The following is a 113490-nucleotide window of genomic DNA, read 5'->3' as shown; positions in this document are numbered from 1 at the left end:
CCTCCGGGCGCAGCATGATCCGGTGCCGCAGGGTGGGGCGGGCCATGGCCTTTACATCGTCGGGAGTTACGTAGTTGCGCCCGGACAGCCACGCCCAGGACCGGGCGGTTGCCAGCAGCGCGGTCGCCCCGCGCGGCGAAACACCCAGCTGCAATGCCGGGGAGCCGCGAGTGGCCCCAACGATATCGACGATGTAGCCCAGCACCTCGTCGCCGATGAGTACCTGACGCACCGCCTCACGACCGGCGGCCAGGTCGGCCGGTCCGGCCACCGGCTTGATCGCCGACAGATCGCGGGGATCGAAGCCATGGGCATGCCGGCCGAGAATTGCGATCTCGGAGTCGCGTGTGGGCAGCGTCACGTTCAGTTTGAGCAGAAAACGGTCGAGCTGGGCCTCGGGCAGCTGATAGGTGCCCTCGTATTCGATGGGGTTCTGCGTCGCCGCGACGATGAACGGATTCGGCAGCGGCTTTGCCTCGCCTTCCACGCTGACCTGCCGCTCCTCCATCGCTTCGAGCAGCGCGGCCTGCGTTTTCGGTGGGGTTCGGTTGATCTCGTCGGCGAGCAATAGATTGGTGAACACCGGGCCCGGTCGGAATACGAATTCAGCGGTGTGGGAGTCGTAGACGAGCGAACCGGTGACATCGCCGGGCATCAGGTCGGGGGTGAACTGCACCCGCTTGAACTCCAGCTGCAGCGCGGCGGACATGGCTCGGATCATCAGCGTCTTGGCCACTCCGGGAACACCTTCCAAAAGGACGTGGCCCCGACATAGCAGCGCGATGACCAACCCGCTGATCACTCCGTCCTGGCCGACAACGGCTTTAGCGATCTCGGCGCGTAATCCCAGCAACGCCTCACGTGCCGAATCCGCGATCGGGGACTGGGTGGGAGCCGGATGTGTCACGAGTGTGTGACCTGCCTTTCGATGTCGTCGAGTGCACGGGCAAGTTGTACCAGCTCATGGTCGGTGGTTGGGGGTGGACCGAACAGGTGATACCAAACGAATCCCGGATTGGCGCCGCTACGCTGCGCCACCGTCAGCGCTACCGCTTGCGGATCCGCGCTGGAGCCGATACCGAGCCGGGGCAGCAGGCGCTGCAATGTGGCGGTGCGCAGTGCGTTCGCGGCGCGGTCCCGGGCTCGGCGCGATCGGTACAGCCGCCCGCGGCCCTCGACGGTTTCCGATGCGCGGACGACGACGGGTATGTCCTCGGCCACCAGCGGGCCCGTCCGTCGGCCCTTCCACAGTGCCACCAGGATCACGACCAGCCACAGCTGCCAGACGATCCACGTCACGTTGGCCGGGATCAGATCGAAAATCGATCCAGGAGAAGTTGTTTCACCCTCGACGCGGTCAGGCGCGAACCAGACGACGCGGGGTCGGTCACCAGCGAGGTTCATCGCCAGCGCGGCATTGCCCTCCTCTAACAATCCGTCGTTGGTCATGAAATGGCTACTGCCCACCACCGTGATGGTTCGACCGGCGTCGCGATAGCGAACCAATGCCCCGCCATAGCAACTCATCGGCGTGAGATCCCCCTTGGGTAGATACGCATCGCTGGGTCCGAAGTGGACTCGGCCGGCGCGATTAGCCGCTCGCAGTGGACAATCCGGCTGGTTGGCGAAATCGTGGGCGCTCCCGATGCGCAGCTTGGGGGTTAGCACCCTGCGGGTCCTGGCGGTGGGTTCGACCAGTAGGAGATCGCTGGGAGTGTCTGCCAGCCGATGCAGCAGCGCGTAGTCGGACAGATACTGCGTCTGTGCCACCAGCAGCAGCGAATCGGCACGTGCGACCCGTTCAACATCGGCAGTGGTGTGGGCGACCACGACCTCCACTCCGCCATTGCGCAGCAACGTGACTAGGGCGTGAGCGCCCGATGGGTTGGTGCCGTCGGGGTCCATCGTGCCCCCGGGTCGCGGGGCTGTCAGATAGGTACCGATCGAGGCGACCAGGGCAACGGCCACCAGGGTGAGCAATATCCCACGCCACGGCCGCCGCCGTCGGGTGGGTCCGGGCGCCGATTCGGCGCTTTGCGTCGTCACCGGACCTGCGCCCACGACTCAAGCGCGGCGGGCTGTTGGTGCACCGTCGATGCGGAGGTGGAACGTGATCGCAGGTGGTCGTCAAGGTCTGCGACCAGCTGGTAGGCGGTCTGAGTTCCGGGCCGCTCGCCGTAGGTGACGTCGTTGAACGCCGTTGCCGCCTGCGTCAATTCCCCGGATAGATGAGGTAGCGCAGCACCCGCGTCGGTCGCCAACTCGTTGGCGGTACGCCCGGGCGCGGGATTGAGCACGCCGGTCTCCTCCAGTTGCCGCGCGACCGCGCGCAGCCGATGCCGGATCGCAGCGGCCCAATTGGCTTCGGCGGCAAAGCGTTCGGCCGTGCTGCGATGTTGCGCCGCGGTGAGCTGGCCGGCCTCGAAAAGTTGGTAATCGCCACCACGTTTGGTGCGGATGGTGCGGCGGGCGATGTGGACGGCGACCAGCACCGCTATTGCCAGCAGGATAAGCAGCACGGTGATGGTGAACCACCCTCCCGATACCGTGGAGGCCTTCGTCAACAGCCGGTACAGCAGCTCGTTGACCCAATCGTTGAGCTGTTTCGACAGGGAATCCCTGGGGTAGATGGCCTTGTCGAGTTCGCGCTGTGCGAGTTCGTGCGCAGCGTCACGATCAATGTCGATAGAGGGCACCGTCAGTCAGTCCTCACTTGTCCTCAGAACGCCCGGGTGAGCCACAGGTTATCCGTGGACTCGACGGCGGTGGGCCCACCGGCCGCCCCTGTCTGCAGGACTAGGTCAAAGGCCTCGGCCCGCATGCGCCGGTCGGTATACAGCAGCACCACAACACCGGCGGTAAAGGGCGCGGTGATGATCTGGCTGATCGCCGAACCGATTGCGGACAGCGTCGCGCCGACGAGCAACATGGTGATGGAGTCGCTGCTGGCCGTGGCGCCCAGCAATATCTGGCCGACGATGCTGAACGGTGCCGAGATGGCGCCGCCGACTAGGCCCACCACCAGCATCGCGAGCAAGCGGATGCCCAGCACCCGCCAGAACCCGCCGGTGACCAGCGCAAAAGATCGGGTGATCGCATCGACTAGGGGCAGCCTCTCTAGCACGATCAGCACGGGTGCGAACATCAACACGGTGTACAGGTAGCCCAGCAGCAACGCGACCAGCAGCAGCAGCGGGAAACCCAGCAAGACCGCCGCCGCTCCGTTGGCGGCGGCCGCGACCCCGACCAGGATGACGACCACCAAGCCGAGCAGCGCCGTGACACCGGCGGCTTCCAGCAGCGCCAGGCCGATCAACGTCAGTAGGCGCCCGCGGACCCTGGTCCATGCTTCGCCGATGGTGATCGAGGCGCCGAACACCGCCCGCCCGACGACGACGGTCAGTATTCCGCTGAGCAACATGCCACCGAGCCAGCTGATCAGCGCGCTGGCCGCGATCGAACCGGTCCACGCGCCCAGTACACCCAGACCCAGGTGGGCCGAGGGGTGGGTATTGAGCCGATTGATGGCCTCCAACGGTCCGATGGTGGCGATCAAGGTGATGACTTGGATGACCACCACCACGATGGCGGTCATTCCCAGCGTTGTCTTCGGATTGGCCCGGATGTAGCCGACCGCGCCGTTGAAGATGTCGCTCAAGGTCAGCGGGCGCAGCGGGATGATCCCGGGCTTGACGGCCGCGGGAGGCAGCGGGGGGCCGTATCCGGGCGGCGGGCCGTACCCGGGTGGTGGGCCGTACCCGGGTGGTGGGCCGTACCCGGGTGGTGGGCCGTACCCGGGTGGTGGGCCGTAGCTCGGGGCGCCATAGCCAGGCGGGGCACCATAGCCCGGTGGGGCGCCACAGCCCGGTGGGGGGCCGTATCCGGGTGGCAAACCGCCGTAGCCCGGTGGCGGATTCCCGTATGCCGGCGGCGGACCGTACGCCGGCTGTGTTTCGTAACCTGGTGGCGGATCGTCGGCCCCTGACGGCGGATAATCCGGCGGCAGCGTGCTCATCGAGGGCAGCGACTGTCGTCGTTCGTCATGGGCTCCATCCTGTCGGCGGTCGGTGTATTTCTCAATGTAGGCAGCATCTTGGTCTGGTGTTGGGTTCCAAAGCGTTCCGGCGCGTAGCGTCTCTGTCATGGCGGAACTCAAATCCCGGCTTCGGTCGGACCTGACTGAGGCGATGAAGACGCAGGATAAATTGCGCACCGCGACCCTGCGCATGCTGCTCGCCGCGATCCAGACCGAGGAAGTGTCCGGCAAGCAGTCCCGGGAACTCTCCGATGACGAGGTGCTCAAGGTGCTGGCCAGGGAGGCTCGCAAGCGTGGCGAGTCCGCCGAGATCTACACCCAGAACGGGCGTGGCGATCTGGCCGCTAACGAGCACGCAGAGGCTCGAGTCATCGATGAGTATTTGCCGACTCCGCTCACCGACGCAGAGTTGGCCGATGTGGCCGACACCGCGATTGCTCAGGTGGCTGAGCAAATAGGACAACGGCCCAGCATGAAGCAGATGGGGCTGGTGATGAAGGCCGCCACCGTAATCGCCGAGGGTAAGGCGGACGGTGCCCGGTTGTCCACGGCGGTCAAAGAGCGGCTGTAGCCAACCCGGTCGTTTGTGTCCGACCCAGCCGGGTACCCCGATGGGTGTGACGCATTTTGGCTACACGCTGATGACCGAGCAAAGCGGGCCCAAAGACCTTGTTCGACATGCTGTTTCGGCCGAAGATCGGGGTTTTGACTTTCTGGTCTGCAGCGACCACTTTTCCCCGTGGCTGACGGCGCAAGGGCATGCGCCCAATGCCTGGGCGGTGCTGGGGGCGGTGGCATACGCGACTCGGCGGGTCGACCTCTACTCCTATGTGACGTGTCCGACGATGCGTTATCACCCGGCGATCGTGGCGCAGCAGGCCGCTACCGTGCAGATCCTTTCCGATGGTCGCTTCACGCTTGGGTTGGGCAGTGGCGAGAATCTCAACGAGCACGTCGTAGGTAGGGGCTGGCCCGCGGTTGAGCGGCGACAAGACATGCTGCGGGAGGCGATCAAGGTGATCCGCGAACTCTTCGGCGGCCGATTGGTGAGTTGGCGCGGCGACTACTTCCAAGTGGACTCGGCGCGACTATGGGACTTACCCGACGTCCCGGTTGGCATCGGAGTCGCCGTCGGGGGCTCGAAGGCCATCGAAAAATTCGCCAAACTGGGCGACCATCTAATCGCGGTGGAGCCCAACGCCGAACTCGTCGACGCCTGGCACGCAACGCGCCAAGCCTCGACTGGGGCCGGGGCGGGGCGGGTGGTCGGACAGATACCGGTGTGCTGGGACCCCGACCGTGACGCTGCCATCGAGCGTGCCCACGACCAGTTCCGGTGGTTCGCCGGCGGATGGGGGGTCAATGCCGATTTGCCGACGCCGGCCGGTTTCGCCGCCGCGACGCAGTTCGTGCGTCCCGAAGATGTCGCCGCGAGCATTCCGTGCGGGCCGGATCTGGACACCATCGTGGAGACGGTCAGGCCATATTGGCAGGCCGGGTTCACCCATATAGCCCTCGTCCAGATCGGTGGTCAGCACCAGGACGCTTTCTTCGAACAGGCCGCTGAACCGCTGCTGCAGGCGCTTCGGACGGCCTGCGAGTAGTGCTGGCGGCCATGACGTTTGGAGTTTTGCCACCTGGGTATCCGCACCGGCGGGCCTATCCGGATCGCGTGACAACTGGAATTGCCAAAGGAGCATAGTGATGTCAAACAACTTGGAAGGCAGGAGGATCGCCATCCTGGCTGCTGACGGAGTGGAGAAGATCGAGCTGGAGCAACCCCGGGCGGTGCTGCTTCAGGCCGGGGCCCGGGTCGAGGTGATATCGCTGTCCCCCGGTGAAATCCAAGCGCGCGAACACGATCTCGAACCGGCCGGGAGATTTTCGGTGGATCGCGCGGTTGCGGATGCATCGGTGGCTGAGTTCGATGGACTGGTACTGCCCGGTGGCACCGTGAACCCGGACAAGCTGCGTTTGGACAGCACCGCGGTCGCGTTCGTTCGCGACTTTGTCCAGTCCGGAAAGCCGGTCGCCGCCATCTGCCACGGGCCCTGGACGCTGGTGGAGGCCGATGTGGCCCAAGGGCGGACGTTGACCTCTTACCCGAGTATTCGCACCGACTTGCGCAACGCCGGTGCCGACGTGGTCGACGAGGAGGTGGTGGTGGACCGCAATCTGATCACCAGTCGGTCACCGGCCGACCTTCCCGCGTTCTGTGCGGCGCTCGTCAAGCAACTCGGACAGGTGTCCGTCGTTAGCGATGTGGCGAATTAGGCGCTTTCGGTTTCGAAGCGGTCCATCGCGGGCATTAGTTATGTCAAGCCGTGACCGCCGCGGCGGCGCCACGAAAGGCTTGCGTTGACGATCACCGCCCCGGATTCCACCTTGCCCGGAGCTGCTGTTTACCAGCCGCAACATGATTCACATCTGCTTGTCGAAGCCATGCGACGGACGGGTCTGATTCCCCGGCGAAGGGTGCTCGACCTGTGCACGGGCAGCGGTTTCGTGGCAATCTCCGCCGCTGTCATGGGTTGTGCCAGCGTCACTGCCTTTGACATTTGTCCGCATGCGGTGCGCTGCACTCGCGATAATGCCGTGGATGCCGGGGTGCATGTCGACATTCGACATGGTTCGTGGACAAGGGCATTCGCTTGTGCACCATTCGAGGTGGTGGTGTCCAATCCGCCGTATGTGCCGACTCCGCCGGCATGCGAAATGATCCCGAGGTCGGCCGGTCCGTCGTGGGCATGGGACGCCGGGGTCGGTGGACGGCTAGTGCTGGATCCGCTGTGCGAATCGGTGTCAAAGCTGTTGTGTCGCGGCGGATCCCTACTGCTGGTGCAATCAGCACTGGCCGACGTACAGCGGTCGCTTGTCACTCTGCGGGAAACCGGAATGGAGGCTTCAGTTATTGCCTCGCAGCGGATTCCGCTGGGTCCGGTGCTGTCCGCGCGAGCGTCGTGGCTACGGGCGGAGGGTCTGCTGCCGGATGGCTGCCAAGAGGAGGAAATCGTGGTGATCCGGGCCGACAAATCATGACCACCACCCGCGTGCAGGTGGTACCAAAGGGACCGGTATTGGTGTCCGGACCCGTACGAATCGAGACGCCCGGCGGCAGAGTCGTGGAATCCGACCGATTCATGGTCGCGATCTGCACTTGTCTGCGCAGCAAGCAATATCCGCTGTGTGATACCAGCCACCGGCGGTGCCGGCCGAAGCCTGACCCGAAGTGAGCGACCATCCACCCGGGTTTTGACCGTGGTTTTGACGCCCGGACGACGTTATGTCACCGATCGTCGCAGTGACGTTTGACGGGCCAGCCACGGCTCCATGATGGAGTTGGCCAAGCGGTTTTCGAAGAGCGCATGTGCACGGATCCCGAATACAACATCACGTTCCAGTTGGGGTTCGCGAGCGATGAGATCACCCACGACGTTGATGCGGACCACTTGCTCGTGCACCGCGTCGGCCTCCACGTGTTCGCGATAGAAGGTGCGGCATTCCTGGGGCGCCTCCATCCGGCACAATGCCTCTAGCATTCGCCGAGATCCCGGCGGGGAGGTGATCTCCGTGGCCGCGAAGTGTCCGATCGCCGCCCCGCGCAGCCGTCGGTGCAGCCCGAACAACGACATAACGTTGACTGCCGCCAGGGATTCGGCGGGCACCGCATCGAGGTAGCCGAGATACGTCGAATCCAGCTCGGCCGCCTCCATCAGATCGGCGAATAGCTGCTGATGCAGGCGGGGCCCGTGGCCAGCGCCGTACTCGTCGAACTCAATCGCGACAAATGCCGCCTTGGCGCCGCCCGTCAGGCGGGGGATGGCCCAGGCGTGCGGATCCCCCTCTTTGAGGTGGTAAAGGGACCGATGCACGAAGTATTCGCGCATTTGCTGCCACGTCCCTGTGTCGCGCAGGTGGTACGACGGCCCGGTTCCGTCGACGGGTTCAATTGATATCTTTTCCATTTCGACCAACGCCGTGTCGCCCGGTTCGACGCGGCCAACGTCGCGGCGAATGCCTGCCAAAAAAGCCCGCTCCAATTCCGCGCGCAAATGGAGCAGCGCGGGGTTCCACTCCCAGGTCGGATCGACCCCGGCAAAGCCCCGGTAGTGCAGCTCGTAGCACATGTACAAGGCCAGTTGCAGATCAAGGCTGCCCGGATCGACATCGCGCACCGAGGCGCTGACGTGGGCGAACGGGTCGCGTGGGGCAGGGCCGGTCAGGGCACGACGCACGGCGATCGATAGCGGGCCGCAACCCGCCGGCAAGGAAGGTTCAATGTCGGCTAGATCTGCGTTTATCCGAGGATCTCCGATTATCCGATGTGGGAGCGATGTACGAGTCACATCGATGGATACCCCGTACTCAATCGCTCAAACTGCACCGCTTGACTGCTCGTCTGAGTCTGCCGCAGACGGCAGTCGAAACGTCATGTCGAGCGCGGTTCCGCCGGGGGTGTTGTCGATTTCGACCGAATCGCAGATGGCCCTGATGAGCAGCAGGCCACGACCACCCCCGCCCACAGCGGTCGTCGGTTCCTTCCACGAACCGGAGTCGACCACACGGGCGTGTATCGTCCCGTCAACGGCTTCTATGTCCACCAGCATCGTTCCGACGCCGTTTCCGCGATACGCATGCTCGATGCAGTTGGTGCAGGCCTCGCTGATTACCAGCACGATGTCACCGGCTTCGTCGTCTTCGACGTTGGCGGCCCGTAGCCACGACGCCAGCTGACGCCGGATACCGGCCAATTGATCTGGGGTAGCCCTGGTTTCAATTCGAAGGGGGCCATGCTGGTGGCGGTACATCACCATCGCGACGTCATCGTCGTACCCGGTCTCCGGAGCTAACTGGCGCAGCACCGCATCAGCGACGGCGTCGACCGGCAACATCATCGAGTCCGCCAGGACGTCGGCGACGCGTCCCAAACCGTCATCGATCGACTCATGTTTGCGCTCGACCAGGCCGTCGGTGAAAAGCATCAGCGTCGACCCGGGCGGCAATATCTGGGACGCCTCCGGGCGAGGCTCCACTCGGCGGACCGCGAGCGGCACCGACCGGGCATCGGTCAACATCGTTGTTCCCGACTTCGGGTCCGCAAGCGCGGCGGGCATGTGTCCGGCATTGCTGTAGTCGAGGATCCCGGATTCGGTGTCCAGGATCGCCAGGAAGACCGTTGTGCAGTAGGCGTCCGGGATGAGCGCCGCCGCCGCGTCCAGTTGTTCGAGCAACAGCGCCGGCTGCGCCCCGGTCAACAGCAGTGCGCGCGCCGAACTGCGCAGCTGACCCATGATGGCGGCGGCCGGTAGGCCACGGCCCACGCAGTCACCGACCACAATGCCGATGCGGTGTTCGCCGATCGGCAGCACGTCATACCAGTCACCGCCGATCTCAAGTGGTGGCACCGCGGGTTCGTAGCGCACGGCAAACCCCGGCGGTGGCTCCACCGACGGCAGCATGGCCCGCTGCAAAGTCAGCGATGTGTCCCGGGCAGTTTCGAACTGCCGGACATGCTGGATGGCCAGACTCAGGTGACCGACGAGCACGGTAACCAGCAACCGGTCCTCGGCGGTGACCCAGCGGGGCGCTGCCAACTCCAACCACAGCGCGACGTCCGCGGCACCGGAGAGCACCGCGACCAGACCCCGCGCTTTACCCGGTGAGTCCGGCCACTCGATTGTCCTCGCCGTCAGCGGCAACTGTTGGCGGGCATCCTGAAATGTCTGTCGTAACATAGGATCCATTGCACGCCAAGATAATTCGGACGGCTCTCCGGCCATCCGGACGGTGGGCTCGCCGTCGCCGGGTGGCCACATGACCGCGACCACGCGTTGGACGTCAACCGCCGTCCGGCACTCGTCGAGGGTGAACGAGAGCACGTCGTCCAGGCTCTTGGCCACACCCACCGAAGTGGCCAGCCGAAGCACCGCGCTTTCCCGGGCGGCAAACGCACGTTCCGCAGTGATGTCGCGGACAGTGCCAACATAAACATCGCGATCGGTCCCGGACCCGAGAACCGCATTGATGCTCACCGTCACCCACGCCAGATGGCCGTCTTGGTGCCGGATTGGCGTCTCGTACTCCGCGCAGCCCTCGCTTCGAACCCGCTCTTGTTGCTGTGCGGCTGCATTCCGGTCAACCAGCCACGGGTGCGGCCAGCGGTACGGCAAACCCTCTGGGGGATAGCCGAGGATCTCGGCAAACGCGTTGTTCATATCGATCACCGCACCGTCGTGGTCGGCGACGAAGAACCCTTCCTGCAAAGAGTTCACCAATGCGGTACGGAATTTGTCACGATGTTCGAGATCTTCGGCACGCGCTCGCTGCTGTGCGTAAAGCCTTGTCCGGTCTAGAAATCCGCGTGTCGCTACATCCAGCGGTGCCAGTGTCTGTAGCAGAAACTGCAGCGCGTCCGGGCGGTCCCCGTCTGATCTGCGCGCAAGCTCGTCGAGCAGCCCGAAATGATTCTCAAGAATGTCGAGCATGCTGATCTGTTCCTGTAGCGCCCGGCGCCCGAGCTCATGCCCGACGGCGAGGCTCTCCTCGTCGCGTGTTTCCAGGTAGGCAACCAGTGCGGCGGCATAGTCGTCGTGGAAGTCGTGGGGGGGTGTCATGTCGAGATGCCCCGGTGACGTGCGGCAAGCACCATGGCATCGTCGGTGTTCTTGGCGTGCTTGACCAATATTTGCTCGGCGATGGTGGCAGCGGAGGCGGAGAAATCGATGTGATCCAGGTGGTCGTCGGCAATCCCGTCGCTGGCGATCACCAGCAGATCACCGGCACGGGTGGTGACAAGCTTGGCCGGCGTGATCTCCGGAATCCGATAGCCGACGATGCCGGCTGTCAGGCGCAAACTGGACCGGATCTGGGCACCGCCGATCGCCTTGGCGACCAGGTTGGCGGTGACGTTACCCACCCCGGTCCAGGTCAGCTTGCTGGCCGGGAAATCAATCCTGGCCAGGGTCATCGCGACCCCTCTGGTACCGGCCAACACGCGATGACACAGCTGGATCAAGACCTCAAGACGCTCGTCGCGGGCGTCGCTGAGCACGTGCAGGGCGGTGAGTGCCGCCGTTTCGGCGGCCGGTCCGTGTCCGAGGCCGTCCATCACGCCGAATAGGGCGCCGTCGTGTTCGATCTGCACCGCGATCGTCTGATCACCGCAAGCCTGCTCGCCCGGCCGTGGACGACCCGTCGTCGCCCACTCGATTGGCCCGAACCGGCCCCCCGATCTGCTGTGGTCACGCACGCGGCGGGACCCATTTCCACATCTCGACGATTGTTCCGCGGCCAGGGGTCGATTTCACGATCAACCGATCCATCAGGCGGCGCGCACCCGGTAGGCCCATGCCGAGGCCGCGCCCGGTGGAATAGCCGTCCTCCATCGCGCGCTCGATGTCGGCGATGCCGGGACCGTCGTCTTCGGCGCGCACCAGCAGGGCCTTGCGGCCCTCCCGGTCCTGTACCGTCACCCGCACCACGCCGCGGCCGGCGTAGCTGGTGATATTGCGGGCAATTTCGGAAATCGCGGTGGCGATCATGGTCACGTCGGTGAGTGAGAATCCGAGGTCGAGAGCGAGTTGGTGGCCCGCCTTGCGGGCGGCGACGATGTCGTCGGAGTCGTTGATGTTCACCACGGTCTCACCCAGCACCGTCGCGCCGCCCGATCGTCGACTGTCGCAATCCCAGCTGCTTGTTCAGCAGCGCTATCCCTTCTTCGAGGTCCAGCGCAGTGGCCATATCGTCAAAGGTCAGACCCAGTTGCACCATCGAAAACGCGACTTCAGGCTGCAGCCCCACGATTACCGTGGTCGCACCCCGCAACCGGGTCATGTGAGCGATCGTCCGAAATGACCGGGCCGCAAACGAATCCATTACGTCGATAGCGGTGACGTCGACGACGATTCCCTGCGCCCGGAACCGGCTGACCTGCTCCATGAGGTCGTACCTAAGCCGCTCGGTGTCGGAGTCGGTCAGCGCCGCCTGAACTGTCGCGATCAGGATCGGGCCCTGTTTCAAGATCGGTACTGGCATCGGCAGCCCTCGATGGTTGTCCGTACCCGACTAATCGCCGGTGCGGGTGACGGCATAGCCCAGCAAACGCTCGGCTTCCTCGATTCCGCCCTGCAAATCGCCGACGGCATTCATCTTCGACAGGTCCAGGCCGATGGTCACCAGTGTCAAGGCAATGTCGGAGGACAGGCCGGTGATGATCACACTGGCACCCATCAACCGTGATGCGTCCACCGTCTGGACCAGATGGTTTGCCACCGTGGAATCGATAGTGGGTACCCCGGTGACGTCGATAACCACTAGCTTTGCCCGGTTGGCCCGAATTGCTCGTAACAGCTGCTCGGTGACCTGCCGGGCGCGTTGACTGTCTAACACCCCGATGATCGGCAGAATCAGCAACTGCTCGCGCACCTGCAGCACCGGCGTGGAAAGTTCGCGGATTGCCTCCTGCTGCTGGCGGATGACGCGCTCACGCTCCTGGACGAAGCTGACAGCCACGGTATTGGCGATGCGGTTGGCCGCCGGCTCGTAGGCATCGAGGACCTGGTTGAGCATCTTGAAGTCGGTCTGGTACTTCTCGAACAGCGAGCGCGCCAGCACGTCGCGCAGCAACAAGACGATGCCGACGACCTCGTCCGTTTCCACACCCCGGGGAATGATGCGTTCCGACAGGTCTTGCGCGTAGGCCTGCAGCGCTTCGACGCTTCCGGTCTCGAGCACACCGACGTAGTTGTCATATACCGCGGTCGCTTCGGAGAAGATCTCCTCGGGCGTCATGGAGGTGAGCAGCCGCGCCTCGGTGATGCTGCGCGCCCACTTCTCGCGTAAACCGGTTCGATTCTGTCGGAGATGTTGGACCAGCTGCGGCAGCAAACCGTCGCTCGATGCCCCCACCGGTGCTGCGATGACGCTGGAGCTGCTCAGGTCGGACGGCGAATCTGACATCTGGCCTCCCAAGTGCCGCGTCGCGCTCCGCGGGGCGCTGATCATATGGCGAGACTAGCGTGGGGGACGTCGTGTGACGCTTTGAGGTCTTCTCCTTCTCGCGGTTAGCGAGGCAGGCTAGGCTTGCAGCACACCGAAGGCTCAGACAAAGGACCACCAGTGTCAGCTCCTGATTCGATCACCGCTGTGGTCACCGACCACGACGGGGTTGCCGTGCTCAGTGTCGGCGGCGAAATTGATTTGGTCACAGCTCCGGCCCTCGAAGAAGCCATCGGCGAGGTGCTCGCCGAGAATCCGGCGGCGTTAGTCATCGATTTGTCGGGGGTGGAGTTTCTCGGTTCGGTGGGGCTCAAGATCCTCGCTTCGACCTACGAGACGCTCGGCGGCAACGCGGGGTTTGGGGTGGTCGCGCGTGGCCCGGCGACTAGGCGCCCGATTCACCTGACCGGTCTGGACAAAACGTTTCCGCTGTATCCCACCCTCGATGACGCGTTGACCGGCGTGCGGGACGGCGAACTCAACCGCTAGCTCCTAGCGGATCTACGGTGCGTAGGGTACGCGCCGTTTGGCCCGCGATGCGGATGTTCGTTATGCGCGAACGTTGTGGGCAGGTTGCTTTTGAATGGCTACGTTGGGTTTCAGGGATTCGGGGACCCAAATTGTTCGCTCGTTTGAAGGAACACATCACTATGAAAATCAGCAGTATTGGCATGCGCCGAGGAGTCGGCGGCGCTAGCGTCGGGCTTCTGCTCGGGGGGATCGTTCTCGGCGTCGTCGTAGCACCCTCGGCGGCGGCGACGCCCGACTGTAGTCCAGCGGGTATCGACGCCACCGTTTCGGCGGTGACCGGCGCGGCACAACAGTACCTTGCCGCACACCCGGGCGCCGGCCAGGTGGTTTCGGCCGCCTACGGCCAGCCGCGCGGAGAGGCCGCGGCGAACATTCGCGGTTACTTCACCGCGCATCCCCAGGAGTACTACGACCTGCGCGGGATCCTGGCGCCGATCGGTGACACCGAACGGCAGTGCCAGGTGACCGCGCTGCCGCCGAATCTGGAAGCGGCCTACCACGAGTTCATGTCCGGCTAATCCGGCCTGTATCCGCAACGGCCCGCCACGATGCTGTGGCGGGCCGTTCGGCATGCAGGGGAAACCCCGTCGGGGTCGTGCACAAGTGCGATGATCACAGCATGGATGTCGATCATCCCGAACGCGACCAGCGGTGGAACCACGAAAGTCGTGGGGAAACCGAACTGGAACGGCTCGACCGCAATTGGAGCAGCCTGTTGCAGGAGCTGCGGGTGGTGCAGACCGGGGTACAGCTGCTCACTGGGTTCTTGTTGACCCTCCCGTTTCAGCAGCGCTTCGACGTCTTGACGCTGCACTGGGTGTACTTGGCGACGGTGGCCTGTTCGGTGGGTGCGACGGTGCTGCTGATCGCGCCGGTGGGCATGCACCGGCTGCTGTTCCGGCGGCATCGCCTGGTGGTGCTGGTATCGGCGGCGCACCGGTGCGCCTACGCCGGTTTGGTGCTGCTTGGCCTCGCGTTGACCGGGGTAACCGTCATCATCTTCGACGCGGTGTCCGGGTATGTTGCGGGCATCATCGCGGGGGCCTGCGCGCTGGCGATCTTTGCGGTTTTCTGGGTGGCGGTTCCGCTGTTGCTGCGCACCCGCGACGTGGCGCTGCCACACTACTAATCGATGGAGCCGGTGTGAGCGGCTCACCGCGTGGGTAATTGTCGGTTGAACCGGCGGGGGACGAGGAGGGGGGATCGTGCCGCGGCGCGCGGCGCCGCCAAACCGTGGGAGCAGTGCAGGCCGTGTTGAGCGGCTTAGTTGAAGGGGGAGAGACTATCTGGGTCATAGGCCCTGGCAAAGTCGGCGCCAGAACCTTAGCAACGCGAGGGCCCGTGCTGTGCACTCGAACAGGCCGCGCTAGTGCCTGAGGGTTCGTCGCTACGACGAAATCGGTGGCCGCGGGTGGGACGCTTCCGCTACATCTCGCGCGATGATCGCTGGGAATGGTCGGACGAGCTGGCCCGCATTTATGGCTATCAGCCGGGTCGCGTCCGGCCGACCGCCGATCTACTGATCGCGCACAAGCATCCCGACGACAAGGCCGTGGTAGCCGAGATGGTGGAGCGCGTCTGCCGCTACGGGATGGCGTGCAGCAATCAGCTTCGAATCATCGATACCCATGGCGACACGCACGTTGTGGTTGTCGTTGCAAACCCGCTCTACGATGGCAAAGGTGCGCTGGCCGGCACTGCCGGGTTCTACGTCGACATCACCGAGCAATTCGAATCAGACGTACAAAAGCGACTGACTGAATCCGTGGCGGCGGTCAATTCCCGACGTGCCTTGATCAATCAGGCCATCGGCGTGCTGATGCACGAGTACCGGCTAGACGCCGACTCCGCATTCCAACTGCTGGCGAAATGGTCTCAGGAATCCAATACTAAGTTGCGGCTGCTCGCGGAGCGCGTTACCGGTGATCCGGGCGCACGTGATGCGCTGCTCAACGACGCGGCGGACACCGTGGCCAAACTGCTGCGTACCGCGCGGGAGGGGAGCAAATAGCCGCGCCTAGCGGTCGGAGTCGTGTTTGAGTGTGGTGTGCGGACTTTCGCCGTATGTTTGCCGATAGAGCACGGCGAAGCGGCCGGTATGAGCGAAACCCCAACGCTGTGCGATTTCGGTAACGGTGGTTTCGGATCCGTCACCCGCAAGCAGGTCTTGGTGGGCTCGGTGCAGCCGGAGGCGACGCAGATACTCGGTGGGTGTGGTGTTGAGTTGTTGGCGGAACAGGTATTGCACCGCTCTGGGAGTCAGATGTACTTCTGCTGCAACATCGTTAATGGTGATATGGCTTCCGGCGTGTTGATGGATGAATGACACGGCCGTTTGCAATGTCTTGGGGACCGCCGGGTCGTTGAGCAGGTGCTGCCCAGTGGTCACCGTGGAGGCAAAGCAATCAAGTATCGCGGCGGCCAACAATTGGGTCGCCCCGGCGATGACCAACGGGCGTTGCACGGTGTCTGCGGCAGCGAAACTCGTGGTTACGTAAGTCAACGCGTCGCGCCAGGTGCCGGCAGCCGCAGGAGAATTCGGCCGCGAGTCAAGAAACTGGATTTGCTGTGGCAGCGCGGCATGCCGGTTTGAGGCGACCTGATGCAGCAGTTTCGCTTCGACGCTCACAACGTGAAATCGCGCCGTGTTCAACTGCAGCACGCGAGGCACCCCGTCCGCGGTCAGCAGCGGAGCCTCCGTTTGCGCGCAGGGGTCACCGGCTACTTTCAACGCGCCCGAGCGCGGTTGGATGACAACGACTTCGTCTCCGGTACGGATCTCGCAGTCGGCTTGGCCATCGATCAAGACATCGTCAATGGTGACCAAATCCGTTGTGCAACGCCGGTGCGTCACGGTAGATCCTTTGCTGAGTCCGCTTATTCGCCAGCTCGGTAGATAGGCATTGGCAAAAAATCGTGCGGCGGCTTCCGGATCGGCGGTGTGGAACTGGGCGGTTTGAATTACTGCCTGGTTCCGCGTCTCGACCTGGCAATTTGTGACGTCGACGTCTGTCCGGACCGCCTGGGGCAACTTCGGGTTGAGGTGGCGGCGCGTGCCGTCGGTCACACTTGCCATGGTTGCCAATGATCGTAGTCGACTTGTCGCGCCACTAGCTAGCACTCGCCGTCTGTGTTCGGCTCAACGCGCCTATTTGGCCGTGGATTTGGGCGTAGATACTGTTCGTGTCGAGTGCGATGCGGTCCCAGGAAAAGCGCGGTTGCGCGTGCATCCGCCCCGCCGCTCCCATGCCGGCGCACTGAAAGCTCTGTTTTTGGAGGCATTTCAGGGCGAGAGCCAGATCGTGGGACTTCTTGGGGGGTACCAGCAGTCCGGTAACCGCGTGTACCACCGTGTCTTTGAGAGCTCCGGTGGATACCGCAACCACGGCCACCCCGCTGGCCGTGGCCTGCAGTGCCGGGGTCGCACGCGGCGCCTGCCGGGGTGTGCACGCGACGACGTCGGCGGATCGCAGCAGTGCGGGTAGATCGTGGAGCACAACAGCGCCGACGTCGCAAACGACGTCGGCGCAGTCACCTGCGGCGATGTCATCGCCGCTAACAATGGCGATCCTCACGGGTTTCCCCCGATGAGGCCGACCCCCTTCATTCGCTTCGTGCGTTTCGGCCATTCCGCGAAAACCTTGGTGTCCGGGTCCTTCCTCGGATACCCATTTTGAGATCAGCGCAACCGGCTGTGTTGGGGTAGTTGTGAGGACATCCGCACCGGCACCTGATGAGGACCCGAGATTTCGTTCATGGGGTTTGGCGAAGGTCGCGCCCGGCAATCCGAAACTCGCCATTGCATCAACCCAAGGAGGTGGCCTTCGTGCCCAACACCTCGATCAAGAACGAGAAGCTTTACCAGGATTTGCGCGAGCAAGGTGATTCCAAGGAGAAGGCCGCGCGAATCTCCAATGCGGCGGCGGGTCAGGGCAAGTCCAAGATTGGCCGCAAGGGCGGCAGGTCCGGTTCCTACGCCGACTGGACTGTGCCACAGCTCAAACAGCGTGCCAAAGAGCTGGGTATGTCGGGATATTCGAGCCTGACCAAAGACAAACTGATCAACAAGCTGCGCAACCACTGATTGGTCACGTCGCCTGTAGGGACAAACTAGGCGGGCAGGCGTAGCCGCTTGGCCAGCGTCAGAAACGCGGCCGCAAAATCGTTACCGGAGGTCTGTGCCTCGATGTGGTCCCAATCCAACTGCTCGCGGATGGCGCGGGCGGCGGGCAGCAGCGTCGCGAAATTGCAGTTGCGTTCGTCAAGGGCGCGTAGTTTCTGGATGAATACGTTGGTAGGCCGCAGGACTGGCATCGTAATGGCCAACACGACAAGATCTTTCGCGGTGTCCATAATATCCGGCGCTACGGGCACCCCGTTGAGCCGGTGCAGCACATCGACCACGGCAGCGCCATTGTGTGCCTTAAACAGCCAATCCTCTGGTGGATGTTCGATACCGAATCCGGCCTTGGCGAGCGTTGTCGCGGCGGCCGGCGCGTCCGCTTCGGCAACCACGATGTCGACGTCATGGGTAGGTTCTGGGGCGCCGTACGCCCACAACGCGTAGCTACCGGCAAGGGCGAAACGCGGACCGTGCTCCTTGAGAGCCGAGGCGGCACAACGCAGCGCTTCGCGCAGTTGTCGGCGGTGGGCGTCGTCCCTATTGCCGGTGCCCGTGGCCACGCTGAAACTCGGGTTTGGCGGCACAGTCATAGCGGATCAGCACAGTCATAGTGGATTAAGGCATACCCCGCGACAGGTGATGGCAACCTGCTGCCTCGACACAAGCGAGGGACGCCGTTTCAAGTGCGACGAAAACGGGCAATTAGCAAGCCATGTCAGCAGCAGCGCCGCGTAGTTATCATCGGGCTGCCGTGGTGATTCCCGCCCACAACGAGCAGGCGCACTTGCCGTCCTGCCTGCGCTGCGTCGTCACCGCCGCGCTGTGTGTCCAGATTCCGGTGCACATCGTGGTGGTGCTCGACGCGAGTGCGGACGGCAGTGCGCAGTTGGCCGGGAGGTACGGCTCCGATGTGCACTTTGTTTGCGTCGAGGCGCGCAATGTCGGCGCGGCGCGTGCGGCCGGATTCAACTACGCCAGCTCGTTGTGTGGGGGCGTGGACAAGATCTGGTATGCCACCACCGATGCTGACAGCCGGGTGGACCCCGACTGGCTGGCCCGGCAACTGGCCGCCGGCGCCGACATGACGCTGGGCGTGGTTCGGGTGGTCGATTGGCGGCGGCGCCCGCCGCACGTGGTACTCCGCTACCTGCGGGCATACGACACGCGTGGCGACGGTGAGCACGACCATATTCACGGTGCCAACATGGGTTTCAGCGCCCATGCATACTGGCGGGTCGGAGGCTTTCGCGCGCTACCCACCGGCGAGGACGTCGACTTGGTTGCGCGATTCGAACGTGCCGGCTACCGCATTCATCGCGACCCGAGGCTGTCGGTCGTCACGTCGGCTCGCGCTCGCGGCCGGGCGCCGCGCGGGTTCGCCGATCACCTGCGCCGACTTGCCAGCAGATCGGGAGACGTCGCGTGACGGCCGGGTTGGTTCAGCACTGGCTGGAATCGGGGCGGCTGGAGTTGCCGCTGCCGGCATCGGGGCGCACGGGGGATCGCTGGCACCAGCTAGTGCACCTGGCCGAGGAGGACATCGCGGCGGCCCGCATCGCCGAAGCCCACGCCGATGCATGCGCAATACTCAACGAGCTGGGCGGAAAGCCGCCGCAGCCCGGTCAATTGTGGGGGGTATGGGCCGCCGAAGCGGCGGACACGACTCTGACAGCGGGTCATATCGCCGGGGACGAGTTCCTTCTCACGGGCACCAAGGTGTGGTGCTCGGGCGCCGGCTTCTGCACCAATGCGCTGGTTACCGCGCATGTCGAGGAGGGCAAACGGGGCTTGTTCGCGGTAACGGTCACCGATCCCGCCGTCAAACCCTTGCCCAGCACGTGGTGGAACCCGGGGATGGCCGGTAGCGACACACGGTCGGTGCAGTTCACCAATGTGCACGCGGTCGCAGTGGGCGAGCCCGACGCTTATCTGGACCGACCCGGGTTCTGGCATGGCGCCATCGGGGTGGCCGCATGCTGGCTGGGCGGTGCGCGTCGCGTTGCCGACCCGCTCTATCGGTGTGCCGGCAGTCAGTCCGCCGACGCGTATGCGTTGGCCCACCTGGGCGCCGTGGATGCCGCGCTTGCCGCCGGTGACGCGATGCTGGCCAGAGCCGCAGAGCAAATCGACTGCGATCCATTCGATCGTGCCGGCACCGCCCAGTTGTTGGCCCGGCGGACCCGCGCCATCGTCGAACATGCCGTCGACGAGGCCATCACCCGGACTGGCCGGGCCCTGGGGCCGGGCCCACTGTGCCAAGATGGCCGCCACGCCCAGCGGGTGGCCGATCTCACCATCTATATCCGGCAAAGCCACGCCGAGCGGGACCTAGCTGAACTCGGACGTCTAGCCGGGCGGCCGGGACGAGGACACGTTGAGACCCCCACCGCCTACTAATGCTGCTCGGCTCGCGGCCATGCCGTTGGTCGACGGCGGAACATCGATGCGGGAGTGGCTGTCGGCCGAGACGCTGCCGACGCTGGATCTGGGGGAGTGCACGAGGCTCGTCGTGGTGGCACCCCACCCGGACGACGAGACGCTGGGCCTGGGCGCCACCATCGCGCAACTGTCCGCATCGGGTATCGATGTTCAGCTGGTCTCGGCGAGTGACGGCGGTGCCGCCCGCCCCGGCGCGCCCGCGCCGGCGCGAATCCGTCTGGAAGCGGTGCGTCGACGGGAACTGCGCAGGGCCGCCGCTATCCTGGGAGTCTCGTCGATCATTTCGTTGAGTCTGCCCGACGGGCAACTGGCCGAGCACGAGCATCGGCTTACCGATCGGCTTACGCGGTTGCTCGAGAATGTCGGACCCGGGACATGGTGCGCGGCGACCTGGCGTGGTGACGGGCATCCCGACCATGAAGCGGTGGGACGCGCCGCCGACCGGGCCTGCCGACGCACGGGTGTCGTGCTGCTGGAGTATCCGGTATGGATGTGGCACTGGGCGATTCCCGCGGAGCCGGTGGTTCCGTGGAGCGATGGCTTCTCGATAGCTTTGTCCCGCTGGGCGATTGCGCGCAAGCGGGAGGCCGCACGCTGCTTCGGCAGCCAGTTCGAACCGGCGGAGGGTGCCGGGCCGGTGCTGCCGGCGTTCGTGCTGGATCGGCTGATCGCGGTGGGGGAGATGGTCTTTCGATGACCACGCGGCTGCCTGATGCGTATTTTGATCGAATGTATGCCCATGCTGAGGATCCGTGGTTGCTCTCGTCACGGTGGTATGACCAACGCAAGTACGCGATCACCCTGGCCCTGCTGCCCGATCGGCGGTATCGCCATGCGTTCGAACCCGGATGCTCCATCGGCGCATTGACCGAGCTGCTGGCGCTGCGCTGCGATCACGTCACCGCGATAGACGTGGCTGACGCCGCCCTCCGAACGGCCGACGCGCGGCTTCGGCACGCCAGCTGCCGGGAGCGGGTGACACTGCTGTGCGCGTCGCTGGACGATGCCTGGCCGGCCGGTCCGTTCGATCTGCTCGTGCTCAGTGAGATCGCCTACTACTTGACGGCCGACGCGCTGGCCATGGTGCTGCGGCGGGAATGCGCTCGACTGCCCGCCGGTGCCGCCGTCCTCGCCGCGCACTGGCGCCACCGGGTGGCCGACTATCCGCTGACCGGGGATGTGGCCCACGCGATCATCGCCGCCACACCCGGCCTGAAATCGCTCGGTCGCTACCGCGACAGTGACGTGATCGTGGAAGTGTTCGACACGGGTGCCGCTCGGTCCGTGGCGGCCCGCGAGCGGGTGCCCGGGGCGCAGGACTAGCCGTGCGGGTGGCGACGTTCAACATTCTGCACGGCCGCACCGTCGACGACGGGGTGGATCTGCGGCGGCTGCGCGACAGTGTGCGACGGCTCGACCCCGACGTGCTGGCGCTGCAGGAAGTCGACGTCGACCAACCTCGTTCCGGCAATGCCGATCTCACCGCTGCCGCTGCCGAGGCGATGAGCGCGGTGGACCACCGGTTCGTCGCCGCGATTTCGGGGACACCGGGAGCGACCTGGATGGCCGTTACCGGCCGGGAACAACCCGGGACGGCGGCCTATGGCATTGCGCTGCTGTCCCGCTACTGGGCTGCCAGCTGGCAGGTGGTGCGGTTGCCTCGAATCCGGGCTCGGTTTCCGATGTATTTGCCTGGGCCCAACAAGGTGAAGATGATCGACGAGGAGCCACGGGCGGCGGTCATTGCGCGGTTGGACACCCCGTTGGGTTGGATGACGGTGGCTAATACCCACCTATCGTTTGTGCCCGGATGGAACCGGTGGCAGTTGCGGCGGCTGATTCACGATCTGCGCGCCCTGCCCGGACCGCGGTTGCTCACCGGGGACCTCAACCTCACCCCGGGTGCCGTACATCGCTACACACGGATGCGGCCGTTGGCGACGGCGGCAACATTTCCGGCCTCGATCCCCGACCGGCAACTCGACCACATCGTGACCGACGACGACGGTCTTTGTGCCCAGGCTGCGGTCGCCGAGCGGCAGCCGATCTCCGATCACAGGGCGCTCGTCGTCGACCTAGATCGCGTCTAGCGCGGCAGCGGCACCGGTCCTCTCACAGCAGACAGCGATTCGCGGCCAACAGCTCGGCGCGCATGTTGCGCTGCATCATCTTTAGTGCCGCGGCACCCAATTCGTTGTCGATGTGGGCAACCGCATCGGGGGGAACTATCACGTCATAGTGGCGGATGTAGCCGTCGAGTGCGCTGTACAGAATGCATTGCTCGGTGACTTGGCCGGTCAGTATGACGCGCCGCGTGTTCAAGCGATGCAGCAGGTACTCCAGTGCGGTGGAATAGAAAACGCTGTGGCGGACCTTGGTGATTGTCGGGCAGCCGGATTTAGGGATCAGCGGCCGGACCAAGTCGGGACGTTCGCCGTCCAGCGCCGCTGAAATGATCGCATGATGATCGGCGGTGAAGTCGCCGCGGTTGTCGTTGACGTAGATGAGATCCACGCCTCCGTGGTGTTCGGCGTTGCCGATCAGGGAGACCAGCGGATCGATGATGGCGGCGACGTTGGTCGCAAGCTGTTCAGCATCGGGGTGTCGATAGTCATTGAACATGTCGATGACCAGCAGCGCGGTATCGCTCATTGACGAGTAATACCCCACCCGGTGGCCGACAACCGCGGATCCGCAAGCGATGTTGGGAGCAGTGACAGCAGGACGCAGGTCAGTAGCGATTTCACAGCAACTTGGTAGGCGCCACGCCGGTTGCGAATGTATACAGGTTTGAGGTAAGGACGTGCGGGTATGCGCGCGTGTGAGGTCGGCTGGCCAGTGCCAGATCGTGGCGGTCCGCAATCGATATCGGGAGTGCGCATGGTTTACCGCGTCCGGGCAACGGCCGGCCCCGCAGGCCCCGGCAAACTGGCCGAAGACAGTTTCAGTGTTCCCGGCATGATAGTGGCGGCTACCTGGGCACTCGGGCTGCTGATAGGGCTTGTTGGACTGGCCACCGGCCATGCGTCGGTGGCCGTCGCGGCCCTGGTACTTGCCGTTATTTCGCCGTGGATCGGCTTGGTCTGGAAGTCGCGTGGCCCAGTGCGGAAGTCCGGCCGCAGCGGTTCCGCGGCCGCAATGGGTGTGGCCGGTCTCTGATCGGGGTACTGCCTGACCCACGGGTGATCGCGGTTGAGTCGTGGGGCCCGGGGACCACAGTCAGGAGAAAGTGCTCATGTCCACCGCCAGCGACTACGACGCGCGCCGTGTTTCCGACGACTCTTCTGGGACGCCCCTGCGCGAGTTGGCCCCATCGATGTCCAAATCTGCCACGGTCGTCGACGACGATCCCAACGATGCCTCCTACTTCGAGCTGCCCGGCGCAGATCTATCCGGAGAAGAACTGTCGGCGAGCGTGATTCCGCAGCGCGCCGATGAGTTCACCTGCTCTTGTTGCTTTTTGGTGCAGCATCGCAGCCGTTTGCGCCACGCCAATGGCAAGCGGTTGGTCTGCGCAGACTGCGCGTAAGCACGCTACTGGTTCGGATCTCTGTGACCCGCCGGCGGCGCGGTGGCGGCCTTGACCTAACCGGGAGGGCCGTGTTGTGTCGTCGGTGTGGCTGTATCCGAGCCTTCGGCACGCGCACGGCACAGCGGGGGCCGACCTCCCGGCCTACCCGCCCCCCGCCGGCTCCGCACGGCCTTTGCCGCGGCGTACGCGCTTGGCTATCTGGTGGGTGGCGAGCGGCGAATGCTGCGGTTGATCCGACGTTATGGGCCGATCATGACCATGCCGATCCTCAGTTTGGGTGATGTCGCAATCGTTTCCGACCCCGCACTGGCAAAGGAGGTTTTCACCGCACCGGTTGACGTACTGCTCGGTGGGGAGGGGGTGGGACCCGCGGCGGCGATCTACGGATCCGGATCGATGTTCGTCCAAGAGGAGCCGGAGCATCTTCGGCGACGCAAATTACTCACACCGCCCTTGCACGGCCCAGCACTCAGCGGTTATGTGCCGGTGATCGAGGAGTCCACCCGCGCGGCCATGCGCGGTTGGCCCGTGGACCGTCCGTTCGAATTACTGCAGGCGGCGCGGGCACTGATGTTGGACGTGATCGTCAAGGTCATCTTTGGTGTCGAAGATCCCGACGAGGTGCGGCAACTGGGTCGACCTTTCGAACGTCTACTGAACCTCGGCGTTTCCGAGCAATTGACCGTCCGGTATGCGTTGCGCCGGGCGGGCGCGTTGCGGGTATGGCCACAACGGGCGCGGGCCAACAAGGCGATCAACGACGTGGTGATGCCGCTGATTGCGCTCCGGCGCAACGACCCGTGCCTGGGCGAGCAACGCGACATTCTCGCGTTGCTCCTGCAAGGGCGGGGCGACAACGGTGAACGGTTGTCGGATAACGAGATTCGCGATGATCTGATCACGTTGATACTGGCGGGGCATGAAACCACCGCAACCACGCTGGCCTGGGCCTTCGACTTGTTGCTGCATCACCCCGATGCGCTGCGGCGGGTGCAGCAGGAGGCCGCGGTGGGGGCGGAAGCCTTCACCACGGCGGTGATCAACGAGACGTTGCGGGTCCGGCCCCCCGCGCCATTTACCGCCCGTGTCGCCGCGCAACCGTTCCCAATTGGCGGCTACCTGGTCGACGCGGGAACCCGAATCGTCGTCCACATCATCGCCATTAACCGCAACCCGGCGATCTACCAGCATCCCAATGCGTTCCGTCCCGAGCGGTTCCTGGGCGCTCGCCCCCAAACCTATGCCTGGGTTCCGTTCGGAGGGGGCGTCAAACGTTGCCTGGGCGCGGCCTTTTCGATGCGGGAGCTGGTCACCGTATTGCACGTGCTGTTACGCGAGGGTGAGTTCAGCGCCGTCGAGGAAAGTCCGGAACGCATCGTGCGGCGTTCCATCATGCTGGCCCCCCGCCACGGCACCCGAGTGCGGTTTCGGCCCCGACTTCAAGAATCCTTTTAGAACCTTCAAAGGGCCTACTCCGATCCTCATCGCAGTGACCGGACCGTCCACCATGAAGGGAACTGCCGATATGGCCGCCACCTCGTACCAGCCCGGGGCCGCTGCGCAGGCAGCGCCGGCCCGTTGCACGAACGTCTATGCCGCGGCCGCGCTGGCCTTCGGCATGGTCGGCGCGGTGGTCCTGAGTGTCATCTGCGCCATCGCCGCGCTGGCTCAATCCAGGACATCCGATGACGGCCGCGGCGAGGCGATCGCCGGCCTGGTCATCTCCGCCGGTTGGGTTTCGGTGCTATTCGTGCTGACCCACTGGCATGTCATCTAGCTGCGACATCCACTGGTCGGGGTGGCGGGATTTGAACCCACGGCCTCTTCGTCCCGAACGAAGCGCGCTACCAAGCTGCGCCACACCCCGCTTGAAGCCACGACAGCCTATCGCACCGGTCGGTCCGCTCGCCAAACCGCAGGTTGGGGATCGTCCCAAGTGCAGGAGCGTTCGAACTCAACCAGCGCCTGGGCGGGACCGGTCGGATCGATCCCCTGGGCGCTCACCCAGTCGTCGTTGAAGTAGGTGTCGGCGTAGCGGTCGCCACTGTCGGCGAGCAGGGTGACCACCGAGCCGCTGCGGCCTTCTGCGACCATCTCGGCCAGCAGACCGAAAGCTCCCCACAGGTTGGTGCCCGTGGACGGCCCCACGCGCCGTCCGAGAACGGTACTGACATGACGGGCGGCGGCGATCGAGGCGGCGTCGGGGACCGAGACCATGCGGTCCACCACGCCGGGCAGAAAAGACGGCTCGACCCGTGGCCGACCGATGCCTTCGATCCGCGACGATTTGGGCATGACGATGTCGTATTTGGCGTCGGCGTAGGCGGGATAGAACGCGGAATTCTCCGGGTCGACAACGCACAGCCGGGTTGCGTGTCGTCGGTAGCGGATGTAGCGCCCGATCGTGGCGCTGGTGCCGCCAGTTCCCGCCCCCACCACGATCCAGTCTGGAATGGGGTGCTTCTCCTCGCGCATTTGGACGTAGATCGACTCGGCGATGTTGTTGTTGCCGCGCCAGTCGGTGGCCCGTTCTGCATTGGTGAACTGATCCAGGTAGTGGCCGCCGGTCTCGTTCGCGACCCGTTCGGCTTCGGCGTAGACCTGACTCGAGCTCTCCACGAAATGGCAACGCCCGCCTTGCGCCTCGATCAGCGCGATCTTGGAGGTGCTGGTGGCGGCCGGCATCACCGCGACGAACGGCAGCCCCAGCAGGGCCGCAAAGTACGCCTCGGACACGGCGGTGGAACCCGATGACGCCTCCACCACGGTCGTGCCCTCGCCGATCCAGCCGTTACACAGCGCATACAGGAACAGCGAGCGCGCCAGCCGGTGTTTGAGGCTGCCGGTGATGTGCGTCGTCTCGTCCTTGAGGTACAGGTCGACCTTGGCATCGTTACACCACGCCGATGGCAGGGGGTAACGCAGCAAGTGGGTGTCGGCGCTGCGGCGCGCATCCGCCTCGATCAGGCGGACCGCATTGTCTGTCCAGGTTCGGGACAGGCTGCGGCCCGCGACACGGGTCCGCGCGCTCAACGCACGGAGGCGGTCGGCTGGGAACGGCCCAGGTTGCTACTCGAGTCTCGGCCGCCCATTGGGGTGGCGATCAACGTGAGCAGAGTGGCCTCGGGTCGGCAGCAGAATCGCGCCGGGGCAAACGGTGAAGTGCCTATCCCGGCAGAGACATGCAGTTGCGTGTTTGCGCCCCACCGGGATGCGCCCTTGGCCCGGGAGCGATCCAGCCCGCAATTGGTGACCAGGGCACCATAAATCGGCAGGCACAGTTGTCCACCATGGGTGTGGCCGGCCATCACCAGCTGATAGCCGTCGGCGGCGAAGCGATCCAGCACCCGCGGCTCCGGCGAATGCGTCAACCCCAGCCGCAGGTTGGCGGCCGGGCTTGCCGGGCCGGCAATCGTCTCGTAGCGGTCCCGGTCGATGTGCGGGTCATCCACCCCTGCGGCGGCGATGTGCAGCCCGGCCACCTCGAACTCACGGCGAGTATGAGTGAGGTCGAGCCAGCCACGTTCGGTGAATGCCGCCCGCAGATCCTGCCAGGGCAAGGGTTCACCGCGGACCCGGTGGTCGGGATTGACGAGGTAATGCGCCGGGTTTTTCAGCCGCGGGCCGAAGTAGTCGTTGCTGCCGAAGACGAACACCCCCGGCCGGGACAGCAGATCACCCAGGGTCTGCACGACCGCCGGCACCGCTTTGGGGTGGGCCAGGTTGTCGCCTGTGTTGACCACCAGGTCGGGCTCCCAGCTGGCTAGCTCGCGCAACCAGGCCTGTTTACGGTGCTGTTTAGGCAGCATATGGAGATCGCTGATATGCAGCACCCGCAGTGGTGTGGAGCCCGGACTCAGGACCGGCATGGTGACCTCGCGCAGGACGAACGCATTGCGCTCGATGAGCGAGGCATATCCGATGCCGGCGACGGTTGAGCCGAGCGCCACCGCACCGGCGCGTAACAAAGCGGGCAGAACATCAGCCATGCACGCAGCCTACTGCCGCGCGGCACCTACTCGCTCGTGTCTAGGGCGATGGACCTACGGAGGGGGCGGCGGAGCCAGCAACGGGATCGTGATCGGTGGCAGGCCCGGGATCTCTACGACCTGCGATCCCACCGGCGGTGGCGGCTCGCCTTCCGGCGGCGGCGGCGGTGCCGGAGGTATGCCGTTACTGATTTGGATCGTGACGATTGAGCCCGGAATGGTCTGACCACTCGGTGAGGTTCCGACCACCTCGCCGTACTTGGCGCTGCTGTTGACGGCGTTGGTTTGGTCGGCGACTTGGAAACCCGCGTCCCGCAGGCGCTGCCGAGCCTGGTCCACGTCCAGGCCGGCCACGCTCGGTACCCGCGAGCCCGGGGCTCCGTCGACGTAGCGCGGATCGGTCGGGGGTAACCGCACCTCACCAAAGTTGTTGGCAATGGGCTTCATCGCGGCGAACCAGGTTCGGGCCGGCTCGTTTCCGCCATACAAGTCACCGTTGCCGCAATGGCGCAGCGGACCGGAACACAGATCGGTCGGCGTGGTGGAGTCGTCGTAGATATAGTTCGCCGCCGCGTACCGATTGGTGAAGCCGACGAATCCCGCGGAGCGGTGGGCTTCGGTGGTGCCTGTCTTCCCGGACACCGGCAGGTCCCAGCCGACCGCACCGGCCGAACCCGACGCCGTGCCACCGCCCACCGCGTCCTTGCTCATCGCGTTGGCAAGGGTATTGGCCAGACCTTCAGGCACCACCTGGTCGCAAGTCTCGGTGGTGACGGCAACTTCGTTGCCGTTGCGGTCGATCAGCTTGTCGATTGGGTTGGGCGGGCACCACACGCCACCGGATGCCAGGGTAGCCGCGACGTTGGACAGTTCCAGCGCGTTGACCTCGATGGGGCCGAGAGTAAACGAACCGATGTTCTGCCGTTTGACGAAATCGGCCAGGCTCTCGTTGCTGTCGGGGTTGTAGTCGCGCGCCGTACCGGGATTGGCGTAGGACCGAAGTCCGAGTTTGATGGCCATATCCACCGTCCGGGCGACCCCGACCTGCGAGATCAGCTTGGCGAACGCGGTGTTGGGGGAGGTGGCCAACGCGTCTGTCACGCTCATCGAGCCGCGGTAGTTACCGGCGTTGATCACGCACCAGGTGTCCTTGGGGCAGCCCTTCGCGCCGCCGCTGCCCAGCCCTTTGCCCTGGAACCGGCCCGGCACATCGAGTTGGGCGTTGATGCCCATACCCATGTCCAGCGCGGCTGCGGTGGTGAAGATCTTGAAGATCGACCCGGCGCCGTCGCCGACCAGAGAGAACGGCTGTGGCCGCATGGTCTCGCCGGCGTCGATGTCCAAGCCGTATTTGCGGTTGCTGGCCATTGCCAGCACCCGGTGCGAATCCTTGCCCGGTTTGATGACGCTCATCACGCTGGAGATGCCGGCGAGGTTGGGGCTGGCGAACTTGTCGATGGCCGCCTTGACCGGTGTTTGCACATCGGGGTCCAGGGTGGTGCGGATCAGATAGCCGCCCCGGGCAAGCTGCTCCTTGCTGATCCCGGCCCGCGACAGGTACTCCTGGACGTAGTCGCAGAAGAAGGCGCGGTCGCCCGCCGCGATGCAGCCTCGGGGCAGCTCGTTGGGCTGCGGCAGTATCCCCAGCGGTTGGGCTTTGGCGGCGCGTAACGCGTTCGCCTCCCCGGGAATGTTCTCGATCATGGTGTCCAAGACGACGTTGCGCCGAGCCAGCGCCCCATCGGGGTTGGTGTAGGGATTGAGCGTGCTGGTCGACTGCACCATGCCCGCCAACAGCGCGGCCTGTTGCCAGTTCAGCTCGGAGGCGTTGATGCCGAAGTACGTCTGCGCCGCGTCCTGCACGCCGAACGAGTTGTTGCCGAACGACACCAGGTTCAGATAGCGGGTCAGGATCTCGGGCTTGGTGAAGGTTTTGTCGAGGGTCAACGCCATCCGGATTTCGCGCAGCTTGCGCGCCGGGGTGGTTTCGACAGCAGCGCGCTTTTCGGCATCGGTTTGGGCGGTGACCAGCAGTTGGTAGTTCTTTACGTATTGCTGCTCGATGGTCGATCCGCCCCGAGTGTCGAGGTCGCCGGACGCATAGCCGGCCAGACCAGTCAGGGTCCCCTTCCAGTCGACGCCGTTGTGTTCGGCGAAGCGCTTGTCCTCGATCGAGACGATCGCCAACTTCATCGTGTTGGCGATCTTGTCGGAGGGCACCTCGAACCGGCGCTGCGAATACAGCCAGGCGATTGTGTTCCCCTTGGCGTCGACCATCGTTGACACGGCCGGTACGTCCCCCTGCAGCAGCTGAGCCGAACCGTTGGCGACGACCTCGGACGCGCGATTGGACATCAGGCCGAGCCCGCCCGCGAACGGAAACATCAGGGCCGCGGCGACGATGCTGGCTAGCAGACAGCACCCTGCGAGCTTGAGCAGAGTGAGGGCGACCGGGGGGCGCTCGGACATGCGTACTACAGTACTGGGCCCCTGTCACGCCTCCACGCCGCGCGATGGAAAAAAATTTCTTAGCACGGGGTGCTTGGTTGCACCAGGGGCAAGCGGGGAGTTATTTTGCACCTGCGTCACAGGTCAGGGCCCTCGAGGGGGGACCGACAGGGTGTGTTTTCCCCGGCCGATTGGCACAAGACGGGACGCTCGTCCCAAAAAATCCGTTATCGGACTGTTGCGCAATTGGCAGCTGACCACCTAACTTATATACGCAGTGAGATTCAGGTAACAGCGGTGTGGACAGTGTGTCGTAGCTCTCAACATCAGCTGGTGCCCGAGGAGGGGGTCGCGATTCGCGGCCGGGAGGAAGGGATCAGCTCGTGTCAGGAACACGACCGGCCGCGCGAAGGACAAATCTTACATCCGCGCAGAACGTCCTACGTAGCGTCGACGCGGAAGAACGGATCAACTGGGTATCAAAGGCGCTGTGCCGGGCAACCGACCCTGACGAGCTCTTCGTCCGTGGTGCCGCCCAACGTAAGGCCGCAGTGATCTGTCGTCACTGTCCGGTCATGCAGGAGTGCGCGGCCGATGCGCTCGACAACAAAGTCGAGTTCGGCGTGTGGGGTGGCATGACCGAGCGCCAGCGCCGGGCACTGCTCAAGCAACACCCGGAGGTGGTCTCGTGGTCGGACTACCTCGACAAGCGCAAGCGGCGCAGCGTCGGCTGATCGACGCGCGATCGGGGGCGTCAACCGGTCCGTCGGTGCCCTGCCCCTCATTACTTTTTTGTTACAGCTGTCGCGGTTCATTACTAATTGCCTTGTGCCCAATAGGAACTGGCGTATGCCCAATACGCCACTTTTGAGTCGAGTGTGAAGCGACGGCGTTAGACGCGATGGGCCGGTTCCTCAGCGGGCCGCGTTGCGGCCCGCATCGTCACCGACCGGGTTTGGATGGGCCGGTTCCTCAGCGGGCCGCGTTGCGGCCCGCATCGTCACCGACCGGGTTTGGATGGGCCGGTTCCTCAGCGGGCCGCGTTGCGGCCCGCATCGTCACCGACCGGGTTTAGATGGGCCGGTTCCTCAGCGGGCCGCGTTGCGGCCCGCATCGTCACCGACCGAAGTGATCTGGTCGGCGAGCGCGCGCAGCGCATCGAGGTCAGAGACATCGAACGGCAGCGATGGAACCCCGATGACGGGAACATGGGGATTGGCGCCGGTGAACCGGGACAGCAGTCGCACCTCGCGCTTCGCGGTTTGACCTCGATCGGCGTGAATGCGCAGCACCGAAGCGGCTAGCGTAGCCTCCTCCGAGTCGCTGTTCTCCTTCTCCAGTGTCTCGGTAGCATCGATGGCTCGTTCTACCGGCAGTGCGCACAGCGTCGGGTGGGTGCGGTTCAGGACCAACCCGGCCAGCGGCATGCTTTCCTCGGACAACCGGTCAACGAAGAAGGAGGCCTCGCGCAGCGCATCCGGTTCGGCGGCCGACACCACCACGAACTGGGTGCCGCGCCGTTTCAACAACGCGTACGTGCGGTCGGCCTTCTCGCGGAAGCCGCCGAAGGTGGCATCCAGCGATTGCACGAATGCGGCAGCGTCGCCCAGCATCTTGGAGCCGAGCACCGTGGACATAGCCTTCATCGCCAAGCCCATCACGCCGGTTACGATCCGTCCGATACCGCGGCCAGGAGCCAGCAGCAGTCGCCACAACCGGCTGTCCATGAAGCTGCCAAGGCGTTTTGGCGCATCGAGAAAGTCCAGCGCATTGCGCGACGGGGGGGTGTCCACCACCACCAGGTCCCAGCGGTCCTGGGCCAATAGCTGGCCCAGCTTCTCCATGGCCATGTATTCCTGGGTCCCGGCAAGAGATGTGGCGACGGTCTGATAGAACTGGTTGTCCAGAATCGATTGCGCCCGTTCGGGTCCGGAGTATTGGATCACCATTTCGTCAAACGTGCGGCGCATGTCGAGCATCATCGCGTGCAGCTCGCCGGTTACCTCTGGCGCCAATGGGACGCGTTGCGGCACGTTGCCAAGGTCATTGACGCCCAAGGCTTGCGCCAACCGCTTGGCTGGGTCAATCGTCAAAACGACTACGGTTCGACCATATTCAGCAGCGCGCAATGCAATTGCTGCCGCAGTGGTGGTCTTACCAACGCCGCCCGCGCCGCAACATACCACCACTCGGTTGGCTGTATCGGCCAGAATTGCGGCCATGTCAAGAGTTTTCGGTGCGTGACTCATCGAACCCCCTGCTGTGCAAGTGATTCCGATAGTTCGTACAGGCTACCCAAGTCGACACCATCGGAGATCGTCGGTAGTTCCAGCCGCGGCACTTGTAGCGCGTCGAGTTGCTGCGCGGTCTCTGCGCGTGCGGTGATTCGGGTGGCGTGTTGGATGGTCTCGGTTAGCAGGCCGGCGAAATCGGCATCCGCGAGTTCGATTCCGGCCATCGCTAGCCCGGACCGGACCGAGTCCGCATCGACATCGCCCTCCGCGGCCTTTGCGAGGTCCGCGGGATTTAGGTAGGCGGGGATGTTGCGGTTGACTATGACACTGCCGATCGGCAAGTCCATTTCGGCGAGTTCTTCGATTGCTTCCAGGGTCTCCTGCACCGGCAGCGCTTCTAACAGCGTCACCAGATGGATCGCGGTCTGGTCGGAGTGCAGCAACTTGACCACACCCTCGCTTTGCGAATGCACCGGGCCGCCCTTGGCCAGATCGGACACCGCCTTGGTGACATCCAGGAAGCGTGCGATCCGGCCGGTCGGGGGCGAATCGACGACGATCGCGTCATAGACCGGCAGCTTGTTCTTGTCGACACGCACCACCGTCTCTTTGATCTTTCCGGTCAGCAGCACGTCGCGTAGGCCAGGCGCGATCGTTGTCGCAAACTCGATGGCACCGATGCGGCGCATGGCCCGGCCCGCGATGCCCAGGTTGTAGAACATCTCCAGGTATTCCAGGAAGGCGGCTTCGATGTCGATTGCCAGCGCGTTGACCTGCCCGCCGCGTTCGGCGGTCGCGATCTTGATCTCTCGATACGGCAGCGGTGGCACATCGAAGAGTTGCGCAATCCCTTGGCGCCCTTCAACTTCGACAAGAAGGACCTTGCGGCCTCCCGCGGCTAGCGTCAGCGCCAGCGCGGCTGCGATCGTAGACTTTCCGGTACCGCCTTTGCCGGTCACGAAGTGCAAGCGGGCCTTCGACAAGCGCGATGGCCAGCCGACGGAATGACCGCGGCTCGATGTGTTTGCCACCATCGCATGCTAGCTCTCCGGCACCGCTGGGCCACCGGGCTGGCCGGAGCTCGTCAAGTTCGACGGATAAGCTCGCGTCATGACCCAACCCTCCGCATGGGAATACGCAACGGTTCCGCTGCTCACACACGCCACCAAACAGATCCTCGATCAATGGGGCGCCGATGGCTGGGAGCTGGTGGCGGTGCTGCCAGGGCCAACCGGTGAGCAGCACGTCGCCTACCTGAAGCGTCCGAAGTAGGGCGGGGCGGATGAACGCCAAGAGTCGGCTCACCCAGCTGGGTATCGCGCTTCCCCAGACCGCCGCGCCGTTAGCGGCCTACGTTCCGGCGGTGCGTACCGGCAACCTCGTCTATACCTCGGGTCAACTGCCGTTCCAGGAAGGAAAGCTGGCGGGCACCGGCAAGGTGGGCGCGGAGGTCACGCCGGATGAGGCCAAAGCCCTCGCCCGGATTTGCGCGCTCAACGCGCTGGCGGCCATCGATGCATTGGTGGGCCTGGACTCTGTCAGTCAAGTGGTCAAGGTCGTCGGATTCGTCGCCTCCGCCCCCGGCTTTCATGGACAGCCGAACGTGATCAACGGGGCTTCGGACTTGCTTGCCGAGGTTTTCGGCGACGCCGGCGTACATGCGCGGTCGGCCGTCGGTGTGGCCGAGCTGCCGCTGGACGCTCCGGTGGAAGTTGAGCTGATCGTGGAGGTCGGCTAGCGGCTCATGTCCGAGGCAGCCGAAACAGCCGAGCCGCTGATGCATCCCGCATACGGCCGGTTGCGGCCGGTCACTGACACCGCTTCGGTGCTGCTCGCTGACAACCCGGGCCTGCTGACGTTGGACGGCACCAACACCTGGGTGCTCTGCGGTCCGGGTAGTGCCGAGTTGGTCATCGTCGACCCGGGGCCGAAAGATGACGAGCATATCGCCCGTATAGCCGCACTGGGCCGGATTGCGCTAGTGCTGATCAGCCATCGGCATGGTGATCACACCGAGGGCATCGACAAGCTGGTCGAGCTGACCGGGGCGCCGGTGCGTGCCGCGGATCCGCGGTTCCTGCGCGGCGACAAGGTGGCGTTGAGCGACGGTGAAGTGATCGACGCCGCTGGCCTGAGCATCACGGCGCTCGCCACCCCCGGGCACACCGCCGATTCGTTTTCGTTCGTCCTCGAGGACGCCGTGTTGACCGCCGACACCGTGTTGGGCCGGGGCACCACCGTCCTGGACAAGGACGATGGCAGTTTGTCCGATTACCTGGAGTCGCTGCGGCGGCTGCGGGGTTTGCGCCGGCGGACGGTGCTGCCCGGCCATGGGCCGGATTTGGCCGACATTGACGCCGTTGCACAGGGATACCTGGCACACCGGTATGAGCGGCTGGAGCAGGTGCGCTCGGCACTGCGCGATCTCGGTGAGGATGCGACCAGTCGTCAGATCGTCGAACGCGTCTACGTTGACGTCGATGAGAAGCTTTGGGAGGCGGCCGAATGGTCGGTGCAGGTGCAGCTGGACTACCTGCGCCGAGATTGACATTTTGCAGGAGAAGTGCGAGTAGTTATCTGCAAAACGTCAATTTCGGTGTGAGCCGGCCGGCATCAGCCGCCAGCCATCCCTAACGGGCGCGACGGGCCAGCCGTTCGGAGTCGGAAATCAGCACGCTCTTGCCCTCAAGGCGGATCCATCCCCGGTGTGCGAAATCAGCGAGAGCCTTGTTGACCGTCTCGCGGGACGCGCCGACCAGCTGGGCAATCTCCTCCTGGGTCAGGTCGTGGGTGACTCGCATCGCGCCACCTTCCTGAGTGCCGAAACGCTGGGCTAGCTGCAGCAGTTGCTTGGCCACCCGGCCGGGCACATCGGTGAAGATGAGGTCGGCCAGGTTGTTGTTGGTCCGGCGCAGCCGGCGGGCCAACACCCGGAGCAGCTGTTCGGCGATTTCGGGGCGATCGGCGATCCAGGCCCGCAGCGCGTCCCGGTCCATCGACACCGCCCGGACCTCGGTGATTGTCGTTGCGCTGGACGTCCGCGGCCCCGGGTCGAAGATGGACAGCTCGCCGAACATGTCAGACGGACCCATGATGGTCAACAGGTTCTCGCGACCGTCCGGTGAGCGGCGTCCAATCTTCACTTTTCCCGCGACGATGATGTACAGCCGGTCGCCGGGCTCACCTTCAGCGAAAACTGTGTGTCCGCGGGGGAAGTCGACGGGTTGCAGTTGCTTGGTCAGTGCCGCAACCGCGCCGGGTTCAACCCCTTGGAAGATTCCTGCCCTTGCCAGGATCTCGTCCACGTTGCCTCTTCAGCTTTCCAACGAAGTAATACGGACAGCCCGCACTGTTTGACGGGTGCCGAGTCTAAAGGTTAGGCCAATCAGTACAAGGTGCCAACGCTACACACGATTGACGTGTCGGGTCGCCGTAAACTGCGGATTGCTCCGGGAGTAGCTGTGCATGCGGGTCGGTAGTCCCGGCTCGGCTGGCAGGCCGACACGGGTGGCGAACTGCGGATCGGCATGGTGCTTTCCGGTCAGCGCTCTCGGTGCCGGTGCTTCGGCGAGCCCCAGCGCCTGGCGTCGATGCAGATAGTCCAATGCCTCAGGCATCCCCTCACGGGCCAGGGTGTGGACGTCCACAGCGTCGGCCTGGTCAAGGAACTCGCCCACATCAGTCGCGGTCAACGAATCGTCGGTAAGCGTCATCTCCAGGCGCCCGAGACCGAGCGCCACCAGCATGAGCAATGCCGGAATGCACGCCACCAGCAACCATGACACAAGGAGAGTAAACATGGCTTTGCATCAACACGAGGTCTCGGACAGATCACGAAATAAGTACTCTGTCGTAGGTGACAGCGGCAAAGTCGTCCGGGCGCCTCAAATCCACCACCACTCCGCCCGACCCTGAACTTGCCAAGCGTTGGTCCGCGGAAACCAGAACCGGCTTGGTGCGGCGCGCCCGGCGGATGAATCGCAAACTCGCGCAAGCGTTTCCGCATGTATATTGCGAGCTGGACTTCACCTCACCCCTGGAGCTGGCGGTGGCCACCATCTTGTCGGCGCAGAGCACCGACAAAAGGGTGAACCTGACGACGCCGACGTTGTTCGCGAAATACCGGACAGCGCTGGATTACGCGAAGGCCGACCGCGAGGAACTGGAAAACCTCATCCGTCCCACTGGTTTCTACCGGAACAAGGCGAACTCGCTCATCGGCCTCGGGCAAGCTCTTGTGGAACGGTTCGACGGTGAAGTGCCGGGCACCATGGACGAGCTGGTTACACTGCCGGGAGTGGGGCGCAAGACCGCCAACGTCATCTTGGGCAACGCCTTCGATATTCCCGGGATCACCGTCGACACCCATTTCGGGCGACTGGTGCGACGGTGGCGTTGGACCGCCGAAGAAGACCCGGTCAAGGTGGAACATGCGGTCGGCGAACTCATCGAGCGTAAAGAGTGGACCCTGCTCAGCCACCGGGTGATCTTCCACGGTCGTCGGGTGTGCCATGCCCGCAAGCCCGCGTGTGGCGTGTGTGTGCTGGCCAAAGACTGCCCGTCCTACGGGGTCGGTCCCACCGATCCGCTGCTGGCCGCACCACTTGTGCAGGGCCCGGAGACCGAGCACTTGCTGGCCCTGGCCGGGATGTGACTCCGAAGGCCCGGATGCCGACGTGACGGCGAGATCGCGCTGGACCATCGCGGTTCTGGCGGTTGTCGCCGCACTCATCATCGCGCTGATTGCTCAGCTGCGCGACACCCCCACACCGGCGGCGCTCCCCCGAACGGCCGTCGCGCGTGACCATCGTGATGCCGATACGCCGGCCGCGTTGGCCGGCCCGCGGCAGCGAGCCAACCTGCCGGCATGCCCCACCCCGGGCACCGGGCCAGGCCCGGTCAGGCTGCGTGGGGTGGTGGTCGAATGTGCAGCGGATGGTTCGGCGGTCGATGTCGCCCGTGCGCTGGCCGGGCGTCGGGTGGTGCTTAATTTATGGGCATATTGGTGCGCGCCGTGCACAGCCGAACTTCCCGCGATGGCCGAGTACCAACGGCGGGTCGGGGCCGACGTGATGGTGGTGACGGTTCACCAGGACGAGAATGAGGCCGCCGCGATATTGCGGCTTGCCGATCTCGGCGTTCGGTTGCCGACGCTGCAAGACGGCCGCCGTAAGGTGGCTGCGGCATTGGGGGTCGCAAACGTGATGCCCGCGACGGTGGTTCTGCGGCCGGACGGTAGCGTGGCCCAGACCCTGCCGCGAGCTTTCGGCAGCGCCGACGAGATCGCGGCCGCGGTCGGAAATGCGGCGTGATGCGCGCCCGCTTAGCGGTTCGAGATGAAACGGGGCTGGTTGACCCGACATGCCCGACGAGGAGGCGCCGATGAGTGCGACGGTCGCTCTGACGCCTGATGTCGGCCCGTCTTGGCTGCGCCCGCTGATCGACAACATTGATCGGGTACCCGACGCGGTTCGGCGCCGGCTTCCGGGCGAGGTAGTGGCGATGGTGACGGCGGCCCGGGCGACCGCGTCGCTGCGTCGTGATGGGCGTGATGCCGCTGTTCTGGTGCTGTTTTCGGGTCCCGAGGCCGGGCCGCTCGACGGCGGTGTCCCCGACGACGCCGACCTGCTGCTGACGGTGCGGGCCGCCAGCCTGCGCCACCACGCCGGTCAGGCGGCATTTCCCGGGGGCGCCTCCGATCCTGGCGATGACGGGCCGGTCGCTACCGCGCTGCGGGAAGCCCATGAAGAAACGGGGCTCGACGTCGGCAGGCTTCATCCCCTGGTCACCATGGAACGCACTTTCATCGCGCCATCCCGATTCCACGTGGTGCCGGTGCTGGCCTATTCGCCGGATCCCGGACCGGTGAACGTCGTCAACGAGGCCGAAACGGCCATCGTCGCGCGCGTCCCGGTGCGTGCCTTCATCAATCCGGCCAACCGACTGATGGTGTACCGACGCACCCTGAGTCGGCGTTGGGCCGGACCGGCATTTCTGCTGAACCAAATGTTGGTGTGGGGATTCACTGGCCAGGTGATTTCTGCGGTGCTCGATGTCGCGGGTTGGGCCCAGCCCTGGGACAGCAGCGATGTGCGTGAGCTCGACGATGCCATGGCGCTCGTCGGCGAGCAGGGGGGACGGCGATGAATTCGATGACCCCGTCTCAATGGCTGGATATCGCCGTATTGGCGGTCGCTTTCATCGCCGCGGTCTCTGGTTGGCGGTCTGGTGCGCTGGGTTCGGTGCTGTCTTTTGCCGGTGTGCTGCTGGGCGCGATAGCGGGCGTGTTGCTGGCCCCGCACATCGTTAGCCATATCAACGCTCCGCGGGCCAAGCTGTTTACCGCGCTGTTCCTGATCTTGGGGCTGGTCGTGGTCGGTGAAGTCGCCGGGGTGGTGCTGGGGCGGGCGGTGCGCGGCGCGATCCGCTACCGGCCCATCCGAATGGTCGACTCCGTCATCGGGGTAGGAGTGCAGCTGATTGTCGTGCTGACTGCGGCCTGGCTACTGGCGACCCCCCTCACCCAGTCGAAGGATCAGCCGGAGTTGGCCGCGGCAGTTCGCGGTTCGCGGGTGCTCGCGGAGGTCAACGAGATGGCGCCCGTCTGGCTCAAAACGGTGCCCAAGCGGCTGTCTGCATTGCTGAACACCTCCGGTCTGCCGGCGGTTTTAGAGCCATTCAGCCGCACTCCGGTGATTCCGGTTGCCTCACCGGATCCGGCGTTGGCCGAAAACCCGGTGGTTACCGCCGTCGCGCCGAGCGTGCTGAAGATCCGCAGCTTGGCGCCCAGCTGTCAGAAGGTGCTGGAGGGCAGCGGTTTTGTGATTGCCCCCGACCGGGTGATGACCAACGCCCATGTGGTAGCCGGTTCCAACAGCGTGCAGGTATACGCGAGCGGCAAACCCCTGGACGCCACCGTGGTGTCCTATGACCCCACGGTGGACATTGCGATCTTGGCCGTCCCCAACCTGCCGCCGCCGCCGCTGATCTTCGCCGAGCAGGAAGCGAAAACGGGAACCAGCGTGGTGGTGCTGGGGTATCCGGGCGGTGGTAATTTCACCGCGACTCCGGCCCGGATTCGTGAGGCCATCCGGCTCAGTGGTCCCGACATCTATCGAAGCCCCCAACCGGTGACTCGCGACGTGTACACCATCAGGGCCACCGTGGAACAAGGTGATTCCGGCGGACCATTGATCGACCTCAACGGTCAGGTGCTGGGTGTGGTCTTCGGCGCCGCCGTCGACGACCCGGACACCGGGTTTGTGCTGACGGCCGGAGAGGTGGCCGGTCAACTCGCCAGGATCGGCGCCACCCAGCGCGTCGCCACCGGGGCGTGTGTCAGCTGAGCCGGCCGTCGTGCACTTGCTCGAAGAACCGCATCAGCTGCCGATTGGTTTCCTCGGGTGCCTCTTCATGCCCGTAATGTCCCGCACCGGCGATGGCTAGGTACCGTCCATGCGGTGCATAGCGCTGGGTGCCTTCGACCGGGGCGGCCAGCACGTACGGATCGGCGTCACCGCGTAGGTGCAGCAACGGCACGCTGAGCTGCTGGCTCATCGACCTCATGAATCGCAACCCTTCGCCACGCAGTTGGCTGCGCGCCGCCCACCGCTGGTACTCAAGGGCGCAGTGCGCCGCCGCCGGGATCTGGATGGCCCGCCGCAGATAGCCGATGCTGTGCGAAAAGTCTTCGGAAGCCAGCCATTTGGCGCTACCTCGGCTGCGGATGAGGCGTTCGATCTCTGCACCGTCACCCCTGGTCAAAAGGCGCTCCGGCCAGAGCGGCAGCTGATAGCGCAACAGCATCGGTAACAGTGCACGCCCCTGATCGCGCCGCAGCAAGGCGGACCGTCGCAATGCGGCGGGGTGCGGTGAGCTGATCAGCGCGATGGCGCGCACCAGCCGTGCATGCAGCAGCGCGGTGGTCCAGCAGGCCAGCCCTCCGTCGGCGTGGCCGACCAACGTCGCCGACGAATGTCCCAACGCACGGATGAGACCGGCGGTGTCGCCGGCGAGTGTCCAGCCGTCGTAGCCGCGTGGCGGTTTGTCGCTACCGCCGTAGCCGCGCAGGTCGACCGCAACCACCCGCGCGCCCCTCAGGCCACGCAGCTGATGCCGCCACGACCACCAAAATGAACCGAAACCATGCAGCAGAATCACCAGTGGCCGTGCGGTGGTCGGCGCGGCTCCGCCGTGGCTGTCGACCGGGCCGGGTGGGGTGGCCTCGACGACGTGAAATCGGATGCCGTTGGCGTGCACGTCGAGATGGCGCCATGGCCCGTCGATGCGGGTCACCGATGGATCTGGTGCTGGCATCTACCAACCTGAGGGATCGGTGGGCTTCTTGCCCTCCGGCGCGGGCGCCTGGCGTTCGACGGCCGGAACCTTGTCGTGACCCGGAATGAGTGCGGTGCGTGTCTCCTTGACCGACTCGATGGTCTGACGTGGCCCCCGAATCCGACGGACCTTCAGGAAGCCCAACAGGGCAAGCACGGCCGTGGTCACCACCATGAGCGCGAACACGATCAAGAACGCCACCCACCTCCACAGCCAGGTGTCGAGCAGTTCGGCGAGGAAAAAGAACAAGAAAAACGTCGAGTAGAACAGCACCACCAGCGCTGCGATGAAGAAGACGCTGCCGGTCAGACCCTTCTTGACATCCTGGGTGATCTCGGCGCGGGCCAGTTCGACCTCAGCACGCACCAGCGTTGACATTTGAGCTGTCGCGTCTTTGATCAGGTCACCGATCGACGGTTCGGCCGGCCCCGCGTGCGGGTCGGCCAACGGAATCGTGGTCAGCGTGCTGGGCACACCGTTCGTGCGATCAGGTTTGCTCACAGACGGTCCTCTCGATTTGACGGGCCGCGGTTTGGCAGTCGTCGCGGTTTATGTTGCCATGTGCTCCGGTGTCGGACGAGGCCAGCCAACACCGTGTGGGACCGGGCCCCATTGGGCCCACAAATTGACGCTCGGCGGCCATTCCAACTGCGCCGGCCTTAGTGCAACGATCATCTAGACTGGCGCATCTGTCTTGCAACGTCCGACCGACGGGAGTATCACTTTGCAGGCGACCTACCGCTGCTTTTCCGCGGCGATCGTGGTCGCGCTGGTGACCCTTGTCGGTGCGCCCGCGACCACCGCGGCCGCCGACGACAAGGTTCCGTTGGGGGGCGGTGCCGGCATCGTGGTAAACGGGGGCACACTGTGCACCCTGACCACCATCGGCCACGACAAGAACGGCGATCTGATCGGGTTCAGCTCAGCGCACTGCGGGGGACCGGGTGCGCCCGTGGCCGCCGAGGGTGCCGAAGGCAAGGGCGCGGTCGGCACCATGGTTGCCGGAAACGACGGTCTTGACTACGCGGTGATCAAATTCGATCCGGCCAAGGTGACACCGGTGGCCAACTTCAACAACTTTGCTATCAACGGCATCGGCCCGGACCCGACCGTCGGCCAGATCGCCTGCAAACAGGGTCGCACCACCGGCAATTCGTGCGGGGTCACCTGGGGGCCGGGGCAGGATCCGGGCACCATCCTGATGCAGGTTTGCGGCGGTCCCGGCGATTCGGGTGCGCCAGTGACGGTCGACAATTTGCTGGTCGGGATGATTCACGGGGCCTTCAGCGACAACCTGCCCACCTGCGTCACCAAATACATTCCGCTGCACACCCCGGCGGTGGTGATGTCGATCAATGCCGACCTGGCCGACATCGAAGCCAAGAATCGGCCAGGCTCGGGTTTCGTTCCGATACAGGGCTGAGCCGCGTGCGCGAGCTACTTGGCCGTGTCTCGGATCGAGTCGAACACGCTGGGATCCAGCAACGTCGAGGTGTCGCCAAGCTCGCGGTTTTCGGCGACGTCGCGCAGCAGCCGGCGCATGATCTTGCCACTGCGGGTCTTGGGTAGTTCGGGCACCACGTGAACCTCACGTGGGCGCGCGATCGGCGAGATCATCCGGGCCACCTCGCCGCGCAATTCCTCGCTGGTTCCGTCATGCGGTTCGTAATTGGCGCGCAGGACCACAAACGCGCAGATGGCCTGGGTGGTGGTCTCGTCGCTCACCCCGACCACCGCTGCCTCGGCCACGCCGGGGTGACCGACCAGCGCGGATTCCACCTCGGCGGTGGAAATCCGGTGCCCGGACACGTTCATTACGTCATCGATCCGGCCCAGAACCCAGATGGCGCCGTCGGAGTCGATGCGAGCCCCGTCCCCGGCGAAGTAATAGCCTTTGTCGGCGAACTTCGACCAGTAGGCATGGTGATAGCGCGCGGGGTCACCCCAGATGCCGCGCAGCATTGACGGCCAAGGTTGGTCCAAGACGAGATAGCCGGTGACATGTGTGTCGCCTTCGGTTTCCGGTTGCAGCGGATCGCCATGGTCGTCAACGATCTTGGCCGAGATTCCGGGCAACGGTGTCATCGCCGAACCGGGCTTGGCGTCGGCGACCCCGGGCAACGGTGAGATCATCGCCGAGCCGGTCTCGGTCTGCCACCAGGTGTCCACCACCGGGGTGTGTCCGGCGCCGATGACGTCGCGGTACCAGCGCCATGCTTCAGGGTTAATCGGTTCACCGACGGATCCCAACAGCCGCAGACTGGACAGGTCGTGCGCGTCGGGAATGGCGCGTCCCCACTTCATGAACGTACGGATCAGCGTGGGCGCGGTGTAATAGATTGTGACGCCGTACTTTTCGATGATCTGGAAATGACGGTGCTCGTCGGGTGTGTTGGGCGTGCCCTCGTAAAGAACTTCGGTGATGCCGTTGGACAGCGGACCGTAGACACCGTAGGTGTGGCCGGTGACCCAGCCGATGTCAGCGGTGCACCAGAACACGTCGCTTGGCGGCTTGACGTCGAAAATGGTGTGCACCGTGTAGCTGCACTGCGTGAGGTAGCCGCCGCTGGTGTGCATGATGCCCTTGGGCTTGCCGGTGGTACCCGAGGTGTACAGCAGAAAGAGTGGTTGCTCGGCGTCGAACGGCTCCGGGGTGTGCTGCGGTGACGACGAGTCGACGACGTCGTGCCACCACAGATCACGCTCATCATTCCAGGACACGTCGATTCCCGTACGCCGTACCACCACAACGTGTTCGACGGGACTGTCCGGTTGACCGACGGCTTCATCAGCGGCGTCCTTCAGCGGCGCCGGATGGCCACGGCGGAACTGTCCGTCGCTGGTGATCAGCAGCTTGGCCGCCGCGTCGACGATCCGTGCGTGTAGTGCGGTCGCGGTGAATCCGCCGAACACCACGCTGTGCATGAGCCCAAGCCGGGCGCAGGCCAGCATCGCAATCACGGCCTCGGGGATCAGCGGCAGGTAGATGGCGACCCGGTCGCCGGCCACCAACCCCAAGTTGGTGAATGCGTTGGCCGCTTTGGATACCTCGGTCAGCAGATCGGAGTAGGTCAGCGTGCGACTGTCACCGACCGGCTCGCCCTCCCAGTGGATCGCGACGCGGTCGCCGTGGCCGGCCTCCACGTGGCGATCCACGCAGTTGTAAGCGACGTTGAGTTTGCCGTCGGCGAACCATCGGGCGAACGGTGCGTCGGACCAGTCCAGCACCTCGGTGAATGGCGTCGCCCAGGACAGCCGGTTGGCCTGCTTGGCCCAAAAGCCAAGCCGGTCTTCCTCGGCCTCGCGGTACAGCTCGGCGCGGGCGTTGGCCTGCTCGGTGAAATGGGTCGGGGGCGGATACGACGACGGGTCTTCGGTGTTGGTGGCGGTCACGGGTTGCTCTCCTGTGTCGTGCCTCATCAAGCTCAGTAGCTTGGCGTGAGCCTAACCTCGCGGCGATGCGGATGGTAAGGACGGCCCGGCAAGAGCGCCGTGGCCGGCCGACGGGCGCCCGGATACGCGGAGGGGCCCGGCTTCGCCCTGTCAGGCAAAGCTGAACCAGCGCGGTAGACGCCCTTAAGCGTGACCGCCGCCGTGCGTGGGTCGCACGGACCCGTCCGGGTCGGTATCGGGGGGGCAGTATGGTCGCTGTCATGCGCCGGATGTGGGCCACGCTGGCAGTCGTCGCTGCCGCATTGGCGGCCGCCGCGCCGGTGGCCGGGTGCGGGGGCGGGATCTTGAGCCCCGAAGTTGTGACGGTCAACGGTGGAGAACCGCCGAACCCGCTGATCCCGACCGGTACCAACGACAGCAATGGTGGCCGCATCGTTGATCGGCTGTTCGCCGGTCTGATGTCGTATGACGCGGCTGGTCGGGCTTCGTTAGAGGTCGCGAAGTCGATTGACACCAGCGACAACGTCAACTACCGAATCATCCTCAAACCCGGGTGGAAGTTCAGCGACGGCACACCGGTAACGGCGCACTCCTTTGTCGACGCGTGGAACTACGGAGCCCTGAGCGCCAATGCGCAACTGCAGCAGCACTTTTTCAGCCCGATCGAGGGGTTCGACGAGCTGGCCGCCGCACCAGCTACCCGAACCAGCATGTCCGGACTGCGGGTGGTCAACGATCTCGAGTTCACCGTGCGGCTCAAGGCGCCGACCATAGATTTCCTGCTGAGCCTGGGCCATAGTGCGTTCTATCCGTTGCCCAAAGTCGCGTTTCGAGACATGGTCGAGTTCGGACACAACCCGATCGGCAACGGTCCCTACCGGTTGGACAACGGCCCGGACGGGCCGGCTTGGGAACACAACGTCAAGATCGATTTGGTGCCCAATCCCGAGTACCACGGCAACCGCAAACCTCACAACAAAGGCCTGCGGTTCGAGTTCTATGCCAATCTCGACACCGCTTACGCCGATCTGCTGTCCGGCAATCTCGATGTCTTGGACACGATTCCGTCCAGCGCGTTAACGATTTACCGGCGCGACTTGGGTGACAACGCCACCAGCGGGCCGGCGGCGGTAAATCAGGCCCTCGATACGCCCTTGCGGCTGAGGCATTTCGGCGGCGAGGAGGGTCGGCTGCGCCGATTAGCTCTTTCGGCTGCCATCAACCGCCCCCAGATCTGTCGGCAGATTTTCAACGGGACTCGAAGTCCGGCACGTGATTTCACCGCTCGCTCGTTGCCGGGATTCGACGCCAACCTTCCGGGTAACAGCGCATTGGATTTTAACCCTGATCGCGCCAAGCGACTGTGGGCACAGGCCGATGCCATGTCGTCATGGAGCGGCAGATACGCAATCGCCTACAACGCCGACAGCGGCCATCAGGAATGGGTCGACGCGGTGGCCAACAGCATCAAGAACGTTCTCGGAATCGACGCGGTGGGGGCACCGCAGCCCACCTTCGCTGGACTTCGTACCCAGATCACCAACCGCACCATCGACACCGCATTCCGGGCCGGATGGCAGGGCGATTACCCCTCGATGATCGAGTTCCTCGCGCCGCTATATGCCACCGGCGCAGGATCTAACGACGTCGGATATTCCAGCCGGGAGTTCGACGCGGCGCTGGCTCATGCCGAAGCCGCGCCGAATCTACGGGAAGCTGACGTGTTGGCCAACGCCGCGCAGCGAATCCTGTTCCACGACATGCCGACAATTCCGCTGTGGGACTACATCGCGGTGGCGGGGTGGTCGACCGAAGTCAGCAATGTACACGTCACTTGGAACGGTCTGCCCGACTACGAGAACATCGTCAAGGCCTGAAATGGGTTGGTACATAGCGCGACGGATCATGGCGATGGTGCCGGTCTTCCTGGGTGCGACCTTGCTGATCTACGGCATGGTGTTCCTGCTGCCCGGCGACCCGGTCGCCGCCATTGCGGGCGACCGTCCGCTGACTCCCGCGGTGGCCGCACAGCTGCGCGCCCGATACCACCTGGACGATCCGTTCTTGGTGCAGTACCTGCGGTATCTGGGCGGTCTCATCCACGGTGACCTCGGGCGCGCCTACTCCGGCTTGCCGGTTAGTGCCGTACTGGCACATGCGTTTCCGGTTACCATCAGGCTGGCATTGATTGCCTTGACGATGGAGGCAGTGCTGGGTATCGGCTTCGGTGTGATCGCCGGTCTGCGCCAAGGTGGCATCTTTGACGCCACGGTGCTGGTGAGCGGGCTCATCATTATCGCGGTGCCGATATTTGTGCTCGGCTTTCTGGCGCAATTTGTATTCGGCGTATGGCTCGGGGTGGCGCCGGTTACGGTGGGAGCCCGGACAACCCTGGATCGTCTGCTGCTACCAGGAATTGTGTTGGGGGCGGTGTCCTTCGCGTATGTGGTGCGGCTGACGCGTTCCGCAGTGGCCGCTAACGCCCATGCTGACTATGTGTGTACCGCCACCGCCAAGGGACTGTCGCGGCCCCGGGTGGTGACTGTGCACATTCTGCGGAACTCGCTGATCCCGGTGGTGACATTCCTGGGCGCGGATTTGGGTGGGCTGATGGGCGGAGCCGTGGTCACCGAAGGCATTTTCAACATTCACGGCGTTGGCGGTGTCCTGTACCAAGCGGTCACCCGGCAGGAGGCACCCACGGTGGTGTCGATCGTGACGGTGCTGGTGGTGATCTATCTGGTCACCAATCTTTTGGTGGATTTGCTCTATGCCGCCCTGGACCCGCGGATCAGATATGGCTGAGCTCAGCGGGTTTTGGCACGATACCTGGCGTGGGCTACGGCGGCGGCCGAAATTCGTTGTTGCCGCTGCCCTGATCCTGCTCATTCTCCTCGTCGCCGCGCTTCCGGCCCTATTCACTGGGGTCGACCCAACCTATGCCGATCCCAGCGAGAGCATGCTTGGCCCGTCGGCGGCGCACTGGTTCGGCACCGACCTACAAGGCCACGACATCTATGCACGCACCATCTATGGCGCTCGTGCCTCGGTGACCGTCGGCCTGGGCGCGACATTTGCCTCGTTTGTCGTGGGTGGAATCTTGGGCGCGCTGGCCGGCTTCTACGGTGGTTGGCTCGATGCGGCGGTCTCGCGGATCACCGATGTGTTTTTCGGACTACCCTTGCTGCTGGCCGCGATCGTGCTGATGCAGGTCATGCATCACCGCACGGTGTGGACGGTGATCGCCATCCTGGCGTTGTTTGGCTGGCCACAAATAGCCAGAATCGCCCGCGGTTCGGTGCTGGAGGTGCGCTCCAGCGATTATGTGCTCGCGGCTAAAGCGCTGGGGATGAGTAGGTTTCAAACACTGCTGCGGCATGCGCTACCCAACGCGATGGGTCCGGTAATCGCGGTTGCTACCGTCGCGCTGGGTATCTTCATCGTCACTGAGGCGACGTTGTCCTACCTTGGGGTTGGGCTGCCCACCTCGGTGGTGTCGTGGGGTGGTGACATCAACGTGGCACAAGTGCGGCTGCGGGCGGGCTCGCCCATCCTGTTTTATCCCGCGGGTGCATTGGGGATTACGGTGTTGGCCTTCATGATGATGGGCGACGCGTTGCGCGACGCCCTGGATCCGGCGTCGCGGGCGTGGCGGGCATGAGTACCGCGGGGTCACCACTGTTATCCGTTGCGGGCCTGGAAGTCAGGTTCGGCTCGGACGAACCCGTGGTACGCGGGCTGGATCTGACGGTCTGTAGCGGTCAAACCGTCGCTGTGGTCGGTGGCTCGGGATCGGGTAAAACGACTGCGGCCGCGGCGATTCTTGGGCTGCTGGCACCTGGCGGACGGATTACCGCTGGCCGCATCGTCTTTGACGGGCGCGACATCACGGCGTTCGACCGCATGGCCGATCGGCGGCTGATGCGCACGATCCGAGGCCGGGAGATCGGCTATGTCCCGCAGGATCCGATGACCAATCTGAACCCGGTCTGGAAGGTCGGATTCCAGATTCGGGAAGCACTGCGGGCCAACACCGATGGTGGTGACTCCCGGCGGCGCGCGGTGGACTTGCTGGCGCAGGCCGGCATGCCGGATCCGGTGGTGCAAGCGGGACGCTATCCACATCAGCTGTCCGGTGGCATGTGTCAGCGCGCGTTGATCGCCATCGGGTTGGCCGGCAGGCCTCGGTTGTTGATCGCTGATGAGCCGACGTCCGCACTTGATGTCACCGTGCAGCGTCAGGTACTCGACCATCTTCAGCAACTCACCGACGAGCTAGGCACCGCGCTGCTGCTGATCACTCACGATCTGGCGTTGGCGGCCGAACGGGCCGAGTCTGTGGTGGTTGTCAACCGGGGCGCGGTGGTGGAGTCGGGTGCTGCGCGCCAGATTCTCACCAACCCACAACACGACTACACCCGGCGACTGGTTTCGGCTGCGCCATCGTTAGCCGTGCGAGACAAGCGCTCGAGCCAAGTCCGATCGCGAATCGCCGCCGAAGCCACCCAACGCAGTGGTGGTTCCGACGACATCCTCGTTGCCGCCGAGGTGACCAAGACCTATTTGCAAGCACGCGGCGTGCCCTGGCGCAGGGGGGAGTTTCGGGCCGTCGATTCGGTGTCGTTTCGGTTGCGGCGGGCAAGCACGCTTGCCATCGTGGGCGAGTCGGGATCGGGCAAGTCCACCCTGGCACGCATGGTGTTAGGCCTGCTCAAACCGACCTCGGGCACGCTGTCATTCGACGGTCAGCCGATCGAGACGCTGGATCGGGGTCAGGCGTTCGCGTTTCGGCGGCGCATCCAACCGGTGTTCCAGAACCCCTACAGCAGCTTGGATCCGATGTACTCGGTGTTTCGCGCCATCGAGGAACCGTTGCGCATCCATCGGGTCGGTGACCGCACACAGCGTCGACAGCTGGTACGCGAGCTGGTCGACCAGGTTGCGCTGCCCTCGTCGGTGCTGGACCGGCTGCCCAGGGAGCTCTCGGGTGGCCAACGACAACGCGTCGCGATTGCACGCGCGTTGGCGCTGCGGCCCGAGGTGCTGGTGTGCGACGAGGCCGTCTCGGCGCTGGACGTGCTGGTGCAGGCCCAGATTCTGGATCTGCTCTCCGGGTTGCAGGCCGGCCTTGGGTTGACCTACGTGTTCATCAGCCACGATCTAGCCGTCATCCGGGAGATCTCCGATGACGTGTTGGTAATGCGGGCCGGCCGAGTGGTGGAACATGCCCCGACTGAACAGGTATTTGTCGCGCCCCGCGAGGAGTACACCCGGCAACTCCTGGAGGCCATTCCCGGCGTCCGGGCGACTCCCCGCTAGGTTGGCAACCTGTGACGGCTGATCCGCTGACTCCGTTGATGGAACTGCGCGGCGTGGCCGAAGCCAGCGACCTGGCGCGTGCCGCGCTGGGCCGAGCGCACCGGCACCGAGCCAATCTGCGTGGCTGGCCGGCGAGCGCCGCTGAGGCTGCGCTGCGCGCGGCGCGGGCCTCGTCGGTGCTCGACGGCGGTCCGGGGCGATGGGAGGATGTGGTGCCCGCCTCGGGCGCGCCAGCGGTTAGTGATCCGGTGTTCGGGGGAGCCCTGCGGGTGGCGCAGGCACTCGAGGGCGGCGGTGGTCCGTTGGTTCGGGTGTGGCAGCAGGCGCCGCTACAAGCGCTGGCTCGGTTGCACATGCTGGCGGCCGCGGATCGGGTCGATGACGACCGGCTGGGGCGACCACGCGCCGACTCCGGAGTTGGCCCTCGTTTGGAGTTGCTGGCCGACCTGGTGACCGGACCGACGCAGGCCTCGGCACCGGTGGTTGCTGCGGTTGCACATGGCGAACTGTTGACGCTGAAGCCCTTTGGCAGCGCCGACGGCGTTGTGGCCCGGGCCGTATCGCGGCTGATAGCGATCGCCAGCGGGCTGGATCCGCATGGGCTCGGCGTGCCCGAGCTGAGTTGGATGCGTCAGCCCGCGGACTATCGCGACGCCGCGGACAGGTTCGCCGGGGGCACGGCTGATGGTGTCGCGGCCTGGTTGCTGCTGTGTTGCCGGTCGATGGAGGCCGGGGCGCAAGAGGCGCTCGCGATTGCCGAATCCCTGCCACGAAAATAGCTGGCGCACCCGAAAAACAAATTGTTTCGGAAATGCAAAGCGGGCGGCGATCGAAAGGATTCGAATCGCCGCCCGCCAGCACGGCCCTCGGTTACCATGCGTGCATTTCTGGGGCTGCGTGGGTTGGCCTCGGCGCTTTTACGACACTTTCGGCTGCAGCCCCACCCAAAGGGCCGTCGATGCCATCTGCACTTCGCAATTACGCAGGCCCGCAACACTTCTGCCATTATCGCGGCTATGACTCCGCGTGGGTGCCGGGGAACCGTGCTGGGTGCCCGGGTCGGGAGAACGAACCTTCTCTTCCGGATCGACCTTGGCCTCACCGGGCTGCCGTGACTCCATTTGTACTACTAGACCCTGGGCACAGCAAGGGCTATTTCGCGAAAATTCGGTAACAGGCTTGGGATTGCGCGTGTGCGTCGTTTGCTACCGGGACAATTGGTGACATTGGGGCGGCAGTGCTAGAAAGCGAAGCGGCGCAGGAGTGCGTAGCTGACCGCTCCCGCCGCGAGCGCGCTGACTCCGACCGCGGCGGTGGTAGCGATCGCGGCACCCGAGGGTGCCGGGATACGGTCTCGCAGGGAGACCGGTCGCGAGAATGACAACACCGGCCATCCCCGTTCGACCGCTTCCCTTCGCAGCCCGCGGTCGGGGTTGACCACCGAAGGGTGCCCCACCGCTTCGAGCATCGGCAGATCGGTGATCGAATCGGAGTAGGCGTAGCAGTGTTCCAGCGGGTAGCCCTCACGGGCGGCCAGTTCCCGGATCGCTTGCACCTTGCCTTCGCCGAAGCAATAGAACGCGACATCGCCGGTGTACTTTCCGTCCTCGACGACCATTCGGGTTGCCATGGCGTGGGTGGCGCCCAGGGCGCGGGCGATAGGACCCACAATCTCCTCGCCGGAGGCGGAGACCACCACCACGTCCCGGCCGCACAGCTTGTGGCCCGCGATGAGGTCCGCCGCTTCGGCGAACACCAGTGGCGTCACGATGTCGTGCAGTGTCTCATTGACGATCGACTTCACCTGGGCAACGTCCCAGCCGGTGCACATGTTGGTCATATGGGTGCGCATCCGGTCCATTTGGTCATGATCGGCGCCGGAAAGCAGGAAAATGAACTGTGCATAGCTAGACTTCAGGACCGCGCGGCGGTTGAGGAGTCCCTGCGCGAAGAAGGGTTTGCTGAACGCCAGCGTGCTGGACTTGGCGATGATGGTCTTATCCAAGTCAAAGAAGGCAGCGGTACGGGCGTGTGGGTAGGGTGCCAGCGGTGACGTTTGCTGTTGCCCGGCCGAGTCGGGGACGGTCACCAATCCAGCATAGGTCTGCGGTCGGACGGGTCGCGATCTCACTCCGAAAATGGCCGATGACAACAAATGTTGTCGGCTTCATTAGGCTATTTTCACGGCTCAGGCTGTATTTTCGATTTCAAGCAGTACTTGCGTGAATCCAGTCGGGCATGTGTATAGTAAGCATTACTCGGCCATGAGCCGAGGGTGCATCAGCCCGACCCCCCGGGGCTGAAGCACGACGACCTCCGCCTCCTCCCCCCCTGGCGGGGGTCGTCCCTTTTGTGGGGTGAAAATTCTTCCCAGCAGGGTTTCGTTAGGAACTTCTAGGGGCGCTTAGCCGGGGTAACCTCCCGTTGCGGAACTCATCAAAAATTCTCGTATCCAGGCCGGCCGCGGCCGGTGCCCAGGGTGGTTGTGCACAGATGCGTCTCTATCCACAAATCTCCTTTTGGTACTAGCGTCCAATAATAACCGCCCTGCAGAGTTGATGCGTGCCCAATGTTTTTCCCCCCGCCGCGGCGAACATCGGCGTATTGGCGATACTGAGCGATCCGAACCTGAGCGACGAGCTGGACCGCATCGCCGCTGCGGTTGGTGTTCGCGTTGTTCATCGCGGCGGGCACCATCCGGTGAGCCGAAAGACCTGGTCAGCCGCCGCGGCGGTGGTGCTCGACCAGGCGGAGGCGGAGCGTTACGCGCAGAGCGCCCTGCCGCGCCGCAATCACGTGAGCGTGCTAGCCGCTAGCGAGGTCGTGACGGCGACCTGGGCGGCCGCCATCGCGGTCGGTGCCGAGCATGTCCTCCGGATGCCTGATCAGGAACACCGGTTGATCCGCGAGCTCGCCGAAGCTGCGGAATCGGCCCGCGACGCACGGCTACGCGGTGAGGTCGTCGCGGTCATCGGGGGCTGTGGTGGCGCCGGGGCATCATTGTTCGCGACGGCGCTTGCCCACACGGCCGCTGAGGCGTTGCTGGTAGATCTCGACCCCTGGGGCGGCGGTATCGATCTCTTGGTGGGCGGCGAAGCGGAGCCCGGTTTGCGCTGGCCCGACTTGGCTTTGCAGGGCGGCCGGCTGAATTGGTCAGCCGTCTGCGCGGCGCTACCCCGACGTCGGGGGGTCACCCTGCTCTCGGGCACCCGGCTCGGCTACGAGCTGGAATCCGGCCCGGTCAACGCGGTCATCGATGCGGGCCGACGCGGCGGTGCCACCGTGGTCTGCGACCTTCCGCGTCGGCTCACCGAAGCGGCCCTGGCCGCGCTGGACACCGCCGATCTCGTCGTCGTGATCTGCCCCTGCGACGTCCGCGCGGCCGCGGCCACCGCGACGATCGCCCCGGTCTTGGTCAAGATCAATCCGAACCTCGGTCTTGTCGTCCGCGGACCTTCGCCCGGCGGACTGCGGCCTCCCGAGGTCGCCAAGATCACCGGGGTTCCGCTGCTGGCGTCGATGCGAGCCCAGCCACGCCTTGCCGGGCAGCTGGAGCACGGTGGCCTACGGCTGCAACGGCGGTCGGCGCTGGCCGGGGCGGCCCGCCGGGTGCTTGGGGTGCTACCGCGTGCCGGCGCCGGGCAGAACGGTAGGGCGGCGTGAAGGGGTCGCTGATCGACCGCGTTCGCGAGCGGCTGGCGAACGAATCGGGCCCGTTGCGACCCAGTGTGGTCGCCGCGGCGATACGTACCGAGTCTGGTGGGATGCTCGGTGACACCGAGGTGCTGGCCAATCTTCGGGTATTGCAGACCGAGCTGACAGGCGCCGGCATTCTCGAGCCGCTGCTGTGCGCCAACAACACCAGCGACGTCCTGGTCACCGCGCCCGACGCGGTGTGGGTCGACGATGGGAACGGGTTGCGACGTACCGACGTTCGCTTTCCCGACGAAGTGGCGGTGCGCAGGTTGGCGCAACGTCTGGCGTTGGCCGCGGGTCGGCGGCTCGACGACGCGCAACCCTGGGTGGACGGACTGCTGAGCGGGATCGGTGTTGGCGGTTTCGCGGTGCGCCTGCATGCGGTGTTGCCGCCCGTGGCGGTGCAGGGCACGTGCCTGTCGTTGCGGGTATTGCGGCCCACCACTCAGGACCTGCCGGCGCTGATCGCCACGGGCGCCATCGAGCCCCCGGCCGCAGACTTGATCGACGACATCGTCGCCGCTCGCCTGGCATTTCTAGTGTGTGGGGGCACCGGAGCCGGGAAGACGACCCTGCTGGCGGCGATGTTGGGCGCCGTGTCGGCCACCGAGCGGATCGTGTGTGTCGAGGACGCCGCTGAGCTGGCGCCTCAGCACCCCCACGTTGTGAACCTCGTGGCACGGTGCGCGAACGTCGAAGGTGCCGGTGAGATCACGGTGCGCCAACTCGTCCGGCAGGCATTGCGGATGCGGCCAGACCGGATCGTCGTCGGGGAGGTCAGGGGCGCGGAGGTGGTGGATCTGTTGGCGGCATTGAACACCGGCCATGGGGGCGGCGCAGGCACCGTGCACGCCAACAGGCCCGATGAGGTTCCCGCCCGGCTGGAAGCGCTGGGAGCGCTCGGCGGCTTGGACCGCGCGGCGCTGCACAGCCAGCTTGCCGCTGCGGTGCAGGTGCTGTTGCACGTTGCGCGTGATCGGGCCGGGCGGCGCCGGCTTACGGAGATTGCCATGCTGCGCCGCACCGACAGTGGCCTTGTCAATGCGGTGACCGCGTGGCATACGGACCGCGGAATGACCGACCAGGCAGTCAATTTGTGCCACCTGATGCACGATCGGACCGCAACATGAACGGGTCCGCGGCCGTTGGCCTGATGTTGGCCGGAGCGCTCGTCGTCCTGCCGGCATCGCCGTGGCGGCGATTGAGCCCGACCGCTCGCCCCGGTCACCAGAGGAGGGGGTACAACGCAGCGTGGATCCCCTGGGTGGCTGTCGGAATCCTCGGTTGCGCCGCGGTCGCGTTGCCGTTGACGACGATCCTCGCGATTGGGGTGGCCGGAGCCACCGCCAGCCTGCGGTACCGGCGTCGCCGCCGTAGCGGGCGCAGCACCCAGGAATGCCGGTCGTTGGAGGCCGCGCTCGATGTGTTGGTGGGTGAGCTGCGGGTGGGCACCCATCCGGTGCGAGCGTTCGATATTGCTGCCGACGAATCCAAGGGCTTTGTCGCCGCGGCCCTGCGCGCGGTATCGGCGCGGGCACGGTTGGGTGCAGATGTCACGGGCGGTCTGCGAGCCGCGGCCGCGAACTCGGCCCTCCCCGAACACTGGGAGCGGCTTGCCGTGTACTGGCAGCTCGCCAGCGAGCACGGTTTGGCGATCGCCACGCTGATGCGCGCCGCGCAACGAGATATCGCCGAGCGGCAGCGCTTTTCGGCGCAGGTGGCAGCGGGCCTGGCCGGTGCCCGCGCCACCGCGGGCATCCTGGCGGCCCTGCCGGTGCTTGGGGTGTTGCTCGGGCAACTGCTCGGAGCCCGTCCCTTGAGCCTGTTGCTGAACGGCCGTGCGGGGGGCTGGTTACTGGTAGTTGGGCTAGGTCTGGCCTGCGGCGGCCTGCTGTGGTCGGACCGGATTACCGATCGAGTGGCGGCATGAGCGCCGCGGCAGCATTGCTGGCCACGGCGTTGCTGGTTGGCAGCGGCCCGATGGTGGTCCGGGCTCGCGCGGGCTTGCCGTCGCACGGATGGCGGCGGGTGTCGCGGCCCACACGCGGCCGCGATCCGCTGGGCTCCGCGTCGAGCATGGATGTGCTGGCCGTGTGCTTGTCCGCCGGTATGGCGGTATCCACCGCCGCGTCGGCGACCGCGCGGTCGGCGCCACCGCCGCTGGCCGCGGTGTTGTCACGAGCCGCCGACTTACTGGCGTTGGGCGCCGACCCGTCCGTGGCCTGGTCGTTGCCGGATCCGCACCTCGGCGCGGTAGACAACCACGTCGCTGCGCTGCTGAGGTTGGCGCGACGATCTGCGTCTTCGGGCGCCGCGCTGGCCGACGGTGTGGCGGAGCTTGCCACGCAGTCTCGCCACGACGCCGCGCATGCAACCGCGGCGGCCGCCGAACGTGCCGGAGTGCTCATAGCCGCTCCGCTGGGGCTGTGCTTTCTGCCCGCATTTGTCTGCGTGGGCATTGTTCCGGTGGTGGCCGGGCTAGCCAGAAAAGTCTTTGATTCGGGCCTGCTGTGAAGTCGCAAGGAAAGGAATGTAGTGATGTCCAAGGCGTTTCGAATCCTGCTGGCGCGGATGACGTTGTTGGTGACCGACGAGTCGGGAATGTCCACCGTCGAGTACGCAATAGGGACTATCGCGGCGGCGGCGTTCGGCGCGATCCTCTATACCGTCGTCACCGGCGATTCGGTCGTGTCGGCGTTAAACCACATCATTGGGCGGGCGCTGAGCACCAAGGCCTAGCATCGGTTGCCGGGTCGAGCACCGTCGAGGCCGCTTTGGCGATTGCCACGCTAGTTGTGGTGCTGGGGCTGTGCATTGCGGCAATCACCGCGCTGTCAATGCAACTCCGTTGCATCGACGCCGCGAGAGAGGCCGCGCGGCTCGCCGGGCGTGGTGACGAACGGTTGGCAGTCGAGATCGCTCGCCGAATTGCGCCGCCTGGAGCCCAAATCCAGCTACGCCGGGATGGTGAATTTCTTGTCGCCTCAGTCACTACACATTCGAAGATCTTGCCTCATTTGGAGATTGCTGCCGACGCTGTCGCGGCCGCAGAGCCGCAATGACCACGGCTCAGCCACCGTTCTTGCGGTAGCCATGGTCGGTGTGCTGCTGTGTGTCTTGGCGGCCGGTGCCTATTTGGGCTCGGTCGTGGTGGCTCGTCACCGGGCGCAGGCGGTGGCCGATCTGGCCGCGCTGGGCGCGGCCGCGCGACTGCCGCGTGGGGTGGCCGCGGCCTGCGCCCGGGCGACGGAAGTGGCGCACGAGATGCGAGTCGGCCAGATCCAATGCGTGGTGCAGAACCTCGACGCGGTGGTCACGGTGGAGGTGCCGGTCGCCTTCGCGGGTGCCGCGCGGGCCGTGGCGCGTGCGGGGCCCGTCGGCTCTGGGCAGGTCAACGGCAGCTGACGAAGCTCGTGCTCGGACTACGTGGACCCGTTCATCCCGTTTGCGCCGATCAGCAGCCCGCCGAGGCCGCCCACGCCCGTCTGGCCGGTGTGGGGGGGCGGGCCGGCGTTGCCGCCGTTGCCGCCATTGCCGATCAGCCAGGCGTCCCCGCCGTTACCACCATCACCACCGGTACTGCCGATCGCTGCGGTGATCCCGCCGGCACCGCCGTTGCCACCGTTGCCGATCAGCCCTGCCTTGCCGCCGGTGCCGCCGTGCCCGCCGTTGCCGGCGATGCTGAAGCCGCCCCACCCGCCCGAGCCGCCCGCCCCGCCGGCGCCGACGAGTATGCCGGCGGCGCCACCGGAACCGCCGATTCCGCCGTCGAGGCCCGCGACGCCGCCGTCGCCGCCGGAACCGCCATCACCCCAGAGCAGGCCGGCCCCACCGGAGCCGCCCACACCTCCCTTGTTGTGACCGATCCCGCCACCTCCGCCGGCTCCACCGGTGCCCAACAACCCGGCCGCGCCTCCCGACCCACCGTCCCCGCCGGTCGCGGGTTGGCCGTTGCCGCCGTCGCCGCCCGCTCCGCCGGAGCCGACCAGCATCCCTCCGTGGCCGCCGGCGGCGCCGGTTCCACCATCGTTACCGCCGGTCCCGCCGTTACCGCCGTTGCCGCCGGTACCGAGCAGTCCGGCCGCCCCGCCGGCTCCGCCGTCGCCGCCCCTGGCCGCGAGGCCGGTGCCACCCTCACCGCCCGCGCCACCCGAGCCGATTAGCCCCGCTGTCCCGCCGACTCCGCCCATGCCGCCATCGCCGCCGCCATTTCCGCCGTCGCCTCCGGAACCGCCGGCGCCGTAAAGCAATCCGCCGCGGCCGCCTGGGCCGCCCGCGCCTCCGATGGCTTCGTCGGCTTGCCCGCCGTTTCCTCCGGCGCCGCCGGAGCCGAACACCCCGCCGCTGCCGCCGGCGCCTCCGGTGCCGGCGAGGTGGTGGGCGCTGACCCCGCCGACGCCACCGTTGCCCCCGCCGCCGAGGAACCCGCCCGCGCCGCCGGCGCCACCGCTCCCACCGTCGCCGTCCAACGAACCACCGCCTGCACCCCCATTCCCGCCTGCGCCGAAAAGCCAGCCGTTGCCACCGGCCCCGCCGGCCGCGCCCGGCTGGCCCGGAAGACCGAATCCGCCCACGCCCCCGGCCCCGCCGGTGCCGAATAGTCCAGCGGGACCTCCGTTGCCGCCGTTTTGACCGGGCGCTCCGGAGCCACCAGACCCGCCGTTGCCGATCAACAGCCCCCCAGGCCCACCGTCTTGCCCGCTTCCTGCGACGCCATTCGCTCCGTTACCAATCAGCGGCCGCCCCAACAATTCCTGGGCGGGGGAGTTGATGGCGTCGAGCAGACTCTGAACCGCGCCGGACTCGGCGCTCGCATACGATGCGGCGCCCGCGATCAAGGTCTGCACAAATTGACTATGGAACGTCGCGGCGTAAGTGCTCGCCGCGCGATAAGTCGCGGCATACGACTCGAACAACGCCGCAACGGCGGCCGACACCTCGTCTTGCGCCGCGGCCAGCAGTGTGGTGGTCGGTGCGGCGGCAGCTGCGTTGGCCGCGTTGAGAACCGACCCGAGACGGGTTAGGTCCGTCGCGGTCGACGCGAGCAATTCTGGCGCTACGGTGACAATCGACACTCGGCACCCCCGTCCTACTGCGGCGGACCTACCGTGATGGCAAGACAATCACCGTAGCGTGGCTACGACCGCGAGGGCACGGTTTCGCAAGTGTCACGGGGTTCGTCAACTCCGACAACCCGTTTTGCGGACCGGTGATCTAGCGCGTGCCCGGTGCGGCTTTCGGCAGACCGGCGGCAGCAAGTTCGTCATCGGTGGGTAGCCGCACCGAGATCAGACCGGCGTAGGCCTCCGGTTCGAGTTCCACCCGGTTGACGGTGACGTGCACCGGCACCCACGCGGTGTCGTTGCCCGGCAGGCGCAGCACCCGGCTGGTTGCCCCGTCGGCGAATTCTTTTGTCATGGTCGCCATCACCTGCGCATCGTCGGGATGCACCCGCGGTTTGTTCTCTTCGGTGCTTCGCCAGTCGTAGAAGGCGCAAGGCTCATCGAGCCACTTCAGCAACGTCCAGGTGTTCAGATCGACCAGTGCCCGATGAACGCCGGCTTGGGCCAATCCCTTGAGTATTCGCTGCGCCAGATCGTCCATCGGCACGGACGTGCCCTTGGACTCGCTACGCCAATTGATCGCCCGCGCGACAAGATGGTCGCGGCCATCCGTTCCCGGTTCGATGGCACTGCGCGCCGCAAATCCTATCCGGATTGGTGCTCCCTGCCAGTCAGTGAGTTCCCATGTGCTGCATAAAGTCTGACCTGGATCCGGCTTGACGACCATAGCCAGAACCTTGGTTTCGTTCGGACTTAGTTGCCGCGATGGTAGATCCTCGGCGAACGCTCTGCCGTAGGTCACCTCGATATCGGGGTTCTTGCCGCTGTTGGCCAACGACTCTCGCGTGTCGGTAGCGACGCCAAGCGTCAGATCCCATTTCAGTGGCCCCGGGGTTGGCCGCTCGGGCGGTTCCTCGTCGGCGGGCCCACTCCACACGTGCACACCGTGGATGCGGCCATCCGACATCACTACCGGTTCGGTGCGGATGACGCGGTCACTTTTGGGGGTGATGCTGGTCAGGCTTTGGCCGGTTTGCAGCGTTTGAGCGATCGCGGTACGCACCGCCGAAAGGTAGGGACTGCGGCGCAGGAACGAGGTAATTGGGACGAGATTCTTGAGTTGACGCCCTTGCGCAACCACGGCCGGTTCGTCCCCCAGCGTCTCCACGAGCAGCCAGTCGTGGGTCATACGCGCAGTGTACTGAGTACGAGTCATCGCGTTGACCGGGTGGGTACCTCATTACCGAGGAATCTCGTTGCAGCACAGCGCATGCGTGCGAGCAACCCGTAGGCTCGGGACCTATGCGGTCCCGGGCCGCCCGTCCTGGCCCAGCAATTGGCCTGCGGCCCCACCATTGCCGCCATTGCCGTTCTGGCCGCCCTGCACACCGGCGCCGCCGTTGCCGCCGTTGCCGCCGTCGCCGATCAGCTTGGCGCTGCCGCCGCGGCCGCCAGCACCACCGATATTCGTGCCCTCCCCGCCGTCTCCGCCGTTACCGCCGCTGCCGGTCCACCCGCCGTTGCCGCCGTCGCCGCCTGCGCCGCCGTTGCCGTTAGCGCCGGTGCCGCCGGCGCCACCGTTGCCGCCGCTGCCGTAGACCGCGCCGCCGTCCCCGCCGTCGCCGCCCGCGCCGCCGTTGCCGCCGTCGGCCGCGCCGCCTTGGCCGCCCTGCCCGCCATTGCCGGCGATGATGCCCGCGTGGCCGCCCGCGCCGCCGTTCCCGCCGCCGCCGTTGGCCCCGCCGCTCCCGCCGCTGCCACCGGCGCCGCCATTACCGAAGTAGCCGCCGCTGCCACCGGCGCCCCCGGCGCCCGCGTTTTGGCCGCCACCGCCGGCACCGCCGGTACCGCCGGTGCCGAACAGTCCGGCGGTACCTCCGGTTCCACCGTTGCCGCCTGTGTCGCCGAAGCCGCCGCCGCCGCCGGCACCGCCGTTGCCGAACAGCAATCCGCCCTGCCCTCCGGCGCCGCCGGCGCCCGCGCCAAATCCGCCGCTGCCGCCGGCACCACCGGTGCCGAACAGCAGCCCACCGGGTCCACCGGCACCGCCGTTGCCGCCGCCACCTCCGGTACCGGTCGGTGAAAACCCGCCCGCGCCGCCTGCCCCGCCGACGCCCAACAGCAACCCGCCGGCCCCGCCGTTGCCGCCGGGCAGACCCGTAGCGGCCACGTCACCCGATCCGCCGGCCCCGCCGTTGCCGATCAGCCAACCGCCGTCACCGCCGTTTTGGCCCGTGCCCGGGGCGCCGTTTGCGCCGTTGCCGATCAGCGGGCGACCGGTCAGCGACTCAAATGGCGCATTAATCGCATTGAGTAGCTGCTGAAGAGGTGAGGCGTTGGCCGCCTCGCCGCTCGCATAGGAAGCCGCGCCCACGTTGAGGGACCGGATGAACCGCTGGTGAAAAGCCTCAGCCTGGGCGCTGAGGGTCTGGTAGCCGCGGGCGTGCGCACCAAACACGGCCGCGATCGCGGCCGACACCTCATCCTCGGCAGCGGCGAGCACGCTGATAGTCGGGAAAGCCGCGGTGGCATTGGCCGTCTGGATGGTCGAACCGATGGTGGCCAAATCCGATGCCGCGGTAGCCACCATGTCGGGCGAGGCAATCAGAAACGACATTGGACATCCTCCCGCGGCCGATACGGCCCTAGTCGTCATTGACTTCAGCGAATGAATCGTATGGCTTGCTGGGGCCAGCCATACCGATGTTGCAGAAGTTCAGCCGGCGGTGCCGGATCGTGCCGGCGACCCAGCGGGTGGAATGGGTGTCTCGGGCCTAGGTTGCCAGTCCATCCTGGCCGTTCTCGCCGTCCCGGGTTCCGCCGGTGCCGCCGACCCCAGGTGTCCCGGAAAGGCTCTTGCCCACGTGATAGCCGGCGTTGCCGCCGTTGCCGCCGGTGCCGTACATGCCGGCGTTGCCGCCGTCGCCGCCATTGCCGGAGTGCAGCGGGGTGGGCGTTGAGCCGCCGAAGGTGGCCGGACCGCCGTTGCCTCCGTTGCCGCCGTTTCCATACGTGCCGCCGTTGCCGCCGTGGCCGCCGTTCCCGCCGGAGGCGCCCCATCCGCCGGCGCCGCCGTTGCCGCCGAACCCGAACTGCGAGCCTGCGTCGCCGCCATTGCCGCCGACGCCACCGGCGGAACCCACGCCGCCGATGCCGCCGGCCCCGCCGTTGCCGATCACGGAATCGCCGGCACCGCCCGCGCCGCCCGAGCCGCCGGCGCCGGTACTGCTGTAGCCGCCGCCGCCGCCGTTGCCGCCCGAGGCGTACCTGCCACCGGTGCCGCCGTCGCCACCGGCGCCACCGTGATTGCCTTGCGCGCCGTCGCCGCCGGCCCCCCCGTTGCCCAGGAGTCCGCCGGCGCCACCGTTGCCCCCGGCGCCGCCGGTGAAGTTGCTGGTACCGCCGTTGCCGCCGGCCCCTCCGGCGCCGAGCAGTCCACCGGCGCCGCCATCTCCACCGGTTCCGCCGTTGCCATTGAGGCCCATTCCGCCGGCCCCGCCGGCGCCGCCGGCACCGAACAGGCCTCCTGCTCCACCGGCACCGCCGGCCTGCCCGGCGATGGTGCTGGAGCCGCCGGTGATGTATCCGCTGCCGGAACCGCCCGCCCCGCCGGAGCCCAACAGCAGGCCGCCGGCTGAGCCGTCGGCGCCGGTGCCCGGTGCACCGTTGATGCCGTTGCCGATCAGCGGACGGCCGAACAACGCCTCGGCCGGCTGATTGAGCAGGCTGAATGTGCCCGCCATGGGCCCGCCGTAGCCGTTGGCGCCAGCGGCCCCGATGACTCGACCGAATCCGCCGTTGCCGCCGTTGCCGCCGGTGCCAAGGAGCCCGGACATGCCACCTTGACCGCCGGTCCCGCCGGTGCCGTATGCCGAGCCACCGGCACCACCGGCGCCACCCAGGCCGAATCTTGTGCCCGCGTCGCCGCCTGCGCCGCCGTGACCCCCAATGGTGTTGCCATGCCCGCCGATGCCGCCATCGCCACCATTGCCGAAGCTGGTGCCCGCATGGCCGCCCGCGCCGCCGGCGCCAGGAGTACCGGTGCTGCCCCCACCCAGTCCGCCATGCCCGCCCGAGCCGAAGAAGCCGGTGGCGCTCCCGCCGGCCCCGCCCGTCCCGCCGGTCGCACTGCTGCCACCGATGCCGGACCCGGCAAAGCCGCCGCTACCGCCGTCGCCGCCGGTACCGAATAGGCCGGCCCCGCCACCGTTGCCGCCGTTTCCGCCGGCGTGGTTGCTGATTCCGCCGGTCCCGCCGGCGCCGCCGGTGCCGAACATTCCGCCCATTCCGCCGCTACCGCCTGCGCCGGCCAATCCCGTGGTGGCGGTCCCGCCGACCCCGCCAGCGCCGCCGTTGCCGAAAAGCCCGGCATTGCCGCCGTTGCCGCCGGCGGTGCCGAGCGCGCTGCCGCCCACTCCCGCGCCGCCGGTGCCACCGTTGCCGAACAGCAACCCGCCGTTGCCCCCGTTGCCGCCGGGGGTTGCGGGCGAGCCGAATGATCCGGCCATGCCCGACCCCCCGTTGCCGCCATTGCCGATCAACCAGCCACCGTCGCCCCCGGTCTGTCCGGTCCCGGGCGCGCCGTTAGCGCCGTTGCCGATCATCGGGCGTCCAAGCATCGCCTCGGAGGGTGCGTTGACCAGATTGAGGAACTGTTGAAAGGGTGCGGCGTTGACGGCCTCTGCGCCGGCATAGGAGCCGCCCCCCCAGGTCAGCGCAAACACGAACCGTTGGTGAAAAGCCGACAATTGGGCGCTCACCGCTTGATAGCCCTGGCCGTGTGCACCGAACAGCGCCGCGATGGCCCGCGACACCTCATCCTCGGCGGCGGTCAACAGATTGGTGGTGGGCGCCGCCGCGGCGGCATTGGCCGCGTTGAGCGTGGCACCAATACCGGCGAGATCGGAGGCGGCCGACAACATTGCCTCGGGCACCGCAGTAATAAGCGACATCGAAAACATCCTCTCGATCGATTCGGCCGCGCTCCGCTACGTCGGGACCGCGCTGGTCCGGTTTCGGTGCGCGCACCGTATCGGCGGGTTGTTGAATTTCGATCGAGAAATTCTTGGATTTTTAGGCAGGGCGCCGGCGGGCGGCGTGTTCGAGACGCGACACGTCGACGATTTCCCCGTCACGTCTGTGAGTCGCCTGTGATTTCTGTGCCCGTTGAGGTCGCCGGATGTGGCTTCTACCTGGCCATCGACGTGCGTTTGGGCGGATTCGGGTGAGTTGCGTAGCCGAGTGACATCCAGGTAGTTTTGCCTGCGCCCGCATTGACGGGAATGTGAACGGATTGTGTTTGTCCGACCGTTCACTGCGCTGTGTTATGGCACGCGGAAGGTTGTCCTTCAGTGGCGCTCATGATGCAGGTCGGTGGAGGTCGACCGTCGAGGGGTCGGTCGCCATCCGCCGGATATTTTGAGATGCGCGAGCCCAGTGACCTGTTATCGGCTGCTGTCGCGCTCCGGATTACCCGGCGTCATCCGCAGCCAACTCCCTGATCACCAGTCGCAGCACCCGCACCGCGCCGGCCTTGTCCAGTGGATCATTGGCATTGCCGCATTTGGGGGATTGCACGCACGACGGACACCCATTCGGGCACTCGCACGACTCGATGGCGGTGGCAGTGGCACCCAACCAGATGGCCGCCTTGCGGAACCCGCGTTCGGCGAAGCCCGCCCCACCCGGGTAGCCGTCGTAGACGAAGACGCTGGGCAACCCCTCCGGACCGATCGCGGTCGACATGCCGCCGATATCGCCCCGGTCGCAGCTGGCAACCAAGGGGAGCAAGCCGATCGCGGCATGTTCGGCGGCATGCAGCGAACCGGGAATTCGAGGCACATCAATGCCGCTGTCGACCAAAGCGTCCTGATCGACCGTGTACATCACCGCCGTGGTGGGCAACACGTGTTGGGGCATCTCCAATTCCACAAAGTCGATGACCTCACCGGAAAGTCGACGGCGCAGGTAGCCGACAACCTGGTTGGTGACGGTCACCGGTACCGCACCCAGCGTGACGGGCCCGAAGCGTAAACGCTCGCCGGTCCCGGCCAGCGCGATGTCGGTTATCTCACGGGCGAACGTCGCATAGCCGGGATCCTCAGCGTGTACAAAGGCGATCCCCTCCTGAACATCCAGCGAGTCGACCACGTAGCTCTCCCCCTGATGCAGATACACCGCGCCCGGATGGACCGACGCGGGCGCCTGGCCAGCGCCAGCACTGCCCAACAACCGACCGGTGTCGGCCTCCACGATGACGATCTGACCACCAATGGAACCCCGAATATCCACTGCCGCATGCGGTTCCACTCCTGGCGCCGGGAAATACTTGCCAGACCGCCGGCGCAACAAACCGTCGTCGACCAGGCTGTCCGCCACGTCGACAGCGCCCCACTCGCGTATTTCGGCGTCCTCAAGCGGTAGTTCGGTTGCGGCACAGAGTAGCTGCGGGCCAAGCAGATATGGGTTGCCAGGATCTATCACCACGCGCTCAACCGGCTTGTCTAACAAGGCAGCCGGATGGTGGACCAAGTACGTGTCCAGCGGATCGTCCCGGGCAATCAGCACCACCAGCGCACCCTGCCCCCGACGGCCCGACCGGCCGGCTTGCTGCCAAAACGAGGCGACCGTCCCCGGAAAGCCGGCTAGCAGTACTGCGTCGAGCCCGGCAATGTCAACGCCCAACTCCAGCGCGTTGGTAGTCGCCAGGCCGCGCAGTCTCCCTTCGGCCAGCGCGTGCTCGAGCGCGCTGCGGTCCTCGGGGAGATAGCCGGCCCGATAGGAGGCCACCGTGTTCGACAACTGGGGGGCGACATCGCCCAGTCGTGCCTGCGCGCCCATCGCGGTGAGCTCTGCGGCACGCCGCGACCGAACGAACGTCAGGGTCTGCGCACCCTCGACGATCAAGTCGGCCATCACCCGCGCCGCCTCGACATTGGCCGACCGACGTATCGGGGCGCCGTTCTCGCCGGTGAGGTCCGTTCGCAATGCGGGCTCCCACAGTGCCACGGTGCGAGCCCCTTGGGGTGACCCATCCTCGGTGATCTCCACAACCGGCTGGCCGATGAGTTCGGTGGCCGTCGCGCCCGGCGATTCGGTGGTGGCACTGGCGAAGATCACCGTCGGACCGGTGGCCCGGTCGGCCGAATAGCGGGCGGACAGCCGTACTAGGCGCCGCAGCACCATCGCCACATTGGAGCCGAAAACGCCTCGGTAATAATGACATTCGTCGACCACCACGAAACGGAGGTTTCGCAGTAGCACGGCCCAGCGCGCGTGGTTACCCAAGATGGACAGGTGGACCATGTCGGGGTTGGAGAACACCCATCGAGAACGCTCGCGAGCGAAACGGCGCACCTCGTCAGGGCTGTCACCGTCGTAGGCGGTCGGCGCGACGTCCCCCAGTCGCGCCACGGCAGTGGTCAGTGCGTACGCAGTACGCAACTGGTCGTGGCCGAGCGCTTTGGTCGGTGACAGATACAACGCTCGGCTGCGGGGATCGGTGGCCAGTGCGTTGAGGATGGGCAGTTGATACGCCAACGATTTCCCCGACGCGGTGCCCGTGCTCACGACCACGTGCCGACCATGGTGTGCCAGCTCCGCGGCGGTGACCTGGTGTGACCAGGGTGCGGCCACGCCGCGGTCGATAAACGCACGCACGACATCGGGCTCGGCCCAACCCGGCCAACTACTTGGTCGGCCGGGTCGGGCCGGCAGCTCGGCGACGTGGCGTAGCGGGCGCTCACCCGCCGGCGCACCGGCGAGCGCGGCGGCAAGCAATTCGCCGCCGAAACTTGCCATTTGCAAACCCTTCACAATTCATCGACGGCAACAGGCTGTCGCGGACGCGATGAACATGATTGACTAATTGCGGTCGTAGCTTCTGTGTTCGTGTAAAACTTTCGCAGGATCGACGTTGCGGCCGCGGTTCCTGCGAGGTTATCGGTCGGGTGAAGTTCCGGCGACTCCGCGAGGTATGGCGGTCTCAGCTTGGCCCGGGGCACCGAGAGGCGGTGCACCGCACCCAGAAGAAAAGGAAAGATCGAGAAATGCCACAGGGAACTGTGAAGTGGTTCAACGCGGAGAAGGGGTTCGGTTTCATCGCCCCTGAGGATGGTTCCGCAGATGTGTTTGTCCACTACACGGAGATCCAGGGAACGGGCTTCCGCACCCTAGAAGAGAACCAGAAGGTCGAATTCGAAATCGGCCACAGCCCGAAGGGCCCCCAGGCCACCGGAGTCCGCTCCGTCTGATCCGAGCAGATTCTGACGAAACCCCCGGCACCATCCCGTTCAGCGGGTCCGGCCGGGGGTTTTCGTTTCCGGGCGACCGCGGAGCCAACCCAAACCGTGTGGATCCGCCCCAAATCGTCGCTGCTGGCTGCGCCGTTGCCGGACACTGCGGCGTAGCCGGGTCCGCCGCGCCGGATGCGGAGAAGCCACGAACCGACTTGCTGGCCTACTGTCGGTGGCGTGAGCCAGCTTTCCTTCTTTGCCGCGGATTCGGTGCCGCCCGCGGTCGAGGATCTATGCGGGCTGCTGGCCGCCTCCGGCCAAATCGTCGTGGTTGGTACCGGTGCCCGACTGTCGGTGGTGGTCAGTGAGCTTTGGCGGGCCGCTGCGCTGGCCGACATGATGCACGAGGCCGGTTTGGTACCTGAGATCGCTCGCACCGATGAAGACACCCCGCTGGTGCGGACCGGCGTGGACCCCCGCTTACTCGCTATCGCCGACGAGTGGACGCGGGGTGCCGTCAAGACCGTGCCCATGCGCTGGCTGCCCGGGCCGCGAGAGCTGCGGGCATGGACCCTGGCGGCCGGCAGTCCCGAGGCCGACCGTTACCTGTTGGGCCTTGACCCGCACGCACCCGACACCCATTCACCGCTGGCATCGGCGTTGATGCGGATCGGTATTGCGCCCACCCTGATCGGCACCCGAGGTGCCCGTCCGGCGCTTCGGATCAGCGGCCGGCGCAGGCTATCGCGCCTGGTAGAGAACGTGGGGGACCCCCCCGACGGGGCTGAAGCGTTGGCACAGTGGCCCCGCGTCTAAGGGCCCGCGAACGCCAGTTCGACGGCCAGTGGGATTGCAGTCGGTTTGCGCGGGCCCGCCTAATGGTGCGAAATTGTCAGTTGCCCAACACGCGGGGAACGCCGGCCTGCTGGAATTTCGCCTGAAATTCCGTCGCCGGCCTGGCACCCTTCTGCAAGGGTGCGGTCCCGCCAGGGGGGCCGGCATGAGAGATGGAGCGTAAGCGCAGTTGGCTGACCCGAAAACGAAGGGCCCTGGAAGCCGTAGCGGCGGCGGAAATGGGAGCGGCCGGCGACTTGTCATCGTCGAGTCGCCCACAAAAGCACGCAAACTTGCCAGCTATCTGGGGCCGAGATACATCGTCGAGTCGTCCCGGGGCCATATTCGCGATCTACCGCGGGCCGCCGCCGATGTTCCCGCCAAGTTCAAGTCCGAGCCGTGGGCTCGCCTCGGGGTCAATGTCGACGCGGATTTCGAACCGCTCTACATCATCAGCCCGGAGAAAAAGAGCACCGTCAGCGAGTTGAAGGGCCTGCTCAAGGACGTCGACGAGCTCTACCTGGCCACGGATGGTGACCGTGAGGGCGAAGCGATCGCCTGGCATCTGTTGGAAACCTTGAAACCGCGCGTACCGGTCAAGCGAATGGTCTTTCACGAGATCACCGAGCCGGCCATCCTCGAAGCCGCCGAAAACCCCCGCGACCTGGACATTGACCTAGTCGATGCGCAGGAAACCCGCCGAATCTTGGACCGGCTCTACGGCTACGAGGTCAGCCCGGTGCTCTGGAAGAAGGTGGCGCCCAAGCTGTCGGCCGGCCGGGTGCAGTCGGTGGCCACGCGCATCATCGTGCAGCGCGAGCGTGACCGGATGGCGTTCCGCAGCGCGTCGTATTGGGACATCCTTGCCACGCTGGACGCCAGCGTGTCGGATCCGCAGGCCCAGCCGCCGACCTTTTCCGCGCGGCTGTCCAGTGTGGACGGTCTGCGGGTAGCCACCGGCCGGGACTTCGACTCGCTGGGCGTCCTGCGCAAAGCGGACGAAGTGGTGGTACTCGATGAGGCGAACGCGACCGCCATGGCCACCAGCCTGCGCGGGTCGCAGCTGAGCGTGGCGTCGGCGGAAGAAAAGCCCTACACCCGCCGCCCGTATGCCCCCTTCATGACGTCGACGTTGCAGCAAGAAGCGAGCCGCAAGTTGCGCTTCTCCGCCGAGCGGACGATGAGCATTGCGCAGCGACTCTACGAGAACGGCTACATCACCTACATGCGTACCGACTCGACGACCCTGTCGGCGTCGGCGATCAATGCGGCCCGGAACCAGGCACGCCAGCTCTACGGTGAGGAGTACGTCGCCGCGTCGGCCCGCCAATACACCCGCAAGGTGAAAAACGCCCAGGAGGCGCACGAGGCCATCAGGCCCGCCGGAGAGACGTTCGCCACCCCGGACGCCGTGCGCCGCGAACTCGACGGCGACGAGTTTCGGCTCTATGAGCTGATCTGGCAGCGCACGGTGGCCTCGCAGATGGCCGACGCCCGCGGGACCACGCTGAGCCTGCGGATCGGAGGTCGAGCGGGAGAGCGGCAGGTGGTGTTCTCCGCCACTGGTCGCACGCTGACCTTCGCCGGGTTCTTGAAGGCGTATGTGGAGACCGTGGACGAATTGGCCGGCGGTGAGGCGGACGACGCCGAGCGGCGGCTGCCTCATCTGACGCCCGGTCAGCGGCTGGACGCGGTCGAGCTGACCCCCGACGGACATGCCACCAACCCGCCCGCGCGCTACACCGAGGCCTCGCTGGTCAAGGCGCTCGAGGAGCTGGGCATCGGCCGCCCGTCGACCTACTCGTCGATCATCAAGACCATCCAGGACCGCGGCTATGTGTACAAGAAGGGCAGCGCGTTGGTGCCGTCCTGGGTGGCTTTCGCGGTAACCGGTTTGCTCGAGCAGCATTTCGGTCGACTGGTCGACTATGACTTCACCGCCGCGATGGAAGACGAACTCGACGCGATCGCTTCGGGCCAGGAGCGGCGCACCGACTGGCTGAACAATTTCTACTTCGGTGGTGACCACGGCGTGGCCGATTCGGTGGCGCGCTCCGGCGGACTGAAGAAACTCGTCGGTGTCAACCTCGAGGGTATTGATGCGCGAGAAGTCAACTCCATCAAATTGTTTGACGACGTGCAGGGCCGCACCATCTACGTTCGGGTGGGTAAGAACGGGGCCTATCTGGAACGCACGGTGACCGGCGACGACGGTGAGCCGAAACCGCAGCGCGCCAATCTCAACGACTCGCTGACCCCCGATGAACTGACCCTTGATGTGGCCGAAGAGCTGTTCGCCACACCGCAAGAGGGACGTGTGCTGGGGGTTGATCCGGCAACCGGCCACGAGATCGTTGCCAAGGACGGCCGCTACGGGCCGTACGTGACCGAGATCCTGCCGGAGCCACCCGCTGACGCCAGTTCCGAACAGCCGGCGAAAAAAGGAAAGAAGCCCGTGGGTCCGAAACCGCGCACCGGGTCGTTGTTGCGCAGCATGGATCTACAGACGGTCACCCTCGAGGACGCGCTCAAGCTGCTGTCGCTGCCGCGGGTGGTGGGCGTGGACCCTGCCTCCGGTGAGGAGATCACCGCACAGAATGGCCGGTACGGCCCGTATCTCAAGCGCGGCAGCGATTCTCGCTCGTTGGCCACCGAAGATCAGATCTTCAGCATCACCCTGGAGGAGGCGCTCAAGATTTACGCCGAACCCAAACGTGGTGGTCGACAGAGCGCTTCGGCTCCGCCGCTGCGCGAGCTGGGCGTTGATCCGGCATCGGGCAAGCCAATGGTGGTCAAGGACGGGCGATTTGGACCCTACGTCACTGATGGCGAGACCAACGCCAGCCTGCGTAAAGGCGACGACGTGGCGTCGATCACCGATGAGCGGGCCTCGGAATTGCTGGCCGACCGGCGGGCCCGCGGACCGGTCAAGCGGACCGCCCGGAAGACCGCTCGCAAATCACCGGCAAAAAAGGCCGCCAAACGCACCTAGTTTTCCGGGTGCTAGGGCTTTTGGCCATCGGCCGCCGATCCGCTGGAGACCTCACTGGCGGCGGCTAGGTTGAGCGGCCGAGCCAATTGGGTCGGTGCGGCCCGACCGCGCAGCTCCACGACCTCGGCGACATCCCAACACAGCGCCTCGGCATCGAGCGCGCCGCTGACCGCTATCGCCGACGCCAGCACATGGCCCTGCTCGAGTTTGGCCAATTCGGTAAGACGAGCGGCTTCGTTTACCGGATCGCCGATCACGGTGTATTCGAAGCGGGCTTGGGCACCGATGTGGCCCGCGATGGCCCGGCCGGCCGACACCCCGATGCCGAACTCCGCGGAACCCAGCACCGGGATGAGTTCGTCGTGCAGTTGGCGTGCGGCGCACAGGGCGGCACCGGCACCGTCCGGATGTTCGATCGGCGCGCCAAAGATCGCCAGCGCGGCGTCACCCTGGAATTTGTTGACGAATCCGCCGTGTCGGCCGACGGTGTCCACCACCACCCGGAAGAACTCGTTGAGCAGATGCACCACCTCGGCGGGCGGTCGTGTCGCCGCCAGCTGGGTTGACCCCACCAGATCGACGAACAGCACCGCCACGTCGCGTTCCTGCCCGCCTAACTCGGTGCCGCGCTCGATGGCCCGGCGAGCCACGTCTTCGCCCACGTAGCGACCGAAGAGGTCCCGCAGCCGCTGCCGTTCGGACAGGTCGCGCACCATGTCGTTGAAGCCCGCCTGCAGTAGGCCCAGCTCACTGGCGTCGTAGATCTGCATGTGGGCGTTGTAGTTGCCGCGCTGCACCTCCGACAGCGCCCAGCGCAGCTGCCGCAGTGGATCGGCGATGGACATGGCCACCAACAGCGTGCTGGCCGAGCCGATCGCCAAGGCGGCCAATGCGAGCAGCAGGATGGGATTGAACAGCTTGTCCGGGGAGGCATGCAGGATGGCCATCTTGTCCGACACCACGGCCAGCACGATCGCCAGCAACGGCACCGCGGTCGATAGCACCCAAGCCAGCATTAGCCGCAAGATGACGCCGGGTGCCCGCAGGTTCTCCGGTACCCCGCTACGCAGTGCGGCGACCGCCACGGGGCGCAGCACTCGCTCTGACTGTAGGTAGCCGATGATCGCGGTCGCGGTCGCACCCAATGCGGTGGCGACCACGACGACGGGGGCGGCGTAGCGGGCGACCGACCAGCTGGCGAGGATGAACACCACGCTGCCGACGGCCCAGGAGCCGACGCTGATCAGCGTGCGGTAGAACGGCATCCGCAGGGCGCGGCTGCGGGCCAGTTCGGTGGCGGACGGGTCGGCCTCGACGACCAGGTTGTCGCGGCGCTGCCAGCGAAACACCGGCACCAGTAGCTTGAGGTTCAAGGCGAACCCGGCGGTGAACACGACGAACACCGAGCAGATGAAGATCACCAAATTTCGTGGCGGTAGATCCTGCAGCTCGACGCGATCGTGTGGGGGGAGACCGTATCGCAAAAAGCCGAGCACAAACAGGCCCCCGATGATGTCGGCCTGCAGCATGCTCAGCGAAAACACTGGCCACGGGGTGCGCACGACCCACCGGACGAACGCATTGATTCGCCCGGGCAGTGCTGCCACGGTAGCCATGTGCCCACCGTATCGGGCGGTGGGGACTCGTCGGAACTTACGAACGCCCCGGCAAGTCGCTGGAACCGACCGAAAGAAGGCAAAAGATAACGGATTTGTCGCAAAACGGCAGCCAATCGGTATCCGTCGGCGCGGGCGAATAGTGTCGACGGTCATGTCTGGGGTGTTTACGCGGCTGGTGGGCCAGGAGGCGGTGGAAACCGAGCTGCTTGGGGCCGCCAACGCGGCCCGCGGTGATTCCAGTCACAGCCTGGCGGGCCACGGGAATATGACACACGCCTGGTTGATCACCGGCCCACCGGGTTCGGGTCGGTCAGTGGCCGCACTGTGCTTTGCCGCGGCGCTGCAGTGCACGTCGGACACCGAACCTGGCTGTGGACGCTGCCGGGCCTGTCTGACCACGATGGCCGGGACCCACGCCGACGTGCGCCGGGTTATTCCGGAGGGCCTATCCATCGGGGTCGATGACATGCGGGCGATCGTGCAGATCGCGTCTCGCCGGCCCACCACCGGACGCCACCAGATCGTGCTGATCGAGGATGCCGATCGCTTGACCGAGGGCGCGGCCAACGCCCTGCTCAAAGTGGTTGAAGAGCCGCCGGCTTCGACGGTATTCCTGCTGTGTGCGCCGTCGGTCGATCCCGAAGACATCGCGGTCACGCTGCGGTCGCGATGCCGGCATGTCGCCTTGGTGACGCCGTCCACCGCGGCGATCGCCCAGGTGCTGATCGACGGCGACGGACTGGCCGCCGAAACCGCGAACTGGGCGGCCGCGGTCAGCGGTGGCCACGTGGGTCGGGCGCGACGGCTGGCGACCGACCCCGAAGCCCGGCAGCGACGTGAGCGGGCATTGGGGTTGGTGCGTGACGCCGCGACGCCGTCGCGCGCCTATGCCGCCGCCGAGGAGCTGGTTGCCGCCGCAGAAGCCGAGGCCCTGGTGCTTACGGCCGATCGCGCCGAAGCCGAGACAGAAGAGCTACGGACGGCCCTCGGGGCCGGTGGCACGGGCAAGGGCACCGCCGGCGCCATGCGCGGGGCCACCGGCGCGATCAAAGATCTCGAACGGCGGCAGAAATCCCGGCAAACCCGGGCCGCGCGTGATGCGCTGGACCGGGCGCTGATTGACTTGGCCAACTATTTCCGCGACGCGCTGCTGGTCTCCGCCAACGCCGACCGGGTGCGGGCGAACCACCCGGATATGGCGGAACGCGTCGCCGCACTGGCCGACCATGCCGCGCCCGAGCGGTTGTTGCGGTGCATCGAGGCCGTGTTGAACTGTCGCGAAGCGCTGTCGACGAACGTCAAGCCCAAGTTTGCGGTCGATGCGATGGTTGCCACCATCGGTCAGGAACTGCGGTAGTCATTCGTCGGGTTGATCCGGACTTGGGTGGGCCCGCCCGCCTGCCGTAGACTCGTGCCGCCCGGAACGAGGGCAGCAATAGAGGTACCGCCGCCTTAGCTCAGTCGGTAGAGCGATTCACTCGTAATGAATAGGTCAGGAGTTCGATTCTCCTAGGCGGCTCCAAACGTGCAGGTCAGGCTAGGTTGCCCAAGCCGATGAAGTCAGCCGTGCGGGCCGGTCGCGCCGGGGGTGCCCGGTGTTCCGGCGATGCCGTCGCTGCCCGCTACGCCGCCCGTACCACCGGTACCGAACGTCCCTGCGCCGCCTCCGGCGCCACCGGCGCCGCCTTCGCCAGCGGCGCCCGTGGAACCGTCGATCCCGGCGTGGCTGAAGAGTAGCCCGCCCTGTGTGCCCGCACCGCCCACCGAACCGGTGGGGCCGCCCTCACCGCCGTCCGCGCCGTTGCCGCCGTTGCCGCCGTTGCCGCCGTTGCCGCCGTGGTTGGTCCCGGAACCGCCGTCGCCGCCCGCGGCACCGGTGCCGCCGGCACCGCCGACGCCACCGTTTCCAGCCACACCGCCGCTACCTCCATTGCCGCCGTCGCCGATCAGCAGCCCACTGTTGCCGGCGTCACCTCCCCTGCCGCCGGCGCCGCCCTCGCCGCCGGTGGCCATCGAAGCCCCACCATGGCCGGCCGCGGCGCCGGCGCCACCTTCGGCAGTTATGCCCGCGCCATTGCCGCCGTTGCCGCCTATAGCGCCGTTGCCGCCGGCGCCGCCGGTACCGCCCGTCCCGCCGAGGCCGCCGTCGCCGCCGTTGCCGCCGTTGCCGAACAGCATCCCAGCGGCGCCGCCGTTACCGCCATGGCCGCCGTCGCCGCCGTTGCCGCCGGTCGCGATGGAGGCGTTGCCGTCGCCGCCCGTACCGCCGTCCCCGGCGACGGCGTCGGCGCCGGAGATGGCTCTAGCGTCTCCGCCGGCTCCACCGCTGCCGCCCGCACCGCCGGTAGCGCCGGTACCCCCCATCCCGCCGGTGCCCCCGGCGCCGCCGGCTCCACCGCTGCCGATCAGCACCCCGCCCCGGCCGCCGTCGCCGCCGGTGCCGCCGCTGCCGCCGGCACCCCCGGCAACATCGGTGGCGAATCCGTTGCCCCCGGCGCCGCCCTTGCCGCCGTGAGCCGTGCCGAGCTGGCTCTTGGCTGTCCCGCCGTCACCGCCGTCGCCACCCGCACCGCCGGGAATTCCGCCCTGGGCGCCATTGCCGCCGTTGCCTGCGGCGGCGTTGCCGGTGGAGGTTGTCTCGGCATTACCGCCAGCCCCGCCATCGCCGCCGTTGCCGCCCGCACCGGCGAATCCACCCGAACCCCCTTCGCCCCCCTTGGCAGGCCCGTCGATGGTCGATGTAGCAGACCCGCCAGGCCCACCGGTGCCGCCGGACTCGTTCGGTCCGCCGGGGTCGCCGATGACCCCGTTTCCGCCGGTTTGCGCACCATTACCTTCCACGGAGGCTCCGGCCTTGCCGGTTCCGGCGGGGCCCGTGGGGGTGGGATTGACACCGTTGGCCCCGGCCAGCCCGGCGCCACCCTGTCCGCCGCGTCCGCCGTCACCGAACAGCATGGCGTTGCCGCCATGACCGCCCAGCCCGGGAGCGCCGCCGTTGACGCCCGCCATGGCGGTCCCGCCTTGGCCGCCGGCGCCGCCATTGCCCCACAGCAGCCCCCCGGTGCCCCCGGTGCCACCGGCGGCACCGGCCCCGCCGGCACCGCCGGTGCCGCCGCTGCCGAGCAATCCCGCATCGCCGCCGGCCCCGCCGTTCTGCCCGGCCGCACCGGAACCGCCGTTGCCGCCGTTGCCGATCAAGATCCCGGCGGCTCCGCCGTTTGCTCCGCTCCCCGGGGCACCGTCGGCCCCGTTGCCGATAATCGGGCGGCCCAGCAGCGCTTGAGTAGGAGCATTGAGCAATCCGAGGACGCCCTGCTGCAGGGTTTGCAGCGGCGCGGCGTTGGCGGCTTCAGCGCTGGCGTATGACAGCCCGGCTCCGGTCAGCGTTTGGATGAACCGCTGATGAAATTGCTCGGCTTGGGCGCTCAGCGTCTGATAAGCGCTGCCGTGCGACGAAAATAGGGCGGCTATCGCCGCCGATACCTCATCGGCGCCAGCGGCCTGCAACACGGTGGTTGGCAGGGCGGCAGCAACATTCGCAGCGTTGAGTGCGGCATCGATACGCCCCAAATCCGTTGTCACCGAGGCCAGCATTTCTGACGCTACGACCACGTAAGACACTGCTGCGCTCCCTGGAATGCATACGCCACTACTGCGCGCCAACGGTACCGCGATTTTGATCCAAAGTTCTTGTGTTGGAGAAAATTTCGCAAACAACTAATTCACCCGCGGCCGAATTTCCGACGGTGTTTACCCGGGAGCCAGGAAGCCTACCGGCCCGGACGCGACGCACACCGCCAACGCGGTGGTATTGGCGCGCAACGTGATCGCATCTCCGGCACCGGGCAGCCGCGCATAGACTCGATTGAGACCCGGATGCACCGGGACCTTCCGCTCGGGTCCGTCGGACAGCGCCAGCGTTATCGAGCCATCACTGTTGGCCAGATAGTTCAATTCCACAGTCCAATCGGCGGGCAGCAACGGACCGTCGAGCACCAGGCGCGCTGGCTGGTCTGGCTGCGCGAAGTATCCGCACTGGGGCACCGGGCCGGGCGCTATCGTACGGACCCACGTCACGCGCGCGTCAACCAGCCGCCCTGTGCTGTCAAACATTCGCAATCGTGTTGTTGCCGAGGAAAATTCGGGACGATTCGGCAGCAGGGCGAACATATGACTGGCCAGGTTCTCCGGCCAGGCTACCCGCTGCAGCACCAGCGGATCGACCTCCTGGTCAAGCAGCGACGCGTTTGAATCCGCTTGTGCCATAGCCAAACTCGCCTGTGCGCTCTGCAGGTAGGGCTTGGCCGGGTTGTCCCGCCAGCTGGTCAGAAAGGTCGCGGTCGAGTAGAGGCTGCTGGCCAGGAAGAGAGCGGCCACCACGATGATCGCGCCTGCTCGCGCAGGCGAGGCGTCCAGCCACCGCGACGGCCGACTTGGTGCGGTGCACGCAACGGCGGCCAACAACGTCAGCACGACCACCAGATCGGGGAAGTACCGCAGCGTCTGGGCCAACTCCAGGGCGGTGAATCGCGACGAGCGCATCAGGTATATCGGCACCTGGCACGCGACGACATAACCGGCGGCGGTCAACCAGACCAGGCCGATTCGTCGTTTGCGGATTAGCGACAGACCAAGCATTCCCAGGAGCACCAGCCAGCCCAGGGCCATTACCACCGGTGTTGGTGTCGCCCACGGAGATGACGGTGCCCAACGTTCCCACCGCCACGGCCCGCCGGCCAGACCGGGCACGATCCCGTGCGTTATCGAACGACGCAGCAAATCCCAGGTCATCGCCAGATCCGAACTCCAGCGCTGCTGGTCGACAACGTATAGGTACAGCGCCACCCAACCGGCCGTGAGTGCTGCGGATGTCGCCCACAACCGGATGCCGGCCCGCCAGACCGTGCGCACCGCGCTTGGTCCACCACCCACATGGCATAGCAATGCCGTGATCGCGAAGGCGACGAATGGGATCACCGCGGACTTCTCGAAGAACAGCAGGCCGGTGAAGTAGACCAGGACGCCGGTCACCGCGTATCGCTGGCGGCCGGTGCGGATCAGCAGGACCGCATCGCCACATACCCAGGCCAGCGCCGCCAGCATCGGCAGCGAGTTGAGTGCGGCCGCCCACCACGCGAACCCGGGCACACCCAGCGGCGTGAACAGGGCGAATGTCAGGGGAATCAACAACACCCGGCGCCAGCCGAGGATGACGTACAGGGCGCGCAGCAGCGCCAGCGATGCCAGCAGCTGCAGTGCCACCAGGCTGATCGCCGGTCCGGCCCAGTTCAGCGGTGCCAGCCGAATGATGGCGCCGGCGACCAAAAAGGCGCCCGGCATCACGTGGCCATCGTGATCGTCGAGCAGGTAGGACGGTGACAGCAAGCCGTGGGTGCCGGCTCTGCCGACCAGGATCAGATCGTCCCAATAGAAATAGCCCCGGAAAGCCAGCACCGCGCGGATCCCCAGCTGCATGGTGATCAGCGCGGCGGCGGCCAACGCGACCCGAGGAATGGGTCTGATCCGGGCGGGCATGCTTATTTCTTACCGGTCGGTATGGTGGGCCGGTGCGTGCACTGGTCACCGGCGCAGCCGGTTTCATCGGATCCACACTGGTTGACCGTCTGTTGGCGGACGGCAACATGGTGGTCGGGTTGGACAATTTTGCGACCGGTCGCGCGACCAACCTCGAGCATCTGGCCGACAACCCCGCGCATGACTTCATCGAAGCCGACATTGTGACCGCGGACTTGATGGCCATTTTCGACCAACATCGACCCGAAGTCATCTTTCATCTGGCGGCACAGATCGACGTCCGCCGCTCGGTCGCCGACCCTCAACTCGACGCCTCGGTCAACGTCGTCGGAACCGTGCGGCTCGCCGAGGCCGCGCGGCGCGCCGGGGTCCGCAAGGTCATCCACACCTCGTCGGGGGGATCGATCTACGGCACTCCGCCGGAGTATCCAACGAGCGAAAAAGTGCCCACCGACCCGGCGTCACCGTATGCTGCTGGCAAGGTCGCGGGGGAGATCTACCTCAATACCTTCCGCCATCTCTATGGGTTGGACTGTTCCCACATCGCGCCGGCCAATGTCTACGGCCCCCGCCAGGATCCGCACGGCGAGGCCGGCGTGGTGGCCATCTTCGCCCAGGCGCTGCTGTCGGGACAGCCGACCAAGGTCTTCGGTGATGGCACCAACACCCGTGACTACGTATACGTCGACGACGTGGTCGACGCCTTTGTCCGGGCGTCCGGCGACGTGGGTGGCGGTCAGCGCTTCAACATCGGCACCGGCGTGGAAACCTCGGACCGCCAGCTGCATACGGCGGTCGCAGCGGCCGTCGGCGGCCCAGACGACCCAGAGTTCCACCCGCCGCGGTTGGGTGACTTGAAGCGGTCCTGCCTCGACATCAGCATGGCCGAACGGGTTTTGGGCTGGCGCCCACAAGTCGAGCTGATCGACGGCGTGCGCCATACCGTCGAGTACTTCCGGCACGTCCCCACCGGCTGATTACCGCGCGCCGGGTCACTGTGGGTCTGGTACCTGGGCTCCCTCGATCGCTATGGCCCGGGCCAGGCGTGCGTAGCGCAACTCCAAGTCCTTGAACCGCATATACGTGCTCAGCGTGGTGAAACTGAAGGCCATGATCAGCGCGTAGAGCATCAGATCGGTGCCGCGGCGTACCCCAAACCACTGGGCGACCACCGTGGTGTCGTCCGGTCGCAGCACCGCATAGATACCGGCCAGCACGAATAAGACGTAGCCGACCTTGACCCAGGCCCGCGACCGCGCGCTTCGGCGCGAACGCAGCAGGTAAAACAGCAGCGCGATGATAGACCCGATCAACAGCACCTGGATCCAGTTCATCGCCGTATCCTTCCGCGCAAAAACCCGTCGAAGATAATATTGACGCCGTTGAGCAACGGTTGGCCTTTCGACTTGGAGTAATCGGTGTAGAGCACCTCGACCGGTTCTTCCGCTACCCGCCAATGGTTTTCAGCGATCAGCATGATGATTTCGGTGGCGTGACTCATGCCGCTCATGGTGATGTTCAGCCCGTCGGCGACGGTCTTGTTGAACACCCGTAGCCCGTTGTTGGTATCGGTCAGGCCAAGCCGGCGTCCTCGCCGGCTCAACCGTGCCGCGGTCTGCAGCACGATTCGTTTCAGCAATGGCGGTCGGCTGCCGACGGGCCTGCCGAATCGCGTTCCGATGACGACGTCGACGTCGCCCGAGGAGAGCCGGTCGACCATGGCGGCCAGGTCTTTGACTCGATGTTGGCCGTCGGCGTCGAAGGTGGCGAACGCCTGGGCGCCCGGCTGCTTGCGGGCGTACTCCACGCCGGTCTGAATGGCCGCACCCTGGCCGAGATTGATCGGGTGGCGCACCAGATATGCCCCGGCGCGCAGGGCAATATCACCCGTGCCGTCGGTGCTGCCATCATCGACGCACACGACATGGTCGAAGACCGACCGCACGTCGGCGATCACGTCGCCGATGACGGCGGCTTCGTTGAAGGCGGGGATGACGATCCAGACGTCGGGGTAATGCATTTCGGTATCCATTTCAAGGCCATCCAAGCCCACAAGTTACACGCTCGATCGGGTTCGTCACCTGCTCAAGGGTCCGACGCGCGCCAACGCCGCTAGATGAACGCCGATTCCCACCAGCGGACCGCACAACAACGCGATCACGGTGCGGGCTTCCAAGGGCAGCGGCAATAGCAGTAACAGGCCCGAGGCCACGGTCGCGCCGACCCAGCCCACCGCGTAGGCACGATGCAACGCGGCGGCCACCGTGCCGGCACCGGTGAGCGTCAACATGGCGATGGCTACCGCTGCGGCCGTTAGCCAGGCCAGCAGCGCACTGCTGGCCTGATATTCCTGCCCAAACGCGACACGCAGCACCCACGGGCCGACCATGCCCGCCGCCAGCACGCCGACCGCGCCGATCCCGCCGATCACCGCCGCGGGCGAAATCAGCGCCCGAAGCCGGTGAGTGCTCTGGTCGACGAAGTGAGCGATGAGGTTGCCCTGCATGGCTGTTAGCGGCACCAGTAGCGGCGCACGGGTCAACGTCACAGCCAGAATGACGACGCCGCCCTGGGTGCCGAGCTGGTCTGAGGTGACCTTGAGTAGCACCGGGAAACCCATCACCAGAATCGCACTAGCGCCCGCCGCGGTGATCGAATGAGCAGCGCCCCGAAGGAATGTCGCGGTGTTGCCAGGTGTCAGCAGGTGCGCCGCGGTGCGCGTGGTGGGTGAGGACACCAGCATGATCAGCCAGGCCAACGAACCGGCCACGGTTGCCCACAGAAACCCGACCAGGCCCCAGCCGATGACAAACGTCGCGGCGGCAACCGCGACCCGGATGACCGCATCGGTGACCATCAGCGATCCGTACTGGGTCCACCGGTTGGTGCCGGCCAGCATGCCCAGCAGCGTGGCATGTAGACAGAATCCGACGAGCCCAAAGCTGAGCAGTATCACCGACAGCCAGCGCGCTTCGACAAACACTCGCCCGCTCCACAGCGGTGAACTGCCGGCAATCACCACGGCCGAAACCACGCCGATCGTCGCGGCGACCCGCAGGGGATGGGTGCGGCCACCGTCCGGCACGACGTCCATGTACTGCATCGAGCGGACTTCCCGGGTGGATTCCTGCAGCAGGCCGTTGGCGGCGCCGGTGACCAGTCCGAACGCGCCCCAGAACACCCCGAACACCGAGAAACCGCTCGGTGCCAGATTGCGGGCAGCCAAATAGATCACGGTGTAACCGCACAGCGCGGTTACCGCGGTCGCGGTGCCCACCCGCGCGACGCTGCCGCGTGCGATCGCCCCCCCGGAGACACCCGCAGCGCCCGCCGTACCCCCGACTTCTGTCACCCTGGCTGCACTAACCGCCAGCTGAGCCGATTCGGCACCGCGTTTGAAGCCACGCTTGCAAATACTATGCGGGCCGCGCGCCTGCCCTCGCGACGCCGCTCAATCGCGCCCAGCTGGAACCCACCGCCGAGTCGGTTTGCGCCAGGTTGTTGCCGGCGGCGTGCACCTGTTGCCCATGTGAGTCGGCTTGCCGGTAGATCGCCTGGAGGTTGCGGCCCAACCGGGTGCTGAACTCTTGGCAGGCTACCGAACCCGCACCGCCCACAAGTCACCGGTGGCCCTCCGATCGATCACCCCCTATCCGCCTCGAGCCGCGGTATAACGCTGGGCCGTGACTAGACCACATGCGGATTGGCTCCACCGCGGCCCAGCATCCCGCCGGGCGTGCCGGCCCCGGCGCCAGTTCCCATGGGCATCGTCGGCGTGCCGCCGGCGCCGGTGGGGGCGGCCGCTGCCGTGGCGATGCTCGCCGGGGCTCGGCCCCGACATCGCCGAAACGCCATCGCGGTGGACAGCGATCCCGTCCAGGTTGGCGGCACCGATATCGCACCCTCCGGGAAACTCCGGGACCATCTCGCCCGCTGGCGTTTGACACGGGAATGGTCCTGCACACTGCTGGGTCTGTGACTGTCCGGGTGACTCCGATCACGGCAACCATCGCGGATCTGGTTGAGTCGTCGGTGAGGGGAGTGTCTCAGGCCTGGCTCGAGGAGCTCTTGGGTAAAGATGAAATGTACAGGCCAGCCGATGTCTGGGCCGGCATCGTGAAGCCGACATCCGGTCGCAGTATTCCGGTCGGCGCTCGGAAAGGACCCATGACCACTACGTGGATCCGTGTGTTCGGGTTATCGCTGCTGGTAACCGTCGCGGCATTTTCCATCGGCTATTGGCACGGCGGGCCGACGGCTCTCTTCCTGCTGGCGGTGCTCGCGGTCCTCGAGGTGTCGCTGTCGTTCGACAACGCCATCATCAACGCCACGATCCTGAAGCAAATGAGCCGGTTCTGGCAGCAAATGTTCCTCACGATCGGCATTTTGATCGCGGTGTTCGGGATGCGGCTGGTCTTTCCGCTGGGTCTGGTCTGGGCCACCGCCGGGCTCAACCCCGTGCACGCAATGAATCTGGCGCTGCATCCGCCGCCCGACGGCGCACAGGAATTCCCCGATGGCTCGCCGAGCTATACAACGCTGATTGCCGCCGCGCACCCGCAGATCGCGGCATTCGGAGGGATGTTCCTGCTGACGCTGTTTTTGGACTTTGTTTTCAACGAACGCGATATCAAGTGGCTGAAGTGGATTGAGGCCCCGTTTGCCCGGGTGGGCCGGCTCGGTCAAGTCCACGTGATGGCGGCCTGTCTGGCGCTGGTCGTCGTTGGCCCAGCGGCAACTGGCACCGATGACGAGCTGGCGACGGTCATGGTGGCTGGGCTGCTGGGCCTAGTGACCTACCTGATCGTTAACGGTTTGAGCCGGGTGTTTCAGCCCGTGGAGCCCGGCGCTACACCGCCACAGCATGGTGTAGCGGGGGCGGTGGGTAAGGCGGGCTTCACGTTGTTCCTCTATCTGGAGGTGCTCGACGCGTCCTTCTCCCTGGACGGAGTCACCGGAGCCTTCGCGATCACCAGCGACCCGATTATCATCGCGCTGGGTCTGGGCCTGGTGGGTGCCATGTTCGTCCGTTCCATCACGATCTATCTGGTCCGCCACGACGCCGTGGACCGCTACATCTACCTGGAACACGGTGCGCACTGGGCCATCGGCGCGCTGGCGGTGATCATGCTGATGTCCATCAACCACCGCCTGCAGATCCCAGAGTGGATCACCGCCTCGATCGGCGTGGTGTTCATCGGCGCGGCGTTCACCAACAGTGTGGTGCGCAACCGCCGGGTCGCGCGGTGAAGCTTGGCGGATCAATGCCCGTTGGTCTTGAAGCGCTCCACAGATCGCTGCACCTCGGCCTCGGCCTCCGTCTTGCCGACCCAGTCGGCCGCCTTGACGAACTTGCCCGGTTCGAGGTCTTTGTAATGCACAAAGAAGTGCTTGATCGCTTCGAGTTCGAAGGCCGGTACATCGGCGATGTCCTGGATGTGATCCCAACGGTGGTCGCCGGCCGGGACGCACAGCACCTTGTCGTCGCCACCCTTCTCGTCCACCATCCGAAACATTCCCACCGGACGGGCCTCCACCAACACGCCGGGAAACAGCGGCTCGGGCAGCAGCACCAGCGCGTCCAGCGGGTCGCCGTCTTCGCCCAGGGTGTCCTCAATAAACCCGTAGTCGGTCGGATACGCCATCGGGGTGAAAAGGTAGCGATCCAGCTTCACCCGGCCGGTCTCGTGATCGACCTCGTACTTGTTGCGCTGGCCCTTCGGAATTTCGATAGTCACGTCGAATTGCATCGCGTGGCTCCTTTGCCTGAGCGAGGCCAAAAGAGGCCTGGGAGTAGGTCAAATGCGTCGGGTGACACCCTAGTGCAGCGGTCCTGTGGACCTGATGCGTGGCTGGTTCGGCACAATGGGACGCAGATTGACAGGAGACTCCATGGGACCCAAACGTTGGCGAAAAACCACCCACGTGTTGGTTGGGGTGGCGGTGCTGGCGTTTGTCGCCGCCGTGGTGGCGGCCGCAGCGTTTTTTACTACCGGTAGGCACGGCGCCGGTGGGCGTTTGCCCGTTCCGCCACCGCGACCTCCGACGGTCAAGCCGGGGGTGACCCCAGTGGCAGAGACCGCCACCGCACCTATTGCGGGTGCGGTGGCCGCGGCGCTCGCCCAAGTCGCCGCGGATCCCAACTTGGGCACGTTGGGCGGACGGGTCAGCGATGCCTTGACCGGGCAGGAACTGTGGCGCCAGCTCGATGACCTGCCACTGGTGCCCGCATCGACGAACAAGGTTCTGACCGCCACGGCGGCACTGCTCACACTGGACCGGCAGGCGCGGATCAGCACTCGGGTGGTGGCCGGCAGTCGAAATGCCCAGGGGCCGGTGGTACTGGTGGGCGCCGGGGACCCGACGCTGTCGGCGGCGCCACCGGGTGTCGACACCTGGTACCGCGGTGCCGCCCGCATCAGTGGCCTGGTGGAACAAATCCGCCGCAGCGGCATGACGCCGACGGCGGTGCAGGTCGACATCTCCGCGTACTCGGGGCCGACGATGGCGCCCGGATGGGACCCCGCGGACATCGACAACGGTGATATCGCACCGATCGAGGCGGCCATGATCGATGCCGGGCGTATCCAACCGACAACCGTCAACTCCAGACGATCACGCACACCCGCCCTGGACGCCGGACGCGAACTGGCGAAAGCCCTCGGCCTGGATCCGGTATCGGTGACTATCGGTCAGGCTCCAGCTGGTGCACGGCAGTTGGCCGTGGTGCAGTCGGCGCCGCTGATCGAACGGTTGTCCGAAATGATGAACGCCTCTGACAACGTGATGGCCGAGTGCATCGGTCGCGAGGTGGCGGCCGCCATCAATCGCCCGCAGAGCTTTACCGGCGCGGTCGACGCGGTGACCACTCGGTTGAACACCGCACACATCGACACCGCCGGGGCGGCGCTGGTGGATTCCAGCGGTTTGTCGGTCGCCGACCGTTTGACGGCGCGGACCCTGGACGGCGCGATGCAGGCCGCGGCGGGACCGGACCAGCCCTCGTTGCGGCCGATGCTGGATTTGCTGCCGATCGCCGGCGGCAGCGGCACGCTGGGCGAACGCTTCCTCGACCGCGCCACCAACCTGGGCCCGGCCGGTTGGTTGCGGGCCAAGACGGGCTCGCTGACCGCCGTCAACTCCTTGGTCGGTGTGGTCACCGACAGCAGCGGACGCGTGCTCACGTTCGCGTTCATCTCCAACGACGCCGGTCCGAACGGTCGCAATGCGATGGATGCGCTGGCCACCAAGTTGTGGTTCTGCGGGTGCGCGACGTGACCACATCGTCGGAGCTGACCCTCGGCAACGCCGTCGATTGGCAGTTCGCGGCCACGGTGGGCGAGCGGCTGGCCCGTCCGGATCCGCCGTCCACCGATTACACCCGGCGCCAAGTGATTGACGAGTTGATGCGCGCCGCGGAGCGGGCCGAACCGCCGGTGCGCGAGGTTACCGGCCTGATAGCCGACGGCGTGGTGTCGTCGGCTCGCGTCGTCGACCGCCCGGCCTGGGTCCGCGCGGCCGCCGAATCGATGCGGGCGATGACAAACGGTGCGGATCGGCCGCGAGGATTCCTCACCGGCCGCATTACCGGCGCTCAGACGGGCGCCGTGCTGGCGTTCGTGGCCTCGGGCATTTTGGGCCAGTACGATCCGTTCGCGGCTGCCGCTGCTCCTGAGGCCGAGGCGGGGGCTCTGCTGCTGGTGTATCCCAACGTTCTTGCGGTCGAGCGCCAACTGCGGGTCGATCCCTCCGACTTCCGGCTGTGGGTCTGCCTGCACGAGGTCACTCACCGGGTGCAGTTCACCGCGAACCCCTGGCTGGCCGGCTACATGCAGAATGCGCTGTCATTACTCACCCGCGAGCCCGCCGACGATATTGGGCAGGTGGTGAGCCGGCTGGCCAGTTTCGTGCGCAGCCGCGGCGATTCTGCGGATTCCTCGGGTGATGCCGGCGGTAACGCGACGGGGATTCTGGGCCTGGTACGTGCGGTTCAATCCGAACCGCAACGTCAGGCCCTGGACCAGCTGTTGGCGCTCGGCACACTGCTGGAAGGCCACGCCGAGCATGTCATGGATGCGGTGGGGCCGGTGGTGGTGCCGTCGGTGGCCCTGATCCGCCGCCGGTTCGACGAGCGCCGGCAACGCAAGCAGCCGCCATTGCAACGGCTGTTGCGTGCGCTGTTGGGCTTTGACGCCAAGCTCAGCCAATACACCCGCGGTAAGGCCTTTGTCGACGATGTGGTGAGCCGGGTCGGTATGAAGCGGTTCAACACGATCTGGTCGGGTCCGGAGGCGCTGCCCCTGCCAGCTGAGATCGAAAACCCGCAGCGATGGATCGACAGGGTGCTGTAGCGCAGCTGCGCCGCGCGGCTGAGCAGTTCGCGACGACCTTCCTCGCCACCTCCGACCGCTGGTGCGTCGGGCTTTCCGGGGGTCCGGATTCGCTTGCGCTGACCGCCGTCGCGGCGCCGCTGCTTCCCACGACCGCTCTGATCATCGACCATGGATTGCAGGCCGATTCGGCCCGGATCGCGGAAACCGCTCGGGTGCAGGCGATCTCGCTGGGATGCAAAGCGGCGCAGGTGCTTCGCGTCCAGGTGGGTGACCCGGGCGGTCCGGCAGGTGGCCCGGAGGCGGCGGCGCGCGCCGCCCGGTACACGGCCCTAGATGCCGCCCGACGGGAGGCCCCGGTGCTGTTGGCGCACACGCTCGACGATCAGGCCGAGACGGTGCTGCTTGGCCTCGGCCGTGGGTCCGGGGCGCGGTCGATTGCGGGGATGCGCCCGCACGATCCTCCGTGGTGCCGGCCATTGCTGGGCGTGCGACGCAGTGTGACCCATGCCGCGTGCCGGGAACTGGGGCTTTCGCCGTGGCGGGATCCGCACAACACCGATCGGCGCTTCACCCGAACTCGGTTGCGTCAGGAGGTGCTGCCACTGCTGGAGGATGTGCTGGGCGGGGGTGTGGCCGAAGCGCTGGCCCGCACGGCGAGGGCACTGCGCGAGGACACCGATCTGCTCGACGCGAGTGCCGCCGAGGCGCGACCGCACGTGAGCACGGGTTCCGCATTGGATGCCGCTGCGCTGGCCTTACTGCCTGACCCGGTGCGTCGGCGGGTGATCCGTAGCTGGTTATTGGACGGCGGCGCGATTGGGCTGACCGACAAGCAGATCCGCGCGGTGGACAGGCTGGTTACCGCTTGGCGTGGTCAGGGTGGAGTGGCGGTGGGGTCGGCATTGCGCGGTCAGCGATTGGTCGTCGGACGGAGCGACGGCGCGCTGGCATTGCGGCGCGAGCCGGTTTGACGGCGCAAAAACGGGGACTGCCGTTGGTCGCCGACCCGGGGACATGGCACGCTGTGGACGTGACCCAGAGTTCCTCGGCGATCACCCCCGGACAGGCGGTGGAGCTGTACCCGGGCGACATCAAATCCGTGCTACTCACTGAGGAGCAGATCCAGCTTCGTGTTGCCGAGCTGGGCGCCCAGATTGGCAACGACTACGCCGACCAGTCGATCGCCGACGGGCAGGATTTGCTGTTGATCACCGTGCTGAAGGGCGCCGTGCTCTTCGTCACCGACCTGGCGCGTGCCATTCCGCTGCCCACCCAGTTCGAGTTCATGGCGGTGAGTTCCTACGGATCGTCGACGTCGTCGTCGGGGGTGGTGCGGATCCTCAAGGACTTGGACCGCGACATCCATGGGCGTGATGTGCTGATCGTCGAGGACGTTGTCGATTCGGGCCTGACGCTTTCCTGGCTGTTGCGCAATCTCAAAAGCCGTCATCCGAAGTCGTTGCGCGTGTGCACCCTGCTCCGTAAACCCGACGCGGTACGCGCCAACGTCGACATCGCCTACGTAGGGTTCGACATTTCCCACGAATTCGTCGTCGGGTACGGCTTGGATTATGACGAGCGCTATCGCGACCTGTCCTATATCGGGACCCTGGACCCCAAGGTTTACCAATAGCCCTGCCAGTAAGCCCTAGGTCAACTCCCACACCGCGGTCACCGAAAAGCTCACCGTCTGCTGGCCCGGTTCTAGCGGCACCATCGTGGCACGCGGCGCCGGCGCGGGCGGCCCACCCGCGGGCGGGATGGCGCTGGACGCCTCCGATATGGACAGCACCTTGCCCAGACGCAGGCCCGACAGTTGAGCGTATTGCTGGGCGCGGTTCTTGGCGTCTTCGAAGGCGCGGGTGCGAGCGTCCTTGACCAGCTGTGAGTCATCCTCGATGGAGTAGCTGACCGAACTTATCCGGGTGGCGTCGCCTCCGGTGTTAATGATGACATCCAGCAGCCGCGACGCGGCATCGGGCGGATGGATCGTAACCTCGATGGCGTTGTCGGCGCGGTAGCCGACGATGGTCGCGGTCGCGCCCGGCTCCGGAGCGCTGTACTGCGGCTGCAGCGATACCTCGGTGGTGCGGATGTCCTTGCGGTCCAACCCGGCACCCACCAGCGCATTGATGACCGCTTGCTGGCGCTCATTGGCCTGGTTCATCGCGCGGGTGACATCGTCCTCGGTGAATTGAATTCCGACATCGGCGGTCAACGTGTCCGGGACGCCTTGGACGTGTCCCGACCCGAGCACCGTTACTTGACGCGGGTTTGCACTGGGCGTCGCCGAGTTAGCTGCAGTATGGGAATCGCATGCCGACAGCGTGGCAACTGCCAAGCCGGCCGCGACGAAACCACCTAACCAGCGGATCACTTTGGTAGCGCTCCTTACCATCGGCATACCCGGAACCCTAACCGCAACGTGCGTCGAGGCCGCGTTCACCGCGAGCGGGTGGGCGCGCGACACGACTGGTTTTCCTTTATTTCGGTGGCTTTCCTTTCGGCACCGCCTGGCCGGGTGGAATCTGCAGCGGGTTACCGGATGCGCGCCGTTCCGGGCGATTCGCGTCGCCGGCGGGCGCCCATCATTCTGCGGAATTCGATTCGGTCAACGTCGCCCATCTGGTCGAGGTGGGGCCGGACCGAGATCGCGCGGACGCGTTTGGTGTCCCTGAAAAACGCCCATCGTGGTTCAGTCCTCACGGAACTCGGACAAAAATATGAGTCGCCGGGAGGTATTCGGCTCCCGCAGTTAGGAATCTGCTCAACCGTTCCAGCGACAGATTCGTGACCATTTCTGGTCTGCGGAAACTATTGGGAGCCGACTGACCCGCAGCCGTTCCAGCGGCCGCTTGCTGGGGTGGCGGGGCACCAAACGGCCGTTATCGTCAGATCTAAATCTGTTGCGAATCAATGGGATAGGCCATCGGTAACCCCGCTGCATGCCGAGCGGCCCCGGACATCGAATCCGCCGCGCCGCGCCGGTCAGGCAACCGATGGGTCGGCGAAGCCGGAATGCCGACGCATCACGGGTGCGTGCACTATAGCGGTAAGAATACAATTCGCTGGAAACTCATATAAAACTCAAACCACAAGAGCTCATAGCATGCTCACATCTGGTTCATAAAATGTGCGTTTTGTCACGACGTTGGTGAATTGTTACCGACCGCGGAGTGAACAGCCTTTGCGGAGGCTGTGTTCCTGACCTGATGCTGGCCTAACGTCTCCGATCGTCTACTTCAGCAACTGAATCCGTTGTTGAAAGTTCCTAATGAAAATAGTGTTTTAGGGAGGAAACAGATGTCGATCGTGTTCGCCCAGCCGGAGATGCTGGATGCGGCTGCGGGGGAACTGCACTCCATTACCGCAGTGGTGCGAGCCGGCAATGCGGCCGCGGCAGCCCCGACCACCGGAGTGGCCCCCGCCGCGGCGGACTTGGTATCCCTGCTGACCGCCGCCCAGTTTGCTCAGCATGGAGAGCTCTATCAGGCCGTGAGCGCCCAAGCAGCGGCGGTCCAAGAGCAGCTTGCTACCACGCTGGGCATAAGCGCTGGTTCGTATGCGGCCACCGAGGCCGCCAACGCCGCATCGATTGGTTAGGGAGGGCCACTCATGCTGGATTTTGCACAGTTACCACCGGAGATCAACTCCGCGCTGATGTATTCGGGCCCCGGTTCCGGGCCGTTGCTGGCCGCAGCCGCGGCCTGGGAGGGGCTGGCCGGCGAGTTACGCACGTCGGCGACCACCTATGGCCAGTTGGTTGAGAGCCTGATCGATGGGCCATGGGTGGGCCCGTCTTCGGCGGCCATGGCGGCCGCCGCGGCGCCGCAAGTGGCGTGGTTGAGCGATACGGCCGGGCAGGCCGAATTCGCGGCCGCGCAAGCCGTGGCGGCCGCGGGTGCCTACGAGGCTGCGTTCGGTGCGACGGTGCCACCACCGGAGATCGCGGCCAACCGGGCGCTGTTGATGGCGCTGCTGGCGACGAACTTCCTTGGCCAGAACACCGCGGCCATCGCGGCCACCGAGGCGCAGTACGCCGAGATGTGGGCGCAGGATGCCACCGCAATGTACGGCTATGCCGGTTCGTCCGCCGCGGCCACGGACCTGACGCCTTTCACCCCGGCGGCCGAAACCGTCAATCAGGCCGGGTTGGCGGCCCAGGGTGCTTCGGTGGCGCAAGCGGTCAACTCGGCGGTAACCACCGATGGCATGTACACGATCAGTCACGCACTGATGGGTCTGGCCGGCCTGACAAATGAGCCGCCCTGGCTTAGTAGCCCAGAGGCATTGATGGAGGCGGTCGGCCTGAGCGGGCACACCTTCAACTCCAACGGCGACGGCATCATCGTGGCCGGAGCGCTGGGCGATATCACCGGGGCGATAACCGGTTCGAGTGAAGTGGATGCCGGTTCGGTGATTGACGGGTTCTCCAAAATGATTTCCCCGACAAGGCTCTTCGCGACCACGTTCCAGACCATCCAAGGCATCGAGCACAACTTCGAGGGGATTGCGAAGTCGGCCGCCGAGAGCGCCGCCAAGGCCGCCGAGGGCGCCGCCAAGGCCCTGCCCGCGGCGCTGCCCGCGCTTCCGACCGCGGGTCTGGGTGGGATCGTCGGCAAGGCGGCCTCGGTTGGTGGGTTGTCGGTTCCCGCGGCTTGGACCGGGACGACCCCGGCGGCCACGCCGGCGGTGTTGACGTCGTTCAATGGCCTTGGGGCCGCTGCTGCGGCCGGCGAGCCCGGGTCGCACGCGGTGGGTGGGTTGCCTGTCATGGGCAGTGGGGCCGGGCGCGGTTTCAATAATTTTGCTGCGCCCCGATACGGCTTCAAGCCGACCGTGATCGCACATCCGCCGGCGGCGGGCTAGCGCGCCACGGCGGGGAGTCGGTTCGACAACCCTGGGGAGGCAGTCAGCTACCGTACCCCCGCCGTAACCTGCCATACCTTATGTATGACCGACCCGCACGTCACGCGCGACATGGCGGGACACTTTGAACCCACGTCCAGACGGTGGCGGACGAGGCGCCTCGTTGGAGGCCGAACACTAGGCCATCCGGCGGGTAACAAGATGGCCCAGATCGGCAGTGCGGTGGGCTCCAGCTGGGCCTAACTCGCGTGCCCTTCGGGGTGACGAGAATCTTGCAGTGCCGTTCGGGGTCGGCGTGGTGGTCAAAGGCCGCGCCGACCTCGTCCAGGTCGTCTTGGGCAGGGCGCGCGGCGCGGGCCAGGGTATCCGGCGGAAACGCAGCCTCTCTGATGCGATGCGCAAACCTGTCGTTTCTGCTCTGCGCTGACACCGTGCCTGTGGCGCGGCGGCCCCGAATGCCGCGCCTACTTGTCCACGACCTTTGCAAGGCGGATTCGGTGCTCGGTGTGCGACACCGTTGGAAGCACCGGCCAACCGTGCCTGGACGCCCGTGCGCCCGGACTCACATCCCTGGGCCGGCCGGGCGAACCTCGATGCCGACGACCGTGCTTGCGGCGTTGTTTCGCGTGATCATATGCCGCATTCGGTGAGGGGCGTTTCGGTGACCGGCGTTATTTACACGAGCCATGGTCGGACGCCATCGCCAAACGGAAATTTTGCAGGACTGATTATTATTCCGCGACCGTGCTGGCCGCATATTGGTGGCGTTGACGGGAATTTAGAATCGAAAGAACTGCGCGCGATAAAATAGATACAGCAAACTACCAAATGCTATCGGAACGCCGACGCCCGTGTCGGAAAACGTGCGGTTAGCGATTGTTGGGCGGCTGTACTGCCCGTGCTGCTCCGCCTACCGGTCCGCTGCTGCCCCCTTCCTGCGTCGACTGCGCACGCACGGCGATCGCACGCCGGTCGGCGAGTACCCCGGATGGCATCGCCGCGGTCCCCTCCTGCCGATCGTCGCCTTGTCGAGTGCGCTATCCGGCACCAGTGACGTGTTCGGCCAATTCCAGGGGGCGGCTCAACTTGGATGGGTCGGTCCGCGGTGCGGATCGTAACGCGCGCCCACTTCCGAGCCCGCAAACTCATATCAAACTCAAACGAAATAGGTCAAGAAATTGAATACCGGTAATCGATCCGGTTAACAACTGGATGTAGCAAATGAATAGTCACGCAGGCAAACGTGAACAAAACGTGTCGCCTCTTGTGTCGCTCATATGCAACTGACCTAACCTCTCGGTGCTCCGCTTTCAGCGACGAGTCGGATCAGAAATTGCTTCCAATGGAAACAATAGCCGGGAGGAAAAGTACATGTCAATTGTTATTGCTCAGCCGGAAATACTGGCTGTGACCGCTGGGGAACTGGAGGCGATCAACGCGGGCGTGCAGGCCGGAAACCTCGCCGCCGCAGCCCCGACTACAGGGGTGGTTCCCGCCGCCGCCGATCTGGTGTCCTTACTGACCGCCGCGCAGTTCGCGGCGCACGCCGAGCTGTTCCAGTCGATCGGTGCGCAGGCCGTCACGGTCCAAGAACAGCTGGCGGCGGTGCTGGGTGTTAGCGCTGGTTCGTATGCGATCACCGAGGCCGCCAACGCCGCATCGATTGGTTAGGGAGGGTCCGTTCATGCTGGATTTCGCGCAGTTGCCACCGGAGATCAACTCCACGCTGATGTACGCCGGACCGGGTTCGGGGCCCATGCTGGCGGCCGCGACCGCTTGGGAGGTACTGGCTTCCGACTTGCTGGCCTCGGCTGCCGCCTATGACGCGTTGGTGACCGGTCTGATCGACGGGCCCTGGGTAGGGCCTTCGGCGGCGGCCATGGCCGCCGCCGCCGCGCCCCAAATCGACTGGCTGCGCGGCACCGCGGTGCAGGCCGAGCAAGCCGCGGCCCAAGCCATGGCGGCGGCCGGTGCCTACGAGGCGGCGTTCGCCGCGACCGTGCCACCCACGGTGGTGGCGGCCAACCGGGCGGTGTTGATGATGTTGCTGGCGACAAACTTCATCGGCCAGAACACGGCGGCGATCGCGGCCACCGAAGCGCAATACGCCGAGATGTGGGCGCAGGACGCGGCGGCCATGTACGGCTATGCGGGCGCGTCGGCATCGGCGTCGGCGCTATCGCCGTTCGACGCGGCGGTGCAAGCGGTGAACCCGGGTGGAGTCGCCAGTCAGCTCGCCTCGGTCACCCAAGCGGTGAATACGGCCGCGATCACGCAGAACCTGTCGGAGATTCCGAAAACACTGTCAAAGATGGCTGGGATCACCAACGAGCCGCCCTGGCTCACGGATCTGCCCGGTGCACTCGGACTCACCGGGCATACCTGGAATTCCAATGGCGACGGAATCATCTTCAACGGTGCGTTGGGCGACATCATGCAGGGCGTGACCGGCTCGGCCGAGGTGGATGCCGGGGTATTTATGGACGCCTTCAACAAGTGGGTTAGTCCTGCTCGCCTTTTGGTCACCCAGTTCAAGGACTACGCGAGCCTCGCGCACGACCTACCGAAGTATGCCCAGGAGGGCGCCGAGGCCGCCGCCAAGGCGGCCAAGGACTTGCCGGCCGCAATTCCGGCGGTGCTTCCGAGCGCGGGCTTGGGTGGTGTCGCCGGAGCGGTCGGCAAGGCGGCCTCGGTTGGTGGGTTGTCGGTTCCCGCGGCTTGGACCGGGACGACCCCGGCGGCCACGCCGGCGGTGTTGACGTCGTTCAATGGCCTTGGGGCCGCTGCTGCGGCCGGCGAGCCCGGGTCGCACGCGGTGGGTGGGTTGCCTGTCATGGGCAGTGGGGCCGGGCGCGGTTTCAATAATTTTGCTGCGCCCCGATACGGCTTCAAGCCGACCGTGATCGCACATCCGCCGGCGGCCGGCTAGCGCGCCACGGCGGGGGAGCGCGGAGGCAGGGGAGTCGGTTTCGACGCAGCGGCGATACGTGGCTTAGGCCGACCAGCCAGCAATTCCGGCTGGGCCTAACCCGCGCCCCCGGGGGTGACCAGAATCTTGCAGTGCCGCTCGGGGTCGGCGAGGTCGTCAAACGCCTCGCCGACCCCATCCAGGCCGACCTCACCGGTAATCAACGGGGCGACATCGATGTCACCGTCGGCCAGGGCGCGCAGCGAGGTGGCGAACTCTTCGGGGCTGTAGGCAAGCACGAACTGCACGCTGATTTCTTTGGCGATGGCGAAGAACGGGTGCACGGTGTCGGGTTGCATGCATACCCCGGCGACGATCAACCTGGTACCCGTAGGTGCCCGGCGAATCGCGTCGTCGATGATCCCGGGCACTCCCACCGCCTCGAAGACCACGCTGGCGTGCACGGCGTGGAACGGCGATCCCTGTGCCGGGTCCAGGGTCTGGTGCGCGCCCATCGCAGCGGCCAGCTCCCGGCGCTTCGGCGAAAAGTCAGATGCCGCAATTGCTTTCACGCCGCGCAGGGCAAGTCCGGCTATGATGGCCAGGCCGATGGGTCCGCAGCCCAGTACCAAAGCGGTCTCGCCCGGCTCGATGTTGGACTTGTTCACCGCATGCAGGCCCACCGCCATGGGTTCGGTCAGGGTGGCATGTTTGAAGTCCAGGCCGTTGGGCACCGGCAACAGCAGTGGCGCCGAGAGCAGCATTCGCTCGGCGTAGCCGCCGACGGTGGTGTTGCTAGAGAAAATCGGTTCCACGCCCTCGGCGGACAGCAACACCGGTATCGAGGTAACCAGCGTTCCCGGTGGATGCGTTTGGGTGTGCGGTCCGGCCTCGAGCACTTCGGCGGTGAACTCGTGACCCAAGAAGACATCTCGGTTCACGTCGAGGTTGGCGCCGCCGCCGGCCAGTTGGCCGCCTAAGGCCGCTACCTCGGCGCCGTGTGCAGCGAAATGCAGGTCCGATCCGCAGATTCCGCACGCACGCACCGCCACCAGCACCTGTCCCGGTCCGGGTACCGGGTCCGGCACGTCGTCCCGGTAGACCATGCGCCCGTTACGCAACACCGAAGCGCGCATCAGCGGTTGCCGTCCTCCTGCTCGGCCACGTGCTCGGTGATGGCCTGGACCACGGCCTGGCCCGCGCGACCGATCAAGTCGTCCCGCCTACCTTTGGCCCAGTCGTGCGAGGCGCGCGGCGCCTCCAGCTGTCCTTTGAAGTAGGGAATCACCTTGCGGGCAAACAGCTCATAGGAATGGAACGTGGCCTGCGGTGCGGCCCAGTCATGGCCGAGTAGCAGCAGGGTTCCGAAGCCACCGGAGCGGTCCAACAGGTCTTCGATGTGTGCGATCGCCTCGTCAGGCGTGCCGATACAACAATTTCCTGCGGCCGCGTACTCCTCGACGAACTGTCGGGATGTGTGGGTGCCCGCGTCTATGGTGTTGGACAGCGGGACGAATCCGGCGGCTCCGAAATATTTCGAGAAGTCGGGCAGCCCGTAGGTGCAATCGTCGAGCGCTTGGTCGCGGGTATCGGACAAATGCATGATGGAAAGCACGCGCCAGTCGCCGCGATCGGGATCATCCCGGCCAACTTTGGCGGCCTGCTCGCACACCACCTGCCAGGTGTTCTCGAGTGCCGCGTAGCCGCCCGGCACCGACATCGACAGCGACAGCAGCGACGTGCCCAGCGCGCCGGCCAGGCGTGGCCCGGACGGGGAAATCATTGCCGCGGTTGATATCTCTGGATACGGGCAGGTATACGGCCGGATGTGGAGTTGCGCGTCGCGCAGGGTGAACCAATCGGAGTGACGGTCGATCCGCTCACCGGGTGCGGCGCGCAACAGGGCGAGGATCGCTTCCAGGGACTCCTGCATCATCCGGCGCTGGTCAACCGGATCGATGCCCATCATGAAAGCATCCGATGGCAGTGCGCCGGGGCCGGCGCCGAACATGACTCGGCCACGGGTCAGATGATCCAGCAGCACCCAGCGGTCGGCCACCATCAGCGGATGATGGTAGGGCAGCGACACCACACCGGTGCCCAGCCGGATGTGCTTGGTCCGTTCGGCCGCGGCCGCAATGAAGACCTCGGGACAGGCGATCAATTCGTAGCCGCCGGAATGGTGCTCGCCGAACCAGGCTTCATCGTACCCGAGACGGTCCAATGCAACGACGCGATCCATGTCGTATTCCAGTGCGACCGTTGGGGATTGGCCGGTAGGATGAAACGGCGTGATGAAAACACCGAAGCGCAGTGGCCGGCTCGTCACCATTGCACTTCCTCGAGGAACTCGAGCAGCGTGGCGTTCACCTCGTCGGGCCGCTCCTGTTGCAGCCAGTGCCCGGCGCCCTCGATCATCACTTCGCGGTAGGGGCCGTTGATCACCTCCGAAGCGCGGTCCGTGCCGGTGAACGACAGCACCGGATCGGCGGCTCCGGCGATAAACAACGACGGCACCGCGATGGTGGCGCCGGCGAGTTCGGCCGTGGTTTCCCAGTTGCGGTCGAAATTGCGATACCAATTGAGCCCGCCGGTAAAACCGGTGCGGGTGAACTCGCTGATGTAGTGGTCCAGTTCGTCCCGGCTGATCCAGGCCGGCAGTGTGTCCGGCTCCGGGAGCCGGTCGATGAGGCCCTCCGGGCCGGGGGCCATCATCCGCAACGCGGCGCCCTGGTCGCCGGGCAGTTGCAAGCTGCCGAACATGCGGCGCATGGTGCGGGCGGGGTCGTCATCGAGTTCGGCGTCGGCGATGCCCGGTTCCTGGAAGTGCAGGATGTAGAAGAAGGTCTCCCCAAACTTCGCCCGGAATGCCTGTGTCGGCGGCACGTGCCCCCGCGGCAGCGCCGGGACGCTGAGACCGGCGACCGCGGCGACCCGGTCCGGATGCAGCAGGGGCGCATTCCACACCACGACCGCACCCCAGTCGTGGCCGACCCAGACAGCGCGCTCCGAGCCGACGTCGTCGAGCAGCCCCACCAGGTCCGCCGTGAGCTGGTGAATGTCGTAGTCGGCGATCGCCTCGGGCCTCGATGAGCCGCCATAACCACGTTGATCGGGCGCTAGCACGTGATAGCCGGCATCGACGAGGGCTGGTATCTGGTGCCGCCATGAATAGGCCAGTTCGGGAAATCCGTGGGCCAGTATCACCGTGGGTGCACCCCGGTCCCCGGCCTCGATCACGCGCAGCTGCACACCGTTGGTATCGACTAACCGTTCGGCTGACAACGCCACCGTCTCACCAAATCACAACGAGGCAGGGCTGAGAAGGGGGTGTTGCTCGGTACCGCGGGCGCCCCGATGGGAAGGTTGGGGTCACCTTTTGCTGCTGGGCTCGTGTAGTTGTGTGACGCTCACCTCGGAGGGTTTGCCGTATTACTGCAACCATCCGGAACTACCGGTCGTTGTCTGAGCGATACGGTGGCTATCCGCTGCGCCCGGGATTCCCCGGGCTGGCGCTAGCCACGAGCGGTAGCCTTGACATTTCCAGCTGCGTATTTGGAAGGACCTGGCCAGCACGGCCGATGATTGATGAACCGAAAAAACGTGATCCGCACCATCACGGCCATCGCCGTTGTGGTGCTGCTTGGGTGGTCGTTCTTTTACTTCAGTGACGACACTCGTGGTTACAAACCAGTCGATACCTCGGTGGCCATGTCGCAGATAAACAGCGACAACGTCAAGAGCGCGCAGATCGACGACCGCGAGCAACAGTTACGGCTGGTCCTGAAGAAGGGCGACAAAGAAACCGACGGATCCGACAAGGTCATCACCAAGTACCCCACCGGCTACGCCGTCGACCTGTTCAACGCGCTGAGCGCTAAGAACGCCAAGATCAGCACGGTAGTCAATCAGGGCAGCATTCTTGGTGAGCTGCTGGTTTACGTGCTGCCGCTGTTGTTGCTGGTCGGCCTGTTCGTGATGTTTTCCCGCATGCAGGGCGGAGCGCGGATGGGTTTCGGTTTCGGTAAGTCCCGCGCCAAACAGCTGTCCAAGGACATGCCCAAGACCACCTTTGCCGATGTCGCGGGCGTGGACGAAGCGGTCGAGGAACTCTACGAGATCAAGGACTTCCTGCAGAATCCATCGCGCTATCAGGCGCTCGGCGCCAAGATTCCCAAAGGCGTGCTGCTGTACGGGCCGCCGGGAACCGGCAAAACGCTGCTGGCCCGCGCCGTGGCCGGCGAAGCGGGGGTGCCGTTCTTCACCATCTCCGGGTCCGACTTCGTCGAAATGTTCGTCGGGGTCGGCGCCTCGCGCGTCCGTGATCTGTTCGAGCAGGCCAAACAGAACAGCCCCTGCATCATCTTCGTCGACGAGATCGATGCGGTTGGCCGACAGCGTGGCGCCGGACTGGGTGGCGGCCACGACGAACGTGAGCAGACCCTGAACCAACTCCTGGTCGAGATGGACGGCTTTGGCGATCGGGCCGGGGTAATCCTGATCGCGGCCACCAACCGGCCCGACATCCTGGACCCGGCGCTGCTGCGGCCCGGCCGTTTCGACCGGCAGATTCCGGTCACCAATCCCGACCTGGCGGGCCGTCGCGCGGTGCTGCGGGTGCATTCCAAGGGCAAGCCGATGGCGCCGGATGCCGACCTCGACGGACTGGCCAAGCGGACCGTCGGCATGACGGGTGCTGACCTGGCCAATGTCATCAACGAGGCGGCGCTGCTCACCGCCAGGGAAAACGGCACCGTCGTCACCGGCCCGGCCCTGGAAGAGGCGGTGGACCGGGTGATCGGCGGCCCGCGCCGCAAGGGGCGGATCATCAGCGAGCAGGAGAAGAAGATCACCGCCTACCACGAGGGTGGACACACCCTGGCGGCCTGGGCGATGCCGGATATCGATCCCGTCTACAAGGTCACGATCCTGGCCCGGGGGCGCACCGGTGGTCACGCCGTGGCGGTGCCCGAGGAGGACAAGGGGCTGCGGACCCGGTCGGAGATGATCGCGCAGCTGGTGTTTGCCATGGGTGGGCGCGCCGCCGAGGAACTGGTATTCCGCGAGCCGACCACGGGCGCGGTGTCCGATATTGAGCAGGCGACCAAGGTTGCCCGGGCGATGGTCACCGAATACGGCATGAGTGCCCGGCTCGGCGCGGTCAAGTATGGGACCGAACACGGCGACCCGTTCCTGGGCCGCTCGATGGGCACGCAGTCGGACTACTCCCACGAGGTCGCCCGCGAGATCGACGAAGAAGTCCGCAAGCTGATCGAGGCGGCCCACACCGAAGCGTGGGAGATTCTCACCGAATACCGCGACGTGCTCGACACGCTCGCGGGCGAGCTGCTGGAAAAGGAAACCCTGCACCGGCCCGAGCTGGAGGCGATCTTCGGCAACGTCGAGAAACGTCCCCGGCTCACCATGTTCGACGATTTCGGCGGGCGGATTCCGTCGGATAAGCCGCCGATCAAGACGCCGGGCGAACTGGCTATCGAACGCGGAGAACCCTGGCCCCCGCCGCTCCCCGAGCCGGCGTTCAAGGAGGCCATTGCTCGAGCCACCCGAGCGGCCGAGGCAGCCCAGGCCACGCAGTCGGAGACTGACGGCGCCAACCGTGGCGCCAATGGATCGCACGGCGCGGACGGGTCCCGCACCGGCTACCAGCCGGATTACGGCGCGCCGGCGGGCTGGCACGCACCCGGATGGCCGCCGCCGTCGTCGAATCGACCTCAGCTGAGCCACCCGCCGGCTGATCAATCCGTATCGGATACCGATGAATCCTCCGAGCGGGAGGACAGCAACGTCAGTCGGTCCAATCCGCCTGCCCACGGCTGACGAAACGGAGAACTCTCGATGACCCAGCTGGATTCCGCCACCGAGCCTCGGGTTTTCGACCAGGAGCGCGTCGAGGCCGCCGTCCGCGAATTGTTGTCTGCGATCGGGGAAGATCCGAACCGGGGTGGCTTGCGAGACACTCCTGCGCGCGTGGCACGCGCATATCGGGAGATCTTCGCCGGGCTCTATACCGACCCCGACACGGTGCTCAGCGCCATGTTTGACGAGGAGCACGATGAGCTGGTGCTGGTCAAGGAGATTCCCTTGTACTCGACCTGCGAACACCATCTGGTGTCGTTCCACGGGGTGGCGCACGTTGGCTATATCCCCGGCAGGGACGGCCGGGTGACCGGGCTGTCAAAGATCGCTCGTCTGGTGGACCTCTATGCCAAGCGGCCGCAGGTGCAGGAGCGGCTCACCAGCCAGATCGCCGACGCCCTGGTAAAGAGGCTCGAGCCACGCGGGGTGATCGTCGTGGTCGAAGCCGAGCACCTGTGCATGGCGATGCGCGGGGTACGGAAGCCGGGCGCTATCACGACGACGTCGGCGGTACGTGGTCAGTTCAAGACCGATGCCGCTTCTCGAGCCGAAGCGCTGGACCTCATCCTGCGTAAGTGAGTCCGCCGCCCGTGCAGGTTATGGGGGTTTTGAACGTCACCGACGACTCGTTCTCGGATGGCGGTCGCTACTTCGATACGGCGGATGCCGTTGGACATGGCCTGGCGCTGGCTGCCGATGGCGCCGCGATCGTGGATGTCGGGGGGGAGTCGACTCGGCCCGGCGCCACCCGGATAGACCCGCAGGTCGAGATGTCTCGTGTCATACCCGTCGTTAAAGAGCTTGCCGCACAAGGCATCAACGTCAGTATCGACACTGTGAACGCCGACGTGGCGCGGTCGGCGCTGGAAAGCGGTGCGCAACTCGTCAATGACGTGTCCGGGGGACGGGCCGATCCGGCTATGGCGCCGCTGGTGGCTGACGCCGGTGTGCGATGGGTGTTGATGCATTGGCGGCCGGTGTCGGCGGCCAACCCACACGCCGTGCCCGCCTACCACGATGTGGTGGCCGAGGTACGTGCCGACCTGCTGGCCAGCGTTGACGATGCGCTGGCCGCGGGCGTCGACCCGGCGAAACTGGTGATCGATCCCGGGCTCGGGTTCGCCAAGACAGCACAACACAATTGGGCGCTGCTGCAGGCCCTGCCGGAGTTGATCGCCACTGGGTTGCCCGTGCTGCTCGGCGCGTCACGCAAACGGTTCCTTGGGGCGCTGCTGGCCGGTCAGGATGGGGCGCTGCGACCGCCGGACGGGCGTGAGACCGCGACCGCGGTGATTTCCGCGCTTGCGGCGTTGCATGGCGCCTGGGGTGTGCGGGTGCACGATGTGCGCGCGTCCGTCGATGCGCTCAAGGTCGTCGAAGCGTGGCAAGCGGAAGGGAACAAGCCTCATGGCTGACCGAATTGAGTTGCGCGGCTTGTCTGTTCATGGACGGCATGGGGTTTACGACCATGAACGTGTCGCTGGTCAGCAATTTGTCGTCGATATCACGATGTGGATCGATCTGGTCGACGCTGCCCGCAGCGACGACCTGGCCGACAGCTATGACTACGCCGCCCTGGCCCAGCGCGCCGCCGAGATCGTCGCCGGGCCTCCCCGTAACCTGATCGAGACGGTCGGCGCCGAGATCGCCGATGAGGTGATGGCGGACCACCGAGTGCACGCCGTGGAGGTCGTCGTACATAAACCCCATGCGCCCATCCCGCAACCGTTTACCGACGTCGCGGTGGTGACCCGGCGGTCGCGGCGCGGTGGACGCGGCTCGGTGATCCCTGCCGGTGGGGCGGTATGACCACGGTGGTGCTGTCGGTCGGCTCGAACCTGGGTGACCGCCTGGCCCATCTGCGATCGGTCGTCGATGGGCTCGGTGATGCGTTGGTCGCGGCCTCCGGGGTGTATGAGACCGAACCGTGGGGCAACGTGCGCCAGGGGCCGTTTCTCAACGCGGTGCTCCTCGCCGACGACCCGGCTCGCGACGGTCATGCCTGGTTGCGGCGGGCTCAGGATTTTGAGCGGGCCGCGCGACGGGTGCGTGACCAGCGGTGGGGTCCGCGGACCCTCGACGTCGACGTGGTCGCCTGCTACCACGTCGGGCCCCGGGGCCGCGTCGACGTGGTTTGCGGTGATGGCACCCTGACGTTGCCGCACCCACAGGCGCACCTGCGGGCTTTCGTGATGGTCCCGTGGCTTGACGTCGATCCCGCCGCCGAGTTGACGCTGCCCGAGGGACCCCGTCCCGTCGCCCAGCTGCTGGCCGAGTTGGATCCGGCCGAGCGGGAAGGCGTGCGACCAACCCGATTGACGTTGGAGAGCTAATGGGGCCCACCCGCAAGCGTGACCTGGTGGCCGCGGCGATAGCCGCGGCCGTGGTCGGTTATCCGCTGGTCGTGATGCTATTTCGCTGGTTCCCCGAGATCACGGTATGGACCGGTCTGTCGCTATTGGCAGTGGCCGTTGCAGAGGCACTGTGGGCGCGCTACGTGCGAGCCAAGATCAACGATGGCGAGATTGGTGACGGGTCGGGTCGGCTGCACCCGCTCGCGGTGGCGCGCAGCTTAGTGGTTGCCAAGGCGTCGGCTTGGGTGGGTGCGCTGGTGCTGGGTTGGTGGATCGGGGTATTGGTGTACCTGCTGCCGCGGCGGTCTTGGCTGCGGGTAGCCAACGAAGACACCGCGGGCACCCTGGTGGCGGCCGGTAGCGCGCTGGCTTTGGTGGTTGCCGCGCTGTGGCTGCAGCATTGCTGCAAGTCCCCGCAGGACCCCAGCGAGCGTGGCGAGGGCGCGGAACCCTAGCCGGGTTTGGTCGCCTCGCTTGTCGAGGTTGCTGGCTGCGATACGGCCGCAGAAACGGGGCCGGTACGTCGCCTAGCCGACTCGACGGGAGAATCGCCGGACCAGCGCGACACGCTGATGGACATCACCCAGGTACAGTCAGGCCATGACCGTTCTGTCCCGCGGCGCCCGGGTCCGGCGCGGCGGCCGCAGGCCGGGTTGGGTGCTCTTAACGACGTTGCTGGTCCTTGCAATCGGGGCCAGTTCTGCGCTGGTTTTCACCAATCGTGTGGAACTGCTGAAACTGGCCGTGATCTTGGCGCTGTGGGCCGCAGTGGCCGGTGCGTTTGTGTCCGTGGTGTACCGCCGGCAGGCTGACGCCGATCAGGCGCGGGCACGCGATATGAAGCTGGTGTATGACCTTCAGTTGGATCGCGAAATCGCGGCCCGCCGGGAGTACGAGTTGACGGTGGAGTCGCAGCTGCGCCGGGAACTCGCGGTCGAGCTGCGGGGTGCTGCCGCCGACGAGGTGGCGGCGCTACGTGCCGAACTTTCGGCGCTGCGAACGAGCCTGGAGATCTTGTTCGACGCCGACCTCGAGCACCGTCCCGCGTTGGAGACCGTCGACAAAGAGGCACACATCGCCCGCGCGGTGGCCGATCGCATCCGCACCGGCGAGAGCCAGATCGCGGACTGGCTATCCAGTGATTCCGTGCCGATGGGCCGCCATGGCGAAAGCACTGGCCGAGCCGAGGAGGCGATCATCGACGTCCCTGAGGTGGGGGTGTTGCCCTCAGACGAGCGGGTGGGGACGTCGCCGTTTGGTGCTGCGGCGGGCATGTCAACCGGTGGTCGAGAATCCTTGTTGGCGCAACCGCCGGCCGGCCACTTCGATGGGGAACACCCGGGGGAGCGGGACCGGATGCGTTATGACGCGGAGCCGGCACAACCCGATCTACGATACGAGCCTCGCCATCGCCCGCCGCCGTCCCCCGCACCTCCCCCCGCGGCTGGGTCACCAGGCCCTGCGCCGCAAACCGATCCGTCGGCACTGCGACCGGCCGCCGCGGACGGACAGTGGTGGCTTCCTGGAGCGCCCGGCAACCACTGGGCGTCGGAGGACTTTGGTGCGCGCTCGCCGGCGCCACCCTCGGGCCGCAGGCGGCGTGCCCGGCACTCCAGCCCGGAGGAGGAGCACGGCGACTTCGGCGCGGGTCAGGTCGAGGTGCCGGGAGAATTTGGCGGTCGCCGGTCGCGGTCTCGCCATGCGGCGGACTACCGCCAGTATGGTGTCGGAACCCCGGGCGCCGACTCGGCCGCCGGTGGCCCGCACGGCGCTGAACCTCCGCCGCCCACCCCACCTGCGGGCCCTCCGCCACCGCGGCTGGCGACCCCGCCGGCGCCTGAGCCCGCTGCCCGGCACCGCAGTCCGGATTCGGAATTCGACGACACGTCACCCACCCATGACCCTGACTCGCACAGCGGTGGTCAGTCTGTCGCGGACCTCATGGCGCGGCTGCAGGTCGAGCCGTCGGGGGGAGGCCGGCGTCGTCGCCGCGACGGTTGATTTGGGTCTGGGGCACACCGATCGACTACAGTCTTAGTGACCGTCCGGTACCCACACATCGAGGGACTGGAACGAACTAAGAACCTGTGAGGTCGTCTGCGATGGTGCAGTTCGACGGTTTGCGCCCGGCCAGGCTCAAGGTGGGGATCATCTCCGCCGGCCGGGTGGGCACCGCGTTGGGAGTTGCGCTCGAGCGCGCCGATCATGTTGTGGTGGCGTGCAGCGCGATCTCGCGCGCGTCGCTGCAGCGGGCGCAGCGCCGGCTGCCCGATACCCCGGTGTTGCCGCCGCAAGATGTGGCCGCCGGAGCCGAATTGCTGCTGTTGGCGGTGACTGACAGCGAGTTGGCGAGTCTGGTATCCGGATTGGCCGCCACGTCCGCGGTGCGCCCGGGAACGATAGTGGCGCACACGTCCGGTGCCAACGGCATTGGGATTCTGGCACCGCTGACCCAGCAGGGCTGCGTACCACTGGCCATCCACCCGGCAATGACCTTCACCGGGTCCGACGAAGACATCAGCCGGCTACCGGACACCTGTTTCGGAGTGACCGCGTCCGACGACGTCGGGTATGCGATTGCCCAATCGCTGGTGCTCGAAATGGGTGGGGAGCCGTTTTGCGTGCGAGAGGACGCACGCATCCTCTACCACGCCGCGTTGGCCCATGCCAGCAATCATCTCGTGACGGTGCTCGCCGACGCTTTGGAGGCGTTGCGTGCCGCGCTGCGGGGGCAGGAGCTACTCGGCCAACAGCGCGTTGACAACCAGCCGGGCGGGATCGCCGAACGCATCGTCGGGCCCTTGGCCCGGGCGGCGCTGGAGAACACGCTGCAGCGTGGGCAGGCGGCGCTGACGGGTCCGATTGCTCGCGGTGACGCGGCCGCGGTTGCCGGGCATCTGGCCGCGCTGATGCAGCTAGACCCACAGCTGGCCAACGCATATCGGGTGAATGCGCTGCGGACCGCTCAGCGGTCCCACGCGCCCTCGGACGTCGTCGAGGTGTTGGCGCCATGAACACTACCAACGCGACGAAAATGCCAGCATTCAACGCTGGCGAGCTCAACACCTACTCGGTTCTCGGCGATGTCCAGCACGTCACCCGCGCGCTACGGCACACCGGTCGGCGGGTGATGTTGGTACCCACGATGGGCGCCCTGCACGAGGGACACATGTCGTTAGTCCGTGCGGCCAAGCGAGTTCCCGGCGCGGTGGTGGTGGTCTCGATCTTCGTCAATCCGCTGCAGTTCGGGGCCGGAGAAGACCTCGACGCATACCCGCGAACCCTGGACGACGACTTGGCGCGGTTGCGCGCCGAAGGTGTGGAGATCGCTTTTACACCCAACGCCGCGGCGATGTATCCCCACGGCCTGCGCACCACCGTGCAGCCCGGTCCGCTGGCCGCCGAACTCGAAGGCGGCCCGCGGCCAACACATTTCGCCGGCGTGCTGACCGTTGTGCTGAAGCTGTTCCAGATCGTGCGTCCGGATGTGGCGTTCTTCGGTGAGAAGGACTACCAACAGCTGGTGCTGATCCGACAGATGGTTGCGGACCTGAACGTCGATGTGCAGGTGGTCGGGATTCCGACCGTTCGGGAAGGTGACGGGTTGGCGTTGTCCTCCCGAAACCGCTACTTGGACCCGGCCCAGCGGCAGGCGGCCGTGGCACTGTCGGCCGCGCTGACGGCCGGCGCACATGCGGCGACCGCGGGTGTCCAGGCCGCTCTCGACGCCGCGCGCGCAGTGCTTGACGATGCACCCGGCGTGGCGGTCGACTATCTAGAGCTGCGTGATGCCGGCCTTGGTCCGGTGCAAGGCAACGGATCCGGCCGGCTGCTGGTGGCCGCCAGGGTCGGCAGCACCAGACTTCTCGACAACGTCGAAATCCAGATCGGAAATGTTGAAATCCAGATCGGAAATGTCGCCGGCACCATCGGGCCGGACGAACCTCGGGCCGAGTATGCCCAAACGCAACGGAGGAACTGATGTTACGGACAATGCTGAAGTCGAAGATCCATCGCGCCACCGTTACCCAGGCCGACCTACATTACGTCGGTTCGGTGACCATCGACGCCGACCTGATGGATGCCGCCGATCTGCTCGAGGGTGAGCAGGTGACCATCGTCGACATCGACAACGGCGCCCGACTGGTCACCTACGCGATCATCGGCGAGCGTGGCAGTGGCGTGATCGGAATCAACGGCGCCGCAGCGCATCTCGTTCACCCGGGCGATCTGGTGATCCTGATCGCATACGGGACCATGGAAGATGCCGAGGCGCGCGCCTACAAGCCGCGAATCGTGTTCGTTGACGCCGACAACCGGCAGATCGACCTGGGGGACGATCCGGCGTTCGTACCTGCCATCGATATACCCGGAGTGGGTGAGCTGTTGGACCCGCGGATCGGTGTGCGGTAGCCGTGCTGCTGGCGATAGATGTCCGCAACACGCACACCGTCGTCGGCTTGATATCCGGCGCCAAAGAGCACGCAAAGGTTGCGCAGCAGTGGCGGATACGCACCGAATCCGAGGTCACCGCGGACGAACTTGCGCTCACGATTGATGGTTTGATCGGCGAGGATTCCGAACGGCTCACCGGTTCGGCCGCCCTGTCCACTGTTCCGTCGGTGCTGCACGAAGTGCGGATCATGCTCGACCAGTACTGGCCGTCGATCCCACACGTGTTGATCGAACCGGGCGTGCGTACGGGTATTCCGCTGCTCGTCGACAACCCCAAAGAGGTAGGCGCCGACCGGATCGTGAATTGCCTGGCGGCCTATCACAAGTTCGGCAAGGCCGCCATCGTCGTCGATTTCGGATCGTCGATCTGCGTGGATGTGGTGTCGGCTAAGGGCGAATTCCTGGGTGGCGCTATCGCGCCCGGTGTTCAGGTGTCGTCGGATGCCGCCGCGGCTCGGTCGGCGGCATTGCGTCGGGTGGAGCTGGCCCGGCCGCGTTCAGTGGTAGGCAAGAACACTGTCGAATGCATGCAGGCCGGTGCCGTGTTCGGCTTTGCGGGGCTGGTCGACGGCCTGGTCGCACGGATTCGCGAGGACGTGCGGGGGTTCTCCGGTGCCGACGACGTCGCCGTCGTGGCGACCGGACATACGGCGCCGCTGTTGCTGCCCGAGCTACATACGGTCGACCACCATGACCGTCACCTGACCCTGCACGGTCTGCGGCTGGTTTTCGAACGCAACCATGACGCTCAGCGCGGGCGGTTGAAGCCGGCGCGCTAGCGTGTCTGCTTTGTTCTTTCTCGCCACCCGTGCCGCGGCGGTCGGGGTCGCACTGCGGTCCACCACCGACAGGCGCCCGAGCGAGTTGATTTAAGCTGGCACGTCGTGAACTCCGCCGAGGCCGACCTTCCCGAGCAGTTCCGGATCCGTCGGGACAAGCGCGCTCGCTTATTGGCCGAAGGGCACGACCCCTACCCGGTAGCCATCGAGCGCACCCACACTCTGGCCGAGATCCGCGCCGCCTATCCCGACCTGCCAACCGACTCGGTGACCGAAGACATCGTCGGCGTGGCGGGCCGGGTGATATTCGCGCGGAACACCGGAAAACTGTGTTTTGCGACACTCCAGGACGGCGACGGCACCCAGCTGCAGGTGATGGTCAGCCTCGACAAGGTGGGCCGGGAAGCCCTGGACGCCTGGAAAGCCGACGTCGACCTCGGCGACATCGTGTTTGTGCACGGCGTAGTGATCAGCTCGCGCCGCGGTGAATTGTCCGTTTTGGCCGATTCCTGGCAAATGGCCGCCAAGGCGCTGCGGCCATTGCCTGTCGCGTATCGGGAGATGAACGAAGAGGCGCGGGTGCGGCAGCGCTATGTCGACCTGATCGTTCGCCCGCAAGCGCGCGAAGTTGCCCGCCAGCGGATTGCGGTAATCCGCGCGATCCGCAATGCCCTGGAGCGGCGTGGGTTTCTCGAAGTCGAAACGCCGATGTTGCAGACTCTCGCCGGCGGCGCGGCGGCTCGACCGTTCATCACTCATTCCAATGCGCTGGACATGGACCTTTACCTTCGCATAGCGCCGGAACTGTTCCTCAAGCGTTGTATCGTCGGCGGTTTCGACAGGGTCTTCGAACTAAATCGGGTGTTCCGAAACGAAGGGGCCGATTCCACTCATTCACCGGAATTCTCCATGTTGGAGACCTACCAGACCTATGGAACCTATGACGATTCAGCGGTGATCACCAGAGAGCTTATTCAAGAGGTGGCAGACGAGGCGATCGGAACCAGACAACTTCCGATGCCCGACGGCAGTGTCTACGACATCGACGGAGAATGGTCGACTATCCAGATGTATTCCTCCTTGTCGGCTGCGCTCGGTGAAGAGATCACTCCGGAGACCTCTGTTGATCGCTTACGAGACATCGCGCGCCGACTCGATGTAGACATTGAAAACAGTGTTTTAGGTCACGGCAAACTTGTCGAGGAACTGTGGGAGCACATGGTGGGCAACAAGTTGACCACGCCGACATTTGTCAAGGATTTTCCGGTAGAGACAACGCCATTGACCCGCCAGCATCGCAGCGTCCCTGGCGTCACCGAGAAGTGGGATCTCTATCTGCGCGGAGTCGAACTGGCTACGGGTTACTCGGAATTGACCGATCCGGTGGTGCAGCGCGAGCGATTCGCCGACCAAGCGCGTGCCGCCGCTGCCGGCGATGACGAGGCGATGCAGCTTGACGATGAATTTCTAGCCGCGCTCGAGCACGGCATGCCGCCGTGTACCGGGACGGGTATGGGTATTGATCGGTTGTTGATGAGTTTGACCGGGCTGTCAATTAGGGAGACAGTTTTGTTCCCGATTGTTCGACCGCACTCGAACTGAACTTCCCGTTGTGTCTGGATTGAGAATTTTGCCTCCATATGGCACATTGGTTGCCGGGGAGACTATCCATCCTGCATAGAAACTGCACAGGAAGAAACGCGAGGGTAAGCCAATGGCGAAGAAAGTTACCGTCACCTTGGTCGATGATTTCGACGGTGCCGGTGCCGCTGACGAAACGGTTGAATTCGGGCTTGACGGGGTGACCTACGAGATTGACCTTTCTTCCAAGAATGCCGCGAAACTGCGTGGCGATCTGAAGCAGTGGGTTACTGCGGGCCGGCGAGTCGGTGGCCGTCGGCGTGGGCGTTCCGGTTCCGGACGTGGCCGCGGCGCGATTGACCGCGAACAGAGTGCCGCGATCCGGGAATGGGCGCGTCGTAATGGACATAATGTGTCGACACGTGGCCGCATCCCGGCGGACGTCATCGACGCATTCCACGCAGCGACATAGGCAATTGCTGACACCGGGGCCCGGACTTCGGTCTGGGTCCCGGTGCTATGTCATTTCGCTGGCGGCGAACTGATCGTTAGTCAGTGCGGAAACGTTTTGGCGGTTTCCCTCGTTAATCTGGTGCGGTTCTGCAGTAACCGAAGACACGGGCCCGACATGGGAGTTGCGGCCTGGGACCGCTAGGCGCCGCAAGGTTATGAACCCTGGCAGGCCGACCATTACAGTGGACGGCAGGTACGCGGGGCCGAGCTGGACTGGTTCAGGGCCGACCAAAGTACCGATGAGGGAGAGCAGGTAACCGCCGATGTTCGAACGATTTACCGACCGTGCCCGCAGGGTCGTCGTCCTGGCGCAAGAAGAGGCCCGGATGCTGAACCACAACTACATCGGTACCGAGCACATTCTGTTGGGCCTTATCCACGAAGGCGAGGGCGTAGCAGCCAAGTCGCTCGAATCGCTGGGTATCTCGTTAGAGGGCGTCCGCAGCCAGGTGGAGGAGATCATCGGCCAGGGCCAGCAGGCCCCGTCGGGCCACATCCCGTTCACTCCTCGGGCCAAGAAGGTCCTCGAGCTGAGCCTGCGCGAGGCGCTGCAACTGGGCCACAACTACATCGGCACCGAGCACATCCTGCTCGGTCTGATCCGTGAGGGTGAGGGCGTGGCCGCCCAGGTGCTGGTGAAGCTGGGTGCCGAGCTGACCCGAGTGCGTCAGCAGGTGATTCAGCTGCTGAGCGGCTACCAGGGCAAGGAGGCCGCCGAGGCCGGTACCGGTGGTCGGGGCGGCGAATCGGGTAGCCCGTCGACGTCGTTGGTGCTCGACCAATTCGGCCGCAACCTGACCGCCGCTGCCATGGAAGGCAAGCTAGACCCGGTCATCGGCCGCGAAAAGGAAATCGAGCGGGTCATGCAGGTGCTCTCCCGACGCACCAAGAACAACCCGGTGCTCATCGGCGAGCCCGGCGTCGGCAAGACTGCGGTGGTCGAGGGCCTGGCGCAGGCCATCGTGCACGGCGAGGTTCCCGAGACGCTGAAGGACAAGCAGCTCTACACGCTGGACCTGGGCTCGCTGGTCGCGGGTTCGCGTTACCGCGGTGACTTCGAGGAGCGCCTGAAGAAGGTGCTCAAGGAGATCAATACCCGCGGCGACATCATCCTGTTCATCGACGAGCTACACACGCTGGTTGGGGCGGGTGCCGCCGAGGGTGCTATCGACGCCGCAAGCATCCTCAAGCCCAAGCTGGCTCGCGGCGAGCTGCAGACGATCGGCGCCACCACGCTTGACGAGTACCGCAAGTACATCGAGAAGGACGCCGCCCTAGAGCGCCGCTTCCAGCCGGTGCAGGTCGGCGAGCCGACCGTGGAGCACACCATCGAGATCCTCAAGGGTCTGCGTGACCGCTACGAGGCCCACCACCGGGTGTCGATCACCGACAGCGCGATGGTGGCCGCCGCGACGCTGGCCGATCGCTACATCAACGACCGGTTCCTGCCGGACAAGGCGATCGACCTGATCGACGAGGCGGGCGCGCGGATGCGGATCCGCCGCATGACCGCGCCGCCGGACCTGCGCGAATTCGACGAGAAGATCGCCGAGGCCCGCCGGGAGAAGGAATCGGCGATCGACGCCCAGGACTTCGAGAAGGCCGCTAGCCTGCGCGATCGAGAAAAACAACTGGTGGCCCAACGTGCCGAGCGTGAAAAGCAATGGCGTTCAGGTGATTTGGACGTTGTTGCCGAGGTTGACGATGAGCAGATCGCCGAAGTGCTGGGTAACTGGACCGGCATCCCGGTGTTCAAGCTGACCGAGGCCGAGACCACCCGGTTGCTGCGTATGGAAGACGAGCTGCACAAGCGAATCATCGGGCAAGAAGATGCCGTCCGTGCTGTTTCTAAGGCCATCCGCCGTACCCGTGCCGGGTTGAAGGACCCCAAGCGGCCGTCTGGCTCGTTCATCTTCGCCGGCCCGTCCGGTGTCGGTAAGACCGAGCTGTCCAAGGCGCTGGCCAACTTCTTGTTCGGCGACGACGACGCACTCATCCAGATCGACATGGGCGAGTTCCACGACCGGTTCACCGCGTCGCGGCTGTTCGGCGCCCCACCCGGATACGTTGGTTACGAGGAGGGTGGCCAGCTGACCGAGAAGGTGCGGCGCAAGCCGTTCTCGGTGGTGCTGTTCGACGAGATCGAGAAGGCGCACCAGGAGATCTACAACAGCCTGTTGCAGGTCCTCGAGGATGGCCGGCTCACCGACGGGCAGGGGCGCACGGTGGACTTCAAGAACACCGTGCTGATCTTCACCTCCAACCTCGGCACCTCCGATATCTCCAAGCCGGTCGGTCTGGGCTTTACCAAGGGCGGCGGCGAAAACGACTACGAGCGGATGAAGCAGAAGGTCAACGACGAGCTGAAGAAGCATTTCCGACCGGAGTTCCTCAACCGTATCGACGACATCATCGTCTTCCACCAGCTGACTCGCGACGAGATCATCCGGATGGTCGACCTGATGATCGGACGGGTTGCCGCCCAGCTGAAGAGCAAGGACATGGCCCTGGAGCTGACCGACAAGGCCAAGTCGTTGCTGGCCAAGCGGGGCTTCGACCCGGTGCTGGGTGCCCGTCCGTTGCGGCGCACCATCCAGCGCGAGATCGAGGACCAGCTCTCCGAGAAGATCCTCTTCGAGGAGGTTGGCCCGGGACAGATCGTCACCGTCGATGTGGACAACTGGGACGGGGAAGGTGCTGGTGAGGACGCGGTGTTCACGTTCACCGGAACCCGGAAGCCACCCGCCGAGCCGGACCTGGCGAAGGCGGGAGCGCACACCGCGGGCGGACCCGGGCCGGAGACGCAGTAGCCGGCTAGCAAACCCGCTCCTCGGTGTGCCCGCCGCCGACGTTTGCGCGCCGGCTAAGGATTGATCCGTCGACCGGTAGGTAACCGGAGGTCTAGACTTGCCGGTGTTGTCGACAGGCAGCGGAATCTGGTGAAACTCCAGAACGGTCGCGCCACTGTTTACAGTCAGACCCGGTGCCTGTCATCAGCGGCCAAGCGGGGCGCGAGATCCCCAGAAGGAGTGGACTGTGGCGAATTCCCAGATAACCCAGGTCAGGCCGGTTGATCTAACGGCGGCTACGGCCGCGTTGTGGCTAGCCGGGACCGCCTTCCTGGCGTTGTTGGTGCTGTACTTCGTCGGCATCGACCAAGGTGCGGTCTCGGTCTTCGGCAGCGACACTCACGTGCATGAGTTTTTCCATGACGCAAGGCATCTGCTCGGGTTCCCCTGCCACTGAGTGACTGACATGGAAAAGCGTCTGATATTACGCGGTCTAGTGGCGGGCGCATCGGGCGGCCTGCTGGCGTTTGTGTTCGCCCGGGTGCTCGCCGAACCGCTGGTAGATAGGGCAGTTTCCTATGAGCACGGTCGCTCCGAAGCCGCGCATGCCGAGGGCGTGCATGAGCACGGCGTCGAATTGTTTACCCGGGGTGTGCAGGGAAACGCCGGATTGGGTTTCGGGACGTTGCTTTTCGGCATCGCGATGGGTGCGCTGTTCGCCGTGTTGTTCTGTGTCGCCTACGGACGGACGGGAAGTGTAGAACCACAGCGCCTTTCGCTTCGGTTGGCGGCTGGCACCTTCCTGGCGGTGTACCTGGTGCCGTTCGTGAAGTATCCGCCCAACCCGCCGGCCGTCGGCCAGGCCGACAGCATCGGATCTCGCACGCTGTGGTACCTGGTCATGGTTTTGATGTCGGTGGCGTTGGCGATTGCTGCCGCGTGGCTGGCCCGCCAGTTGGCAAGCCGCCTGGGCACATTCACCGGAGGCCTGATTGCCGGCAGTTTCTACATCGTGATGGTCGCTCTGGTCATGTTGGTGCTGCCGTCCGTGGACGAGACCCCTGCGCCGATGCGCGACGCCGCGGGCACCATCATCTATCCCGGCTTTCCCGCCGATGTTCTCTATGAGTTCCGGCTGGTTGCGTTGGGTACGCAATTGGTGATGTGGCTGACTGTCGGAGTGGTTTTCGCCGCGCTCGCGGATAGGTTGCTGGGTGAGCGGGAGTCGGGACGGGTGGCGCGCACTGCGGCGTGAGGGCCCATGACCGGCGCATGACCGATTCGGTCCGGCTGACTCTGATATCGCATGCGATGACCGACGCCATGTCGGCTGGGCGTTTCCCCGCTGACGAGCCGCTGAGCGCCACCGGTCGCCGCCAGGCCCAAATGGTCGCCGACGTTGTCGTGGGACCCGGAGCCATCCAGCTCGCCGGACCCGAGCTGCGCGCTCGGGAAACCGCGGAGTTGTTGGGCCTGCACGCCCGGACTGATCCATCGCTGACCGACCTCGACTGCGGCCGATGGCGCGGGTTGAATCTCCGAGATGTCTGCCCCGGACAACTCCAGGTGTGGTTGACCGATCCGGTGCAGGCCCCGCACGGCGGTGAGTCGATCCTCGACTTGATCGCCCGGGTAGCCGGATGGTTGGAGTCGGTGGCCAATGCCGCGGGACAGACCGTGG

113 protein-coding genes, 2 tRNA genes and 1 pseudogene (2 of these 116 cut by a window edge) are annotated in these 113490 nt (G+C 65.7%); 72 read left to right on the top strand and 44 right to left on the bottom strand.

What is annotated here, in order from left to right:
- The 4 genes in view from MB901379_RS22355 to MB901379_RS22340 are tightly spaced (at most 23 nt apart) and all read right to left on the bottom strand, a layout consistent with a single transcriptional unit that may run on beyond the window.
- Nucleotides 1-907 carry the 5' portion of an AAA family ATPase gene (locus MB901379_RS22355; protein ID WP_158018597.1) on the bottom strand. Its footprint begins 71 nt before the window's first position, so the window shows 907 of its 978 coding nt (coding positions 1-907); its start codon is at nt 905-907; its stop codon lies beyond the left edge, outside the window.
- On the bottom strand, nt 904-2061 hold the full coding sequence (locus tag MB901379_RS22350) for a DUF4350 domain-containing protein (RefSeq protein WP_408632320.1): 1158 nt from the start codon (nt 2059-2061) through the stop codon (nt 904-906). The genes MB901379_RS22355 and MB901379_RS22350 overlap by 4 nt, the downstream gene beginning before the upstream one ends.
- Nucleotides 2043-2696: a DUF4129 domain-containing protein gene (locus MB901379_RS22345; protein ID WP_158018595.1), complete on the bottom strand. Its 654-nt coding sequence runs from the start codon at nt 2694-2696 to the stop codon at nt 2043-2045. The genes MB901379_RS22350 and MB901379_RS22345 overlap by 19 nt, the downstream gene beginning before the upstream one ends.
- A 23-nt stretch (nt 2697-2719) precedes the next feature.
- Nucleotides 2720-4144 (bottom strand): hypothetical protein, encoded by a 1425-nt coding sequence (locus MB901379_RS22340; RefSeq protein ID WP_408632319.1) that lies wholly within the window; start codon nt 4142-4144, stop codon nt 2720-2722.
- On the opposite strand from MB901379_RS22340, the gene MB901379_RS22335 reads away from it, so the two are divergent.
- The 5 genes from MB901379_RS22335 to MB901379_RS22315 all read left to right on the top strand — a co-directional run bounded on the left by MB901379_RS22335 (nt 4143) and on the right by MB901379_RS22315 (nt 7269).
- Nucleotides 4143-4607, top strand: coding sequence for a GatB/YqeY domain-containing protein (locus MB901379_RS22335; RefSeq protein WP_158018594.1), 465 nt, complete (start codon nt 4143-4145; stop codon nt 4605-4607). The two genes, MB901379_RS22340 and MB901379_RS22335, sit on opposite strands and share 2 nt — an antisense overlap.
- Before the next feature lie 40 nt (nt 4608-4647).
- Entirely contained in the window at nt 4648-5640 is a 993-nt protein-coding gene (locus MB901379_RS22330) for an LLM class F420-dependent oxidoreductase (RefSeq protein ID WP_158018593.1), read from the top strand.
- 100 nt (nt 5641-5740) lie between these two features.
- Nucleotides 5741-6310: a type 1 glutamine amidotransferase domain-containing protein gene (locus tag MB901379_RS22325; protein ID WP_158018592.1), complete on the top strand. Its 570-nt coding sequence runs from the start codon at nt 5741-5743 to the stop codon at nt 6308-6310.
- Nucleotides 6311-6394: 84 nt separating this feature from the next.
- A complete protein-coding gene (locus tag MB901379_RS22320) occupies nt 6395-7075 on the top strand; it encodes a HemK2/MTQ2 family protein methyltransferase (RefSeq protein ID WP_158018591.1) in 681 nt (226 codons plus the stop codon).
- Nucleotides 7072-7269 carry a CDGSH iron-sulfur domain-containing protein gene (locus MB901379_RS22315; protein WP_158018590.1) on the top strand — a complete coding sequence of 66 codons (198 nt, stop codon included), beginning with the start codon at nt 7072-7074 and terminating at the stop codon, nt 7267-7269. The genes MB901379_RS22320 and MB901379_RS22315 overlap by 4 nt, the downstream gene beginning before the upstream one ends.
- Before the next feature lie 48 nt (nt 7270-7317).
- Here MB901379_RS22315 and MB901379_RS22310 read toward each other — a convergent pair whose 3' ends face one another.
- The 6 genes from MB901379_RS22310 to MB901379_RS22285 all read right to left on the bottom strand — a co-directional run bounded on the left by MB901379_RS22310 (nt 7318) and on the right by MB901379_RS22285 (nt 12994).
- Complete coding sequence (locus tag MB901379_RS22310) at nt 7318-8337, bottom strand: iron-containing redox enzyme family protein (RefSeq protein ID WP_158019380.1); 1020 nt, start codon at nt 8335-8337, stop codon at nt 7318-7320.
- 72 nt (nt 8338-8409) lie between these two features.
- The gene (locus tag MB901379_RS22305; protein WP_158018589.1) at nt 8410-10650 is read right to left on the bottom strand and encodes a SpoIIE family protein phosphatase; all 2241 of its coding nucleotides are present in this window, start codon (nt 10648-10650) and stop codon (nt 8410-8412) included.
- Complete coding sequence (locus MB901379_RS22300) at nt 10647-11180, bottom strand: SpoIIE family protein phosphatase (protein WP_408632318.1); 534 nt, start codon at nt 11178-11180, stop codon at nt 10647-10649. Before MB901379_RS22300 ends, MB901379_RS22305 begins: the two co-directional genes overlap by 4 nt.
- Nucleotides 11181-11277: 97 nt before the next feature.
- Nucleotides 11278-11673 carry an anti-sigma regulatory factor gene (locus MB901379_RS22295; RefSeq protein ID WP_408632397.1) on the bottom strand — a complete coding sequence of 132 codons (396 nt, stop codon included), beginning with the start codon at nt 11671-11673 and terminating at the stop codon, nt 11278-11280.
- Nucleotides 11674-11677: 4 nt separating this feature from the next.
- Nucleotides 11678-12070: an STAS domain-containing protein gene (locus MB901379_RS22290; protein WP_158018586.1), complete on the bottom strand. Its 393-nt coding sequence runs from the start codon at nt 12068-12070 to the stop codon at nt 11678-11680.
- A 30-nt stretch (nt 12071-12100) separates the two neighbouring features.
- Nucleotides 12101-12994 (bottom strand): STAS domain-containing protein, encoded by an 894-nt coding sequence (locus tag MB901379_RS22285; protein ID WP_158018585.1) that lies wholly within the window; start codon nt 12992-12994, stop codon nt 12101-12103.
- Nucleotides 12995-13153: 159 nt separating this feature from the next.
- Here MB901379_RS22285 and MB901379_RS22280 point away from each other — a divergent pair, with 159 nt between their 5' ends.
- From MB901379_RS22280 to MB901379_RS22265, 4 genes are all read left to right on the top strand, one after another.
- Nucleotides 13154-13522: an STAS domain-containing protein gene (locus MB901379_RS22280; RefSeq protein ID WP_158018584.1), complete on the top strand. Its 369-nt coding sequence runs from the start codon at nt 13154-13156 to the stop codon at nt 13520-13522.
- Between the two features lie 161 nt (nt 13523-13683).
- Entirely contained in the window at nt 13684-14082 is a 399-nt protein-coding gene (locus MB901379_RS22275) for a heme-binding protein (RefSeq protein ID WP_158018583.1), read from the top strand.
- A 101-nt stretch (nt 14083-14183) separates the two neighbouring features.
- A complete protein-coding gene (locus tag MB901379_RS22270; protein WP_158018582.1) occupies nt 14184-14693 on the top strand; it encodes a DUF6328 family protein in 510 nt (169 codons plus the stop codon).
- Nucleotides 14694-14975: 282 nt separating this feature from the next.
- Nucleotides 14976-15575, top strand: coding sequence for a PAS and ANTAR domain-containing protein (locus tag MB901379_RS22265; RefSeq protein ID WP_158018581.1), 600 nt, complete (start codon nt 14976-14978; stop codon nt 15573-15575).
- A gap of 6 nt (nt 15576-15581) precedes the next feature.
- Here the strand turns inward: MB901379_RS22265 and MB901379_RS22260 are convergent, their stop codons facing one another.
- Together MB901379_RS22260 and MB901379_RS22255 are read right to left on the bottom strand one after the other, a co-directional pair.
- Nucleotides 15582-16640, bottom strand: coding sequence for a helix-turn-helix transcriptional regulator (locus tag MB901379_RS22260; protein WP_158018580.1), 1059 nt, complete (start codon nt 16638-16640; stop codon nt 15582-15584).
- A 34-nt stretch (nt 16641-16674) separates the two neighbouring features.
- A complete protein-coding gene (locus MB901379_RS22255; RefSeq protein WP_158018579.1) occupies nt 16675-17139 on the bottom strand; it encodes a glycosyltransferase in 465 nt (154 codons plus the stop codon).
- A 251-nt stretch (nt 17140-17390) separates the two neighbouring features.
- On the opposite strand from MB901379_RS22255, the gene MB901379_RS22250 reads away from it, so the two are divergent.
- The gene (locus MB901379_RS22250) at nt 17391-17648 is read left to right on the top strand and encodes a DUF7218 family protein (RefSeq protein ID WP_158018578.1); all 258 of its coding nucleotides are present in this window, start codon (nt 17391-17393) and stop codon (nt 17646-17648) included.
- A gap of 26 nt (nt 17649-17674) precedes the next feature.
- Here MB901379_RS22250 and MB901379_RS22245 read toward each other — a convergent pair whose 3' ends face one another.
- The gene (locus MB901379_RS22245) at nt 17675-18277 is read right to left on the bottom strand and encodes a nucleotidyltransferase (protein WP_158018577.1); all 603 of its coding nucleotides are present in this window, start codon (nt 18275-18277) and stop codon (nt 17675-17677) included.
- A gap of 122 nt (nt 18278-18399) precedes the next feature.
- Between MB901379_RS22245 and MB901379_RS22240 the strand changes: the two genes are divergently transcribed.
- From MB901379_RS22240 to MB901379_RS22220, 5 genes are read left to right on the top strand one after another with little or no spacing between them, the layout of a single operon-like run.
- The gene (locus MB901379_RS22240; RefSeq protein ID WP_158018576.1) at nt 18400-19113 is read left to right on the top strand and encodes a glycosyltransferase; all 714 of its coding nucleotides are present in this window, start codon (nt 18400-18402) and stop codon (nt 19111-19113) included.
- Nucleotides 19110-20084 (top strand): acyl-CoA dehydrogenase family protein, encoded by a 975-nt coding sequence (locus tag MB901379_RS22235; RefSeq protein WP_158018575.1) that lies wholly within the window; start codon nt 19110-19112, stop codon nt 20082-20084. Before MB901379_RS22240 ends, MB901379_RS22235 begins: the two co-directional genes overlap by 4 nt.
- The gene (locus tag MB901379_RS22230) at nt 20062-20823 is read left to right on the top strand and encodes a PIG-L deacetylase family protein (RefSeq protein ID WP_408632317.1); all 762 of its coding nucleotides are present in this window, start codon (nt 20062-20064) and stop codon (nt 20821-20823) included. The genes MB901379_RS22235 and MB901379_RS22230 overlap by 23 nt, the downstream gene beginning before the upstream one ends.
- Nucleotides 20820-21449 carry an SAM-dependent methyltransferase gene (locus MB901379_RS22225; protein WP_158018573.1) on the top strand — a complete coding sequence of 210 codons (630 nt, stop codon included), beginning with the start codon at nt 20820-20822 and terminating at the stop codon, nt 21447-21449. The genes MB901379_RS22230 and MB901379_RS22225 overlap by 4 nt, the downstream gene beginning before the upstream one ends.
- A 2-nt stretch (nt 21450-21451) precedes the next feature.
- Nucleotides 21452-22216 carry an endonuclease/exonuclease/phosphatase family protein gene (locus MB901379_RS22220; RefSeq protein WP_158018572.1) on the top strand — a complete coding sequence of 255 codons (765 nt, stop codon included), beginning with the start codon at nt 21452-21454 and terminating at the stop codon, nt 22214-22216.
- 22 nt (nt 22217-22238) lie between these two features.
- Here MB901379_RS22220 and MB901379_RS22215 read toward each other — a convergent pair whose 3' ends face one another.
- On the bottom strand, nt 22239-22778 hold the full coding sequence (locus MB901379_RS22215) for a cysteine hydrolase family protein (protein ID WP_158018571.1): 540 nt from the start codon (nt 22776-22778) through the stop codon (nt 22239-22241).
- A gap of 228 nt (nt 22779-23006) precedes the next feature.
- Here MB901379_RS22215 and MB901379_RS22210 point away from each other — a divergent pair, with 228 nt between their 5' ends.
- The 4 genes from MB901379_RS22210 to MB901379_RS22195 all read left to right on the top strand — a co-directional run bounded on the left by MB901379_RS22210 (nt 23007) and on the right by MB901379_RS22195 (nt 25435).
- Entirely contained in the window at nt 23007-23285 is a 279-nt protein-coding gene (locus MB901379_RS22210; RefSeq protein WP_158018570.1) for a hypothetical protein, read from the top strand.
- Nucleotides 23286-23361: 76 nt separating this feature from the next.
- The gene (locus MB901379_RS22205) at nt 23362-23655 is read left to right on the top strand and encodes a DUF4193 domain-containing protein (protein ID WP_158018569.1); all 294 of its coding nucleotides are present in this window, start codon (nt 23362-23364) and stop codon (nt 23653-23655) included.
- An 87-nt stretch (nt 23656-23742) separates the two neighbouring features.
- The gene (locus tag MB901379_RS22200) at nt 23743-25113 is read left to right on the top strand and encodes a cytochrome P450 (protein WP_158018568.1); all 1371 of its coding nucleotides are present in this window, start codon (nt 23743-23745) and stop codon (nt 25111-25113) included.
- A 70-nt stretch (nt 25114-25183) separates the two neighbouring features.
- Nucleotides 25184-25435: a hypothetical protein gene (locus MB901379_RS22195; protein ID WP_158019379.1), complete on the top strand. Its 252-nt coding sequence runs from the start codon at nt 25184-25186 to the stop codon at nt 25433-25435.
- A gap of 13 nt (nt 25436-25448) precedes the next feature.
- Here the strand turns inward: MB901379_RS22195 and MB901379_RS22190 are convergent.
- From MB901379_RS22190 to ponA2, 4 genes are all read right to left on the bottom strand, one after another.
- Nucleotides 25449-25525: transfer RNA gene (locus MB901379_RS22190), tRNA-Pro, on the bottom strand.
- 17 nt (nt 25526-25542) lie between these two features.
- Nucleotides 25543-26691: an L-cysteine desulfhydrase Cds1 gene (cds1, locus tag MB901379_RS22185; RefSeq protein WP_197717840.1), complete on the bottom strand. Its 1149-nt coding sequence runs from the start codon at nt 26689-26691 to the stop codon at nt 25543-25545.
- Nucleotides 26688-27647 carry a metallophosphoesterase gene (locus MB901379_RS22180; protein WP_158018567.1) on the bottom strand — a complete coding sequence of 320 codons (960 nt, stop codon included), beginning with the start codon at nt 27645-27647 and terminating at the stop codon, nt 26688-26690. The genes cds1 and MB901379_RS22180 overlap by 4 nt, the downstream gene beginning before the upstream one ends.
- Before the next feature lie 54 nt (nt 27648-27701).
- Nucleotides 27702-30116, bottom strand: coding sequence for a transglycosylase/D,D-transpeptidase PonA2 (gene ponA2, locus MB901379_RS22175; RefSeq protein ID WP_158018566.1), 2415 nt, complete (start codon nt 30114-30116; stop codon nt 27702-27704).
- 362 nt (nt 30117-30478) lie between these two features.
- Here ponA2 and whiB4 point away from each other — a divergent pair, with 362 nt between their 5' ends.
- The gene (whiB4, locus tag MB901379_RS22170; protein WP_158018565.1) at nt 30479-30829 is read left to right on the top strand and encodes a transcriptional regulator WhiB4; all 351 of its coding nucleotides are present in this window, start codon (nt 30479-30481) and stop codon (nt 30827-30829) included.
- A 354-nt stretch (nt 30830-31183) separates the two neighbouring features.
- On the opposite strand, the gene MB901379_RS22165 is transcribed toward whiB4, so the two are convergent.
- Together MB901379_RS22165 and MB901379_RS22160 are read right to left on the bottom strand one after the other, a co-directional pair.
- Nucleotides 31184-32344 carry an ArsA family ATPase gene (locus tag MB901379_RS22165; RefSeq protein ID WP_158018564.1) on the bottom strand — a complete coding sequence of 387 codons (1161 nt, stop codon included), beginning with the start codon at nt 32342-32344 and terminating at the stop codon, nt 31184-31186.
- The gene (locus MB901379_RS22160; RefSeq protein WP_158018563.1) at nt 32341-33363 is read right to left on the bottom strand and encodes an ArsA-related P-loop ATPase; all 1023 of its coding nucleotides are present in this window, start codon (nt 33361-33363) and stop codon (nt 32341-32343) included. Before MB901379_RS22160 ends, MB901379_RS22165 begins: the two co-directional genes overlap by 4 nt.
- A gap of 76 nt (nt 33364-33439) precedes the next feature.
- On the opposite strand from MB901379_RS22160, the gene MB901379_RS22155 reads away from it, so the two are divergent.
- Genes MB901379_RS22155 through MB901379_RS22145 form a run of 3 tightly spaced genes read left to right on the top strand, consistent with a single transcriptional unit; the run spans nt 33440 to nt 34877 of the window.
- Nucleotides 33440-33601 (top strand): DUF4177 domain-containing protein, encoded by a 162-nt coding sequence (locus MB901379_RS22155; RefSeq protein WP_023368608.1) that lies wholly within the window; start codon nt 33440-33442, stop codon nt 33599-33601.
- Between the two features lie 10 nt (nt 33602-33611).
- Nucleotides 33612-34067, top strand: a complete 456-nt coding sequence (locus tag MB901379_RS22150) for a RidA family protein (protein ID WP_158018562.1) — start codon at nt 33612-33614, stop codon at nt 34065-34067.
- Nucleotides 34068-34073: 6 nt separating this feature from the next.
- Nucleotides 34074-34877, top strand: coding sequence for an MBL fold metallo-hydrolase (locus MB901379_RS22145; protein WP_158018561.1), 804 nt, complete (start codon nt 34074-34076; stop codon nt 34875-34877).
- 82 nt (nt 34878-34959) lie between these two features.
- On the opposite strand, the gene crp is transcribed toward MB901379_RS22145, so the two are convergent.
- Nucleotides 34960-35634: a cAMP-activated global transcriptional regulator CRP gene (gene crp / locus MB901379_RS22140; RefSeq protein WP_012396681.1), complete on the bottom strand. Its 675-nt coding sequence runs from the start codon at nt 35632-35634 to the stop codon at nt 34960-34962.
- A gap of 99 nt (nt 35635-35733) precedes the next feature.
- Nucleotides 35734-36129: a hypothetical protein gene (locus tag MB901379_RS22135; RefSeq protein ID WP_158018560.1), complete on the bottom strand. Its 396-nt coding sequence runs from the start codon at nt 36127-36129 to the stop codon at nt 35734-35736.
- Between the two features lie 173 nt (nt 36130-36302).
- On the opposite strand from MB901379_RS22135, the gene nth reads away from it, so the two are divergent.
- From nth to marP, 4 genes are read left to right on the top strand one after another with little or no spacing between them, the layout of a single operon-like run.
- Complete coding sequence (nth, locus tag MB901379_RS22130) at nt 36303-36983, top strand: endonuclease III (RefSeq protein WP_158019377.1); 681 nt, start codon at nt 36303-36305, stop codon at nt 36981-36983.
- Nucleotides 36984-37005: 22 nt separating this feature from the next.
- Nucleotides 37006-37641, top strand: coding sequence for a TlpA family protein disulfide reductase (locus MB901379_RS22125; protein WP_158018559.1), 636 nt, complete (start codon nt 37006-37008; stop codon nt 37639-37641).
- Nucleotides 37642-37690: 49 nt separating this feature from the next.
- Entirely contained in the window at nt 37691-38476 is a 786-nt protein-coding gene (locus MB901379_RS22120) for an NUDIX hydrolase (protein ID WP_174237054.1), read from the top strand.
- Between the two features lie 5 nt (nt 38477-38481).
- Nucleotides 38482-39675, top strand: coding sequence for an acid resistance serine protease MarP (gene marP / locus MB901379_RS22115; RefSeq protein WP_158019376.1), 1194 nt, complete (start codon nt 38482-38484; stop codon nt 39673-39675).
- Here the strand turns inward: marP and MB901379_RS22110 are convergent.
- Nucleotides 39668-40645, bottom strand: coding sequence for an alpha/beta fold hydrolase (locus MB901379_RS22110; protein ID WP_158018557.1), 978 nt, complete (start codon nt 40643-40645; stop codon nt 39668-39670). The two genes, marP and MB901379_RS22110, sit on opposite strands and share 8 nt — an antisense overlap.
- The gene (locus tag MB901379_RS22105; RefSeq protein WP_158018556.1) at nt 40646-41167 is read right to left on the bottom strand and encodes a phage holin family protein; all 522 of its coding nucleotides are present in this window, start codon (nt 41165-41167) and stop codon (nt 40646-40648) included.
- Nucleotides 41168-41390: 223 nt separating this feature from the next.
- Here MB901379_RS22105 and MB901379_RS22100 point away from each other — a divergent pair, with 223 nt between their 5' ends.
- Nucleotides 41391-42089, top strand: coding sequence for a S1 family peptidase (locus tag MB901379_RS22100; protein WP_158019375.1), 699 nt, complete (start codon nt 41391-41393; stop codon nt 42087-42089).
- 14 nt (nt 42090-42103) lie between these two features.
- Here MB901379_RS22100 and acs read toward each other — a convergent pair whose 3' ends face one another.
- Nucleotides 42104-44086 (bottom strand): acetate--CoA ligase, encoded by a 1983-nt coding sequence (gene acs / locus MB901379_RS22095; protein ID WP_158018555.1) that lies wholly within the window; start codon nt 44084-44086, stop codon nt 42104-42106.
- A 221-nt stretch (nt 44087-44307) separates the two neighbouring features.
- On the opposite strand from acs, the gene MB901379_RS22090 reads away from it, so the two are divergent.
- From MB901379_RS22090 to MB901379_RS22070, 5 genes are read left to right on the top strand one after another with little or no spacing between them, the layout of a single operon-like run.
- Nucleotides 44308-45936: a peptide ABC transporter substrate-binding protein gene (locus MB901379_RS22090; RefSeq protein WP_158018554.1), complete on the top strand. Its 1629-nt coding sequence runs from the start codon at nt 44308-44310 to the stop codon at nt 45934-45936.
- A 1-nt stretch (nt 45937) separates the two neighbouring features.
- Nucleotides 45938-46864 (top strand): ABC transporter permease, encoded by a 927-nt coding sequence (locus MB901379_RS22085; protein ID WP_158018553.1) that lies wholly within the window; start codon nt 45938-45940, stop codon nt 46862-46864.
- Complete coding sequence (locus MB901379_RS22080; RefSeq protein ID WP_158018552.1) at nt 46857-47720, top strand: ABC transporter permease; 864 nt, start codon at nt 46857-46859, stop codon at nt 47718-47720. Before MB901379_RS22085 ends, MB901379_RS22080 begins: the two co-directional genes overlap by 8 nt.
- Nucleotides 47717-49378, top strand: a complete 1662-nt coding sequence (locus MB901379_RS22075) for a dipeptide ABC transporter ATP-binding protein (RefSeq protein WP_158018551.1) — start codon at nt 47717-47719, stop codon at nt 49376-49378. Before MB901379_RS22080 ends, MB901379_RS22075 begins: the two co-directional genes overlap by 4 nt.
- Nucleotides 49379-49389: 11 nt before the next feature.
- Nucleotides 49390-50157, top strand: a complete 768-nt coding sequence (locus MB901379_RS22070; RefSeq protein ID WP_158018550.1) for an oxidoreductase — start codon at nt 49390-49392, stop codon at nt 50155-50157.
- 461 nt (nt 50158-50618) lie between these two features.
- On the opposite strand, the gene MB901379_RS22065 is transcribed toward MB901379_RS22070, so the two are convergent.
- Nucleotides 50619-51467, bottom strand: coding sequence for an HAD-IB family hydrolase (locus MB901379_RS22065; protein ID WP_158018549.1), 849 nt, complete (start codon nt 51465-51467; stop codon nt 50619-50621).
- Nucleotides 51468-51988: 521 nt separating this feature from the next.
- Between MB901379_RS22065 and ssd the strand changes: the two genes are divergently transcribed.
- From ssd to MB901379_RS22030, 7 genes are read left to right on the top strand one after another with little or no spacing between them, the layout of a single operon-like run.
- Nucleotides 51989-53041 carry a septum site-determining protein Ssd gene (gene ssd / locus MB901379_RS22060; protein ID WP_158019374.1) on the top strand — a complete coding sequence of 351 codons (1053 nt, stop codon included), beginning with the start codon at nt 51989-51991 and terminating at the stop codon, nt 53039-53041.
- Complete coding sequence (locus MB901379_RS22055; protein WP_158018548.1) at nt 53038-54204, top strand: TadA family conjugal transfer-associated ATPase; 1167 nt, start codon at nt 53038-53040, stop codon at nt 54202-54204. The genes ssd and MB901379_RS22055 overlap by 4 nt, the downstream gene beginning before the upstream one ends.
- Nucleotides 54201-55004 carry a type II secretion system F family protein gene (locus tag MB901379_RS22050; RefSeq protein ID WP_158018547.1) on the top strand — a complete coding sequence of 268 codons (804 nt, stop codon included), beginning with the start codon at nt 54201-54203 and terminating at the stop codon, nt 55002-55004. Before MB901379_RS22055 ends, MB901379_RS22050 begins: the two co-directional genes overlap by 4 nt.
- On the top strand, nt 55001-55588 hold the full coding sequence (locus MB901379_RS22045; RefSeq protein WP_158018546.1) for a type II secretion system F family protein: 588 nt from the start codon (nt 55001-55003) through the stop codon (nt 55586-55588). Before MB901379_RS22050 ends, MB901379_RS22045 begins: the two co-directional genes overlap by 4 nt.
- 24 nt (nt 55589-55612) lie before the next feature.
- Nucleotides 55613-55813: a DUF4244 domain-containing protein gene (locus MB901379_RS22040; RefSeq protein ID WP_158018545.1), complete on the top strand. Its 201-nt coding sequence runs from the start codon at nt 55613-55615 to the stop codon at nt 55811-55813.
- A gap of 35 nt (nt 55814-55848) precedes the next feature.
- Nucleotides 55849-56136 carry a TadE family type IV pilus minor pilin gene (locus MB901379_RS22035; protein WP_158018544.1) on the top strand — a complete coding sequence of 96 codons (288 nt, stop codon included), beginning with the start codon at nt 55849-55851 and terminating at the stop codon, nt 56134-56136.
- Nucleotides 56137-56167: 31 nt separating this feature from the next.
- Entirely contained in the window at nt 56168-56479 is a 312-nt protein-coding gene (locus MB901379_RS22030) for an Rv3654c family TadE-like protein (RefSeq protein ID WP_232021937.1), read from the top strand.
- A gap of 17 nt (nt 56480-56496) precedes the next feature.
- On the opposite strand, the gene MB901379_RS22025 is transcribed toward MB901379_RS22030, so the two are convergent.
- The 5 genes from MB901379_RS22025 to MB901379_RS22005 all read right to left on the bottom strand — a co-directional run bounded on the left by MB901379_RS22025 (nt 56497) and on the right by MB901379_RS22005 (nt 65937).
- Nucleotides 56497-58149 carry a PE family protein gene (locus MB901379_RS22025; RefSeq protein ID WP_158018542.1) on the bottom strand — a complete coding sequence of 551 codons (1653 nt, stop codon included), beginning with the start codon at nt 58147-58149 and terminating at the stop codon, nt 56497-56499.
- 139 nt (nt 58150-58288) lie between these two features.
- Nucleotides 58289-59326 (bottom strand): PAS domain-containing protein, encoded by a 1038-nt coding sequence (locus MB901379_RS22020; protein WP_158018541.1) that lies wholly within the window; start codon nt 59324-59326, stop codon nt 58289-58291.
- A 111-nt stretch (nt 59327-59437) separates the two neighbouring features.
- The gene (locus tag MB901379_RS22015; protein WP_158018540.1) at nt 59438-60754 is read right to left on the bottom strand and encodes a PE family protein; all 1317 of its coding nucleotides are present in this window, start codon (nt 60752-60754) and stop codon (nt 59438-59440) included.
- A 157-nt stretch (nt 60755-60911) separates the two neighbouring features.
- Nucleotides 60912-63089: a PE family protein gene (locus MB901379_RS22010; RefSeq protein WP_158018539.1), complete on the bottom strand. Its 2178-nt coding sequence runs from the start codon at nt 63087-63089 to the stop codon at nt 60912-60914.
- 517 nt (nt 63090-63606) lie between these two features.
- Nucleotides 63607-65937: a DEAD/DEAH box helicase gene (locus tag MB901379_RS22005; protein WP_158018538.1), complete on the bottom strand. Its 2331-nt coding sequence runs from the start codon at nt 65935-65937 to the stop codon at nt 63607-63609.
- A gap of 248 nt (nt 65938-66185) precedes the next feature.
- Here MB901379_RS22005 and cspA point away from each other — a divergent pair, with 248 nt between their 5' ends.
- From cspA to topA, 3 genes are all read left to right on the top strand, one after another.
- Nucleotides 66186-66389 (top strand): cold shock protein CspA, encoded by a 204-nt coding sequence (gene cspA / locus MB901379_RS22000; RefSeq protein ID WP_036363014.1) that lies wholly within the window; start codon nt 66186-66188, stop codon nt 66387-66389.
- 219 nt (nt 66390-66608) lie between these two features.
- Complete coding sequence (locus MB901379_RS21995; protein WP_158018537.1) at nt 66609-67187, top strand: hypothetical protein; 579 nt, start codon at nt 66609-66611, stop codon at nt 67185-67187.
- A 208-nt stretch (nt 67188-67395) separates the two neighbouring features.
- The gene (topA, locus tag MB901379_RS21990) at nt 67396-70197 is read left to right on the top strand and encodes a type I DNA topoisomerase (protein ID WP_158018536.1); all 2802 of its coding nucleotides are present in this window, start codon (nt 67396-67398) and stop codon (nt 70195-70197) included.
- Between the two features lie 11 nt (nt 70198-70208).
- Here topA and MB901379_RS21985 read toward each other — a convergent pair whose 3' ends face one another.
- Nucleotides 70209-71813 (bottom strand): adenylate/guanylate cyclase domain-containing protein, encoded by a 1605-nt coding sequence (locus MB901379_RS21985; RefSeq protein ID WP_158018535.1) that lies wholly within the window; start codon nt 71811-71813, stop codon nt 70209-70211.
- A gap of 154 nt (nt 71814-71967) precedes the next feature.
- Between MB901379_RS21985 and MB901379_RS21980 the strand changes: the two genes are divergently transcribed.
- Nucleotides 71968-73173, top strand: a complete 1206-nt coding sequence (locus MB901379_RS21980; RefSeq protein ID WP_158018534.1) for a DNA polymerase III subunit delta' — start codon at nt 71968-71970, stop codon at nt 73171-73173.
- A gap of 89 nt (nt 73174-73262) precedes the next feature.
- A tRNA-Thr gene (locus MB901379_RS21975) sits at nt 73263-73338 on the top strand.
- Nucleotides 73339-73376: 38 nt separating this feature from the next.
- On the opposite strand, the gene MB901379_RS21970 is transcribed toward MB901379_RS21975, so the two are convergent.
- Together MB901379_RS21970 and MB901379_RS21965 are read right to left on the bottom strand one after the other, a co-directional pair.
- Complete coding sequence (locus tag MB901379_RS21970) at nt 73377-75437, bottom strand: PE family protein (protein WP_158018533.1); 2061 nt, start codon at nt 75435-75437, stop codon at nt 73377-73379.
- A 129-nt stretch (nt 75438-75566) separates the two neighbouring features.
- Entirely contained in the window at nt 75567-77351 is a 1785-nt protein-coding gene (locus MB901379_RS21965) for a hypothetical protein (protein WP_158018532.1), read from the bottom strand.
- Between the two features lie 32 nt (nt 77352-77383).
- Between MB901379_RS21965 and MB901379_RS21960 the strand changes: the two genes are divergently transcribed.
- Nucleotides 77384-78328: an NAD-dependent epimerase/dehydratase family protein gene (locus MB901379_RS21960; RefSeq protein WP_158018531.1), complete on the top strand. Its 945-nt coding sequence runs from the start codon at nt 77384-77386 to the stop codon at nt 78326-78328.
- Nucleotides 78329-78343: 15 nt separating this feature from the next.
- Here MB901379_RS21960 and MB901379_RS21955 read toward each other — a convergent pair whose 3' ends face one another.
- The 5 genes and pseudogenes from MB901379_RS21955 to MB901379_RS24870 form a co-directional block, all read right to left on the bottom strand.
- On the bottom strand, nt 78344-78685 hold the full coding sequence (locus MB901379_RS21955) for a DUF2304 domain-containing protein (protein WP_158018530.1): 342 nt from the start codon (nt 78683-78685) through the stop codon (nt 78344-78346).
- On the bottom strand, nt 78682-79383 hold the full coding sequence (locus MB901379_RS21950; protein ID WP_158019372.1) for a glycosyltransferase family 2 protein: 702 nt from the start codon (nt 79381-79383) through the stop codon (nt 78682-78684). Before MB901379_RS21950 ends, MB901379_RS21955 begins: the two co-directional genes overlap by 4 nt.
- A 45-nt stretch (nt 79384-79428) precedes the next feature.
- Entirely contained in the window at nt 79429-80724 is a 1296-nt protein-coding gene (locus tag MB901379_RS21945; protein ID WP_158019373.1) for a hypothetical protein, read from the bottom strand.
- Between the two features lie 43 nt (nt 80725-80767).
- A pseudogene (locus MB901379_RS21940) lies at nt 80768-80965 on the bottom strand (hypothetical protein); the annotation flags it as partial.
- A 73-nt stretch (nt 80966-81038) separates the two neighbouring features.
- Complete coding sequence (locus MB901379_RS24870) at nt 81039-81242, bottom strand: hypothetical protein (RefSeq protein WP_269462772.1); 204 nt, start codon at nt 81240-81242, stop codon at nt 81039-81041.
- A 276-nt stretch (nt 81243-81518) separates the two neighbouring features.
- Between MB901379_RS24870 and MB901379_RS21930 the strand changes: the two genes are divergently transcribed.
- Complete coding sequence (locus MB901379_RS21930; RefSeq protein ID WP_158018528.1) at nt 81519-82601, top strand: DUF475 domain-containing protein; 1083 nt, start codon at nt 81519-81521, stop codon at nt 82599-82601.
- 11 nt (nt 82602-82612) lie between these two features.
- Here MB901379_RS21930 and MB901379_RS21925 read toward each other — a convergent pair whose 3' ends face one another.
- Nucleotides 82613-83101, bottom strand: a complete 489-nt coding sequence (locus MB901379_RS21925) for an inorganic diphosphatase (protein WP_158018527.1) — start codon at nt 83099-83101, stop codon at nt 82613-82615.
- A gap of 142 nt (nt 83102-83243) precedes the next feature.
- Here MB901379_RS21925 and dacB point away from each other — a divergent pair, with 142 nt between their 5' ends.
- The 4 genes from dacB to hpt are packed head-to-tail and all read left to right on the top strand — an operon-like array spanning nt 83244 to nt 87317.
- Nucleotides 83244-84629, top strand: a complete 1386-nt coding sequence (gene dacB, locus MB901379_RS21920; protein WP_158018526.1) for a D-alanyl-D-alanine carboxypeptidase/D-alanyl-D-alanine endopeptidase — start codon at nt 83244-83246, stop codon at nt 84627-84629.
- Nucleotides 84626-85702 (top strand): zinc-dependent metalloprotease, encoded by a 1077-nt coding sequence (locus MB901379_RS21915; RefSeq protein WP_158018525.1) that lies wholly within the window; start codon nt 84626-84628, stop codon nt 85700-85702. Before dacB ends, MB901379_RS21915 begins: the two co-directional genes overlap by 4 nt.
- A complete protein-coding gene (gene tilS / locus MB901379_RS21910) occupies nt 85681-86655 on the top strand; it encodes a tRNA lysidine(34) synthetase TilS (RefSeq protein WP_158018524.1) in 975 nt (324 codons plus the stop codon). The genes MB901379_RS21915 and tilS overlap by 22 nt, the downstream gene beginning before the upstream one ends.
- 53 nt (nt 86656-86708) lie before the next feature.
- Nucleotides 86709-87317 carry a hypoxanthine phosphoribosyltransferase gene (hpt, locus tag MB901379_RS21905; RefSeq protein WP_158018523.1) on the top strand — a complete coding sequence of 203 codons (609 nt, stop codon included), beginning with the start codon at nt 86709-86711 and terminating at the stop codon, nt 87315-87317.
- Between the two features lie 15 nt (nt 87318-87332).
- Here hpt and MB901379_RS21900 read toward each other — a convergent pair whose 3' ends face one another.
- Nucleotides 87333-88088, bottom strand: a complete 756-nt coding sequence (locus MB901379_RS21900; protein ID WP_158018522.1) for an SIMPL domain-containing protein — start codon at nt 88086-88088, stop codon at nt 87333-87335.
- Nucleotides 88089-88987: 899 nt separating this feature from the next.
- On the opposite strand from MB901379_RS21900, the gene MB901379_RS21895 reads away from it, so the two are divergent.
- The 4 genes from MB901379_RS21895 (at nt 88988) to MB901379_RS21880 (ending at nt 93482) form a co-directional block, all read left to right on the top strand.
- The gene (locus tag MB901379_RS21895) at nt 88988-89287 is read left to right on the top strand and encodes a PE family protein (protein ID WP_158018521.1); all 300 of its coding nucleotides are present in this window, start codon (nt 88988-88990) and stop codon (nt 89285-89287) included.
- 12 nt (nt 89288-89299) lie between these two features.
- Entirely contained in the window at nt 89300-90553 is a 1254-nt protein-coding gene (locus tag MB901379_RS21890) for a PPE family protein (protein ID WP_232021936.1), read from the top strand.
- A gap of 1371 nt (nt 90554-91924) precedes the next feature.
- Nucleotides 91925-92224 carry a PE family protein gene (locus MB901379_RS21885; protein ID WP_158018520.1) on the top strand — a complete coding sequence of 100 codons (300 nt, stop codon included), beginning with the start codon at nt 91925-91927 and terminating at the stop codon, nt 92222-92224.
- Between the two features lie 13 nt (nt 92225-92237).
- Nucleotides 92238-93482: a PPE family protein gene (locus MB901379_RS21880; RefSeq protein WP_158018519.1), complete on the top strand. Its 1245-nt coding sequence runs from the start codon at nt 92238-92240 to the stop codon at nt 93480-93482.
- Between the two features lie 95 nt (nt 93483-93577).
- On the opposite strand, the gene MB901379_RS21875 is transcribed toward MB901379_RS21880, so the two are convergent.
- The 3 genes from MB901379_RS21875 to MB901379_RS21865 are packed head-to-tail and all read right to left on the bottom strand — an operon-like array spanning nt 93578 to nt 96752.
- Nucleotides 93578-94597: a zinc-binding dehydrogenase gene (locus MB901379_RS21875; RefSeq protein ID WP_158018518.1), complete on the bottom strand. Its 1020-nt coding sequence runs from the start codon at nt 94595-94597 to the stop codon at nt 93578-93580.
- The gene (locus tag MB901379_RS21870; protein ID WP_158018517.1) at nt 94597-95793 is read right to left on the bottom strand and encodes an LLM class flavin-dependent oxidoreductase; all 1197 of its coding nucleotides are present in this window, start codon (nt 95791-95793) and stop codon (nt 94597-94599) included. Before MB901379_RS21870 ends, MB901379_RS21875 begins: the two co-directional genes overlap by 1 nt.
- The gene (locus MB901379_RS21865) at nt 95787-96752 is read right to left on the bottom strand and encodes an alpha/beta fold hydrolase (RefSeq protein ID WP_158018516.1); all 966 of its coding nucleotides are present in this window, start codon (nt 96750-96752) and stop codon (nt 95787-95789) included. The genes MB901379_RS21870 and MB901379_RS21865 overlap by 7 nt, the downstream gene beginning before the upstream one ends.
- Before the next feature lie 297 nt (nt 96753-97049).
- Here MB901379_RS21865 and ftsH point away from each other — a divergent pair, with 297 nt between their 5' ends.
- From ftsH to MB901379_RS21780, 17 genes are all read left to right on the top strand, one after another.
- Nucleotides 97050-99299: an ATP-dependent zinc metalloprotease FtsH gene (gene ftsH, locus MB901379_RS21860; RefSeq protein ID WP_158018515.1), complete on the top strand. Its 2250-nt coding sequence runs from the start codon at nt 97050-97052 to the stop codon at nt 99297-99299.
- A gap of 18 nt (nt 99300-99317) precedes the next feature.
- On the top strand, nt 99318-99917 hold the full coding sequence (gene folE, locus MB901379_RS21855; protein ID WP_158018514.1) for a GTP cyclohydrolase I FolE: 600 nt from the start codon (nt 99318-99320) through the stop codon (nt 99915-99917).
- On the top strand, nt 99914-100753 hold the full coding sequence (gene folP, locus MB901379_RS21850; RefSeq protein WP_158018513.1) for a dihydropteroate synthase: 840 nt from the start codon (nt 99914-99916) through the stop codon (nt 100751-100753). The genes folE and folP overlap by 4 nt, the downstream gene beginning before the upstream one ends.
- A complete protein-coding gene (gene folB / locus MB901379_RS21845; RefSeq protein ID WP_158018512.1) occupies nt 100746-101147 on the top strand; it encodes a dihydroneopterin aldolase in 402 nt (133 codons plus the stop codon). The genes folP and folB overlap by 8 nt, the downstream gene beginning before the upstream one ends.
- Nucleotides 101144-101671 carry a 2-amino-4-hydroxy-6-hydroxymethyldihydropteridine diphosphokinase gene (gene folK / locus MB901379_RS21840; protein ID WP_158018511.1) on the top strand — a complete coding sequence of 176 codons (528 nt, stop codon included), beginning with the start codon at nt 101144-101146 and terminating at the stop codon, nt 101669-101671. The genes folB and folK overlap by 4 nt, the downstream gene beginning before the upstream one ends.
- Nucleotides 101671-102147: a DUF3180 domain-containing protein gene (locus MB901379_RS21835; protein WP_158018510.1), complete on the top strand. Its 477-nt coding sequence runs from the start codon at nt 101671-101673 to the stop codon at nt 102145-102147. Before folK ends, MB901379_RS21835 begins: the two co-directional genes overlap by 1 nt.
- Before the next feature lie 145 nt (nt 102148-102292).
- Entirely contained in the window at nt 102293-103693 is a 1401-nt protein-coding gene (locus tag MB901379_RS21830; RefSeq protein ID WP_158018509.1) for a DUF6779 domain-containing protein, read from the top strand.
- A gap of 101 nt (nt 103694-103794) precedes the next feature.
- Nucleotides 103795-104706: a Rossmann-like and DUF2520 domain-containing protein gene (locus tag MB901379_RS21825; protein ID WP_158018508.1), complete on the top strand. Its 912-nt coding sequence runs from the start codon at nt 103795-103797 to the stop codon at nt 104704-104706.
- A 20-nt stretch (nt 104707-104726) separates the two neighbouring features.
- A complete protein-coding gene (gene panC, locus MB901379_RS21820; RefSeq protein WP_174237124.1) occupies nt 104727-105674 on the top strand; it encodes a pantoate--beta-alanine ligase in 948 nt (315 codons plus the stop codon).
- Nucleotides 105674-106105, top strand: a complete 432-nt coding sequence (gene panD, locus MB901379_RS21815; protein ID WP_158018506.1) for an aspartate 1-decarboxylase — start codon at nt 105674-105676, stop codon at nt 106103-106105. Before panC ends, panD begins: the two co-directional genes overlap by 1 nt.
- A gap of 2 nt (nt 106106-106107) precedes the next feature.
- Nucleotides 106108-106926, top strand: a complete 819-nt coding sequence (locus tag MB901379_RS21810; protein WP_158018505.1) for a type III pantothenate kinase — start codon at nt 106108-106110, stop codon at nt 106924-106926.
- Nucleotides 106927-107031: 105 nt separating this feature from the next.
- Nucleotides 107032-108528 carry a lysine--tRNA ligase gene (lysS, locus tag MB901379_RS21805; protein WP_158018504.1) on the top strand — a complete coding sequence of 499 codons (1497 nt, stop codon included), beginning with the start codon at nt 107032-107034 and terminating at the stop codon, nt 108526-108528.
- Between the two features lie 112 nt (nt 108529-108640).
- Nucleotides 108641-108979 (top strand): histone-like nucleoid-structuring protein Lsr2, encoded by a 339-nt coding sequence (gene lsr2, locus MB901379_RS21800; protein WP_158018503.1) that lies wholly within the window; start codon nt 108641-108643, stop codon nt 108977-108979.
- Between the two features lie 304 nt (nt 108980-109283).
- The gene (gene clpC1, locus MB901379_RS21795) at nt 109284-111830 is read left to right on the top strand and encodes an ATP-dependent protease ATP-binding subunit ClpC (RefSeq protein ID WP_158018502.1); all 2547 of its coding nucleotides are present in this window, start codon (nt 109284-109286) and stop codon (nt 111828-111830) included.
- A 226-nt stretch (nt 111831-112056) separates the two neighbouring features.
- The gene (locus MB901379_RS21790) at nt 112057-112266 is read left to right on the top strand and encodes a CbtB domain-containing protein (RefSeq protein WP_158018501.1); all 210 of its coding nucleotides are present in this window, start codon (nt 112057-112059) and stop codon (nt 112264-112266) included.
- 9 nt (nt 112267-112275) lie between these two features.
- A complete protein-coding gene (locus MB901379_RS21785; RefSeq protein ID WP_158019370.1) occupies nt 112276-113064 on the top strand; it encodes a CbtA family protein in 789 nt (262 codons plus the stop codon).
- Between the two features lie 17 nt (nt 113065-113081).
- Nucleotides 113082-113490 carry the 5' portion of a histidine phosphatase family protein gene (locus MB901379_RS21780; protein WP_158018500.1) on the top strand. Its footprint extends 143 nt past the window's final position, so only the first 409 of its 552 coding nucleotides appear in the window; its start codon is at nt 113082-113084; its stop codon lies off the right edge, out of view.

The sequence above is a fragment of the Mycobacterium basiliense genome (genome assembly GCF_900292015.1).
Lineage (GTDB): Bacteria > Actinomycetota > Actinomycetes > Mycobacteriales > Mycobacteriaceae > Mycobacterium > Mycobacterium basiliense.
Note: the sequence above shows the minus strand (reverse complement) of the source record. Positions and strands in the feature narration are given on the sequence as shown.

Coding starts and splice junctions, on each gene's coding strand:
- MB901379_RS22305 (WP_158018589.1), bottom strand. CDS start 10,650: ATGACACCCCCCCACGACTTCCACGACGACTATGCCGCCGCACTGGTT.
- MB901379_RS22045 (WP_158018546.1), top strand. CDS start 55,001: ATGAGCGCCGCGGCAGCATTGCTGGCCACGGCGTTGCTGGTTGGCAGC.
- MB901379_RS22180 (WP_158018567.1), bottom strand. CDS start 27,647: ATGGCTGATGTTCTGCCCGCTTTGTTACGCGCCGGTGCGGTGGCGCTC.
- MB901379_RS21955 (WP_158018530.1), bottom strand. CDS start 78,685: ATGAACTGGATCCAGGTGCTGTTGATCGGGTCTATCATCGCGCTGCTG.
- MB901379_RS22340 (WP_408632319.1), bottom strand. CDS start 4,144: ATGACAGAGACGCTACGCGCCGGAACGCTTTGGAACCCAACACCAGAC.
- MB901379_RS22120 (WP_174237054.1), top strand. CDS start 37,691: ATGCCCGACGAGGAGGCGCCGATGAGTGCGACGGTCGCTCTGACGCCT.
- MB901379_RS21895 (WP_158018521.1), top strand. CDS start 88,988: ATGTCGATCGTGTTCGCCCAGCCGGAGATGCTGGATGCGGCTGCGGGG.
- MB901379_RS21900 (WP_158018522.1), bottom strand. CDS start 88,088: ATGCCGATGGTAAGGAGCGCTACCAAAGTGATCCGCTGGTTAGGTGGT.
- MB901379_RS22110 (WP_158018557.1), bottom strand. CDS start 40,645: ATGCCAGCACCAGATCCATCGGTGACCCGCATCGACGGGCCATGGCGC.
- MB901379_RS21880 (WP_158018519.1), top strand. CDS start 92,238: ATGCTGGATTTCGCGCAGTTGCCACCGGAGATCAACTCCACGCTGATG.
- MB901379_RS22015 (WP_158018540.1), bottom strand. CDS start 60,754: ATGTCGTTTCTGATTGCCTCGCCCGACATGGTGGCTACCGCGGCATCG.
- tilS (WP_158018524.1), top strand. CDS start 85,681: ATGGATCGACAGGGTGCTGTAGCGCAGCTGCGCCGCGCGGCTGAGCAG.
- cspA (WP_036363014.1), top strand. CDS start 66,186: ATGCCACAGGGAACTGTGAAGTGGTTCAACGCGGAGAAGGGGTTCGGT.
- MB901379_RS22005 (WP_158018538.1), bottom strand. CDS start 65,937: ATGGCAAGTTTCGGCGGCGAATTGCTTGCCGCCGCGCTCGCCGGTGCG.
- MB901379_RS22080 (WP_158018552.1), top strand. CDS start 46,857: ATGGCTGAGCTCAGCGGGTTTTGGCACGATACCTGGCGTGGGCTACGG.
- MB901379_RS22225 (WP_158018573.1), top strand. CDS start 20,820: ATGACCACGCGGCTGCCTGATGCGTATTTTGATCGAATGTATGCCCAT.
- dacB (WP_158018526.1), top strand. CDS start 83,244: ATGGGACCCAAACGTTGGCGAAAAACCACCCACGTGTTGGTTGGGGTG.
- MB901379_RS21870 (WP_158018517.1), bottom strand. CDS start 95,793: ATGGTGACGAGCCGGCCACTGCGCTTCGGTGTTTTCATCACGCCGTTT.
- folK (WP_158018511.1), top strand. CDS start 101,144: ATGACCACGGTGGTGCTGTCGGTCGGCTCGAACCTGGGTGACCGCCTG.
- MB901379_RS22315 (WP_158018590.1), top strand. CDS start 7,072: ATGACCACCACCCGCGTGCAGGTGGTACCAAAGGGACCGGTATTGGTG.
- MB901379_RS22285 (WP_158018585.1), bottom strand. CDS start 12,994: ATGTCAGATTCGCCGTCCGACCTGAGCAGCTCCAGCGTCATCGCAGCA.
- MB901379_RS22240 (WP_158018576.1), top strand. CDS start 18,400: ATGTCAGCAGCAGCGCCGCGTAGTTATCATCGGGCTGCCGTGGTGATT.
- MB901379_RS21830 (WP_158018509.1), top strand. CDS start 102,293: ATGACCGTTCTGTCCCGCGGCGCCCGGGTCCGGCGCGGCGGCCGCAGG.
- panD (WP_158018506.1), top strand. CDS start 105,674: ATGTTACGGACAATGCTGAAGTCGAAGATCCATCGCGCCACCGTTACC.
- MB901379_RS22145 (WP_158018561.1), top strand. CDS start 34,074: ATGTCCGAGGCAGCCGAAACAGCCGAGCCGCTGATGCATCCCGCATAC.
- MB901379_RS22020 (WP_158018541.1), bottom strand. CDS start 59,326: ATGACCCACGACTGGCTGCTCGTGGAGACGCTGGGGGACGAACCGGCC.
- MB901379_RS21950 (WP_158019372.1), bottom strand. CDS start 79,383: ATGGATACCGAAATGCATTACCCCGACGTCTGGATCGTCATCCCCGCC.
- MB901379_RS22210 (WP_158018570.1), top strand. CDS start 23,007: ATGGTTTACCGCGTCCGGGCAACGGCCGGCCCCGCAGGCCCCGGCAAA.
- MB901379_RS22270 (WP_158018582.1), top strand. CDS start 14,184: ATGGATGTCGATCATCCCGAACGCGACCAGCGGTGGAACCACGAAAGT.
- folE (WP_158018514.1), top strand. CDS start 99,318: ATGACCCAGCTGGATTCCGCCACCGAGCCTCGGGTTTTCGACCAGGAG.
- acs (WP_158018555.1), bottom strand. CDS start 44,086: ATGAGGCACGACACAGGAGAGCAACCCGTGACCGCCACCAACACCGAA.
- MB901379_RS21835 (WP_158018510.1), top strand. CDS start 101,671: ATGGGGCCCACCCGCAAGCGTGACCTGGTGGCCGCGGCGATAGCCGCG.
- MB901379_RS22135 (WP_158018560.1), bottom strand. CDS start 36,129: ATGTTTACTCTCCTTGTGTCATGGTTGCTGGTGGCGTGCATTCCGGCA.
- MB901379_RS21825 (WP_158018508.1), top strand. CDS start 103,795: ATGGTGCAGTTCGACGGTTTGCGCCCGGCCAGGCTCAAGGTGGGGATC.
- MB901379_RS22075 (WP_158018551.1), top strand. CDS start 47,717: ATGAGTACCGCGGGGTCACCACTGTTATCCGTTGCGGGCCTGGAAGTC.
- MB901379_RS21980 (WP_158018534.1), top strand. CDS start 71,968: ATGTCTGGGGTGTTTACGCGGCTGGTGGGCCAGGAGGCGGTGGAAACC.
- MB901379_RS22260 (WP_158018580.1), bottom strand. CDS start 16,640: ATGGCAAGTGTGACCGACGGCACGCGCCGCCACCTCAACCCGAAGTTG.
- MB901379_RS22030 (WP_232021937.1), top strand. CDS start 56,168: ATGGTCGGTGTGCTGCTGTGTGTCTTGGCGGCCGGTGCCTATTTGGGC.
- MB901379_RS22050 (WP_158018547.1), top strand. CDS start 54,201: ATGAACGGGTCCGCGGCCGTTGGCCTGATGTTGGCCGGAGCGCTCGTC.
- MB901379_RS21885 (WP_158018520.1), top strand. CDS start 91,925: ATGTCAATTGTTATTGCTCAGCCGGAAATACTGGCTGTGACCGCTGGG.
- MB901379_RS22215 (WP_158018571.1), bottom strand. CDS start 22,778: ATGAGCGATACCGCGCTGCTGGTCATCGACATGTTCAATGACTATCGA.
- MB901379_RS22155 (WP_023368608.1), top strand. CDS start 33,440: ATGACCCAACCCTCCGCATGGGAATACGCAACGGTTCCGCTGCTCACA.
- MB901379_RS22160 (WP_158018563.1), bottom strand. CDS start 33,363: ATGGTGGCAAACACATCGAGCCGCGGTCATTCCGTCGGCTGGCCATCG.
- MB901379_RS22245 (WP_158018577.1), bottom strand. CDS start 18,277: ATGACTGTGCCGCCAAACCCGAGTTTCAGCGTGGCCACGGGCACCGGC.
- MB901379_RS21925 (WP_158018527.1), bottom strand. CDS start 83,101: ATGCAATTCGACGTGACTATCGAAATTCCGAAGGGCCAGCGCAACAAG.
- MB901379_RS22290 (WP_158018586.1), bottom strand. CDS start 12,070: ATGCCAGTACCGATCTTGAAACAGGGCCCGATCCTGATCGCGACAGTT.
- MB901379_RS21890 (WP_232021936.1), top strand. CDS start 89,300: ATGCTGGATTTTGCACAGTTACCACCGGAGATCAACTCCGCGCTGATG.
- MB901379_RS22330 (WP_158018593.1), top strand. CDS start 4,648: ATGGGTGTGACGCATTTTGGCTACACGCTGATGACCGAGCAAAGCGGG.
- lsr2 (WP_158018503.1), top strand. CDS start 108,641: ATGGCGAAGAAAGTTACCGTCACCTTGGTCGATGATTTCGACGGTGCC.
- MB901379_RS22165 (WP_158018564.1), bottom strand. CDS start 32,344: ATGAGTCACGCACCGAAAACTCTTGACATGGCCGCAATTCTGGCCGAT.
- nth (WP_158019377.1), top strand. CDS start 36,303: ATGAATCGCAAACTCGCGCAAGCGTTTCCGCATGTATATTGCGAGCTG.
- MB901379_RS22325 (WP_158018592.1), top strand. CDS start 5,741: ATGTCAAACAACTTGGAAGGCAGGAGGATCGCCATCCTGGCTGCTGAC.
- ftsH (WP_158018515.1), top strand. CDS start 97,050: ATGAACCGAAAAAACGTGATCCGCACCATCACGGCCATCGCCGTTGTG.
- MB901379_RS22150 (WP_158018562.1), top strand. CDS start 33,612: ATGAACGCCAAGAGTCGGCTCACCCAGCTGGGTATCGCGCTTCCCCAG.
- folB (WP_158018512.1), top strand. CDS start 100,746: ATGGCTGACCGAATTGAGTTGCGCGGCTTGTCTGTTCATGGACGGCAT.
- MB901379_RS21985 (WP_158018535.1), bottom strand. CDS start 71,813: ATGGCTACCGTGGCAGCACTGCCCGGGCGAATCAATGCGTTCGTCCGG.
- MB901379_RS21965 (WP_158018532.1), bottom strand. CDS start 77,351: ATGCCCGCCCGGATCAGACCCATTCCTCGGGTCGCGTTGGCCGCCGCC.
- ponA2 (WP_158018566.1), bottom strand. CDS start 30,116: ATGTCCGAGCGCCCCCCGGTCGCCCTCACTCTGCTCAAGCTCGCAGGG.
- MB901379_RS22010 (WP_158018539.1), bottom strand. CDS start 63,089: ATGTCGCTTATTACTGCGGTGCCCGAGGCAATGTTGTCGGCCGCCTCC.
- MB901379_RS22090 (WP_158018554.1), top strand. CDS start 44,308: ATGGTCGCTGTCATGCGCCGGATGTGGGCCACGCTGGCAGTCGTCGCT.
- MB901379_RS22275 (WP_158018583.1), top strand. CDS start 13,684: ATGAAAATCAGCAGTATTGGCATGCGCCGAGGAGTCGGCGGCGCTAGC.
- MB901379_RS21875 (WP_158018518.1), bottom strand. CDS start 94,597: ATGCGCGCTTCGGTGTTGCGTAACGGGCGCATGGTCTACCGGGACGAC.
- panC (WP_174237124.1), top strand. CDS start 104,727: ATGCCAGCATTCAACGCTGGCGAGCTCAACACCTACTCGGTTCTCGGC.
- MB901379_RS22195 (WP_158019379.1), top strand. CDS start 25,184: ATGGCCGCCACCTCGTACCAGCCCGGGGCCGCTGCGCAGGCAGCGCCG.
- MB901379_RS21930 (WP_158018528.1), top strand. CDS start 81,519: ATGACCACTACGTGGATCCGTGTGTTCGGGTTATCGCTGCTGGTAACC.
- MB901379_RS22085 (WP_158018553.1), top strand. CDS start 45,938: ATGGGTTGGTACATAGCGCGACGGATCATGGCGATGGTGCCGGTCTTC.
- MB901379_RS21785 (WP_158019370.1), top strand. CDS start 112,276: ATGGAAAAGCGTCTGATATTACGCGGTCTAGTGGCGGGCGCATCGGGC.
- MB901379_RS22205 (WP_158018569.1), top strand. CDS start 23,362: ATGTCCACCGCCAGCGACTACGACGCGCGCCGTGTTTCCGACGACTCT.
- MB901379_RS22335 (WP_158018594.1), top strand. CDS start 4,143: ATGGCGGAACTCAAATCCCGGCTTCGGTCGGACCTGACTGAGGCGATG.
- clpC1 (WP_158018502.1), top strand. CDS start 109,284: ATGTTCGAACGATTTACCGACCGTGCCCGCAGGGTCGTCGTCCTGGCG.
- marP (WP_158019376.1), top strand. CDS start 38,482: ATGACCCCGTCTCAATGGCTGGATATCGCCGTATTGGCGGTCGCTTTC.
- MB901379_RS22040 (WP_158018545.1), top strand. CDS start 55,613: ATGTCCAAGGCGTTTCGAATCCTGCTGGCGCGGATGACGTTGTTGGTG.